The sequence below is a fragment of the Lysobacter defluvii IMMIB APB-9 = DSM 18482 genome (assembly GCF_000423325.1).
GTDB lineage: Bacteria > Pseudomonadota > Gammaproteobacteria > Xanthomonadales > Xanthomonadaceae > Novilysobacter > Novilysobacter defluvii.
The window spans coordinates 281242-391588 of the sequence record NZ_AUHT01000005.1 but is presented as its reverse complement, the minus strand read 5'-3'; the positions used below and the strand labels follow the sequence as shown (position 1 = coordinate 391588).

Sequence of the window (110347 nt, the reverse complement as noted above, 5' to 3'; positions counted from 1 at the left end):
GGCGCTGGAGCGCCGCGGCTTCGAGTTCGCGGAAGGCGGCTTCGCCGGAGTGCCCGAAAATGGCGGTCACCGATGTACCGGCGACGCGCTCGACCTCGGCATCCACGTCCACGCGCTCCAGCCCGGTCCGTCCGGCCAGGATCGCGGCGACGCTGCTCTTGCCGGCCCCCATGGGGCCTACCAGGGCGAGGTTGGGGGCGGACTTCATCCCGCGATTCTAGCCAGCCCCGCTTCCTCACGTAGCGGATGCACCCGCTTTACGGTGCGCCTGCGAGGGTCGGTCGTTCCCGGCCGCGACGCGGCCGCAACACCGGAAGGAGAACCGCAATGGCCGTAGCCAAGGTGATCGAGATCTACTCATCGTCCGACAAGAGCGTCGAGGATGCGGTACGCCAGGGGCTGAAGAAGGCCTCCGAGAGCATAAAGAACATCCGCGGCGCCTGGATCAAGGAAACCAAGGTCCAGGTGGACGGCGACGGCAACATCACCGAGTGGCGGGTCGACATGAAGGTCACCTTCGTCGTCGACTGACGTTGCCGGTCGCGGGCGGGCGTGGGCAGCGCCCGCCGGGCGGTCCACAATGCGGGGCATGGACACCACACCCGAACTCCTTGGCGAGGCACTCGCCACCTTCGATGCCCTGTTCGAGCGCGCCCGGCTTGCCCGCGAGCCGGACCCGACCGCGATGACGGTGGCCACCGCCACCCTCGATGCACGCCCCTCGGCGCGGATGGTGCTGCTCAAGGCGCACGACGAGCGCGGCTTCGTCTTCTACACCCACCTGGACGGCCGCAAGGGGCGCGAGTTGCAGGACAACCGCCAGGCCGCGCTGGTGTTCCACTGGCCGCGCGTGGACGAAGGGGTGCAGGTCCGGATCGAAGGCCCCGTGGAGCTGGTGTCCGACGAGGAGGCCGACGCGTACTTCGCCAGCCGCAGCCGCGGCAGCCAGGTCGGCGCGTGGGCGTCCAAGCAGTCCGAGACCATGGAGACCCGCCAGCGCTTCAGCGAGCGCATCGCCGAGGTGGAGCAGCAGTTCGAGGGCCGCGACATCCCGCGGCCGCCGCGCTGGGGCGGCATCCGGGTGCGTCCCAAGTACTTCGAGTTCTGGTACGCCGCCGGGCACCGCCTGCACGAGCGCATCCTCTACGAGAGCGACCTCGCCGGCGAATGGACCAAGCGGATGCTGTATCCGTGACCGGGCCCCGGCGGATCGTCTGCCTCACCGAGGAACCCACCGAGGTCCTGTACGCGCTGGGCGAGTCCGACCGCATCGTCGGCATCAGTGGTTTCACCGTGCGGCCGGCGCGGGCGCGCAAGGAAAAGCCGAAGGTCAGCGCCTTCACCAGCGCCAAGATCGGCCGGATCCTGGAGCTGGAGCCGGACTTCGTGGTGGGCTTTTCCGACATCCAGGCCGACATCGCCGCCGAGCTGGTGCGCCGTGGCGTGGAGGTCTGGATCAGCAACCACCGCAGCGTCGACGGGATCCTCGACTACATCCGGCGCCTGGGCGCGATGGTCGGCGCGGCGGCGCGCGCGGAGGCCTGGGCGGACGAACTGCAGCGCCGACTCGAGCGCATCCAGGCCCAAGCCGCCACCCTGCCGCGCCGACCCAAGGTCTATTTCGAGGAATGGGACGACCCGCCGATCACCGGGATCCGTTGGGTGGCCGAGCTGGTGCGCATCGCCGGCGGCGACGACGTCTTCCCGGAGCGCGCGGCCGAGCCGCTGGCGAAGGCGCGGATCCTGGAGGATCCATCCGAGGTGGTGCGCCGCGCGCCGGACATCATCATGGGCTCCTGGTGCGGCAAGAAGTTCCGTCCGGAGCACGTGGCCGCCCGCCCGGGTTGGGACGCCATCCCGGCGGTGCGCGACGGCGAGCTGCACGAGGTGAAGTCGCCGATCATCCTCCAGCCCGGCCCCGCCGCACTGACCGACGGGGTCGACGCGATCGCCCGGATCATCCGGGACTGGGGCCTGCGTCACGGGTAGGGCATGGGCCTTCACGCCGCGTGTGGCATACGATCCCCCGGTTCCCCCTGAACGAGGCCCTCCCATGTTCCAGAAGCTGATCCTCACCCCGTTCCTAGTCGCGGCCCTTTCGCTGTCGCTGGTCGCCAACACCGCCAATGCCGGCGTCATCGGCACCCAGCAGGCGATGAGCGCCGAGTTGCGTTCGGCCAAGGAGACCCGGGTGCGCTCCTCGCTGGCGCGCGACGATGTCCGGCAGGCGATGCAGCAGCTGGGCGTGGACCCGGTGGACGCCGAGGCGCGCGTCGCCTCGCTCAGCGATGCCGAGCTGCTGCAGCTGGAGGGCCAGCTGGACCGCCTTCCCGCCGGTGGCGATGCGCTCGCCGTGATCGGCGTCGTGTTCCTGGTGCTGCTGATCCTGGAGCTGGTCGGCGTCACCAACGTCTTCAACCGGATCTGATGGCGGTCCGCCCGGCGGGGCGGGCATGGCGTGCGGCGGCGGGCCTGGTGCTCGCCGCCGCAGTCGTGTCCGGCTGCTCGGTCAATCCCGACTGGCAGCTCGCCCGGAGCGAGGCTCCTTCCGGGACGCTGCTGCTCGACACCCCGTTCCATCCCCAGACCGAGTACCAGTGCGGTCCCGCGGCGCTGGCCACGGTCCTGGGCGCAAGCGGGGTCCCGGTCGAGCCGGAGTCGCTGGTCCCGCAGGTCTACCTGCCGGGGCGCGAGGGCAGCCTCCAGCTGGAGCTGGTCGCGGCCACGCGGCGCGCCGGCCGCATCCCGTACGTGATCGACCCGGAGCCGGAGGCGCTGCTGGACGAACTGCGCGCCGGCCGCCCGGTGCTGGTCCTGCAGAACCTGCTGGTGCGCACCGTGCCGCGCTGGCACTACGCGGTGGTGGTGGGCGTGGATGCCGGCGCGAACCGGCTGGTGCTCAACAGCGGCACGATCCAGGGGCTGGAGATGCCGGCACCGAGGTTCCTGCGGACCTGGGACTGGGCCGGGCGGTGGGGGCTGCTGTCGCTGCGGCCCGGCGAAATCCCGGCCCGGGCGGACCCGGTGCGCTACCTGGCCGCCGTGGCGGATTTCGAGCAGGTGGCCGGCGCGGAGGCGGCCAGGCCCGCATACGAGGCGGCGCTGCTGCGCTGGCCCCGGGACGCGCGTGCGCACCTGGCTGCAGGCAACCGGGCCTACGCTTCCGGCGCGCTGGAGCAGGCGGCCGTCCACTACCGCGACGGCCTCGGCCTGGCGCCCGACGACGCGGTGCTGGGAAACAACTATGCGAGCGTGCTCGGGGAGCTGGGCTGCCCTGCCCAGGCCAGGGCGGTGCTCGCGGCCGCCCTGGAGGCGCATCCGCCGGACGGGCCGTGGCGGGCCGAGCTGGAGCTCACGCGCGGTGAGCTGGAGGAGGCGCGCCCCGGTGCGCGATCTTCCGGGGCGTGCACGGCGCACGGGATTCCGGTGGAGGCGGGGGCGCAGTAGGCGCCCCGGCCGTGCCGGAATGAGCGCGGGTCAGTGGGCCGCGCCGGTCCCCTCAGAAGTCGTGGTTGAACCGCAGCGTCGCCGGGGGCTCCCCTTCGCGGCGGACCTCCACCGCGAAGGTCAGCGTGTCCCGCGGGCGCGCCTGGAAGGTGCCGGCATGGTCGAGGAAACCACCGGCCTCGAGTTCGCGCAGCTCGATCGTCTGCTGGGTGCCGTGCAGGTCCGTCGCGGTGGCGCTGACCCGGGCCGGGAGCGACACCTGCCCGCCGTCGGCCGGTCGGCGCACCGACACCAGCAGCAGGACCGTGCCTTCTCCGCGCTCGATGCCGTACTGGCGTGCCATCGCCTCGCTGAGGTTGCCGGTGGGGATGAGGTTCGCCCGGACGGTGGCGTCGCGCAGCTGCAGCGACGCCTCGTGCGGCTTCAGCCCGGTCTCCGCCACCGGCTCGGCGCCACACGCCGCCAGCAGGCCTGCGAGCAGGCAGGCCAGCCACAACCGGCCGGCGCCTGCACGCCTCCCGTATGGCAGTCCGCCCATGGCGCCTCCCTCAGTCTTCATTGGCGGCCGACAGTTCCGCGCCGCGCCGGGTCGCCGCGCCCACTGCGCGCTCGACCAGGGCACGCAGCCCGCCTTCCTCGAAGGCTTCCAGCCCGGCCTGCGTGGTCCCCCCGGGCGAGGTGACCCGGCGCCGCAGCGTCGCGGCGTCCTCGCCGGATTCGACCAGCATCCGCGCCGCGCCCAGGATGGTCTGGTTCGCCAGCCGGGCGGCGACGTCGCGCGGCAATCCCTGCGCCGCGCCGGCGTCGGCCATCGCCTCGGCCATCAGGAACAAATAGGCCGGGCCGCTGCCGGACACGCCGGTGACCGCGTCCATCAGGGCCTCGTCCGCGATCCACTCCACCTCGCCGACCGCGGCCAGCAGCTCGCCGGCCTGCGCGCGCTGGTGCTCTTCGACGTGCTCGTTGGCGTACAGGCCGGTCATGCCGGCGCCCAGGAGGGACGGGGTGTTGGGCATGGCCCGGACCACGGGCACGGCGCCGCCGAGCCAGTCGGCCACCTGCCGGGAGGTGATCCCCGCCGCCACCGACACCGCGACCGGACGGACCTGCTGCGCCAGCGGCGCCAGGTCGTTGCACACCAACCGCATCCCCTGGGGCTTGACCGCCAGCACCCAGAAGTCCGCGCCGTCCACGGCCTCCTCCGGGGTGGCGAAGCACTGCACGCCGAAGCTGGCGCACAGCCGCTCGCGGTTCGGGGCGTTGCGGTCGGCCACGCGGATCCGCGACGGATCGCCACCACGGGCGACCATGCCGCCGACGAGGCTGCTCGCCATGTTCCCGCCGCCGATGAAGGCGACCACCGGGCTGCCGGTCCGTTCGTTCATGTTCCTGCCCTGTTCGACGAAAGCCCCACAGTGTAGGACGGCCGCCACGGCGACGCCTCCCGGAGCTGTGATGACGGGCCGTATCGCGCGCCGGCGGCAGGGCTATACTCGCCCGCAGGGGGCGCGGCGGCCGAACGCCGCGTCATTACAGCGCAGGGGCGTGCACGGGCCGCCACTGCAGAGCGCGCGGGGAGCACGCATGGACATCGCCGAACTGCTGGCATTCTCGGTCAAGAACAAGGCCTCCGACCTCCACCTCTCGGCCGGCATGCCGCCGATGATCCGGGTCGACGGCGACGTGCGCCGCATCAACATCCCGGCGCTGGACCACAAGGCGGTGCACGCGCTGGTCTACGACATCATGTCGGACAAGCAGCGGCGCGACTACGAGGAGTTCCTCGAGGTCGACTTCTCGTTCGAGATCGCCGGGCTGGCGCGCTTCCGCGTCAACGCCTTCAACCAGAACCGCGGCGCCGGGGCCGTCTTCCGCACCATTCCTTCGGAGGTGCTGACGCTTGAGGACCTGGGCACCCCGCGGATCTTCCGCGAGCTGATCGACCAGCCGCAGGGCCTGATCCTGGTCACCGGTCCGACCGGTTCGGGCAAGTCGACCACGCTGGCGGCGATGATCGACCACATCAACAAGCAGGAATACGCGCACATCCTCACCATCGAGGACCCGATCGAGTTCGTGCACACCTCGCAGAAGTGCCTGATCAACCAGCGCGAGGTACACCGCGACACCCACGGCTTCAACGAGGCCCTGCGCTCGGCGCTGCGCGAGGACCCGGACTACGTGCTGGTCGGCGAGCTGCGCGACCTGGAGACCATCCGCCTGGCGCTGACCGCCGCGGAGACCGGCCACCTGGTGTTCGGCACCTTGCACACCTCCTCGGCAGCCAAGACCGTGGACCGCATCATCGACGTGTTCCCGGCCGGCGAGAAGCCGATGGTCCGCTCGATGCTGTCCGAATCGCTGCGCGCGGTGATCAGCCAGGCGCTGCTGAAGAAGGTCGGCGGCGGGCGCACCGCGGCCTGGGAAATCATGGTGGGCACACCGGCGATCCGTAACCTGATCCGCGAGGACAAGGTGGCGCAGATGTACTCGGCCATCCAGACCGGCCAGAACGCCGGCATGATGACCCTGGACCAGCACCTCCAGGACCTGGTCAAGCGCGGGATGATCCTGCGCCCGCAGGCCCGCGAATACGCCAGGGACAAGCGCCTGTTCGACTGAGCGCCAGGACGAGGACCCCGACATGAGCACCAGCACGCCCGGCAACACCGGCAACACCGGCGCCAGCGCCGGCAGCACCCCCATCGACTTCACCTCGTTCCTGAAGCTGATGGCGCACCAGAAGGCCTCCGACCTGTTCATCACCGCCGGCATGCCGCCGTCGATGAAGGTCCACGGCAAGATCTCGCCGATCACCCAGAACCCGCTGACGCCCCAGCAGAGCCGGGACCTGGTGCTCAACGTGATGAACCCCACCCAGCGCGAGGAGTTCGAGAAGACCCACGAGGCCAACTTCGCCATCGGCCTTGCCGGGGTGGGGCGCTTCCGCGTGAGCTGCTTCTACCAGCGCAACCAGGTGGGCATGGTGCTGCGCCGGATCGAGACCAAGATCCCGACCTTCGAGGAGCTCAACCTGCCGCCGGTGCTGAAGACGCTGTCGATGACCAAGCGCGGCATCATCATCTTCGTGGGCGCCACCGGCACCGGCAAGTCGACCTCGCTGGCGGCGATGATCGGCTACCGCAACGCCAATTCGACCGGGCACATCATCACCATCGAGGACCCGATCGAGTTCGTGCACCGCCACCAGGGCTGCATCATCACCCAGCGCGAGGTCGGCATCGACACCGACTCCTGGGAGAACGCGCTCAAGAACACCCTGCGCCAGGCGCCGGACGTGATCATGATCGGCGAGGTGCGCACCCGCGAGGGCATGGACCACGCCATCGCCTTCGCCGAGACCGGCCACCTGGTGCTGTGCACGCTGCACGCCAACAACGCCAACCAGGCGATGGACCGGATCATCAACTTCTTCCCCGAGGACCGGCGCGACCAGCTGCTGATGGACCTGTCGCTCAACCTCAAGGGCGTGGTCGCCCAGCAGCTGATCCCCACGCCCGACGGCAAGGGCCGGCGCGTGGCGATGGAGATCCTGCTGGGCACCCCGCTGGTGCAGGACTACATCCGCGACGGCGAGGTCCACAAGCTCAAGGAAGTGATGAAGGAATCCACCCAGCTGGGCATGCAGACCTTCGACCAGGCGCTGTTCGCCCTGTACCAGGCGGGCGAGATCAGCTACGACGACGCGCTGCGCTTCGCCGACTCCCAGAACGAGGTCCGCCTGCGCATCAAGCTTGCGCAGGGCGGGGATGCAAACACGCTGTCGGCGGGCCTGGACGGGGTCGAGGTGGCGGAGCTGCGGTGATCCCGGCGGCCACGTCCGCCACCAGCCGCTCCAGCCGGAACTTGGAATAGAAGCCGCTCGCGCCTGCCTGGCGCGCGTCGGCCTCGCGGTCGGGATCCTCGCTCCCGCTCAGGAACACGAGCGGGCAGCGGGGGTGCGTGGCGCGCACGATCGCCAGTGCTTCCATGCCGTCGAAGCCTGGCAACGCCAGGTCGGACACGACCAGGTCCGGGACACGCTCGCGCAGCGCATGCTCCAGCGCCCCGCGGGTCTCGACCCGGGTCCAGCGCACGGCCAGGCCCGTGTCCTCCATTGCCAGTTCGAGCAACTCGGCGTCCTCGACGCTGTCCTCGACCAGCACGATGTCCATGGCGCGCCTACTCCGAGGGCGCCTCGTTGAAGACCGCCCAGAATTGCCCCAGCGTCTTGACCGCGGTGAAGAACTGGTCGGCATCCACCGGCTTGACCACGTAGGCGTTGACGCCCAGGTCCCAGCTGCGGGCCAGGTCGCTCTCCTCGCTGGAGGAGGTCAGCATGACCACGGGGATGCGGCGCAGGGCTTCGTTCTCGCGCATCTGCTGCAACACTTCCAGCCCGTCCATGCGCGGCATCTTGATGTCCAGCAGCAGCACCGCCGGGTGGCCTTCCTTGCGGTCGGCGAAGCGCCCGCGGCGCAGCAGGTAGTCCATCACTTCCACGCCGTCCTCGACGTGCACGACCGGGTTGACCAGGTTGGCGTCGCCCAGCGCGTCCAGGGCCATCTCGGCGTCGGCGGGGCTGTCTTCGGCCAGCAGGATGGTGCGGATGTTGCTCATTGCGTGGGCTCCGATGGCGGATTGTCCAGCGACGCTGGAATGGTGAAGTGGAAGGTGGCGCCTGCGCCCGGTGCGGCCTCGGCGCCGACCTGGCCGCCGTGGCGGGTGACCACGCGCCGGACGCTGGCCAGGCCGATGCCGGTGCCCTGGTACTCGGAGGCCTTGTGCATGCGCTGGAACACGCCGAACAGCTTACCCGCGTATTGCATGTCGAAACCGGCCCCGTTGTCCTTGACCGTGAAACGGTGGCTGCCGTCGTCCTCGCGCTCGTGGCTGACCTCGATGACGGCGGGATTGCGCGTGTCGGTGTACTTGACGGCGTTGCCGAGCAGGTTGAGCCAGACCTGGCGCAGCATGTTCTCGTCGCCGACCAGGATCGGCAGCGGGCCGATGCGCCACTCCACCCGCCGGCCGGGGCTGTCGTTGGCGAGGTTGGCGTCCAGCATCGCGCGGGTCTCCGCAACGAGGCTCTGCATGTCCACCGCCTGCAGGCGCAGCGCGCTGCGGCCCAGGCGCGAGTACACCAGCAGGTCGTCGATCAGTTCCGCCATCCGCGTGGCCGAGGAGCCGATCACCCCCAGGTAGTGGCGGGTCTTCTCGTCGGCCCCGTCCCCCAGCCGGCGCTCGAGCTTGTCGGCGAACCCGGCGATGTGCCGCAACGGTGCGCGCAGGTCGTGCGAGACCGAGTAGCTGAAGGCCTCCAGCTCGCGGTTGACCTCCGAAACCTGGTCGATCTTGCCCTCGAGCTGGCGGTTGAGGTGGCGGACCTGGTGCTCGATTCCCTTCTGCGCGGTCACGTCGCTGACGGTGACCAGGACCACGGGATCGTCACGGTCGGGCAGGGGCATGAGCCGCGCGTTGACCAGCATCACACGCTCGCTCTCGTCGCTGGTGCGCTGGCGCAGTTCGTGGTCCCAGAGCTCCCGGTCGCGGTACAGGACGTCGTTGAGGCGCTGCAGGATCACCGGGTCGTCCCACTGGCCATCGCCCACCTCGCGCAGTGGCCTGCCTTCCAGCTCGGCGCGTGGATCGCCGGTGTAGAGCTCGGCGAAGGCGGCGTTGTGCATGACGATCGCCTGTTCCTCGTCGAGCAGCACGATCGGCTCGCGAACGGTCTGCATCACCGCGCTGGCGCGCAGGCTCGCCTGCTGCAGTTCGCGCTGGATCTGCAGGCGCTGGGCGAGCTGCCGCTGCAGGAGCCAGCCCAGGCCGCCAAGCAGGGCGAGCTGCAGGAACATCGTCGCCAGGGTGAGCTGGGCGCTGCGGCGGCGCAGCCGTTCGGCCTCCTCGCTGCGTTCGCCGAGCACGCGGCGCTCGGCATCGATGATCTCGCGTGTGACCCCGCGCACCGGGAACCGGGTGACCGCCTCCTGGGCCACCTCCATCAGCTCCTCCGGACTCCGGCTGTGGACCACGCCGCCGGTTAGCAGGCGGCGCTGTTCGAGCACCGCCCGCAGCTCGCCGATCCGGCGCTGCTGGCCCGGGTCGTCGACCGTCAGCGCGGCAAGCTCCTCGAACTGCTGGTCCAGCAGCGCGGTGCTGTCCTCCAGGCGCGAGCGCACCAGTGGCGTGTCGATGCCGGCGGCCAGGGCGAAGGTCGCGGACTCCAGGTCACGGATGGCGTAGTTGAGCGCGTGGATCGCGCTCTCGATCTGGCGCGAATGCTCCAGCCGGCGCGCCGACTCGGTCTCGGTGTTGACGACCCAGTACAGGAAGGACAGCGGCAGGACCACGATCGCCAGCATGGCCAGGAACAGCGCCGGCAACTGCCACCGCGTCCGTCGTTCCATGGCGCCCCGCGCGTTCTGCATCCCGCCCCCCGTGTGTCTCTACTGCGCGCGCGGCCGGCGCGCGACCCGGCATGATGGCCGGGCGCGGCGGGCGTGGTCAAACCCGGCCCCGGCCCGGCCCCCGATGCGCGGCCTTGATCCGGCCGCGGGCTAGAATGCCGCCATGCTGACCCCGGTTTCGAACTTCGCCAACCAGTTGCTGATCGCCCTGCCGTCGCTGGCGGGCAGCGGCTTCGCGCGCAGCGTCGCCCTGATCTGCCAGCACGACGAGGACGGTGCCATGGGCATCGTCGTCAACCGGCCTTCCGAGTACACCATCGGCGACGTGCTGGGGCAGATGGACGTGGAGGGCGGAAGCCCCGGGCTGCTGGCCCAGCCGGTGCTGGCCGGGGGACCGGTGCACCCGGAGCGCGGATTCGTGATCCACGACGGCGGCATGCGCTGGGACTCCTCGCTGGAGATCGCCGAAGGCCTGTACCTGACCACCTCGCGCGAGATCCTCGAGGACATGGCGCATGGAAAGGGGCCGGAGAACGCGGTGGTGGCGCTGGGCTGCGCCGGCTGGGAGCCCGGTCAGCTCGAACAGGAACTGGCCGACAACGACTGGCTGACCGCGCCCTCGGACCACGAGCTCCTGTTCAAGCTGCCCCTGGAAACGCGCTGGGAAGCCGCGGCCGGCCGCATCGGGGTCGACTTCGCGCACCTGGCGGACTACGCCGGACACGCATGAACCCCGGCGGATCCGCAGGCGTGCCGGCGGCGGACGAGGCGCCCGCGGCCATCTCCCCCGACGCGACCGTGCTCGGCTTCGACGTGGGCTCGCGCCGCATCGGCGTGGCGGTGGGCAGCGCGTTCGGGGACGGTGGCAGGGCCGTGGCCGTGGTGGAGGTCCGCGGTGGCGAACCGGACTGGAACGCCCTGGACCGGATCCGGCGCGAATGGCAGCCCGGCGGCCTGGTCGTCGGGGACCCGCTGACCCTGGATGACGGGGACCAGCCGGCCCGGATACGGGCCCACGTGTTCGCACGCCAGCTCCGCGCGCGCTACCGCCTGCCGGTGGTGCTGGTCGACGAGCGCTCCAGTTCGCAGGAGGCCGCGCGCCGCTTTGCCGCCGCGCGGGCATCGGGCGGCAAGCGCCGGCGCGACGCGGCGGCGCTGGACGCGATGGCCGCGGCGGTGATCGTCGAGCGCTGGTTCGCCGCGCCCGCGGATGCGATCGACCTCGACCGCCTGCCGGCGCCCGGCGCCGGCGCAACCCAGACAGGGGAAACCGATGAGCCGGCACGCTGACAACGACGCCCACCTGCTCGACCTCGCCACCATGCCGCGCGAGCGGATGGAAATGCTGCTCGAGCGTGCCGACCACTTCGCACGCGGCGGGACCGTGCCGCCGGCACTCGAGGGAGTGGCGGTGTGCACGCTGTTCTTCGAGCCCTCCACGCGCACCCGGCTGAGCTTCCAGCTTGCGGCGCAGCGGCTCGGCGCCCACGTGCTCGGCTTCGACGTGTCGACGTCCTCGGCCAGCAAGGGCGAGACCGACGTCGATACCCTGCGCACGCTGGAGGCGATGGGCGTGCGTGGCTTCGTGGTGCGCCATGGCGGTGACGGCGCGGTGCGTGCGCTGGCCGCGCACGCCAGGCCGGGGACGGTGCTGGTCAATGCCGGCGACGGACGCAACGCCCATCCCACCCAGGGGCTGCTGGACATGCTCACCCTGCGGCAGGTCCGCGGCCCGGACCTGTCGGGGCTGAAGGTGCTGGTGGTGGGCGACGTGCGCCACTCGCGGGTCGCGCGCTCCGACCTGCAGGGCCTGCGCACCCTGGGCGTTCGGGACATCCGGGTGAGTGCGCCGGCGAACCTGTTGCCGCAGGCCGATGAACTGGACGGCTGCACCGTAGTGCCCGAACTCGACCGGGCGCTCGACGGCGTGGACGTGGTGATGCTGCTGCGCCTGCAGCGCGAGCGGATGGTGGACGGCTTGGTGGCATCGCTCGAGGACTACCACCGTGATTACGGGCTGGATGCCCGTCGCCTGCGCCTGGCCGCGCCGGGTGCGGTGGTGATGCATCCCGGCCCGGTCAACCGGGGCGTGGAGGTCACCGACGAGGTGGTCGATGGACCGCAGTCGCTGGTCCTGCGCCAGGTCGCCAACGGCGTGGCGGTGCGCGCCGCCGTGCTGGAGGCGCTGCTGGGGCAGCCGCCGGCGCCTCATTGGGTGACCTGAAATCCGGAAGGCGGCGAGCCTCCGGGGTCGGGTGGGGGCAGTTCCCGGCGCACCCGCAGGAACCGCGCGAACCGGGGCACGCCCTTCGAGGTGGTCCCGTTGTAGCGGTAGGTCACCCAGGTGCCCAGGGGCGGCGGGCGTGCACGCTCGGCATCGCTCAGGCCACTGCCAAGGCGGAAGCGCAGTCCGTCGGCGCGTTCCACCACCAGGGCGCCGGTCATTCCCTCGTACTTCCCCTTGCCGGGCGTGTGGCCGACCACCCGCGCCTCGGCGTCGTCGTAGGGCTTGTACTTGAGCAGCCGCTCGCTGCGCCCGGCCACGTACGGCGAATCATGGTGGTGGAGCATCAGCCCTTCGCCGCATGCGGCGAGCACGGACTGCAGGCGCCGGTCTAGCGCGTCGGCGTCGGCGACGCGGACCTGCTCGACCACCTGCAGCCACGGGCTGCCGCTGCCGTCCACGAGGGTGTGCAACGCCCGCAGGCGCGCCCCGAAACCGCCCGGGTGCCCGGGAAGGTCGAAGGCCATGAAGCGGATCGCGCGCCAGCGCTCCGGGTCCGCGTCCAGCGTGCGGACCAGGCTGCTGGCCTCCTCGAACCGGCCGCGGCCGATCCAGAGCTCGCCGTCGATCGCCACCGGCGGCCAGCCGGCGGTGAACCACGCGGGCGCGGCGACCGGGTAACCACCGCGGGTCCACAGGGTCGTGCCGTCCCAGTGGCCGCGGACGCCATCGAGTTTCTCGCTGACCCAATAGTCGCGGACCTCCACGCCTTCCGCATAGGAGGTGGCCAGCATCAGCTCCGGCGGACGCGGCGGACCGGCGTGCGCCTGAACGATCGCGGCCAGCAGCGCCAGCAACAGGAGGAGCATTCGCGCCATCGGTGTCATCCAGGTGGGAATGACACCAGTAGAACGCCGCGCCACGGGCGGGGCCCATCGGGACCCGGCCTGCCGGCCGGTAGGAAACCGCAGCGGGGCGCCGTCAGCGCCGCGCGCCGGGACTCACCGCAGCAGGACCAGCGTCGCCAGGCCCAGGAAGCTCAGGAAGCCCATCACGTCGGTGATGGTCGTCAGCAGCACGCCGCCGGCCAGCGCCGGATCGAAGCCGCGCCGCTTCAGGGTCAGCGGCACGAGCACCCCCGCCGTCGCCGCCGTAAGCAGGTTGATGGTCAGGGCGGTGCCGATGACCAGCGACAGCATCGGACTGTGGAACCAGGCCAGCACGATCAGGCCCAGCCCGGAACCCAGCAGCACGCCGTTGATCAGCGCCACGCCGATCTCCTTGCGCAGCAGCACCCGGAAGTTGGACGAGCCGATCTGGCCCAGCGCCAGGCCGCGGATCATCAGCGCGAGCACCTGGGTGCCGGCGTTGCCACCCATGCCGGCGACGATCGGCATCAGGATCGCCAGCGCGACGATCTGCTCGATCGAGTCCTCGAAGCGCCCGATCACGCCGGCGGCGATGAACGCCGTGGCCAGGTTGACCGCCAGCCACAGCAGCCGGCCGCGGAAGGCGCGCTTGGCCGGGCTGAACAGGTCCTCGTCCTCGTCCAGGCCGGCGGCGCTGAGCGCCTGGTGCTCGGCCTGCTCGCGGATGATGTCGACCACGTCGTCGATGGTGATGCGGCCGAGCAGGATGTGGTTGTCGTCGACCACCGGCGCGCTGAGCCAGTCGCGGTCGGAGAACTGCCGGGCGACCTCGCTGTCGGATTCCTCGACCCCGATCGCCGCCTGCTCGTCGTCCAGCAGCTGGTTGATCGGCGTGCCGGCGTCGTGGGTCAGCAGCTGCGCCAGGCCGATCCGCCCCAGGTACTGGTGCCGCCGGTTGACCACGTACAGGTAGTCGGTGTGCTCGGGCAGCTCGCCGCGAAGGCGCAGGTAGCGCAGCACGACGTCAACCGTGGTGTCGGCGCGGACCGTCACCACGTCCGGGTTCATCAGCCGGCCGGCGGTGTCCTCGGGGTACGACAGCACCTGCTCCAGGCGGTCGCGGTTCTCCCGGTCCATCGACTTGAGGACCTCGTCGATGACCGTGGCCGGCAGGTCCTCGACCAGGTCGGCGAGGTCGTCGATGTCCAGGTCCTCGACCGCGGCGACGATCTCGTCCGGGTCCATCTCCGCGATGAGGCTCTCGCGGACCTCGTCGCCGACGTGGACCAGTACCTCGCCGTCGTCGTCGGGGTCGACCAGCCCCCATACGACGATGCGCTTGCCCAGCGGCAGCGACTCGAGCAGGTTGCCGATCTCGGCCGGGGAGAGCGTGTTGACCAGGCGCTTGACCGGGCCGAGCCGGCCGGTCTCGAGCGCGTCGGAGAGCAACCGCAACTGGTGCGACGTCTTGTCGTGGCGGTCGGCTTCGGCCATTCCTTACTCCGGGTCGTAAGCCGCAGCCGCGGCGGCGATCAGGCGCTCATGGCCGGGGATTATCGCCGTTGCACGTGAGCTTGCCCACCGCGCATCAGCGGCGCATGGTATTGGTATCGCCCACACGACCATTGCCGATGCAGATGCATACAAGCCTTCGCCGTGTCCTGCCCGCCGCTGCCGCCATCACGCTCCTGGCCGCCTGCGGCCAACCGGGCGAGGTGCCCGGGCAGCTGCCATATGCCGAACCCGGGGTGGAGTTCAGCGTCCAACCCGTGGACGGCGCGGCGTGCAACGAAGGTGCCTACCGCGCGCTGGTGCAGTGGGACGTGCCGCCGTCGCTGACCTCCAAGGTCGAGGTGCAGGTCAGCGAGCAGCGCCAGATCTTCGCGCGCAGCAACGATGCCGCAGGCAACAAGGAAACCGAGGAGTGGACCTCCGAGGGACTGCTGTTCGTGCTGCTGGACCGGGAGACCGGCATGACCCTGGCCGCGCTGGAGGCCGGCCCCGGCCCCTGCGCCGGGAGCTGAGGCTCAGCCTTCGCCCAGCGGCGGGTGGTGGCGGGCGATCCAGCGCTCGATCCCGCTCCGGTCACGGGCCCGCAGAAGTGCCGGCAGGCGCGCACGCAGGTGCATGAGGTCGCAGGCGCGCACCACCTGGCGCACGTCCAGCAGCGTGGCCGGGTGCATGCTGAACTGCTCCAGCCCGAGGGCGAGGAGCAGCGGCGACAGGCGTGGGTCGCCGGCCATCTCGCCACACACCGACACCGGCTTCCCGGCCGCCGCCGCGGTGCGGATGACGTCGCGCAGCACGCGCAGTACCGCCGGGTGCAGGGGACTGCCCAGTTCGCCCAGCGCCTCGTTGTCACGGTCGCTCGCGAGCAGGTACTGCACCAGGTCGTTGGTCCCCACCGAGAGGAAATCCACGTCGCCAAGGAACGTCGGGAGCATCAGCGCCGCCGCCGGGACCTCGATCATGGCGCCCAGCGGCACGTTCGCGGCGACGCCGTGGCCCTCCGCCCGCAACGCGGCCGCCAGCCGCGCCAGTTCAGCGCGGACGTGCAGCACCTGGCCGCGCTCGCTGACCATGGGGACCAGCACCCGCAGCCGGCCGTAGGCGGAGGCGCGGAGCATGGCGCGCAGCTGCACCTCCAGCACGTCCGGACGGGCCATCGCCAGGCGGATCCCGCGCAGGCCCAGGGCCGGGTTGGATTCGTCGCGCAGGGAAAGGCCGGTGCGGTCGGCCTTGTCCGCGCCCAGGTCGAGGATGCGGATGGTGACCACGCGGCCGTTCATCGCCAGCACGGCGTCGCGGTAGGCCTGGAACTGCTCCTCCTCGCCCGGAAGCGCGGTGCGCTGCAGGAACAGGAACTCGGTCCGGTACAGGCCGATCCCGCTGGCGCCGAGGGCATGCGCCCGGGCGATGTCCGCCGGGGATTCGGCGTTCGCCTGCAGCTCGATGGTGCTGCCGTCGCGGGTGCGGGTGGGCTCGCGCCGGAGCCGCCGCAGGGCGCGCAGCTCGCGGGCGGTGGCGCGGCGGCGCTCGCGGTGGTGGCGCAGGTCCGCCGGCCCCGGCTCGACCACCACCTCGCCGGTCCCGCCGTCCACGGTCAGTACCTCGCCGTCGGCGACCCGCTGCAGGAGCCCGGGCACGCCGACCACCATCGGCAGGTGCAGGCTGCGGGCGAGGATGGCGCTGTGCGACAGCGGGCTGCCGGCGCTGGTGACCACCGCGACCACGCCGCGTTGCTGCAGCTGGGCAAGCTCGGCCGGCGCCACCGATTCGCAGGCCAGCACCTCGCCGGCCATGCCGGTGCGGCCGTCGTGGCGGGCATGCAGGCTGGCATGGATGCGGCCGATGACCTGGTCGATGTCCTCCACGCGGCTGCGGAAGTAGGCATCGTCCATCGCCCGGAACCCGGCGGTGATGCGCTCGCGCTGCAGGTGCAGGGCGTAGTCGGCGCTCAGCAGCTGCCCGCGTATCGCCTCGTCCAGTCCCTGCAGCAGCTCGGGGTCGTCCAGCAGCAGCGCATGCAGGTCCAGGAACTGCCCGAGTTCCGGGGGCAGGGCGCCCTGCAGGCGTTCGCGGAGGGACCGCATCTCGGCACGCACCCGTTCGATCGCCAGGTGCAGGCGTTCCAGCTCGGCCTCGACCTGCCCGGGCTCGATGTGTTCCTCGCCCACCTCCAGCACGTCCGGCAGCCGGACCCAGGCACGCCCGAGGGCGTTCCCGCGCGAGGCACCCTGGCCCTGGAGCAGGCGGCGCACGGCGGCGGCCTCAGGGGTTCTCGTCGAAGCCGCGCTCGAACAACGCGGCGACGGCGTCGGCGCAGGCCTGCTCGTCCTCGCCGTCCACCCGCAGCAGCACCTTCGTCCCGCGCCCGGCGGCCAGCAGCATCACGCCCATGATGCTCTTGGCGTTCACTTCCCGGCCCTTGGCTGCCAGCGTGGCGCTGCAGCCATAGCCCGAGAGCAGCTGCACCAGGCGCGCGGTGGCGCGGGCGTGCAGCCCGAGCTGGTTGGTGACGGTGAGTTCGCGCTCGATCATGCCGGCTCCGTCTCAGGCGTCGTCGATGACCACGCCGTTGCGGGCGCCGGCCGCGGCCACCGCCGGCAGCTCGTCCAGGCCCAGCTCGGGGTAGTTCATCACCCGCAGCAGCATCGCCAGGCTGGCGCCGGAGACGCGGCGCACCGGCGTGCCCAGGCGGGAGAGTTCGGCGGCCAGGTTGGACGGGCTGGCGCCGTACAGGTCGGTCAGCACCAGGACCCCTTGGCCGCGGTCCACCCGGCGCATCGCGGCGCTGGCCTCCGGCAGCACCTGCTCCGGCGTCGCGTCGAAGGGCACCTCCAGCGCCATCGCCGGGAGCGGCAGCCTGGAAAGCAGGCGCTCGGCACTGGCCAGCAGCGCGGGGCCGACCCCTTCGTGCGTCACCAGCAGCACGCCGACCATCAGTCCAGCTCCCGGTGGTGCACCGCGACTTCCTCCCAGCCCTGGTTACGGGCGCGCTCGGCCATCGCCTCGGCCAGGTACACCGAGCGGTGCCGGCCCCCGGTGCAGCCGAAGGCCACCGTCACGTAGCTGCGGGTGTTGCCGGCGCGCAGCCGCGGCAGCCAGGTGTCGAGGAAGTGGCCGACCTGGTCCGCGAACTCCTGCACTTCCGGTTCGTGGTCCAGGTGCTCGGCGACGGCGCGGTCGCGGCCCGAGAGCGGGCGCAGCACCGGGTCCCAGTGCGGGTTGGGCAGGCAGCGTGCGTCGAAGACGAAGTCGGCCTCCGGCGGCACGCCGTTGCGGTAGGCGAACGATTCGAACAGCAGTGAGACCGTCGAGTCGTCGCCCAGGCCGAACTCGGTGATGATGCGGCGGCGCATCTGGTGCACGTTCATGGCGCTGGTGTCGATCACCAGGTCGGCCATCTGCCTCAGCGGGCGCAGCACCTGGCGCTCCAGGTCGATCGCGTCGCCCAGTGACAGCCCGTAATGGCTTAGCGGATGGCGGCGTCGGGTGTCGGCGTAGCGCCGCAGCAGCACGTCGTCGGCGCTGTCCAGGAACAGCAGCCGTGGATCCAGCCCGAGCTTGCCCACCTCCGACAGCCAGCCGGGGATGCCGGTCAGGTCGCCGTGGGTGTTGCGCACGTCGATCCCGACCGCCAGCAGGGTGGGGCCGGTGCCCTCGTGCGACACCGCGCGCACGAAGTCCGGCAGCAGCCCGGCGGGCAGGTTGTCGACGCAGTAGTAGCCCAGGTCCTCGAAGGTCTTCAGGGCCACCGACTTGCCCGAACCGGACATGCCGCTGACCACGACGAGGCCGGCGGTGGGGGTCGGCGCGGGTGTCGGCATGGGGGTGGTCTCAGCCATCGCCTCGCTCCAGGAAATTGCTGTGCCGTGCAATGAAGGCCGTGGCCGGGTCCTGGCCCTTGGACCGCAGGCTGTGCAGCCGGGTGGCGGCCTCGGCCAGCACCGCCAGGTTGCGGCCGGGCATGACCGGAAGGGTGGTCATGGGGACGTCCAGGTCGAGCACCCGGCGCACCCGGTTGTCGCCGGTCAGGCGCTGCAGGTCGTCCCCGGGCGGCATCGCGGCGGGGTCGTCGACGCGCTGCAGGTGGATGACCAGGCGCAGGTACTTGTGCGGCTTGACGGCGGTGTCGCCGAACATCTGGCGGATGTCCAGCACGCCCAGGCCGCGTACCTCCAGCAGGTCGCGGAGCAGCTCGGGGCAGCGGCCGTCGAGCACGTCGGGGGCGATCTGGGTGAACTCCGGCGCATCGTCCGCGACCAGGCGGTGGCCGCGGCTGATCAGCTCCAGCGCCAGCTCGCTCTTGCCCGAGCCGGCGTCGCCGGTGATCAGCACGCCGATGGAGTAGATCTCCATGAACACCCCGTGCAGGGTGACCCGCGGCGCGAGGGCGCGGGCCAGGCGGTACTGCAGGTGGTTGAGCAATTCGTGCCCGCGCAGGCGCGAAGTCCACAGCGCCGTGCCGGACTCGTCGGCGGCGGCCGCCAGGTCCGGCGGGCAGTCGCGGTCGCGGCTGATCACCATGGCCAGCGGCCTGGAGCGCATGAGCCGCTCGATCGTTTCCCAGCGCTGGCGCGAATCCAGTTCGTCCAGCCAGGCCAGTTCCTCGGTGCCCAGGATCTGCACCTTGTTGGGATAGATGGTGTTGAGGTAGCCCGCCAGGGAGGGCCGGCGATCGCGTGATTCGACCGCCTCCAGGTACCGCGCCGCACCGGCGTGGCCGGCGACCCAGCGCAGCCCCAGGCGTTCGTGCTGCTGTTCGAACAGCTCGCCCGCACTGATGCGCGCCGTCGGGAGCGACCCCGGCCTGCTCATGCGGTGGCCCGGCGGGTGCCGTCGAGCAGGTGGCCTGCAAGCTCGCCGTGGTCGCGCGCCTGGCGCAGCAGGGCGCGGAAGCCCGGGTCGGAGAAGCGCTCGGCGACCTCGGCCAGCAGCTCGAGGTGGCCCTGCATGGCGTGGCGCGGGACCGCCATGGCCAGCACCAGGTCCACCGGCTCGCCGTCGGCGGCGCCGAAGTCCACCGGCGGGGAGAGCCGGAGGAAGGCACCCCGGCTCTGCTCCAGCCCGTCCACGCGTGCGTGCGGGATCGCCACGCCGTGGCCGATCGCGGTGCTGGCCAGGCGCTCGCGCGCCTCCAGCCCGTCGCCGATGGCGGTGGCATCGCCGCCCTCCGCATCGGCCAGCATCCGCGCGGCGGTCCGGATCACCGCGGAAAGGTCGCCGGGCGCGTCGACGATCGCCACGCGCCCGGCATCCAGCAGGCCCTGCAATGCCATGTCGTCAGCCGAACCCGCCGCTCCGGGCCAGGCCCCCGGTCCGGCGGGCCTGGTCGTGCTCCTTCTCCTTGGCCCGGACCAGGGCGCGCTCGAGTTTGTCGGTCAGCAGGTCGATCGCGGCGTACATGTCGTCGGCGGCGGCGTCCACGTGCAGGGTGCGACCGTGCCGCGTGACCGTGGCCTCGGCGCAATGGCGGGGCTTGTCCAGCTTGAGCTGCACGCGGATGTCGTCGGATTGCTCCAGATAGCGCTGCACGCGCCGGAAGCGCGTCTCGACGTAGTCACGGAGGGCGGCGGTGACCTCGATGTCGTGGCCGTGGACTTCGATGCGCATGGGCAGTACCTCCACTCGTCGCTACGGGGAGTCCAGCATATCCCAGCCGCGGCGGGGCGCCATGGCCCGGTCAGGCCATGCGCACGCGGTCCTGCGACGAGGCGATTCCCATGGCTTCCCGGTACTTGGCGACGGTCCTGCGGGCCACGGGGACCCCGGCCTCCTTGAGCGCCGCGGCGAGCCGCGCATCCGACAGCGGCTTGCCCGGGTCCTCGGCCTCGACCAGCTTGCGGATCATCGACTGGATGGCGGTGCTGGAGGTCTCCCCGCTGGTACCGCTGCCGACGCCGGAGGCGAAGAAGGCGCGCAGCGGGATGGTGCCGCGGGGCGTGCGCGCGTACTTGCGGGCGATCGCGCGCGATACCGTCGATTCGTGCATGCCGATCTCCGCGGCGACCTCGCGCAGCGTCAGCGGGCGCAGCGCGGCATCCCCGAACTCCAGGAAGCCGGCCTGCTCGCGCACCAGGCAGCGGGCCACCTTGAGCAGGGTCTCGCCCCGCGCCTCCAGGCTGCGCAGCAGCCACCGGGCCTCCTGCAGGTGGCCCTTGAGGTAGCTCGCGTCGGCGGCGCTGGCGTGGCGGATCATGCCCTCGTAGCCGCGGTGGATGTGCACCCGCGGGCGCATGCTGTCCGACAGGCCGACGCGCCAGACGCCGCCCTGGCGCCAGATCACCACCTCGGGGGTGACATAGGTGTCGCTGGACACGCCGCCCAGTGCGGCGCCAGGCCGCGGATCCAGTGATCGGAGCAGGGCGATGGCGGTGATGATCTCCTCGGCCGGGCGCCCGAGTTCGCCCGCAAGGGTTTCCGGCGCCGTGCGCGGCAGGCGCTCCAGCGCGCTGGCCGCCAGTTCCATCGCGGCGTCGCGTCCGGGGGTGCATGCCGGCAAGGCCTCCAGCTGCAGCCGCAGGCACTCGGCCAGGTCGCGCGCGCCCACGCCCGGGGGATCCAGGCGCTGGACCTGCGCAAGCACAGCGTGCAGCTCGGCCGGCGTCGGCGGCGGGCCGTCGATCCCCGCCACCAGGTTCTCCAGCGGCTCGCGCAGGTAGCCGTCGTCCTCGATCGCCTCGATGATCGCGACCGCGATCTGGCGGTCGCGCGGCGACATCGGGCCCAGGTGCACCTGCCACAGTAGGTGGTCGTGCAGGGTCTCGTCGTCGGCGACCTGCTCGGCGTACGCGGGTTCGTCGTCCGGATCGGACGGGCCGGTGCGCTGTTGCCAGGCTTCCCCGTTGTCCCAGTCGGCGGGGCCGTCCACGGACGCGTCGGTCGCATCCGGCGGGGACTCGGCCGCACCCGGTCCGGCGCCGTCACCGGGCAGGGGCGTCGTGCCGCCGTCGCCCTCCACCCAGTCCAGCAGCGGGTTGCTCTCCACCGCCGCGGCCAGCTCCGCCTCCAGCTCGGCCGCCGACATCTGCAGCAGCCGGATGGCCTGCTGCAGCTGGGGCGTCATCACCAGGTGCTGGCCGAGGGTGGTCTGGAGGCTGGGCTTCATCTTCCGGGAGCTTACGCGGCCTGTCGTGACAAGCGGCCGTGGCTGCGGCAACCCGGGCGCACTCCTGCCCTCCGCGAAAGCGGGCTCAGAGGCGGAAGGTATCCCCCAGGTAGACGCGACGGACGTCGGGATTCGCCAGCAGCGTGTCCGGAGCCCCCTGCGCGAGCACGCTGCCTTCGGCGAGGATATACGCCCGGTCGCAGATACCCAAGGTTTCGCGCACGTTGTGGTCGGTGATCAGCACGCCGATGCCGCGGTTCTTGAGGTGGGTCACGATGCGCTGGATCTCGCCGACGGAGATCGGGTCGACGCCGGCGAAGGGTTCGTCGAGCAGCATCAACCTCGGCTTGCCGGCCAGGGCGCGCGCGATCTCCACGCGGCGCCGTTCGCCGCCGGACAGGCTGGCGCCGGCCTGGTCGGCGACGTGGGTGACCTGGAGCTCTTCCATCAGGGCCTCCAGCTCGCGCCGGCGGCCGTCCCGGTCCAGGTCGTCGCGCAGTTCCAGCACCGCCATGATGTTGTCGGAGACGCTGAGCTTGCGGAACACCGAGGGTTCCTGCGGCAGGTAGCCCACGCCCAGCCGCGAGCGGCGGTACATCGGCTCGCCGGTGATGTCGCGCCCGTCCAGGACGATCCGCCCGGCATCGGCCGGCACCAGGCCGACGATCATGTAGAAGCAGGTGGTCTTGCCGGCGCCGTTGGGGCCGAGCAGGCCGACCACCTCGCCGGCGTCGAGGGTCAGGCCGAAATCGCGGACCACCTCGCGCGAGCGGTAGGACTTGCGCAGCCCCTCGGCGACGAGCATCAGCGGTCCTCCGCGGACGTGCCGCCGGACTGTTCGGCGGGGGCGGAGCTGTTGCGCGGCATGATCCGCATCCGCACCCGGCCCGAGTCCTGTCCGCCGCTGGTCACCTGGCCGGTGAGCATGTTGTAGACCACGCGCTCGCCGGCGAGGGTGCCGCGCGGCTGTTCGATGCGGACGTTGCCGGTCAGCACCATCACCTCGCGGGTGACGTCGTAGTCCATGCGGGTCGCGACCGCGTCCATCGGGGAGCCGTCGTCCATCTGCTGGCGCAGGGTGGCGGGCGAGCCGATCAGCACCACGCGCGAGGGCTCGCCGCCGCGGATGGTGACCTCGGCGCGGTCGGCGCGTGCGTCCAGGGTGCCTTGGCTGATGCTGACGCCACCGGACAGGATGGTCGGCGCGGAGCCGTCGACGCTGTAGTCGGCGTGGCCGGCTTCGATGTCCATCGGCTGGTTGCGGTCGGACTGGCGCGCCAGCGCGGGTGTGGCCGCCAGCAGCAACGCGGCCAGCACGGCGAGGGGCTTGCGGGGATCAATTGCGGTCATAGCGGATCCTGACCTCCGATTGGAGTGTGTAGCGGCCGCCGGCGAGGTCGCCCTCGAGGCCGACGCCGCGGACGGTGGAACCGGGTTGCACGATGGTGACCGGCTCGGCGGTGGCGATCCGGTCGTCCGAGGGGAACACGCTCAGCGCCGGGGTGCTGAGCGTGGTCGAGGCGTTGCCTTCGGCGTCGTTGCGCGCCTCCACGTCCTCGCGCAGGCGCAGTTCCTCGGCCCCGTCGCTGATCCAGCCGGTGCGGGCGCGAATTTCCCACGAGTCGCCGCCTTCGCCGGACGCGGGCACCAGGAACAGCGGGGTGGTGATCTCCATCTCGCGGGTGCCGGGGTCGCGGGCCAGGACGGGGGCGCGCAGCGTGAAGGACTCGCGGCCCTGCTCGTCGAGGGCGACCAGCTCGAAGTCGTGCAGCACGTAGTCGGGCCGGTCGCCGGCGGCGGTGCCCGGCTCGGGCGCCGGCGCTGCGTCATCGGAGAACAGCAGCCAGGCGCTGCCGGCCGCGGCGGCAAGCAGGACCAGGGTGGCTGGAATGCGCCAGTTCATGCCGTGCCCTCCGCGCGCACGCCGGCCGGGCGCACCAGGTCGGCAAGCAGGCCCTCGACGTGCCCCTGAGCCTCCAGCAGCAGGTCGCAGAACTCGCGCACCGCACCGGCGCCGCCCCCGGCGCGGCTGCGCCAGTGCACGCGCTCGGCGACCCAGGGATGGGCATCCGCCGGCGCGGCGGACAGGCCGACATTCGCCATGATGCGCAGGTCCGGCAGGTCGTCGCCCATGAAGGACACCTGGTCCATCGACAGGCCCAGCCGCGCGGCGATGTCCTGCACGGTGGCGAGCTTGTCGGGCACGGCGGTGTGGACCTCGCGGATGCGCAGTTCGGCCGCGCGCTGCTCCACCACGGTACTGGAACGGGCGGTGACGAAAGCGACCTCGATACCGAAGCGGCGCAGCAGCACCAGCCCTTGGCCGTCGTGGACGTGGAAGGACTTGCTCTCCCGCCCGGCGGTGTCGAAGCCCAGGCGGCCGTCGGTCAGCGTGCCGTCTACGTCGAAGCAGGCCAGCCGGATCCGGTTGGCGGCGGCGCCCAGGTCCGCCATCAGACCACCCGCGCCCGCAGCAGGTCGTGGATGTTCAGTGCGCCGACGACACGGCCGGCGTCGTCGACGACCAGCAGTCCGCCGATCTTGTGCGTCTCCATCAGCTGCGCCGCCTCGACGGCCAGCGCGTCGGGACCGATGGTGCGGGGCGAGCGGGTCATGACCTCGGCGATCGGGGTGGTGCGCACGTCGACCCCCGCGTCCAGGCTGCGGCGCAGGTCGCCGTCGGTGTACAGGCCGAGCAGGCGGTCGCCGCCATCGACCACGGCGGTCATCCCCAGCCGCTTGCCGCTGATCTCCACCAGCGCCTCGCTCACGGTGGCGTCGGCGTGCACCCTGGGCACGTCGGCGCCGGTGTGCATGATGTCGGCGATGTGCAGCAGCAGGCGCCGGCCCAGCGCCCCGGCGGGGTGGGATCGGGCGAAGTCGTCGGCGGTGAAGCCGCGCGCCTCCAGCAGCGCAACCGCCAGCGCGTCGCCCATCGCCAGCGAGGCGGTGGTGCTGGAGGTCGGCGCCAGGTGCAGCGGGCAGGCCTCCTCGGGGACGCTGACGTCCAGGTGGACCTCCGCCGCACGCGCCAGCGACGAATCGGGACGGCCGGTCATGGAGATCAGCGGGTTGCCCTGGCGCTTGAGCACCGGGAGCAGCATCAGCACCTCGTCGCTCTCGCCCGAGTACGACAGCGCCAGCACCACGTCGGCGTCGGTGATCATGCCCAGGTCGCCGTGGCCGGCCTCGCCGGGATGCACGTAGAAGGACGGCGTGCCCGTGGAGGCGAGGGTGGCGGCGATCTTGCGCGCGATGTGGCCGGACTTGCCCATGCCGGTGCAGACCACGCGGCCGCGCGCTTCCAGCATCAGCTGGCAGGCGCGGGTGAAGTCGCCGTCCAGGCGGGCCGATACCGCCTCCAGTGCCGCGGCCTCGATGCGGAACACGCGCTTGCCGCTGCCGGCGAAGTCGGCGGTGGCGGCGGAATCGCGGGGCGTTGTCGCGGCCGGATCGGTCACGGGCGGGGCGTCCTCGGTGGCGGGGGGCCGATTCTACCGGCACCCGTGGTGACCGCGGCGCCATGGCCTGCACCCGCGTTCAGCGGCCACGCACCGGCGCCGCCGGACGATGCAGCACAATAGTGGCTTCCCCTTCCGGCCGTCCGTGCTGCGGGCGGCCCATACCGGTACCGTTGAATTGAATCCCGAGACCATCAAGACCCTGATCGAGCAAGGCCTGCCCGGCTCCCGCGCCGAGGTGCGCGGCGACGACGGCGTCCACTTCGAGGCCACCGTGGTGTGCGAGGCCTTCGCCGGCAAGATGCCGCTGGCGCGGCACCGCATGGTCTACGCCACGCTGGGCGAGCGCATGGGTGGCGAGATCCATGCCCTGGCGCTGCAGACGCTGACCCCCGCCGAGGCCGGCGGCTGATGGCCCGCATCATCGTCCAGGGCGGGACGCCGCTGCAGGGCGAGGTGACCATCTCGGGGGCGAAGAACGCGGTGCTCCCGATCCTGTGCGCCACGCTGTTGGCGGACGCGCCGGTGCACGTATCCAACGTGCCCCACCTGCACGACGTGGTGACCACCACCAGGCTGCTGGCCGAGCTGGGCGCGGGGATCGTCGTCGACGGCGACTACGGCGTCACCGTGGACCCGACCACCGCGACCCGCCACGTCGCCCCCTATGAGCTGGTGCGCACCATGCGCGCCTCGGTGCTGGTGCTGGGCCCGCTGCTGGCCCGCCACGGCCAGGCCGAGGTGTCGCTGCCCGGCGGCTGTGCCATCGGTTCACGGCCGGTGGACCTGCACATCCGCGGCCTGGAGGCGCTGGGCGCGCGGATCTCCGTCGAGGGCGGCTACATCAAGGCCACGGCCCCGCGGCTGCGCGGCGCACGCCACACCTTCCCGATCGTGAGCGTGGGCGCCACCGAGAACGTGCTGATGGCGGCCACGATGGCCGAGGGCACGACGGTGCTGGAGAACGCGGCCCGGGAGCCGGAGATCGTAGATCTGGCCCGCTGCCTGCGCGCGCTGGGTGCCCGCATCCACGGCGAGGGCACCAGCCGGATCGAGGTCGAGGGCGTGGAGCGGCTGCACGGCGGCGAGCACCCGGTGGTGCCCGACCGCATCGAGACCGGCACCTTCCTGGTCGCCGCGGCGATGACCGGCGGCCGGATCACGGCCTGCCGCGCGCGCCCGGACACCCTGGACGCGGTGCTGGCGGCGCTGGTGGAGGGGGGCGCGGAGGTGCACTGCGAGGACGACCGGATCACCGTGGACATGCATGGCCGCCGCCCGCGCGCGGTGGACATCACCACCGCCCCGCACCCCGGCTTTCCCACCGACATGCAGGCCCAGTTCATGGCCCTCAACTGCATTGCCGAGGGCACCGGGATCATCAACGAGACGATCTTCGAGAACCGCTTCATGCACGTCAACGAGCTGCTGCGGCTGGGCGCGGACATCCGCGTCGACGGTCCGACGGCGGTGGTGCGCGGGGTGGAGCGGCTCAGCGGTGCCCCGGTGATGGCGACCGACCTGCGTGCCTCGGCGAGCCTGATCCTCGCCGGCCTGGTGGCCGAGGGCGAGACCAGCATCGACCGCATCTACCACCTGGACCGCGGCTACGAGAACATCGAGGAGAAGCTCTCCGGCCTGGGGGCGAAGATCCGCCGGGTGGATTGATCCGGCGGGCGAGGCTGGCCTCAGTTGACCGACACCACCGTCAGGTCGATCGAGTCGTCCCCGTCCTTGCGCTGCTGGATGCGCGCTGGGACGGGCATGCCCTCGACCACCCACACAACGGTCTGCTTGTCGCCCTCGTCGTGCACCAGGCGGGTGGCCTCGCGGGGCTGGCCACCGACGGTGACCTGCTCGGTGCCCGCTTCGCGGTAGTGCATCTGCTTGATGCGGCCGTCGTCGACCATGCGGTACTTCAGCGGCTTGCCCGCCTCCCAGTCGCGCACCAGCGCCAGGTTGATCAGCAGCGCGTCCATGTCGCCGGCCTGCAGCTTGATCGGACCGGCGCGGTCTTCCTTCACGTCGCCGGTCCAGCTCGCGACCCCCGCATTCCAGTCGTAGGAGGCGGTCTTGTCGCTGGACTTGACCAGCACCTTGGAGCTGTCCTTGCTGGTGAGCGGCCGCCACTGGCCACCCTCCACCTGGAACACCGTGCTCTGTCTCAGGCTGGCCAGCGCGTTGCTGACGTCCAGGGTGTAGCGCCAGCGGTTGTTGCCTTCCGGCTTGAGGGTCATGGTGCCGTTCGCCTTCATGCCCATGTAGCTGGCCTGGTAGTCGGCGCTGAAGGCCTCCAGCGCGAGAGCCGGCACCGCGGCCACGGCCAGCGCGGCGCCCGCGAGCACGGCGGCGAGGCGGCGGGTCTTCGGGGCGTGGGGGTTGTGGGGCATCACTCGACTCCTCTGTATTCGATCAGGCGCAGGTCGTAGGTGTCCTCGCCGTTCTCGCGTTGCAGCATCCGGATCGGGGTGGGCACGTTGCGGACCACCCAGACGATGGTTTCCTCGTTGTCCTCGTGGACCCGCTCCACCCGCATGGCGTTGTAGCTGAGCTCGCCGGCCTTGATCGACTCCAGCTCGTCGGCCACCACGTAGGTGTGCTCGACCGAGCGTCCGTCATCGACGTACCGGTACCTGAGCGTCCTGCCCGGGGCGGCGTCGCGGATCACCGCAAGGTTGATCAGCAGGCCGGTCATGTCACCGTCCTGCAACTCGCGGGGACCGGCGCGCCATTCGTTCTTGACGTCGCCGGTCCAGCGGGCCTCGCGCGAGGACCAATCGTAGGTACCGACGGTCTGCCGGCGCGTGAACATGCTCTTGTTGACCGTGGCCTGCGCGACGGGCCGGTAGCGGCCGTCCACCACGTCGAACACGGTGCTCTGCTCGGCATTGATCCCGACCGCGCCAAACAGGCCGCGGGTGCCGCGCATCACCAGGTCGGCGCGCCAGCGCGGGCCCTGCTGGCGGACCGCCTGCATGGTCGCCTCGCCCAGGTGCTTGCCGCCGCGGTAGACGCGGTAGCTCGCCATGAAGGGCTGCAGCACGTCGGCGTCGGCGATCTCCCGTTCCAGCTCCGCCGGGACGGGTTGCGGGGCGGTTTCCCCGGCCTGGACGGCCAGCGGCAACAACAGGGCAAGCGGCAGGGCGAGCAGGTGGCGCATGGAGGCCTCAGTCAGGTTGAAGGTCTGGACGATGCAGGACGCCGGCTGAATCGAGCCGCAGCGGCGCCGCCAGGGGTTCACCATCCAGCAACACGCCGGAGGGGCCCAGCTGGACGCGCCGGGATACGAGCAGCCGCAGCGTGGCTACGAGCAGAGGGTGTTCGCGCCCGAGCACGCGTGCCGCCAGCGCCGGCTCGTCGTCGCCGGGCAGCACCGGCACCCGGGCCTGGCTGACCACCGGGCCGCCGTCGAGCTCGGCAGTGACGTAGTGGACGCTGCAGCCGTGCTCGGCCACGCCGGCCTGGAGCGCCTGGCGGTGGGTGTGCAGTCCCTTGAACGCCGGCAGCAGGGAGGGGTGGATGTTGACCATGCGGCCCGTCCACGCCTCGACGGTGGCGGCGCCGATCAGGCGCATGTAGCCGGCGCAGACCACGAGGTCCGGCTCCGCCCGGGCGACATGGCCGAACAGCTCGGCCTCGTGGGCGTCGCGCGAGCCGAAGTCCCGTGGCTCGGCCGCGAAGGCCGGGATCCGCGCTGCCCGCGCCCGCTCGAGCGCGGGGGCTGCCGGGCGGTCGGAGAACACCCCGGCGACCTGCGCGTCCAGCCGTCCGGTGGTGATCGCGTCTAGGATCGCCTGCAGGTTGCTGCCGCGCCCGGAGGCGAGTACGGCGATGCGGTAGGGCGCGGGCATCGGTCTCAGCCGATGCGCACCCGCTCGCCACCGGAGGCATCGACCACGCGGCCGATCGGCCGGTGGGGGAGGCCGGCGGCGTCCAGCTCGCGGCCGACCGCTTCGACGGCATCCCGCGGCACCACCAGCACGAAGCCGATGCCGCAGTTGAAGGTGCGCCACATCTCGGTGTCGGCGACCGCGCCCTCGCGCTGCAGCCATTCGAACACCGGCGGCAGCCGCAGCGCGGCGGCGTCGATGTCCACGCCCAGGCCCTCCGGCACCACCCGGATGATGTTCTCGCTCAGCCCGCCGCCGGTGATGTGGGCCATGGCGTGGATGGAACCACCCTGGGCGCCGCGCAGCAGCGCGAGCACCGGCTTCACGTACAGCCGCGTCGGCGCCATCAGTGCGTCCAGCAACGGCACCCCGCCGACCTCGACGCCGTCCACATCGCCGGCACGCTCCAGGATGCGGCGCACCAGCGAATAGCCGTTGGAGTGCGGGCCCGAGGACTCGATGCCCAACAGCACGTCGCCGGCGCGGACGCGGCTGCCGTCGCGCAGCTCGGCCTTCTCCACCGCGCCGACGGTGAAGCCGGCCAGGTCGTACTCGCCGACCCCGTACATGTCCGGCATCTCGGCCGTCTCGCCGCCGATCAGCGCGCAGCCGGCTTCCTCGCAGCCGCGGGCGATGCCGCCCACCACCGCGGCCGCGGTGTCGATGTCGAGCTTGCCGGTGGCGAAGTAGTCCAGGAAGAACAGCGGCTCGGCGCCCTGCACCAGCACGTCGTTGACGCACATGGCCACCAGGTCGATGCCGATGGTGTCGTGCCGGCCCAGCTGCTGGGCGAGCTTGAGCTTGGTGCCGACGCCGTCGGTACCGGACACGAGCACCGGCTCGCGGTACTTGCCCGACAGGTCGAACAGCGCGCCGAAGCCCCCCAGCCCGCCCATCACTTCGGGCCGGAAGCTGCGCCGGACCAGCGGCTTGATCCGCTCGACCAGCTCGTTGCCGGCATCGATGTCCACCCCGGCGTCGCGGTAGGTGAGCGGCTGGCGGCTGTCGTCTTGCTGGGTCGGGGCGGTCACGGCGGGTCCGGGGCGGCGGCGGGAGGCGCGATTCTAGCAACGGCACCGGCTGCAGCGCGGTCTTTATGGACGCATGCACCCCCATGCGGCACCATTTCAGGCTGTCCTTCCAGCTTCCGGAGCCGTCATGGCGCGTGCAATCGGTGTGGTGCCCGGTCCCCTTCGGCCGGCGGATTCGGAGCGGCGCGGCGGCTGGCTCGTGGTGGCGATGCTGCTGGGCCTGCTCGCGAGCCTGCCGGCAATGGCGCAGCGGGTGGAAGGCTCGCGCCCGGGCGCGGACGGCATGTACTCGGCCGAGGTGCAGGTCAACAGCCAGGCCGAGGGCGAGCGCCAGCGCGGCTTCGCGCAGGCGCTGGCGCAGGTCCTGGGCAAGCTTTCGGGCGACAGTGCCACGGCCTCGGCACCGGGGGTACGCAGCGAGCTGCGCCAGGCAGGCCGTTACGTGCGCGACCACGCCTACCGCCAGGACGAGGGCCGGTCCGCAAGCGGCGCCCCGACCTTCAACACCACCCTGGTGGTGCACTTCGACGAGGACAAGGTGGACGCGCTCGCGGCCGCGCTGGGCCTGCCGGTCTGGCCGACCCCACGGCCGAAGCCGGTGTTGTGGCTGGCCATCGACGATGGCAGTGGCCCGCGCCTGGTCGGGGTGCCGCAGGCCGATGCGGCGCGGCCGACCCTGGACCGCGCCAAAGCGCGCGGCTACCAGCTTGGGCTGCCCGGCGGCAACGCCGCCGAGCGCGCGCTGGTGGGCGCGATCTGGCGTGGCGACAGCGTCGCCGTGCGCCAGGCGTCCTCGCGCTACCGCTCGCCCATGCAGCTGGTGGGCAAGATGTACCGCAGCGACGGCGGCTGGAAGGCGGACTGGACCTTCATCGACGATGGCGAGGTGCTCTCGCAGTGGTCGGAGGACGGCGCCAACCCGCGGCAGGTCCTCGCCACCGGTGCCGATGGCGCCGCCGATGCGCTGGTCGCACGCTACGCCAAGCGCTCGGTGACCGGCGAGGCCGGCGAGTACCGGGTCGCCTTCACCGGCATCGACAGCGCCGAGGACTACCTGCGGCTTGCGGGCTACCTGCAGGGACTGGCGGTGGTGCAGTCGATCCGGCCGCTCCAGGCCGGCCCCGGGCAGATGGAATACGAGCTCGGGCTCGCCTCCGGCCTGCCGGGTTTCGAGCTGATGATCGAAGGCGACGACGTGCTGGTGTCCGAGTACGCGCCACCGGCGCGGGAAGACGGGCTGCCGGGCGAGGGGGAGCCGCGGCCGGCCTCCACGTCTGGTACCCCGCGCTACCGGCTGCGCTGACATGCAGCCGATCGCCGATCCGCTGCAGGAAATCGCCCGGTTCCTGCGCCGCCTGCAGCTGACGGCGGTGGTGCTGTTCGTGCTGTGGGTGGTCTGGCTGCTGTCGCCGATCCTCAGCCCCTTCGTGCTTGGCGCACTGCTGGGCTGGCTCGGCGACCCGCTGGTGGACCGGCTGGAGCGCTCGGGACGCTCGCGCAACGCGGCGGTGATCCTGGTGTTCACCGCGATGACCCTGGTGCTGGTGCTGTTCCTGCTGCTGCTGGTGCCGATGATCCGCGACCAGATCCAGACGCTGATCACCGCGATCCCGTCCTACCGCGGCTGGGTGCTTTCCACCGCGCTGCCGTGGCTGGAGGCACGCACCGGCGTGGACGTCTCCTCGTGGCTGGATTTCAGCCGCGTGTTCGACCTGATCCGCGAGAACTGGGACCGCGCCGGCGGCTTCGCCAGCACGGCGCTGGGCTACCTGTCGCGCTCGGGCTTCGCCCTGGTGACCTTCGCCGCCAACCTGGTGCTGCTGCCGGTGGTCACCTTCTTCGCGCTTCGCGACTGGGACCTGCTGGTGGCCAAGGTCGCCTCTCTGATCCCCCGCGACCACCTGGCCACGGTGAAGCGCCTGGCGACCGAGTCCAGCGACGTGCTCGGCGGCTTCCTGCGCGGGCAGTTCCTGGTGATGCTGATCCTGGGCGCCATGTACGGCGTGGGCCTGTGGCTGGTCGGCCTGGACCTGGGGCTGCTGATCGGCATCATCGCCGGGCTGCTGACCTTCGTGCCCTACGTGGGCCCGGCCAGTGGCGTGATCCTGGGTTGCGTTGCGGCGCTGGTGCAGTTCGGCACCTGGCAGCACGTCGTCGGGGTGCTGGTGGTGTTCGGGCTGGGGCAGCTGATCGAGAGCTACTGGCTCACCCCGAAGATGGTCGGCGACCGCATCGGCCTGCATCCGGTGGCGGTGATCTTCGCGGTCATGGCGGGCGGCGCGCTGTTCGGCTTCCTGGGGATGCTGATCGCGCTGCCGTGCGCGGCGATCGCCAACGTGCTGCTGCGCTTCGCCGAGGAGCGCTACACCCACAGCCGCCTGTACGCCGGCCAGGATGCAGGGATCATGATCGAGGGCAGCCCCTCCCGGTATCCGCGGGAGCCGGAGCGGGAGTGAAGCGGGACTGGCCCGGCCGGGTCGCGGAACCGCCGCAGCTGCCGCTGGCGCTGCGCCATCCCGCCGACCAGCGGCTCGACACCTTCGTCGCCGCGCCCGGAGGCGTGGCCGGCCTGCTTCAGGCGCTCGCGCGCGGCGAAGGGGAGGGTGCGTATGTCGCCGGCGCCGCCGGTACCGGCAAGACCCACCTGTTGCTGGCCACCTGCGCCCTGGCCCACGAGGCCGGGCGCCGCGCCGCCTACCTGCCGCTGGCCAGCGCGGCGGGGCGGCTGCGCGAGGCGCTGGATGCGCTCGAGGGCTACGACCTGCTGGCGCTGGACGGCCTGGATGCGGTCGCCGGCATGCGGGCCGACGAGTTGGCGCTGTTCGATGCCCACAACCGGGCACGGGCGGCCGGGACGCAGTTGCTGTATGCGGCCCGCGTGGCGCCGGAGGGGCTGCCGCCGGGACTGCCGGACCTGCGCTCGCGGCTGGGCCAGTGCACGCGCATCACCCTGCAGCCGCTTGGCGAGGAGGACCGGCGCGAGGTCCTGCGCCAGCGGGCCCGCCGCCGCGGCTGGGACTTCGACGAGGCGGCGCTCGACTGGCTGCTGCGGCGGGTCGACCGTGACCTGGCGGGCCTGACCGCCCTGCTGGACCGGCTCGACCGCGCATCCCTCGCCGCCAAGCGGCGGATCACCGTCCCCTTCCTGCGCGAACTGTTCGGCGCCTGAGCGCGCCGGCGGGGAACAGCGCCGCTCAGACGGGCAACAGTCGCCTGTCCAGCAGCTCCAGACGCTCCGGGGTGCCTACGTCCGTCCACGCCCCGCGATGGTGGACCCCGCTGGCCCTGCCGCGGGCGATGGCGTCCTGGAGCAGGGGCGCGAGCTTGAATGCGGGGCGTGCCTCCGTCGCGGCGGCAGGGCCGGCAACCTCCACCCATCGCTCGAGCAGCCGCGGGTGGTACGCGCCGATGCCCGCGAACGTCAGCCGGGTGCCGCCACCCGTCCGGAGGGCCCCGTCCGGGTGCAGGTGGAAGTCGCCGCCGGGGTGGTGGGGCGGGTTGTCGACCAGTACCAGCCGCGCGTCCCCTTCCGGCGGCACGAGCAGGTCGCGGAAGTCGAAGAAGTCGGTCCAGATGTCGCCGTTGACCGCAAGGAAGGGATCGCTGCCGAGCAGCTCCAGCGCGTGCAGCATGCCGCCGCCCGTCTCGAGCGGGGTGGGGCCCTCGTAGGCGAAGTGCAGCCGCAGCCCCCAGCGCGACCCGTCCCCCAGCTCACGGGGGAACTGGTCGGCCAGCCAGCTGGTGTTGACGACGACCTCGCGCACGCCGATGGCGGCGAGCTTCTCCAGGTGCCAGGCGATCAGGGGCTTGCCGCCCGCATGCAGCAGCGGCTTGGGGGTATGCGTGGTGAGCGGGCGCATGCGCTCGCCCAGGCCGGCGGCGAAGATCAGCGCACGCATGCGGCCGCCTCAGGCACTCGCCGCCAGGCGGGGCCGCACCTGGTCGTCGATGAGCCGGGCCAGCGGCTCCAGCTCGGGATGGCGCGGCAGTACCCCGCCCAGATAGCCGAAGAAGCGCGGCACGTCGGCCAGGTATTTCGGCTTGGCGTCGCGGTGGTGCAGGCGCGCGAAGATGCCGATCACCTTCAGGTGCCGCTGCACGCCGATCCAATCGGCGTCGCGACGGAAGCGTTCCAGCGGCGGCATCGGCAGGCCAGCGGCCGCGGCGCGCTCGTGGTAGCGGGCCAGCCACTCGTCGATGCGTTCCTGCGGCCAGCTGATGAAGGCGTCCTTGAACAGGCTCACCGGGTCATAGGCAATCGGGCCGCGGACCGCGTCCTGGAAGTCCAGCACCGCGACCGCGCCGTCCTCGAGCGGCATCAGGTTGCGCAGCATGTAGTCGCGGTGCACCAGCACCCGTGGCTGTGCGAGCGCGGCGTCGACCAGCCGGCGGTACACCAGGTCCAGCGTCTCCAGGGCGTTGCAATCCGGCTCCAGGCCCAGGTGCCGGCGCAGGTACCACTCGTCGAACAGGCGCAGCTCGCGCGCCAGGAGCGCTGCGTCATAGGCGGGCAGGTCGGCGGGCGGGGTGATCGCCTGGAGCCGCAACAACTGGTCGAAGGCGGCCTCGAACATCGCATCCGCATTGCCCGCATCGATCGCCTGAAGGCCGGTGCGGTGGCCCAGGTCCTCCATCAGCAGGAAGCCGGCCTCCTCGTCGCGCGCCAGCACCCGCGGCACTCGGACGCCGCCGCGCTCGAGCAGGTCGTGGATGTGCAGCCAGGGCCGCACGTCCTCGAGGCTTGGTGGCGAATCCATCACCACCAGGCTCGGCCCGGCGATGCCGGCGGTCCGCCAGTAGCTGCGGAAGCCGGCGTCGGTCGAGGCCCGCTCCAGCGACAGGTACGGCTCGCCGGTGACCCCGCGTGCCCAGGCCAGGCGCTGCCGCTCGCGCGCGCTGTCGATGCCGGTGGTCACGGGCTGGGGCTCAGCAGCAGCCGTGGTCGCCATTGCGGGTGCCGCTGTCGGCCGCCACCGCGGTGCCGCGGGTCTCGCCGCGCGCGCTGGCCTGCTGGTGGCGGGCGATCACGTGCGCCACGCAGGCGGTGACCTTCTTGCCCATCGGGATGTGCAGGAACTCGTTGGGGCCGTGGGCGTTGGAGTGCGGCCCGAGCACGCCGGTGATCATGAACTGGGCGCCGGGGAACTTCTCGCCGAGCATGCCCATGAAGGGGATCGACCCGCCTTCGCCCATGTACATCGCCGGCTTGCCGTAGTGGGCCTGGCTGGACTCCTCGATGGCTTCCGACAGCCAGGGCGACATCGCCGGGGCATTCCAGCCGGTCGAGGACTTCTCCAGCTCCAGCTCCACGTGGGCGCCGTTGGGCGGGTTGTCGAGCAGGGCGCGCCTGAGCACCTCGCCGGCCTTCCTGCCGTCCATGGTGGGCGGCAGCCGCAGCGACAGCTTGACCGCGGTGTGCGGACGCAAGACGTTGCCGGCCGAGTCCAGCGACGGCATCCCGTCCACGCCGGTGACCGACAGCGCCGGGCGCCAGGTGCGGTTGAGCACCAGCTCGGCCGGATCCCCGTGCATCGGCGACATGCCTTCCAGGAACGGGAACTTGGCATGGACCTCCTTGCCCAGCACCTCGGCGGCCTTGCGCGCCTGCTCGATGCGCTCGGCCGGGATCTCCACGTGCAGCGAATCAATGATGCGCCCGGTGGCCTCGTCCTCGATGCGCGACAGCAGCTGGCGCAGCAGGCGGAAGCTGGAGGGCACCACGCCGGACGCGTCGCCGGAGTGCACGCCCTCCTCGAGCACCTTGACGGTGAAGTTGCCGCCGGCCAGCCCGCGCAGCGAGGTGGTGCACCACAGCTGCTCGTAGTTGCCGCAGCCCGAATCCAGGCACACCACCAGCGACGGCTTGCCGATGCGGTCGGCCAAGTGGTCGACGTAGGCGGGCAGGTCGTAGCTGCCGGACTCCTCGCAGGCCTCGATCAGCACCACGCAGCGCGCATGCGGCAGGCCCTGCTCGCGCAGCGCCATCACCGCGGTCAGCGAGCCGTAGATCGCATAGCCGTCGTCCGCGCCGCCGCGGCCGTACAGCCGGTCGCCCTTGATCACCGGCTTCCAGGGACCCAGGTCGTCGTCCCAGCCGGTCATCTCGGGCTGCTTGTCGAGGTGGCCGTACAGGAGGATGCAGTCGTCATCGCTGCCGCCGTTCGCCGCCGGCACCTCGATGAAGATCAGCGGCGTGCGGCCTTCCAGGCGCACCACCTCCAGCTGCATGCCCTCGATGCCCTGCGACTCGGCCCAGCCGCGCATCAGCTCCACTGCCTGGTCCATGTAGCCGTGCTCGACCCACTTGGCGTCGAACATCGGCGACTTGTTGGGGATGCGGATGTACTCCACGAGCTGGGGCACGATCTCGTCGTCCCACTTGGCGGAGACGAAGCGCTCCAGGGAAGCGGAGTCGATGCCGGTGTCGCCGGTGCTGGATGCCATGGAGTCGGCCTCGTGTAGGGGGAGGGCGACAGTTTAGCGCCGTGGGCGGGCCGGGACTTTTCCTACGCGGCCGGGGCAGGCGGGATGACCCGCGGGCGGCCGGTCCGGCGATCGCGCCGGGGCGGATGCACGGGGACACTGCCCCTCGCCGGCACGACCGGTGAATGGAATCACCCTCTCAGAAAGGAGTCATGCCATGAATTCGGAAACCCCCCGCAAGCCCCGCCGCCTGCATGCGTTGCTCGCCGCACTGGCCCTGTCGCTGGCCCTCATCGGGCCGGCGTTCGCCGCCGACACGGTCGACATCAACTCCGCCGACGCGGCCACCATCAACGAGGTGCTGGTCAACGTCGGCCCGTCCAAGGCACAGGCGATCGTCGACTACCGCGACGAGCACGGGCCGTTCAAGAGCGCCGACCAGCTGGCGCAGGTCAAGGGCATCGGCCTGAAGACGGTGGAGAAGAACCGCGACCGGATCGTGCTCAAGGGCGGCAAGGGCGGCTGAGCCCGCCTTCCGCATGCAGGGCCGGCGCCTGGCCCATGCAGGGGGGCTTCCCGCGTCCCCCCGCCGGTGGCAGGAGGCCCCGGCACCCGGGGGAGGATCCCGGACCGTGTACCCGCCCGCCGCGAAGGGACTCGCGGCGGGCGGTCCTGCGTGGGCCGGATGGACCGTGGCGACTACACTTCCCGTCCTCCCCGGCTTCCCCAGCGTCGATGCAAGCCCAGCCCCTCCTGCTCCCCGCCAACGGCTACCGCCGCGAACGCTGGCACAACGGTGCCGGCTGGACGCGGGAGATCGCACGTGGTGGAGCTCCCGGCGGCGCGTGGGACTGGCGGGTGTCGATCGCCGAGATCGAGGCGCCGGCGGAGTTCTCCCGCTTCGACGGGGTCGATCGCGAGCAGGTGCTGCTCTCGGGCGGGGGCCTGGCCCTGGAGTCCGCGACGGGCACGGTACGGCTCGAGCCGCCGCACGGCCGCCACCGCTATCCGGGGGAGGAAGGAGTACGGGGCGTGCCCATCGACGGCCCGGTGCACGCCTTCAACCTGATGTGGCGCCGTGGGCGCATCGGGGCAACGCTCTGGCACCGGCCGCTGGTCGGCTCGATGGTGCTGTTCGCCGAACCCGGCAGCACCTGGCTGCTGTACCTGATGGCCGGACAGGCCCGCGTGGGCACCGGCACGCCCGGTGCGTTGCTGGAGGCGGGCGACAGCATGCTGGTGCGTGCCGGCGCCGATCGCGCAAGCCAGCGGCTGGACGGCCATGGCGAGGCCCTGCTGGCCAGGCTGTCTCCCGGGCCCGCCGGGCCTCAGTAGACGTCGCGGCAGTAGCGGCCGTCGGCCGCCATCCGGTCCAGCACGTCGCGGCCGAGCAGCTCCGCCAGCGCGGCGTCCACGCCGGGCGCCATGCCGCGCAGGCTGCCGCAGACATAGACCGACGCCCCCTGCGCGACCCAGCGCCGCAGCTCCGCGCCGCGGGCGGCGACGAGGTCCTGCACGTACCCGGCGCCGCCCGGGTCCCGGGAGAACGCCAGGTCCAGTCCCTGCAGCCCGCCACCGGCGCGCCAGGCATCGAGCTCCGCCCCGTAGTGGCGGTCATGGGCGGCGGTCCGCTCGCCGAACAGCAGCCAGTTGCGGTGGTGTCCGGCGTCGATGCGCGCGCGCAGCAGCGCCCGCAGGCCGGCGATGCCTGTGCCGTTGCCCACCAGGATCAGCGGCCGGTCGTCGGCAGGGGGATGGAAGCGCGGATTGCGGCGGATGCGGACCGGCAGCTCCGCGCCGACCGCGAGGCCATGCGCGAGCCAGCCGCTGCCGAGGCCGGGGCTCCCGTCCGCGCGCAACTGCTCGCGCACCAGCAGCCGCAACCGGCCTTCGGAAGGCGCCGAGGCGATCGAGTACTCGCGGGTGCCGTCGGCCCCCGGTGGCTGCACGACCGCGATGTCCCCCGCCTCCCAGGCCACGGCAGGACCGTCCACCGGCTCCAGCACCAGGTCGTGGACCGGCGCGCCGGGGCTCCCCGGGTTGAGCACGGTGCGCGAGTGCAGGCGCCAGTGCCGCACCCCGCCCGCATCGATGGCCGGCGTGGCGGCAACGCCGTGGTCGGCGCCAAGCCCGGCCAGCGCGCCGTCCCAGTGCCGCAGGGCCTCCGGGTCGGAGTCGTCGACCTCGATCATCCCGAACAGGGGCCGCGCGCCGGCCGCCCGCAGCCAGTCGTCGAGCATGTGGCCGAAGGCGCAGAAGTCGCCGTAGGCGCGATCGCCCAGGGCCAGCAGGCCGTACTCGAGCTGCTCCAGGCGCAGCGAGGCATCGTTCAGGCACTGGCGCACGAAGCCGTACGCGTTGTCCGGGGGGTCCCCCTCGCCGGTCGTGCTGGCCACCAGAAGCAGCCTGCGCACCTGGCGCAACGTCGCCGGATCCAGTGCCGACAGCGGCACCAGCGCCACGGCATGGCCGCCGGCGCCCAGCGCACGGGCCGCCTGGCCAGCCAGGATCTCCGCCTGTCCGGTCTGGCTGGCATGTGCCACCACCCAGTCCGCCTGCAGCGGCTCGACGAAGCCCGCCCGCCCCGGGCCGGCCGGATCGTCGCGATTGGCAAGCACCAGCCCGATCAGGCCGGCCTCCGCCACCAGCAAGGCGCCGGCCCCCCACAGGCGCGCGCCGTCCGGAAGCTGCCACTGCCAAGGCTCGGCCTGCAGGAAGGCCAGGCCGGCCGCCAGCGCCGCAAGCAGCAGGAGCAAGGCCCACTGGCACGCCGCGGCAGGATCGATGCGGCGGGGCGTGGCAGGGGGCAGTGTTCCGGTGATGGTGTTCAAGGCTCCTCCAGATGGCTTGCGAAGGTGCCGGTCATCGCACTGGCGAATCCGTCGCCCTCGCGCCAGACCAGCAGGGCCGCCACGCCGTGCGTGCGCGCCCAGGCCAGGCCGTCCTCCGGGCCCAGCACGTGCAGGGTGGTGGCGAGCGCATCGGCATGCATCGCCTCGGGGTGCAGGACGGTCACCGCAGCCAGCGCGTGCGTGGTGGGGGCGCCGCTGCGCGGGTCGATGAGGTGGCTGACCATCCGGCCGTCGACGAAGTCGCGGCGCCGGTAATCGCCCGAGGTGGCGATCGCCAGTCCATCGAGGCGCACCACCGCCTGCGCGTCGTCCGCGCGCGAGTCGTCCGGCGCGGGCCGCTCCACCGCCACCCGCCAGGGGCTTCCGTCGGCCTTGTGGCCATGGCCCCGCAGCTCGCCGCCCACTTCGACCAGGAAATCCTCCACGCCCTGCGCGAGCAGCCAATTGGAAACGAGGTCGACCGCGTAGCCCTTGGCGATCGCCGACAGGTCCAGCCGGACGTCGCCGGGCTGCAGCAGCCGTCCCGTGCCGTCCAGTTCCAGGCGCTGCCAGGCCACGCGGGCACGGGCCCGGGCGAGGACACCGGGATCCGGCGGGCCGTCCAGCGCGCCCGCCGGCCCGTAGCCCCAGGCGTCCACCAGCGGGCCGATGGTCGGATCGAAGGCGCCGCCGCTCGCCTCCGCCAGCTCCAGTGCCGCTTCCACTACGCGGCGCATCCCGGCTGGCAACGAGTGCCAGCTGCCGGCGGCGGCGCGGTTGTAGCCGCTGATGTCGGAACCGGGCTCCCAGGTGCTCATCTGGGCAACGACCTCGTCCAGCCGAGCTTGTACCCCGGCGCGCAACGCGGGGAGCTGTCCGTCGCCGGCCTGCAGGGTCACCGACCAGGTGGTGCCCATCGTCTGCCCGGCCATGCGTTGCTCGGCCGTGGCGCCGGCAGGCGGGGCCGACAGCGCGAGCAGCAGTAGCAGGGCGAGGACGCGGGGCAGCAGGCGGAACATGGATCAGAGTGGCAGGACTTCGAATGTCGCGACGTACCCCAGGCGGCGCTGCGCGGCCTCGGGCACGGACGTGCGGTCGTCGCTGCTGCCGGTTTCCATCCAGTACATCCCGGCGGCCGGCCAGGTGACCTCGAAGCGCCCGTCCTCGCCGGTGACCAGGGCGATGCTGTCCTGGCTGTCGCGGTAGCGCGTTGCGCCCGGGACGATCTCGATTTCCAGCCCGGCAGCGGGTGCCCCGTCGAGCAGCAGCTGGAAGGTGGCGGTCTCGCCGGCGTACAGGTCGTTGGGATGCGTCACCGGGACCAGCTCGATGCCCTCGCCGGTAACCTTGAACACCTCCAGGCTCGGCGCGCCGACGGTCACGAAGGTCTCCACCCGGCTGAGCGTCTGCGACACCTCGGCATCGGTGGCCCCGGCCGGGATCGCGCCCTCGAACTCCGCGGCGCTGCCGCGCCAGCGCTTCGGCTCCCCGTCCAGCACGTAGCGGGCGAACAACCCGTCGTTGACCACCGACATGCGGTAGGTGCCTTCCTGCTCCAGCTGCAGGTCGAACACGCTGCGGTACTTGCCCGTCGCCGGGTTGGCCGGCTCCAGCATCGTGCCATCGGGGGCGGTGATTCGCAGGCTGTCCAGCCGCAGCGGGACATGGTTGAAGTAGAACAGGTCGTTGGACACCGCCGCGTCGACCGTCACCCAGGTGCCGGTCTCCGAAAGCACGGTGGCGGACGGGCGCAGCCAGGCCTTGTGGGCCTGGGCGGACGGGGCGGCACCCAGGACGAGGGCGAAGGCGGCGGCGATGCCGGCGAGTCGAAGCTTCATCGGGAACTCCTTGTGGTTGTAGTGGGCCGGGGCGCCCGGGATCAGGGGCGGACGGTAAGCCGCACGTCGCCCAGCTCGCTGCTGCCGCTCGCGTCGGAGCGGGTGGGCTGGCTTGCCGGCCAGGTGAACGGGATGCGCACGACCTCGCGCCCACCGACTTCGCGGGCGGCTTCGACGACCAGCTCGTACTCGCCCGGCGCCAGCGTGCCCAGCGGGGCGCGGCCGTGTTCGAAGCGAAGCTGGTGCTGGCCGACCGGGCGGGTGGCGCCGCTCACGCCGTCCACCGGCATCGACAGGCTGCGGCCACTGCGCCGCCACCACTGGCGCATGTCCTTGAGCCACTTGGTGCCTTCGTCCTTGGCCATGTCGTCGTCGTACCAGACCGCCAGGTTGGCGGCGACGCTGTGGTCGGGGCGCTCGATCCACACCGCCACGTAGGGCCGGTGGTACTCGGCCACGTCCAGGCGGGGGATCTCCAGGGTGACGTCCAGGCCGGAGGCGGGCGAGGCGGCCGGCAGGGCGAGAGCGGCGAGCAGGAAGGCAAGGCGGGGCAGGGTCATGGCGTCCTCGGTCAATGCATGAACAGCAGGATCAGGAGTACCGGCAGCACCACGCCGGAGGCCACCAGGGGCCAGGTGGCGCCGCGCTGCCGTGCGTGCAGCCACAGCAGCCACAGGCCGGTGGCCGCGAACAGCACGCAGGCTACGGCGAGCAGGTCGATGAACCAGCGCCAGGCCGCGCCGGTGTTGCGGCCCTTGTGCAGGTCGTTGAGCCAGGCGATGGCACCGCGGTGGGTGCGCTCGTACTCGAAGCCACCGGTCTCCCGGTCGATCGCGAGCCAGGCATCACCGCCGGGGCGGGGCAGCGAGACGTAGACCTCGAAGTCGTCCCACTCGGCTTCGCGGCCGCCCGCGCCGATGCCGTGCTCGTCCGAGAGCCAGCTGGCCAGCGCCGCGGGCAGCGGCCCGGATGCCGGATGCGCGGCAAGCCCGTCGAGCATCGCCGGCGGCAGCGTCCCGGTGACCGTCTCGACCCGTGCCTCGGCCTCGATCTGGGCGGCGTGGTTGAGCGTGATCCCGGTCACCGCGAACACCAGCAACCCGGCCAGGCTCACCGCGGCGCTGATCCAGTGCCAGCGGTGCAGGGTCTTGAGCCACCACGAGCGGCGGCTCGCGGCGGTGGCGCCATCGGCGCGCACGGTGGCGGGGCGGGCGGCGGCCATGGCCTCAGAAGTCCACGTTCACCGACAGCCACAAGCGGCGGCCGGCCTCGTTGGTGCTGCGGGTGTTGGCCCAGGCAAGCGTGCCGTTGTTGTCGTAGGGCAGGTACTGCACGAAGTCCTTGTCGAACAGGTTGTGGATGGCGGCGTTGAAGCTGACCTGGTCGTTGAGCTGGTAGCGGCCGCCCAGGTGGAACTGCGAGTACGGCTTGTAGTCGCCCAGCTGGTCCTGCGCCGGGCCGGCACCGCGGTAGCGCTCGCTGCGGTACTCGCCGCGCAGGAACAGCGACAGGTCGGTGGTGGGCGTCCAGTGCAGCGCCGTGTTGAGCAGGTGGCGCGGGGTGTTGGTCAGCGGCTGGCCGGCGTCGTCGCCGCTTTCCTGCTCGCTGTCGGTGTGCGTGTAGTTCAGGCTCAGCTCCCACGCCCGTGCGAGCGGCATGCGCATGGCGAACTCGGCGCCGCGGGTGACCGCGCTGTCGATGTTCACGCTCTGGCCCAGGGTGGGGGCGCGCGGGAAGAAGCCGGCGTCGAAGCAGTCCAGGCCGCTGAAGTCCGCCGCCGCGTACTCGTCCGCGGTCAGGCCGTAGGCGCAGTTGGGAATCGGCGTGCCCGAGGCGATCTTGTCCTCGAAGTCGTTGTTGAACAGCGTGAGGTTGGCGCTGAAACCCGCCGCGTTGGCGTAGTAGACGCCCAGCTCGGTGGTCGCGCTGGTCTCGGGCTTCAGGCCCGGCGAGCCGATCAGCGGGATCGTTCCCTGGCCGCCGAAGCCGCGGATGCCGGGGGTCAGTTCCTCGATGTTGGGCGAGCGGTAGCCCTCGCTGTAGCCGCCCTTGACCACCCAGTCCGGGCCGGCGTTCCAGACCAGGTAGGCACGCGGGCTGAGGTGGCCGCCGAACACGCTGTGGTCGTCGTGGCGCGCGCCGAGGGTCAGCCCCAGCGCATCGTTGATCCGCCACTCGTCCTCGGCGAACAGCGCCCACTGCTCGAACTCGAACGGCGCGCCGACGACGCCGTCCACCAGCTCGGCGTCGATGAACTGGCCACCGGTGGTCAGCGTGTGGGCGCCCAGTCCGGTGACGAACTTGAGGTCGCCGATGCGGTTCTCGTTCTCCAGCTTGCGCGGGCCACCGGCACCCTCCACGCCGGCGGGGAGCAGCCGGCCGTGGGTCTGGGTGGAGACCTGCTGCAGGCTGGCCTCGACCGCGAAGCGGTCGAAGCGGCCGTCCCAGGCCAGCAGCGCCTGGTCGCGGTCGAAGCGCAGCGTCTCGGCGTAGCCGCCGCTGCCCAGCGTGCCCATCTGGCCTTCGCTGTTGTCGAATTTCTGCCGCTGCACGGACACGTCCAGCCACAGGTCGTGGAACTCGCTGGGCGTCAGTGAAAGCCGCGCGCCGGCGTTGTGGCGGCGCGCCTCCACCGGGTTGGCGCCCATCCACGGCTCGACTTCCTCGCCGCTCTCGTCGGTGTACTGGACATGGGCCGCGTCGCGCTCGTTCCAGCTGCCGCGCACCGCCAGCCCCAGCCGTCCGTCGACCAGCGGGCCATCGACGTAGAACTCGGCGCCGCGCTGGTCGCCGAAGGCGTCATCGCCCTGCACGGTGAGCTGCGCGCCCGCGCTGCCGCCCCACTCCTGGCCGACCTTGCGGGTGATGATGTTGACCACCCCGCCCATCGCGTCCGAGCCGTACAGGGTCGACATCGGTCCGCGGATGACCTCGATGCGCTCGATCGCCGACATCGGCGGGATGAAGCTGTTGGCGGTGTTGCCGAAGTTGTTCGGGGCGACGTTGCCGGAGGTGTTCTGCCGGCGTCCGTCGATCAGCACCAGCGTGTACTCGGAAGGCATGCCGCGCAGGCTGATCTGCGGGGCGCCGGTCTTGTCCACGCCGACTCCAACGTCCACGCCCTCGACGTCCTCGAGCACGTCGGCGAGCGAATGCACCGGACGGGTCTCGAGTTCCTCGCGGGTGATCACGCTGATGCTGGCCGGGGCCTCGCGGACCATCTGCTCGAAGCCGGAGGCGGTGACGACGACGGCATCCAGGTCGGTGGCATCGGGCGCCGGCGCGGCGGCCGGGCCCGGGCGCGCGGCCGCCTCGGCGTGGGCGATCGACGGAAGCGCCAGCGCAAGGGCCAGGGCGATCAGCGTGGGACGGAAACGGGGATTGGACTGGGGAAGGCTCATCAGGCTCGGTCGGAAGGGGAAGGGAGGTCCCCGTGGCGGGAGGCCACGGAGGAGGGAGTCGGGAGCGGCATCAGGTCCCGGCCCAGCGCCGCAGAAGGTTGTGGTAGATGCCGGTCAGCCGCAGCACGGCGGCCTGGTCGGCGCCGGAGGCGGTGAGCGCCTGGATGCTGGCGTCGAGTTCGAACAGCATCTGCCGCGCGGCGTCCTCGCGGACCAGGCTCTGGATCCAGAAGAAGGCGCCCAGGCGGACGCCGCTGGTGACCGGGGTGACCCGGTGCAGGCTGCTGGACGGGTAGACGATGGCGTCGCCGGCCGGCAGCTTGACCTCGTGCTCGCCGTATGTGTCGTGGATCACCAGCTCGCCGCCTTCGTACTCCTCGGGCGCGCAAAGGAACACGGTGCAGGACAGGTCGCTGCGCAGCTGGACCGCCGGCTGCCCGGCCGGCGTTGGCAGCGCCATCACCGAGCCGTCGACGTGGAAGCCGTACTCGCCGCCGCCCTCGTAGCGGTTGAACCGCGGCGGCAGGGTGCGCGCCGGCAGCACCGCCGGGAAATACAGCGGATGCGCGGCCAGCGCAGCCAGTACCTCTTCGCCCAGCGACGCGCGCAGCGGCGAGTCCTCGGGCAGCTGCAGGTTGCGCTTGACCCGCGCGCCCTGCGGACCCACGGTCTGGCGGCCGTCCGTCCACTGCGCACCGTCGAGCTCCCTGCGGAAGCGCGACAGCTGGCTGGCGTCCAGGACGCCCGGGATATGCAGCAGCATGGCGGGTCCTCGGCAGCCGGCTCAGAAGTGGAAGTTCGCCGTCAGCAGCGCGGAGCGCGGTGCGCCCGGCGTGTAGCGGTAGCCGCTCTTGTTGATCGCGGCGACGTACTCCTCGTCGAGCAGGTTGTAGAGGTTCAGGCGCAGCTCGAAGTGCTCGTTGAAGGCATAGCCGGCCACCGCGTCGACCACCCAGTAGTCCTCGGTGTGGGTGGGAGTGCCCACCGCGCCGTCGCGGCCACGGGCCAGCTCGCCCATGTAGCGCGCGCCGCCGCCGAGCGTGAGGCCCGGCACCGGTTGCCAGGTGCTCCACGCCGTGAAGGAATCCTCCGGCGTGTAGGCCAGCACGCTGCTGCCGTCGGCGGTGACCGCCGGGCCGTCGAGCACTTCGGTGTCCATGTGGCTGTAGCCGGCCGAGACCACCCAGTCCCGGGTCACGTGGCCCACGACGCCCAGCTCGACGCCGCGGACCTGCTTGCGCCCGGTCTGGTAGTACTGCTGGTCGGTGGGGTCCTGGACGACCTCGTTGCGGACCTCGGTATCGAACAGTGCGGCGGTCAGAAGCAGGCCGCCGTCGGCGAACTCCCACTTGGTGCCGATCTCCGCGGTCCGGGCTTCCTGCGGGTCGAAGGCGGGGTTGTCGGCGCTGCTGGCGCTGCCGCTCAGCTCCAGGTTGCCGCCGCCGGGCGGCTGGTGGGACACGGCGTAGCTGGCATAGAGGCTGCCGTTGTCGGCTGGCTTGTAGAGTGCGCCCAGCTTCCAGTTGAACAGGGTGTCGGACACCTCGGCATCCACGCCGGGGACGATCTCGCCCTCGGGCGCGCCGCCACAGTCGGGGCCGCGGCGGCCGCCACACGGCACCAGGCTGGAGAACTCGGCGGTGTAGTCGTCGACGCGGATGCCGCCATTGAGCTTCCAGCGCTCGCCGATGCTGAGGGTGTCGAACAGCCAGGCGGCGACGGTATCGGTGCGGCCGTCGCCGCGGGCGCCGTTGGGACCCCAGTGCAGCCCGGTGACATCCGGGTCGGGGCGGTACAGGTTGGCGTCCGGCCAGGCGCTGCCATCGAGCGCGACCACGCCGCGGGTGGCCAGCTCCTCGCGGCTCAGTTCCAGCCCGGCGCTGATGTCGTGGCGCAGGTTGCCCTGTTCGAGCGAGAGGACCAGCGCGGTCTGGTTCGCGAGGATCTCGTTGCGCTGGTCCTTGAAGGTGGGCAGGTTGCGGGCGAGGGTCCAGGTCGACGGATCGGCCGGGTCGGGGGTCAGCAGGCGCCCGGCGTCGGCCATGAAGGCGGTGAGCATGTATTCCTGGTCGGTCCTGCCCCAGCGGGTAGTGTTGACCAGCTGCGCGCCCGGGCGCAGGTCATGCTCGATGCGGACGGTCGCCATGTCCGCGGTGACGTCGTCGTGGTCGCGGTGCGTGCCGTAGAAGTTCTCCGGGTCGACCGGCGGCGCGGCGCCGATCTCCGGTCGCTCCGGGTCGGGGGAGGTGTAGCCGGGCAGCCCGATGGTGGGCACGCCGCCGTCGGGCAGGTTCTCCTGCTGGACGTGCAGCAGGTCCAGGTACACGCGGGTGGCGCTGCCGAGGCCGAAGCCCAGCGAAGGCGCGATCCCCCAGCGCATGTTCTCGACCACGTCGCGGCCCGGGGTGCCGCCGTCCTGGGCCATCAGGTTCAGCCGCAGCGCGCTGCCGCCGCCCAGGACCCTGTTCCAGTCCGCAGTGAGCCGGCGGTGGTCGGCGCTGCCGGCCGACAGCGTCGCCGACCCGGCATCGCGCAGGTGGGCGCGTTTGGTCACCAGGTTGATCGAGCCGGTCGGTGCGGTGCGCCCGTAGTCGGTGCCGGCGGGCCCCTTCGCCACTTCGATCTGCTCGAGGTTGAACACGTCGCGGGTGATCGACCCCAGGTCCCTCACGCCGTCGACGAAGATGCTGCCGGAGCTGTCGAAGCCGCGCATGTACACCGCATCACCGGTGGTCGTGTTGCCGTTCTCGCCGACGTAGAAGGTGCTGACGCCGGGGGTGTTGCGCAGCGCCTCGGTGAGCGTGGTCGCGCCCTGCTCGTTGAACAGGTCGGCGTTGATGATGTCGAGGGTGCGGGTGGTGTCGAGGAGCGGCTGGGTGAACTTCGGCGAGCTGGACTCGCCCGAGTAGCGCTTGAGCCGGTGCCCGTCGACGCGGACCTCGTCGAGGGTCCTGGTGGGGGTGTCCGGCGCCGGGCCGCCGGTGGACTGCGCGGCCGCCACAGCGGGCAGGCCGAGCGCGAGGCCGATCAGCGATGCGGCACCCAGCGAGCGCGGGGCGGAGTGGGGGAGGACGTGCTTGCGACTCTTGATGTGGGCCATTTCCATGTGCCGGTGCGTCGAGGGCGCACATGGTAAAGGCAAACAAGAATGATTCGCAATAATGATTGCGAAAAAAGTGAACGGGGGTCAGCGGTCGTCGCGGGTCCAGACCGCGCCGTCCTCCACCTTGACCGGGAACTTCGCGACCGGCTCGTAGGCGGGCGCGCACAGGGCCCGGCCGTCGCGCAGGTCGAACTTCGCCCCGTGCAGCACGCACTCCACGGTGCCGGCGTCCGGGTCCACCGCGCCGGCGGAGAGCTCGTAGTCCTCGTGGGTGCACTGGTCCTCCACGGCGTAGAAGTCGCCGTCGAGGTTGACCACCAGGATCGGCGTGTCGCCGTCCCAGGCGACGGTGGATTCGCCGGGCAGCAGCTCGGCGGTGGCGCACACGCGTACCCAGTCGCTCATCGCGGTTCCAGCTCCTTTTCCAGTACCTCGAAACGCAGGTCGTCGCGCAGCGGCACGCCGAAGCGCTCGTCTCCGTACGGGAAAGGCTTCGTCGCGCCGGTGCGGCGGTAGCCGCGGCGACCGTACCAGTCGATCAGCTCGGTGCGCTGCGCGATCACCGTCATCTGCAGGCGGGCCATGCCGAACTCCTCGCGCATGATGCGCTCGGCCTCGGCCAGGACCGCACGGCCGGTGCCACCGCCCTGCAGGCCCGGCTCCACGGCGAACATGCCGAAGTAGCCGGCGCCTTCCCGCCCGCCATCTTCCACCGCCAGGTGCGCGCAGGCGACGAGCGCCCCGTCGCGTTCGGCCAGCAGCACCCGCGACCGCGGCCGCTGGATGTCGTGGCGCAGCACCTCCGGGTCGATGCGCTGGCCTTCCAGCAGGTCGGCCTCGGTGGTCCACCCGGCGCGGCTGGCCTCGCCGCGGTAGGCGCGGGTGACCAGGCCGACGATGGCGGGGATGTCGGCAACGCGTGCGTCGCGGAACTGCAGCATGGAGGTCATCGGGATGTTTGCAGGAGCAGGGTAGGCCGCGATCCCGCGCTAGGCGAGCAGGTTGCGCACCTTCACCAGCGCCTCGGCGAAGGCGTCGATCTCCTCGAAGGTGTTGTAGAACGCCGGCGATGCCCGGCAGGTGGCGGGCACGCCGAAGTGCTGCATCAGCGGGTGCGCGCAATGGTGGCCCGAGCGGACCGCCACGCCCTCCAGGTCGAGCAGGGTGGCCAGGTCGTGCGCGTGCGCGCCCTCGACCAGGAAGCTCACCACGGCGGCCTTCTCGCGCGCACGGCCGAAGATCCGCACCCCGTCGATCGCGTCCAGCCGGTCGGTCAGGTGCGCCAGCAGTTCCTGCTCGCGCGCCTCGATGTTGTGCATGCCGATCGACGACAGGTAATCGCACGCCGCGCCCAAGCCGATGAAACCGGCGATGTTGGGCGTGCCCGCCTCGAACTTGTGCGGTGCGTCGTTGTACACGGTGCCGTCGAAGCGCACCTCCCGGATCATCTCGCCACCGCCGAGGAACGGCGGCATCGCCTCCAGGTGCTCGCGCTTCGCCCACAGTGCGCCCGTGCCGGTCGGGCCCGCCATCTTGTGGCCGGTGATCGCGTAGAAGTCGCAGCCGATGGAGGCGACGTCCACCGGCCGGTGCGGCGCGGCCTGGGAGCCGTCCACCAGGGTCGCGATGCCACGCTTGCGCGCCATCCGGCAGATCTCGCGCACCGGGTTCACGGTGCCCAGGACATTGGACACGTGGGCGACCGCGAGCAGCTTCACCTCGGGGGTCAGCAGCGACTCCAGCTGCGCCAGGTCCAGGTCGCCGCGTTCGTCGATGTCGGCGACCTTGAGCGTGGCCCCCGTGCGCTCGGCGATCAGCTGCCACGGCACGATGTTGGCGTGGTGTTCCATGCGGGTGACCACGATCGCATCCCCGGCGCGGAGCCGGGGCAGGGCCCAGCTGTAGGCGACCAGGTTGATGGCGAAGGTGGTGCCGCTGCACAGCACCAGCTCGTTCGGGCGCACGTTGAGGAAGCGCGCCAGCTTGCCGCGCGCACCCTCGAAGGCTTCGGTCGCCTCGCTGCCCAGCGCATGCACCGCGCGGCTGACGTTGGCGTTGTGGTTGCGGAAGAAGTCGTCGACCGCCTCGATCACCTGCCGCGGCTTCTGCCCCGTGTTGGCCGAGTCCAGGTACACCAGCGGCTTGCCATGGACCCTCCGCTCGAGGACTGGAAAGTCGGCGCGGATTGCCCTCCAGTCAGTTGCACCTGCCCCCTCTCCCGCTTGCGGGAGAGGGTTGGGGTGAGGGCGCTCCTCCCCAGCCACGCCGATCACGCTCCCATCTCCGCCGCCACCGACCGCAGCAACACCTCGTCCAGCCGGGCCCCCACCGCATCCCGCACGCCCTGCTTGTCGATCACCGAAAGCGGCTCACGGCAGAACGCGGCGGTCAGCAGCGCCCGGGCCCGCTCGGCGGGGATGCCGCGCGAGCGCAGGTAGAACATCGCGGTCGGGTCGAGCTGGCCGACCGTCGCGCCATGGGCGGCCTGGACCTCGTCGGCGTGGATCACCAGCATCGGCTGGGTGTCGATCTCCGCGCCCTCGGAGAGCAGCAGGTTCTTGTTGGACAGGTTGGCGTCGGTGCCGTCGGCGCCCTCGCGGATCAGGATGCCGCCATGGAACACGGCCTTGCCGCGGTCCGCCCCGATGCCGCGCCAGGTCAGCTCGGAGCGGCTGTCGCGGGTGTCGTGGTCCACGCCCAGCCGGGTGTCCAGGTGGCGGCGGCCGTCGGCCAGCAGCACGCCGTTGGCATGCACGTGCGCGCGCTCGCCGCGAAGGGCGATGTTGAGCTCGTGCCGCGACAGCGCGGCGCCCAGCTCCAGGTCGATCCGGCGGTACTCGGCGTCCGCGCCCAGCACCGCATCGGTACGGTGCAACAGGGTGGCGCCGGTGGAGTCCTGCTGCAGGCGCGCGTGGCGCAGCCGGGCGGCGTCACCGACCTCGACCTGCATCACGCTGTTGGCCAGGTGGCGGTGCGCGCCGCCGTCGACCAGGTGCTCGATCACGTCCAGCTGCGCACCGGGCGCCAGCTCGATACGGTGGCGCAGGTGCCAGGCGCGGTCTTCCGCGTCGGGCGCGCCGATGAAGACCAGGCGCACCGGGTTGCCGCCCCGCGCCGCGGTCCCGGCGCGCAGCACGACGCCCTCGGTGGCCAGGGCGGTGTTGAGGCGGGCGAACACCTCCGCCGGCGCCTGGTAGCGGTGCGACAGGGCCGCCGCGGCGGCCGGGTCGCCCTTCTCCAGAAGCTCGGAGAGCGGGTGGGCGTCCACGTCCGCGGGAAGCCCCGACAGGTCGGAGCGCGACGCGTCGTAGCGGCCGTTCACGAACACCAGCCGCGGGGCCGGGATGTCCGCCAGCAGCGCGGGGTCGACCGCCGGTGCCTGCCCGACTGGGGCGAAGCTGCGGCGATCCAGCGCCCGCAGCGGGGTGTACTTCCAGGCCTCGGTGCGCGGGCCGGGCAGGCCGTCGCGCAGCGCCGACGCCAGTGCCTCCTGGCGTAGCGGACCCAGTCCGGCAGCGTCGCGGCCGGGCAGCGCGTCGAAGCCGCGCGCCAGGTTCTCCATCAATGCGCTCATGCCTTCTCCGGGATGATCCGGTCGCTGATCCACTGGTAGCCGTGCTCTTCCAGCTGCAGGGCCAGTTCCGGCCCGCCGGACTCGACGATGCGGCCGTCGGCGAGCACGTGCACCACGTCCGGCTTGATGTAGTCGAGCAGCCGCTGGTAGTGGGTGATCACCAGGAAGCCCCGGTCGGCCGAGCGCAGCGCGTTGACGCCGTCGGCGACGGTCTTGAGTGCGTCGATGTCCAGCCCCGAATCGGTCTCGTCCAGGATCGCCAGCCGTGGCTCCAGCAGGGCCAGCTGGAAGATCTCGTTGCGCTTCTTCTCGCCACCGGAGAAGCCCTCGTTGACCGCACGGTGCAGCAGCTCGTCCTTCAGGTGCAGCACCGCGAGCTTCTCGCGCACCAGCTTGAGGAAGCTCATCGAATCCAGCTCCTCCTCGCCCCGCGCCTTGCGCTGGGCATTGAGCGCGGTGCGCAGGAAGTAGGTGTTGTTCACCCCGGGGATCTCCACCGGGTACTGGAAGGCCAGGAACACGCCCGCGGCCGCCCGCTCCTCCGGCTCCAGCCCAAGCAGGTCCTTCCCGTCGAAGGTGACCGACCCGGCGGTGACCTCGTAGCCCTCGCGCCCCGCCAGGATGTTGCCCAGCGTCGACTTGCCGGCGCCATTGGGCCCCATCAGCGCGTGCACCTGGCCGGCCTGCAGCTCCAGCGACAGGCCCTTGAGGATTTCCTTGCCGGCGACGCTGGCGTGGAGGTTTTCGATCTTCAGCATGGTGGATGGTCTCTTGTGTTGTCTTTCCGCCCCCTCTCCCGCTTGCGGGAGAGGGTTGGGGTGAGGGCAATCAAAAGCCCCTCATCCGCCCTTCGGGCACCTTCTCCCGCTGGCGGGAGAAGGGAAAAATCAGCCGACGGCGCCTTCCAGGCTCACTTCCAGCAGGGCCTTGGCCTCGACGGCGAACTCCATCGGCAGCTCGCGGAAGACCTGCTTGCAGAAGCCGTCGACGATCATCGACACCGCGTCCTCCTCGCCGATGCCGCGCGAGCGGCAGTAGAACAGCTGGTCGTCGCTGATCTTGGAGGCGCTGGCCTCGTGCTCGACGGTGGCCGTGGGGTTGCGGACCTCGATGTAGGGCACCGCGTGGGCGCCGCACTTCTTGCCGATCAGCAGCGAGTCGCACTGGGTGTAGTTGCGCGCGCCGTCCGCCCCGGGAAGCACCTTCACCAGGCCGCGGTAGGTGTTCTGGCCGTGGCCGGCACTGATGCCCTTGGAGATGATCGTGCTCTTGGTGCGCTTGCCGATGTGGATCATCTTGGTGCCGGTGTCGGCCTGCTGGCGATGGTGGGTGAGCGCCACCGAGTGGAACTCGCCGGTGGAGTCGTCGCCGGTGAGCACGCAGGACGGATACTTCCAGGTGATCGCCGAGCCGGTCTCGACCTGGGTCCAGTGGATCCGGCTGCGTGCGCCGCGGCACTCGCCGCGCTTGGTCACGAAGTTGTAGATGCCACCGACGCCGTTCTCGTCACCCGGGTACCAGTTCTGCACCGTGGAATACTTGATGTCCGCGTCTTCCAGCGCCACCAGCTCGACCACCGCGGCGTGCAGCTGGTTCTCGTCTCGCATGGGCGCGGTGCAGCCCTCCAGGTAGGACACCTGGGCGCGGTCCTCGCAGATGATCAGGGTGCGCTCGAACTGCCCGGTATGGCCGGCGTTGATGCGGAAGTAGGTGCTCAGCTCCATCGGGCACTTCACGCCCTCGGGGATGAACACGAAGCTGCCGTCGGAGAACACCGCCGAGTTCAGCGCGGCGAAGAAGTTGTCGCCCACCGGCACCACCGTGCCGAGGTACTGGCGCACCAGCTCGGGGTGGTCCTTGATGGCCTCGGACATCGAGCAGAAGATGATCCCCTTCTCCGCCAGCTCCTTGCGGAAGGTGGTGCCGACGGAGACCGAGTCGAACACGGCGTCCACCGCCACGCCGGCCAGCTTCGCCCGCTCGTGCAGCGGCACGCCCAGCTTGTCGTAGGTGTCGAGCAGCTCCTGCGGGACCTCGTCGAGCGACTTGTACTTCGGCCCCTTCGGCGCGGAGTAGTAGCTGAGGGCCTGGAAGTCGATCGGGTCGATGTCGAGCTTCGCCCAGTCGGGCATCGGCATGGTCAGCCAGTGGCGGTAGGCCGCCAGGCGCCACTCAGTCATCCACTCCGGCTCCTCCTTCTTGGCCGAGAGGGCACGGATGGTGTCCTCGTCCAGGCCCGGCGGGAGGCTGTCGGTCTCGATCTCGGTGACGAAGCCGGCCTCGTACTTGCGGCCGAGCTGCTCGTGGATCTCGCGGTTGGCCTCCGGGAGGGGGGCGGTCGCGGTGTCGTGTTCGGTCAGTTGCATGGACATGGGGGTGCCTTGGATCTCAGGCGCCGGCCAGGCGCAGGTCGATGCGCCGGGCGGGGCGGGGTTCGGGGGCGGGCGGCGGAGGCGCCAGCATCTGCGCCAGGGTCACGCTGCGCAGTGCGTCCGCGACCACCTCGTTGATGTGGTGCCAGCCGGCGCGGATGTCGCACTGGTCCTGGATGCCGCAGTTGCCGCCGTGGGTACTGCACTCGGTCACCGCCAACGGACCTTCCATGGCCTCGACGATCTCGATCAGCCGGATCTGCCCCGGGGAGCGCGTGAGCCGGTACCCGCCGTTGGCGCCGCGGAAGCCCTCCACCAGCCCGGCCTGCGCCAGCGGCTTGAGCACCTTGCTCACGGTGGGCGTCTCCAGCCCCGCGCGCTCGGCCAGCTCGGGCGCGCTCATGACCCGCGCCGCGTCGGAAGCGAGCACGGTCAGCACCACGGTGGCGTAGTCGGTGAGCCTGGTGACGCGGAGCATGGCGGGGCGGCGGGGACCGGGAAGTGCAATCAGGACCGGAATTGTACGGATTGCGGCGGGGTACCGGCAAGCCACGGGGCAGGCACGGTTCAGGGCGGCACTGGGGCACAATCAACCGCTTGCGTCCCAACCAGAGGAGCGGCGATGCCCGCCAAGGTCAAAGCAAGGCGTTCGGCCATCCACGGAAACGGCGTCTTCGCCACCGCCCCCATCCGCAAGGGCGAGCAGGTCATCGAGTACACCGGCCGCATCCGCACCCACGAGGAGGTGGATGCCGGCGAGCAGGGCGACGTCGAGTCCGGGCACACGTTCCTGTTCACGCTCAACGACGAGTACGTGATCGACGGCTCGGAGGAGGGCAACGTCGCGCGCTGGATCAACCACAGCTGCCAGCCCAATTGCGAGGCCGTGCTGCACGAGGACGAGGGCGGCGACCGCAGGCGCGACCGGGTGTTCATCGAGGCGATCGCCGACATCGCCGCCGGCGAGGAGCTGACCTACAACTACGGGATCACCCTGGAGGAGCGGCATACCGTGCGGCTGAAGAGGATCTGGGCCTGCCACTGCGGCTCGCCCAAGTGCACGGGGACGCTCCTGCAGCCCAAGCGCTGAGCGCGTCCGCATGACTCCTGCCACGGGCGGGAATGCACTGCGCGCGGCACCCTTGCCGGCCCCCCGCCTTTCCCTGTCCCATGCGCCTGACGATCGCGACGCTGCTGCTGGCCAGCGTCCTGCTTCCCGCCCACGCCGTCGAGATCGACGGCCGGCTTTCCCCCGGTGAGTGGGACCGGGCGCAGGTCATCGACGACTTCCGCCTGGTCGAACCGCTGACGGAGGCGCCGGCACCGTACCCGACGCGGGCCTGGGTGCTGTCCACGCCCGAGGGCCTGGCGTTCGCGTTTCGCAGCGAACATCCGGCGGGTGTCCCGCGCACCGGCCACCACACCCGCCGCGACGAGGCCGGGCAGGTCGACCGCGTCAACGTGATGGTCGATTTCGACGGCGACGGACGCACCGCCTACAACTTCGTGATCACCCTGGCCGGTGGCATCGCCGACGAGGTGGTCACCGCCGAGAGCAGCTTCAACGACGACTGGGACGGGGTCTGGCTGCACGCCGCCAGCGAGGACGAGGCGGGCTGGACGGCCGAGTTCCTGGTTCCGTGGCACACCGCGCCGATGCGCGCGGCGAACGGCGGCACGCGCCGAATCGGCCTGTACCTGGACCGCGTGGTGGCCGCCACCGGCGAGCGCATGGCCTGGCCGACCGCGACCTGGCAGCGCCCGCGCTTCCTGTCCGACTTCGCCCGCGTCGAGGTCGAGGCCCACGACCAGTCGCTGCTGGCGGTCACGCCCTACGTGGTGGGCGTCCACGACAACATCGGCGGCGGCACCGACTTCGATGCCGGCGGCGACCTCTTCTGGAAGCCCAACGGGCAGTTCCAGCTCGCCGCCACGGTCAATCCGGACTTCGGCCACGTCGAGAGCGACGACCTGGTGGTCAACTTCAGCGCCGAGGAGACCTTCTACAGCGACAAGCGCCCGTTCTTCACCGAGAACCAGGGCATCTTCGATTTCGGCCTGCTGATCGACAACAGCCAGCTGGTCTACACGCGGCGGGTGGGTGGCCCCGCCGACGACGGCAGCGGCCCGTCCGGCATCGACGCCGCGGTGAAGCTCAACGGGCGCGCCGGTGGCCTTGGCTACGGGGTGATGCTGGCCGAGGAAGAGGGCGACGCCGGCGGCTCCTTCGCCGCGGCACGGGTGCAGCACGAACTCGGCACGCACCACCTGGGTGCGATCGCCACGCGGGTCGAGCGGCCCTGGCTGGACCGGGAGGCGCGGGTGCTGGGCGTCGACCACCGCTGGCATTACGGCGACTCGCTGTCCATTGGCTCCAACGTGGTCGGGAGCGACATCCGCCAGCCGGGCGCCGACAGCAGCGACTTCGGGGCGACCACCCTCGTGGATTACCAAATGGAAAATGGCTGGCGGCAGCAGCTGCTGGGCATGCACTTCGGGGACGAGCTGGAGATCAACGACTTCGGCTACCTGGGCCGGAACGCGCTGGACTACGTGCACTACCAGCTCAGCCGCCGCGTCACCGGCCTGCCGGAAGGCTCGTCGTACGCCTCGCATGACTGGCGCGGCCGCATCATCGCCATGGACAACAGCGACGGCCTGCGGTTGCAGCGGCGCCTGCGGCTGATGCGCTCGAGCCAGCTGCGCAATGGCGGCAGCGAGTACCTCCAGCTGGAGCTGGATGCGCCGCACTACGACGACCTGATCACCCGCGGCGGCAATCCGCTGTGGCTGCCCGGGCGCTGGGCCCTGCAATGGGAGCGGGACCGCCCTCGCCGTGGCGCCTGGGAGTGGGAGCTCTTTGCCCAGGCGCGCGGTGGTGGCCTGTCGGGCAATGACCGGATCGGCTACCTCCTGGAAGTCGAGCCGACCCTGCACCTGAGCGACACCCTGCGGATCTTCGCCGGCCTCGGTACCGAGTACATCCCGGACTGGCTGGTGTGGCAGGGCGGCAACCGCGTCGGCCGCTTCGAGCACCGCTCACTGGAACTCGATGCCGGCCTGGACTGGGCCCTCGGGCTGCGCCAGGAGCTGCGCATCAAGCTGCAGGCGATCGGCATGGACGCACGGGCCACGGGCACCGTGGACGTGCTCGGCGACGGCGGGACGGTGGCCAGCAGCGAGGTGGCAACCGACTTCAGCCTGCGCAACCTCGGTTTCCAGGTGCGCTACCGGTACATGCTCGCGCCGCTGTCGGACCTCTACGTGGTGTACGGGCGCGGTGGCTACATGCTCGACGAGCTGTCGGTCGATCCGCATGACCAGCTGGCCGACGCGTTCCGCCTGCGCGACGACGAGCAACTGCTGGTGAAGCTCGCCTACCGCTTCGAGCTCTGACTCAGCGCTGGACCTCGCGCAGGTCGGCCGAGTCGATGCGCCAGTCGCCGCTGCCGTCCGCCGGCCGGCTCAGCGTGTAGCTTCCGGTGAACTGGACGCTGCTCCCGTCGCGGCGGGTGGTGTCCAGGGTCACCGGCACGGTGATGCGCTGCGTGCCCGCCGCGCCACCGCCCGCGGGCTGCGGTTCCATCATGTGCACGCGCACGTCGGCGGTGTCGGCGAAGCCGTTCGCGAACTGCTCCAGCGACTGGCCGCTGGCGCTGCCATCGCCCGCCCACAGCCGGTGCGCGCCGGCGTAGTCGCCCGCGCTGATCGCCGAGTAGTAGCTGCGTACCGCCGCCATGGCGCCGCTGGCTGCCGATCCCGGTGCGTCGGAGGGCGGCGGCGCCGGCGGTGCGGGAGGGGCGTCCGCCGCGATGGCCACCGTGCCGCCGTCGGCGACCGCGGTCCCCGGCGGCAGGGGCAGCCCGTCCGGACCGGCGTCCCCCGGCATCGGGAAGCCGTCCGCAGGCCCGCCCGCCAGGCGGTCCGGCACCGGGTCGCCGATCCCGTCCCCGGCCTCTTCCGTTGCTCCCGGCGTATTCCCGGCGCCCAGTGACACCACTGCCTCGCCGGCGCCGGGCTGGGGCATGCCCGTGACGCTGCCACCTGGGCTGCCGGCGGGAGTGGGCAGGGCCGGATCGGCAGGCGTGGCCTCCGCCGTCCCGGTCGTTTCCACGTCACGGTCGCCGCAGGCGGCGAGCGCCAGCACGAGGATCGGAGCCAGGGTGATCGTCTTGCGCATCTTCACTGTCCCAGGTCGAGGACCACGACGCCGTTCTGGATCGTGGTCGAGTTGATCTGGCGGCCGGCGATCCGTTCCACCAGCGAGTCGCCGAGCCGGTACACGGGCTCGTGGCGCGCGTACTCCGACAGCCACGCCTGGAGCACCTCGCGGGCGCTGGAATCGAGCCCCTCACCCAGCCTGTCGACGTCCAGGTCGAGCGACTCGATCACCGGGTCCTGCAGGTGCAGCCCGCGGGTGCCTGGGTCGTAGCGCAGCGCACTGCTGATCGCGAAATGCCCCTTGGTGGACCGGCCGCCGGCGACCGAGAAGTCGGTGTCGAACTCCAGCCGCAGCCGCTGGGCGTTGTAGGGGATCGACAGCGTGGGATCGGACAGGTCGAAGCTCACCAGTCCACCCAGCCGTTCGAACCGGCGCGGGAACTGCCGGTCCAGCGCGTGCTGCAGCTGTGGATGGGTGAAGGTCACCTGGCTACCCAGCATTGCCCCCAGCATCCCCAGGCTGTTGCAGCCTGCGACGAGGGCGGACAGTGCCAGTGTCACCAGAACAACGTGCAGCTTTCGCATCCGGCAGCTTCCCGACTTTGGTGCCGCAACCATACCGGCACCGTGTGTGAATCGGCATCAATCGCCGGCGGCACGCAGCCGCGGCAACGGGTCGAGCGCGCCGTCGCTCCCGTAGATCCCGTAGTGCAGGTGCGGCGGGGTGCCGCGGGCGTTGCCGGTGTCGCCCACCTCGCCGAGCGGCTGCCCGGCCTGGACCACGGCGCCCTCCTCGAGGCCTTCGGCCCAATCGTCCAGGTGCGCGTAGTAGTGCCGCTCCAGCGCCGGCCCGAGCACCCACACTTGGCGGCCTCCCAGCCCGGTCTCGCGGATGGAACTGACGATCCCGCGCGTGCTGCTGAGGACCGGCGTGCCGCGTGGCGCGAAGATGTCCACGCCTTCGTGGCTGCGCCCCCCGCTGCGTCCCGCGCCCCAGGTGTCGGCGATCGAACCGGGGGCGACCCCTTCCACCGGTACCGGCAGCGAGGACGGCGGATCGGCGCGCGACAGCTCCCACCAGGTGCGCGGCAGCTCCATGAAGGGCTGCTGCCACGCCCACCATCCCGCGGCCGCGAGCACGCCCAGCACCAGGGCGGTGCGCAGGAGGCCGGCAAGGGCACTGAGCAGGCGGTCCATGTCAGTCCGCCGGAGTGGCCGCGGGGTGCGGTGCCACCGCGGGAGCGGTTTCCGGTGCCGCGCGGAGCCCACGCGGTGCCGGGTTGCCGGTGTTGGCCGCCCACTGGCGCCAGGACTGGAACAGCTCCAGCATCGCCGGGCTGTGGTCGAGCGAGGGACTGCCCGTTGCTGGCACGCGTGGCCGCAGCACGGTGAACCAGCGGTGGGCGCCGGGCAGGGCGGATTGCGGACGCGGACGGCCTTCGGCGTCGGTCGCGACGACGGTCAGGCTGACCGCATTGGCCACGTTGCCGCCGATGGCGTACAGGCGCCTGGCCGAAGGCTCCGTCGCCACTACCAGGTCGCAGTGCATCGCGCGCGAGGGGCCGGAACCGACGTCGGCCACCTCGCTGAACTCCGCGCCGGCGCGTGCCGTGCACAGCAGGTCGCCAGGCGCGGGGACGACCTCGTCCAGGTCATGGGCGACGAAGGGACCGGGACCACCCGCGCGTGCGGCCACCGCCTGCTCGACATAGTCGTGGTGCAGGCCGCTGCGGCGGAAGGCGGGGACTCCCGCCTCGCAGGCAAGCCACGAGATGAAGGCCCCGGACCACGGGGTCGCCCAGCCGGCGCCCGGGATCGCGAACTCCGCGATCGCCTGCCGGCGCAGGACGTCGTCCCCCCCGGGGACCGCGCTCCAGTAGCCGGCGATCGCCGCCGCGACGCGGGGCGAGTCCTCCATGAGTCCCAGCCGCGCCGCACGCCGGCTCGCACGCTCGCCCACGGCGAAGTTGCGTGCCGGTGCAAGGATCTCGAACTCGCCCGCCGCTCCCCGCGGCACCGCCGTCGCGTCCTCCGCCGAAAGGTCCAGCACCGGCAGGCCGAACGCGGCCCACTCGGCCGCGGCCAGGTCGATCATGCGCTGGCGCGGGTCCCCGGCGACGCGGCGGCAGCCCTGGTCGAGCACGTGCCAGGTGGAGGCCGGCACCGGCTCGTAGTTGCCGTCGGGCAGTCGCCGGTACAGCGGCTCGGGGAACAGCCCCAGCTTCGCGCGCAGTGCCGGCCGCTCGTCGCCTTCGAGCAGGCGCACGCGCCGGGCCGGGTCGGGACTGCCGGCGGGACGTTCGAACGAGGGGATCGCGGGATCGGGGGGCTCCGCTGCCTCGGGGGCAGGGGCGTACAGGGCGGATGCGGCGGTCAGCAGCACGGCCAGGGCGGCCGCCAGGGTCTTGTGCATGCAGGCGTTCCCTCGTGGAGGGGCCAGTGTCCCGTGCGCGCCGTGAAAGGCCGGCAATGCGCCACGCGTGGCTAACGCATGCCTGCCTAGGCTGGTGGCTCCCACCGCATGACCAAGGAGCGACACATGGCCATTTCCCGCCACGCCACCGCCCGCTGGGAGGGCGACCTCAAGAACGGCCAGGGCAGCCTGAGCACCCCCACCAGCGGCCTGATGGACGACACCGGCTACGGCTTCAATTCCCGGTTCGGCGACGGCAAGGGCACCAATCCCGAGGAGCTGATCGCCGCCGCGCACGCCGGCTGCTTCACCATGTACCTGTCCAACCTGCTGGCCGAGGCCGGCCACGTGGCGACGCGCCTGGAGACCCGCGCGGAGGTCGACCTGTCCACCGAAGGCGGGCCCTCGTTGTCGCAGATCAGGCTGAAGCTGGAGGGCGAGGTGCCCGGGATCGACGATGCGGAGTTCCAGCGGCTCGCCGCGGACGCACGCGACAACTGCCCGGTCTCCAAGGCGCTGCAGGCGGTTCCGAAGTCGCTGGAGGCGACGCTCCGCAAGGGCTGACGCGCGTCACCAGTCGATGTGCCCGCGCACCACCGGGCACACCCGGCCCCCCGACCACACATCCCCTTCGGCATCGATGCGCAGGTGAAGGCGCGCGTCGAAGCCAACCTCGCGTCCCTGGCTGACGGTGTACGCGCCGTCTTGGCCGGGGAACGCGTCGTTGTCGCGCAGCCAGGCCGCAAGGGTGGCATTGGCCGCTCCCGAGGCCGCGTCCTCGAACCGCCGGCCGGCACCCACCAGGGCGCGCACCACCAGGTCGTAGTCGCTGCCGGGATCGGCGAAGGCGAACGCGCACAGGCCCATGCTGCCGGTATGGCCCGCCAGCGCCTCGATCGCGTCCCAGTCCGGCTCGGCCTCCCGCAGGGCGCGCTCGCTCGCGACCTCGGCGACCCACCAGCGGCGGCCGCCGTCCATCAGTGCCGGCGGCAGGCGCCCGGCCGGGAACGGGCGCAGCGGCGCGGCCAGGTTCGGCGCACCGCGCTCGCCCACCGCCACCACCCGGGCACGCGGCGTGCGCACCGAAACGGTGCGGGTGGCACCCTCGCCGGAGACGGCCAGCGGCAGCACGCCCGCCAGGCCTTCCTGCCAGACGTGGCCATCCACCACCTCCGCCATCCCGGCCTCCAGCACCGCGTACGCCGTGCCGACGCTCGGGTGGCCGGCAAACGGGACTTCCCGTTCCGGGCTGAACATCCGTACCCGGTAGCCGGCCCTGGGGTCCGTCGGCGGGAACACGAAGGTGGTCTCCGGCCGGTTGCTCCAGCGGGCGATCGCCTGCATGGCCGCCTCGTCCAGCCCTTCGCAGTCGAGCACCACCGCGAGCGGGTTGCCGGCGCCGGGGCGGTCGGCGAAGACGTCGAACTGGAGATAGCTGCGCTGGGGCATTGGACCGGGGCGGTGCGTGGGGCCGCGCATTGTAGGCGCCGGGCATGGCGCGGACCGGCAAGGATCGGGCACGATTGCTGCTTTCGCGCCCGATTCGGGGCAGCGCCGGCACGAGGTGCCCGCGCGGCAGAGGACTGACGGTGACACAGGCGACAGGCTGGCTCGTACTCAAGTTCGGCGGCACCTCGGTGTCCAGCCGTGAGCGCTGGGACACGATCGGCGAGCTGGCGCGCAAACGTGGCGGGGAGACCGGCGCACGGGTCCTGGTGGTCGTCTCCGCCCTGTCAGGGGTGACCAACGAGCTGCAGGCCATCTGCGAGGGCGACGACATGGCCGCCCGTGGCGCCGCCCTGGCCGCCCGCCACCGCGCCTTCGCCGCCGAGCTCGGGCTGGATCCGGACGTGGTGCTCGGGGACCGCCTGGCCGTCCTGGAATCGCTGCTGGCCGCGCCCGCGGCCGTGGAGCGGCCGCTGGAGTGGAAAGCCGAGGTGCTGGGACAGGGCGAACTGCTGTCCTCGACGCTCGGCGTGGCCTACCTGGCGGCGCAGGGCCTGGACATCGGCTGGTGCGACGCCCGCGACTGGCTGCTCGCCGAACCGATGCCCAACCGCAGTGCCTGGGGCGAGCGGCTGTCGGTGAACTGCCGGCGCGAGCCCGACCCGGAACTGGGGCTGCGCCTTGCCGCGTGCCCCGGGCAGGTCCTGCTGACCCAGGGCTTCCTGGTCCGCCATCCCGACGGCGGCACGGCCCTGCTGGGCCGGGGTGGCTCGGACACCTCGGCGGCGATGTTCGGCGCGCTGCTGCGCGCGCAGGCTGTGGAGATCTGGACCGACGTGCCCGGCATGTTCAGCGCCAACCCGCGCGAGGTGCCCGATGCCCGCCTGCTGACGCGGCTCGACTATGCCGAGGCGCAGGAGATCGCCACCACCGGCGCCAAGGTCCTGCACCCGCGCTCAATCCGTCCCTGCCGCCGCGCCGGCGTACCGATGGCGATCCGCGACACCCGCAGGCCGGAACTGCCGGGGACCCGCATCGACGGCGGCGCGGGCAACGTGCCAGGCGTCAAGGCGATCAGCCGCCGCGACGGCGTGGTGCTGGTATCGATGGAGACCATCGGCATGTGGCAGCAGGTCGGCTTCATGTCGGAGGTGTTCGACCTGTACCGCAGGCACGGGCTGTCGGTGGACCTGATCGGCTCCTCGGAGACCAACGTCACCATCTCCCTGGACCCCAGCGAGAACCTGGTCACCGGCAACGTGCTCGAGGCGCTGGCCGCGGACCTGGCGAAGGTCTGCCGGGTCAAGGTCATCGTGCCGTGCACCGCCATCACGCTGGTCGGCCGCGGCATGCGCTCGCTGCTGCACCGGCTTTCGGACGTGTGGGCGACCTTCGGCCAGGAACGCGTGCACCTGGTCTCGCAGTCCTCCAACGACCTCAACCTGACCTTCGTGATCGACGAGGCCGACGCCGACGGCCTGCTGCCGATCCTGCATGCGGAACTGATCCGGAGCGGCGCCATGCCCGTACTCGACGCGGGGGTGTTCGGCCCCAGCTGGCGTGAACTCGATGGCGCGCTGCCGCCGCGGCCGGCCCCGTGGTGGGACGGCCTGCGCGAACGGCTGCTGGAGCACGCGCGGGCCGGGACGCCGCGCTACGTCTATCACCTGGACACCGTGCGCCAGAGGGCGCGCGACCTGCGGGGCACCAACGCGGTCGACCGCTGCTTCTTCGCGATCAAGGCCAACCCGCACCCGGTCATCCTGGCCACGCTGGTGGAGGAGGGCTTCGGCCTGGAGTGCGTGTCGGCCGGAGAGTTGGCGCACGTGTTCCGGTGCCTCCCGGAGCTGTCGCCCTCGCGGGTGCTGTTCACGCCCAGCTTCGCGCCGCGGCGCGAGTACGAGGACGCGTTCGCGCGCGGCGTCACCGTCACCATCGACAACATCGAGGCGCTGGAGCGCTGGCCGGAAACGTGGCGCGGCCGCGAGGCCTGGCTGCGGCTGGACCTGGGTCGTGGTGATGGCCACCACGCCAAGGTCCGTACCGGCGGCGTGGCGGCGAAGTTCGGCCTGCCGCTGGCGCGGTTCGAGGCATTCCTCCAGGCGGCGCGCGCGCTGGAACTGCGCATCACCGGCCTGCACGCCCACCTGGGCAGCGGCATCGAGCACCCGCAGCACTGGCGCGAGGTGTACGGCGAACTGGTGGCGCTGGCCGACCAGGTCGGGACCGTGGAGAGCATCGACATCGGCGGCGGCATGTCCGTGCCCTACACCCCCGACGCGCGGCCGTTCGACCTGGCCGCCTGGCGGGCGGGGCTGGAGGAAGTGAAGGCCGCCTGCCCGGGCTATCAGGTGGTGGTCGAGCCCGGCCGCTACGTGGTCGCCGAGGCGGGCGTGCTGCTGCTGTCGGTGACCCAGGTGGTGGAGAAGGACGGCGTGCACCGCATCGGCGCCGACGCCGGCATGAATGCATTGATGCGCCCGTCCATCTACGACGCCTGGCACGGCATCCACAACCTGTCGCGTCCCGCCGATGCGCCCACGCGCGTGTTCGACGTCGTCGGCCCCATCTGCGAGAGCGGCGACGTGCTCGGCCATGCGCGCGCGCTGCCGGTGGACACCGAGGAGGACGACGTGCTGCTGGTCGCCGATGCCGGCGCCTACGGCATGGTGATGGCCAATACCTACAACCTGCGGGCGCTTCCCGCAGAGGACGTGATCGAATGAAACCCGAGAAGTCGTGGCGCTTCGAGCGCGACGCGATCCGCAGCTTCCGCTTCGTGCGCTGCAGCCTGGACCACGACACCGGCGAGGCGCGGCTGGTCTACGCCTTCGACGACGGCCCGGAACTGGTGGAGACGGTGCGCTTCCCGGGCGCGCCCTTCGCCATGGACGCCGCCCGCGCGCAGGCGGTGGAGCGCGCGCTGCGGCTGCTGCACCTGGTCGCCGGCATCAGCTACTACAAGGCCGCGGTGCCGGAGCGGATCGAGGTCGACGGCTACCTGGTCGACGAGGCGACCGCCGCGCTGCTGGAATCGATCTACCTCAACGGCCTGGGCGAGTTCGCCTACCGCAACGGGCTGGACCTGGCCGGGCGCATCCGCTTCCCGGCCGTGGAGTCTCCCGGCACCCGCATTCCGATGCTCGGCCTGCGCTCGCATGCGCTGGTCGCGATCGGCGGCGGCAAGGATTCGCTGGTCAGCGTCGAGGCGCTGCGCGGCGCCGGGGTGGGGCAGACCGTGGCCTGGGTCGGCGGCTCGCAGCTGATTGCCGCCTGCGCGGCGCGCACGGGGCTGCCGGTGATGAACATCGGCCGCGAGCTGGCGCCGGAGCTGTTCGAGTACAACCGCCAGGGCGCCTGGAACGGGCACATCCCGGTGACCGCAGTGAACTCGGCCATCCTGGTGGTCGCCGCGCTGCTGCACGGGGTCGACCAGGTGGTGTTCTCCAACGAGCGCTCGGCCAGCTACGGCTCGGTCATCGAGGGCACCGGCGAGGTCAACCACCAGTGGTCGAAGGGCTGGGACTTCGAATCGATGTTCGGCGAGTACGTGTCCGCCCACGTCGCCGCCGACCTGCACTACTACTCGCTGCTGCGGCCGCTCAGCGAGCTGGCGGTGGCACGCCAGTTCGCCCGCAGCCAGCACTACGACGCGCACTTCTCCAGCTGCAACCGCAACTTCCACCTGCTGGGCGAGCGCCCGGTCAGCCGCTGGTGCGGGGTCTGCCCGAAGTGCCACTTCGTGTTCCTGGCGCTGGCGCCGTTCATGAGCAAGCCGCGGCTGATGGGCATCTTCGGGCGCAACCTGCTCGACGATCCGGAGCAGCAGGGCGGCTACGACGCGCTGCTGGAGTACCGCGACCACAAGCCCTTCGAGTGCGTGGGCGAGGCGCGCGAGTCCCGCGCGGCGCTGGCGGCGCTTGCGGCGCGGCCGGAATGGCGCGAGGACGCGCTGGTCCGGCGCTTCGCCGAGGAGATCGCGCCGCAGCTGGACCCGGCGGAGCTGGCGGTCGAGCCGCTGCTGGTGCCGGAAGGTCCGCACCGGATCCCCGACGCGCTGTGGGAGCGGGTGGGTGCACGTTTCGGAGCTTGACGGCCGGCGGGTCGCGCTCTGGGGCTGGGGTCGCGAGGGCAGGGCGGCATGGCGGGCGATCCGCGGCGCTTTGCCCGGACTGCCGCTGACCCTGTTCTGCCGCGCCGACGAGGTCGACGGCGCACTGCGGGTCGATGCCACGCTGGCGGTAGAGACCGACGCTACGGCGGAGCGCCTGGCCGCTTTCGATGTGGTCGTGAAATCGCCGGGTATCAGCCCCTATGGCGAGGCCGCTGCGGCCGCCGCGGCACGGGGCACGCGCTTCCTCGGCGGCACCGCGCTGTGGTTCGCCGGCGAGGCCGACGCCGACGGCATCGTGGCGCGCACCGCCTGCATCACCGGCACCAAGGGCAAGAGCACCACCAGCGCATTGATGGCGCACCTGCTGCGCGCCGGCGGACACCACACCGCGCTGGCGGGGAACATCGGCCTGCCGCTTCTGGAGCTAGGCGGTGCCGACGCGGACTACCGCGTGGTCGAGCTGTCGAGCTACCAGACCGGTGACGTTGCCGACAGCGGCGCGCGGCCGGAGGTCGCGGTGGTGCTCAACCTGTTCCCGGAGCACCTGGACTGGCACGGATCGCACGAGCGATACCTCGCCGACAAGCTGCGGCTGGTCACCGACGCCAGGCCGCGCATTGCCGTGCTCAACGCCGCCGATCCGCGGCTGGCGGCGCTGGAACTGCCCGGCAGCGAGGTGCGCTGGTTCGGCCACGAGGCCGGCTGGCACCTGCGCGGGGACCTTCTCTTCCGTGGCGACCAGGAGGTGATGGACACCCGTCCGCTGCCGCTGCCGGGCCGGCACAACCGCGGCAACCTGTGCGCAGTGCTCACCGCGATCGAGGCGCTGGGGCTGGATGCGGCTGAGTTGGCCCCGCATGCCGCCGGCTTCGCGCCGCTGCCGCACAGGCTGCAGACGCTGGGCGAGCGCGACGGACTGGCCTGGGTCAACGATTCGATCAGCACCACGCCACAGGCCACCCTGGCGGCGCTGGAGTGTTTCGCCGGGCGCCAGGTGGCGGTGCTGGTGGGCGGGCACGACCGCGGCCTTGACTGGAGCGGCTTCGCCGACGCCATGGACAGGCACGCCCCGGAGGCAGTGGTGACGATGGGCGCGAACGGACCGCGCATCCACGAGCTGCTCGTACCGCTGGCCAACGCAGGCCGGTTCCGGCTGGCGGCCGCCGATGATCTCGCCGACGCGGTGGCGCAGGCACGCTCGACCCTCGATCCTGGCGGGGTGGTGCTGCTCTCCCCGGGGGCGCCGAGCTTCGGGCCGTACCGGGACTACGTCGAGCGGGGCCGGCACTTCGCCACGCTCGCGGGCTTCGATCCCGACATGATCAGCGCGATCCCGGGCCTCGGCGTCGCCTGAGCCGTCCTGTGCGCCCGCTACGTCCGGTCAGTGGTCCCGGCTGACGGTGTAGGCCGCCAGGCCACGCAGGGCGGCGACGTACTCGTTGTCGTCCAGGCCGTCGAGCGCGGCGATCGCGCGTTCGGCGAAGTCGCGCCCGCGCTCGCGGCTGTAGTCCAGGCCACCGGTGGCCTGGATCGCGGCCAGCACCTGCGGCAGCGCGCCGGTGTCGCCGTCCTCGATCGCCTTGCGCAGCGTCGCCGCCGTTTCCGCATCGCTGTGGGCGATGGCATGGATCAGCGGCAGCGTCGCCTTGCCCTCGGCCAGGTCGTCGCCCAGGTTCTTGCCCAGGGTCTGCGCGTCGGAGGCGTAGTCGAGCACGTCGTCGGCGATCTGGAACGCATAGCCCAGGTACAGCCCGTAGTCGTGCAGCTTGCGCTGCGTCGCCTCGTCGGCGCCCGCCAGTAGCGCCCCCAGCCGGGTGGCGGCGGCGAACAGCACCGCGGTCTTGCGCTCGATCACCCGCAGGTAGGCCGGCTCGTCGGTGTCCGGGTTGCGCACGTGCAGCAGCTGCAGCACCTCGCCCTCGGCAATGCGGTTGGTGGTGTCGGCGAGGATGCGCTGCACTTCCATCGAATCCAGCTCGACCATCAGCTGGAAGCTGCGCGAGTACAGGAAGTCGCCGACCAGCACGCTGGTGGCATTGCCCCACACCGCGTTGGCGGTGCTGCGCCCGCGGCGCAGTTCGGACTCGTCGACCACGTCGTCGTGCAGCAGCGTGGAGGTGTGGATGAATTCGATCACCGCCGCCAGCTGGTGGGCGTCGGCGCCGCGATGGCCCAGCGCGCCGGCAGCGAGAAGCACGAGCATCGGCCGCAGCCGCTTGCCGCCGGCATTGATGATGTACTCGGCGACCTGGTTGATCAGCACCACGTCGGACGCGAGCCGCCGCCGGATCAGGGCATCGACCGCCTCCATGTCGTCGCGCGCGAGCGCCTGGATCTGCGGCAGGGAGGGGGCGGTGCGGGTCTGGGCGTCCATGGGCTGCAGCGTCGGGGGAGGCCGGGGATTATAGGTCGGCCAGCCAGGTTGCCCGTGACGCGTAGGTTGCGGTGTTTTCCGACGCGCCCGAGAGACCCGGTCCGACGGACGGAGCCCGTCCGGTCGCCGGTATACTGGCCCGGCATTCGCCCCAGGCCGACCGGCCGGGTGGCGTCCCAGACAGCGAATACGTACAGGACCGTTCCCATGGCACGTGGCATCAACAAGGCGATCCTCGTCGGCAACCTCGGCAACGACCCCGAGGTCCGGTACACACAGGGCGGCATGGCCATCACCAAGATCAGCTTGGCCACCACGTCGGTGCGCAAGGATCGCGACGGCAACCAGCAGGAGCAGACCCAGTGGCACCGGGTCACGTTCTTCGGGAAGCTGGGCGAGATCGCCGGCGAATACCTGCGCAAGGGTTCGCAGGTCTACGTCGAGGGCGAGATCCGCTACGACAAGTACACCGACAAGGACGGGGTGGAGAAGTTCTTCACCGAGATCGTCGCCAACGAGATGCAGATGCTCGGTGGTCGCGGCGAGGGTGGCGGTGGTGGCGGCGGCGGTGCCCGGAGCGGTGGCTTCGGCGGCCAGGACCGTCCGCAGCGCCAGCAGCAGGGTGGCCAGCCCCCGCGCCGGGAGCAGCAGCCGGCCCGCACCGCCGATTTCGACACCGACTTCGGCGACGACGACATCCCGTTCTGATCCGCGCCAGGCAGCATGAGGGTCATCCAGACCGGGCTGTCGGGCTGCGTGGTGCTCGAGCCACGCGTACTGGCTGACGAGCGCGGCTATTTCTACGAGGCCTTCCGGCTCACCGGGCTGGAGGGCCTCGGTATTTCCCCCTTCGTGCAGGGCAACGTCTCGCGCTCGGCGCAGGGCGTGCTGCGCGGACTGCACTACCAGTGGCCCAACCCGCAGGGGAAGCTGGTCTCGGTGGTCGAAGGCGAGGTCTGGGACGTTGCGGTCGACATCCGGCAAGGCTCGCCGCACTTCGGCCGCTGGACGGCAGTCGTGCTCAGCGCGGAGAACCGCCGCCGGTTCTGGGTGCCGGAGGGCTTCGCGCACGGCTTCGTCGCCCTGAGCGAGCAGGCCGAACTGCACTACCTGTGCACCGCGCCTTACGACCGCGAAGCGGACGCCGCCATCGCCTGGGACGACCCGGACCTGGCGGTCGACTGGCCCGTGGCCGAGCCGGTGCTGTCCCCGCGCGATGCCGCGGCGCCGCGGCTCGGGCAGGTGCAGGAATCGCGATTGCCGCGGTTCTGACCCGATCCGGTGTGGCCGCGGCCCTCACGAGCGCATAACATCCGGAGTTCACTACAGGCCCCGGGGAGTGCCATGAGACTGCACCGCGCCGTGCTGCCGCTGTTGATCGCGTTCACCCTTCCCGCCACGGCGCTGCCGGTCTCGGCCGCCGAGCGTGGCCTCCAGCCCGAGGACCTCGTCGGGCTGGACCGCTACTCCTCGCCGGTGCTGTCGTCCAACGGCCGGTTCCTCGTCTTCGCCAAGCGCGAAGTCGACATGGAGACCGGCAAGGCGACCAGCTCCCTGTGGATCGAGAACCTGCACGCCCGGGACTCGGCGCCACCGGTGCGGCTGACGCCGGAGGGGTGGAACGCCAATTCGCCCGCGTTCGCCCCCGACGGCAGCGGGGTGTTCTTCCTGAGCAGCCAGGACGGGAGCTCGCAGCTGTACCGGATCGGCCCGGACGGCGGCGAGCCGGTCAAGCTCACGTCCTACCCGGTCGACATCGGCGGATACCGGATCGGCCCCGACGGCCGGCAGGTCGCCTTCCATGCCGAGGTGTTCCCGGACTGCGGGGCCGACCTGGACTGCACGAAGCAGCGGCTGGACGCGCGCGAGGCCGACCCGGCCAGCGGCGTCGTGTACGACCGCATGTTCGTGCGGCACTGGGACGCGTGGGACGACGGGCGGCTCAACCGCGTGTTCGTGGCCGACCTGCAGACAGGCGCGGGCGATGCGGCGGAGCCGGTGCTGCTGGCGCCGGAACTGCACGCCAACGTGCCCTCGCGCCCGTTTGGCGGCTCGGAGGAATACACCTGGTCGCCCGACGGCCAATCGGTCGTGCTCAGTGCCCGCCTCGCCACCCCCGAGGAGCCCTGGTCGACCAACTTCGACCTGTACCGCGTCCCGGTGAACGGCGGCGCGGCGGTCAACCTGACGCCGGACAACCCGGCCTGGGACACCGGCGCGGTGTTTTCCCCGGACGGCGGCACGCTGTACTACCGGGCGATGAAGCGGCCCGGCTTCGAAGCCGATCGCTTCGGCATCATGGCGCTGGACCTGGCCAGCGGCGAGCGCCGCGAGGTCGCCCCGCAGTGGGACCGTTCGGCTGACAGCATCACCGTGTCGGCGGACGGGGAAACCCTCTATGTCACCGCGCAGGATACCGGCGAGCATCCGCTGTTCGCGGTGCACGCGGGCAGCGGCGGGGTGACGAAGATCATCGCCGGCGGCTCGGTCGGCTCGGTGCAGCTGCAGGGCGGCACCCTGGCCTTCACCCGCAACAGCCTGCACAGCGGCGACCAGGTCTTGGTCGGCGGGATCGGGGGCGCGCCGGAGCGGGCGATCACCCCCTCGGCCGGCGAGATGCTGCCGGACGTGCGATTCGGAGAGTACGAGCAGTTCCAGTTCAAGGGCTGGAACGACGGGACCGTCCACGGCTACGTGCTCAAGCCGTGGAACTACGAGGAAGGCAAGCGCTACCCGGTGGCCTTCCTGATCCACGGCGGCCCGCAGGGCAGCTTCGGCAATGGCTGGAGCTACCGATGGAACCCGCAGACGTACGCGGGGCAGGGGTACGCGGTGGTGATGATCGACTTCCACGGCTCGGTCGGCTACGGCCAGGAGTTCACCGACGCGATCAGCCAGCACTGGGGTGACCGCCCGCTGGAGGACCTGCAGAAGGGCTGGCGCGCCGCGCAGCGCAGGTACGGCTTCCTGGACGGCGCCAACGCCTGCGCGCTGGGCGCCAGCTACGGCGGCTACATGGTCAACTGGATCGCCGGCAACTGGCATACCCCGTCCTCGGGCGCCTGGAAGTGCCTGGTCAACCACGACGGCGTGTTCGACACCCGCATGATGGGCTTCGCCACCGAGGAGCTGTGGTTCACCGAGTGGGAGAACGGCGGCACCCCCTGGCAGGTCCCGGAGAACTACGAGCGCTTCAACCCGGTGCACCACGTCGGGGAATGGCGCGTGCCGATGCTGGTGATCCACGGCGAGAAGGACTTCCGCATCCCGGTCAGCCAGGGCCTGGCCGCCTTCACCGCGCTGCAGCGGCAGGGCATCGAGTCAAAGTTCCTGTACTTCCCCGACGAGAACCACTGGGTCCTGCAGCCGCACAACTCGCTGCTGTGGCACCGCACCGTCAACGACTGGCTGCGCCAGCACCTGGGCCAGTAAGGCCGCCCGCCCCAAGGATTCCGCATGCCCGTCGAAAGCAGTGCCCTGATCACCAACGACGCCGTCGTCCTCGGCCTGCTGGCCGTCACCCTGGGCGCGGTCTTCTGGACCGCCTCACGCCCGTCCGGGTTCTGGCACCGGTTCTACACTTACGTGCCGGCGCTGCTGATGTGCTACCTGGTGCCGGCCATCTACAACAGCATCGGGCTGATCGACGGCAATGCCTCGGGGCTGTACCCGATGGCGCGCGACTACCTGCTGCCCAGCTCGCTGGTGCTGCTGTGTATCGCCATCGACCTGGGCGCGGTGCTGAGGCTGGGGCCCAAGGCGGTGATCATGTTCCTCACCGGCACCGCCGGCGTGATGCTCGGTGCGCTGGTCGCGTTCCTGGCGATGGGCGTGATCCAGCCGTCGGCGGTGGCCGGCGAGACCTGGCGCGGGATGACCACGGTCGCGGGCAGCTGGATCGGCGGTGGCGCCAACCAGGCGGCGATGAAGGAGGTTTTCGACGTCGACGCGACGCTGTTCGGCCAGTTCATCGCCGTCGACGTGCTGGTGGCCAACGTGTGGATGGCGATCCTGCTGTTCCTGGCGGCGCGCGCGAAGGCCTTCGACCGCTGGACCCGCGCGGACACCACGGCGATCGACGACCTGAAGCGGCGGATCGAGGACTACCAGGCGCAGCACTCGCGCATCCCGACGCTCGCCGACCTGATGGTCATCCTGGCGGTGGGCCTGGGCGTGACCGGCCTGTCGCACTTCCTGGCCGAGCCGCTGGTGGCCTGGATCGCCAGCCTGCCCGAGTCCTGGCGGCTGCAGGACTACAGCCTGACCTCCGGCTTCTTCTGGCTGGTGGTGCTGGCGACCACCTTCGGGGTGATCCTCAGCTTCACCCGGGCGCGGCGCCTGGAAGGAGTGGGGGCTTCGCGGATCGGTTCGGCCATGCTGTACGTGCTGGTGGCGACCATCGGCATGCACATGGACCTGGGCGCGCTGCTCGACCGGCCGTGGCTGTTCCTGCTCGGGCTGATCTGGATTTCCGTGCACGCCGGGCTGATGCTGCTGGTGGCCAAGCTGATCCGTGCGCCGCTGTTCTTCATGGCCGTGGGCTCGCAGGCCAACATTGGCGGCGCGGCCTCGGCACCGGTCGTGGCCAGTGCCTTCCACCCCGCGCTGGCGCCGGTCGGCGTGTTGCTGGCGGTGCTCGGCTACGCGCTGGGCACCTACTTCGCCTACATCACCGGGCTGATGTTGCAGGCGGTCGCGACCTGATCGCCAACTCCCCTGCATGACGGGGCGCGCCGGGGTGTTACCGGCGCCGGCCCCACGCCCATGCCAGGGCAACGTGGACAGGAAGCACTGCAAGGATCCAGTGCAGGTCCTGCTGCGGGAAGCGCGAGAGGCCGTAGACGAACCCGGCGGCGATCGTGGTACACACCGGGACCCAGAGCAGGGCGCGGAACCAGCGCCCCGACACCCGCCCGCGGATCCACGCGATCGCGCCGGGGAGCAGCAACACGCACACCGGGCTGAACACCAGCAGGTTGCGGTTGGCCCAGCCGAAGCGGTGCTCGGTGCCCAGCCAGATGAACAGCATCAGGGCCGCGAGCACCGAGCACAGCGACCAGAACACCAGCGCGAACGCGCCACCCAGGCGGGGTCGTCGGACCGCGAGCCAGCCGGCGCCGGCGGCGACCAGCACCCCGCCCAGCAGCCACGGCCACCAGCGGCGCGGCAGTTCCGCCGGTTCCGGCGGCAGGCGGTGCGGCAGGATCCGCTCCTCGTGGCTGACCAGCGGCCGGCCCTCGGCGTTGCGCGCCCTGCGCAGCTGCGCCTGCAGGCGCATCGGCACGAAGGCCTCTTCCCATAGCGACAGCGGACGGTCCGAAGCCGGGCCCAGTCCCAGGTCGAAACCCAGCCACATCATGGGTTCTGGCCGTGCCAGGCGGGTGGCCTCGCTGCGGTAGCTGCTGCCGCGCGAGCCGGCCATCTGCGAACGCAGGGAGCCGCCCAGCGCCTCGTCCAAGGCGTCGCGCACGCGGGTCGAGCAGTTGTCCAGGAAGTAGTCGTAGCCGTAGCGGGCGTTCTCCGGCCGGGCGTTCCACTCCAGCTGTGCCGCCAGCTCGGTCGCCACGTCGGGCTCCAGGTCCAGCCACTGGATGTCCACCCCGCGGCCGACGTCGCGGTAGTAGGCCAGGTCCTGCTCCAGCGGCAGCGCGACCAGCTGGTACTGCATCTCACCGCGGATGAAGCCGGTGATGAATCCCGGCTCGGTCGGGTCGAAGTAGCCGAAGTTGTAGGAGGTGGCGGCGCCGGTGGCGGGGTCGGCGACCACCAGCGCGTTGTGGCCAAAGCGCTCGAAGAAGACCTCGCCCGGCTGCATGGTCAGCACCGCGATGCGGGGGGCGGCGCCGGCGGCAGTCGCCAGCAGCAGCGACAGCAGGGCCAGCGCGGACAGCAGCAGCCGGCGCGTGCGGGCCCGGCGCGCCTGCCGTGCCCGCCCGGGGTCAGGCATCGCCCAGCACGCTGACGTGGAAGGCGTGCACCCTGCGCGCGTCGGCGCTGGCGACGCGGAACACGAAGCGCGACAGCGTCAGCTCCTCGCCGGCCTCGGGCAAGTGGCCGATGGCGCCGGTGACCAGCCCGCCGATGGTGTCGTACTCGTCGTCGTCGAAGTCGGCCCCGAAGCGCTCGTTGAAGTCCTCGATCGGGGTCAGCGCGTCGACGACGAACTGGCCGTCGGCCTGGGCGGCGATCAGCGCGTTGGGGTCCTCGGCATCGTCGTGCTCGTCGTCGATCTCGCCGACGATCTGCTCCAGCACGTCCTCGATGGTCAGCAGGCCGGCGACGCCCCCGTACTCGTCGACAACGATCGCCATGTGGTTGCGCGACTGGCGGAACTCGCGCAGCAGCACCACCAGGCGCTTGGATTCGGGGATCAGCACCGCCGGGCGCAGCAGGGCGTGCACGTCCACCTTCCCGCGGCCGTTGGCGAAGCCGCGCAGCAGGTCCTTGGCCAGCAGGATGCCCAGGATCTGGTCCTTGTCATCGCCGTGGACGGGGAAACGGGAGTGGCCGGACTCGACCACCAGCCCGAGCAGTTCATCGAGCGGGGCCTCGGCCGGGAGCATGACCATCTGCGAGCGCGGGATCATCACGTCGCCCACGCTGAGGTCGGAGACCGCGATCGCGCCCTCCATCATGCTCAGGGTGTCGGTTTCGATCAGGCCGTCGGCGTGCGCGTCGCGCAGCAGTTCGACGAGGTCCTCGCGGTTGGAGGGCTCGCCGGACAGCGCGGAACTGAGCCGGTCGAACCAGCTGCGGCGTTTTTCCTGGGGGCGGTCCGTCGCCCCGTTGGGAGACGGAGGGTGGCTACTGTCGTCCTCGGACATCAGGTGTCTTGTTTCGTGGGGTGCCCCGGTGGGCATTGGGTGCGAGTCTAACGCAGCTGCGCCCCGCGGGCGCGGGGTTCAGCCCTCGCCGTAGGGGTCCTGGATGCCAAGCCCGGCGAGGATCTCGCGCTCCAGCTGCTCCATGGCCTCGGCCTCGACCTCGTCCTCGTGGTCCCAGCCCAGCAGGTGCAGCGCGCCGTGGACGGTCAGGTGGGCGTAGTGGTCGCGCACGGCCTTGCCCTGTTCGGCGGCCTCGCGGGCCACCACGGGTGCGCAGATGACCAGGTCGCCCAGCAGCGGCAGCTTCACGCCCTCGGGCAGCTCGGCAGGGAAGCTGAGCACGTTGGTGGCGTAGTCCTTGCCACGGTAATGGCGGTTGAGCGCGCGGCCCTCGTCCTCGTCGACGAGCCGGACCGCCAGGTCCGCCTCGCGGATGCGGCCGTGCAGCGCCGCCGCCACCCAGGTACGGAAGCTCGATGCGGCGGGGATGCCGGTACGGGGCAGGGCGTAGCTGACGGCAACGTCCAGGATCACGGGCCCGCGGGTCATCACGCCGCCTCAGCCCGCGTCCTTGCGCGACGCCGGGCCGGGCTCCGCGGTGCGCTGGTCGCGCGAGTCGTAGGCATCGACGATCCGGGCCACCAGCGGGTGGCGCACCACATCCTTCGCCTCGAAGAAGGTGAAGCCGACCCCGTCCACGTCGCGCAGCACCTCCAGCGCGTCCTTGAGGCCGGATTTCTGGTGCCTGGGCAGGTCGACCTGGGTCAGGTCGCCGGTGACCACCGCGGTGCTGCCGTAGCCGATGCGGGTGAGGAACATCTTCATCTGCTCGATGGTGGTGTTCTGGGCCTCGTCCAGGATCACCCAGGCGTCGTTGAGGGTGCGGCCGCGCATGTAGGCCAGAGGCGCGACCTCGATGACGTTCTTCTCCAGCAGCTTGACCACGGTCTCCACGCCCAGCATCTCGTACAGGGCGTCGTAGAGGGGGCGCAGGTAGGGGTCGACCTTCTGGCTCAGGTCGCCGGGCAGGAAGCCGAGCTTCTCGCCGGCCTCCACCGCCGGGCGCACCAGCACCAGCCGCTGCACCCGCGACTGGTTCAGCGCCTCCACCGCGCTGGCAACGGCCAGGAAGGTCTTGCCGGTGCCCGCCGGCCCGATCCCGAAGTTGATGTCGTGCACGGCGATCGAGTGCAGGTAGCGGGCCTGGTTGTCGCCGCGCCCGCGGATCGTGCCGCGCTTGACCTTGATCGCGACTTCCTGCGGCTCGATGTCGTCGTTGGCCAGCTTGGAGGCCTCCGCCTCGGCCAGCGCCAGGTGCACGGAGGGCTCGTCCAGCACCTGCACCTCGGTGTCCTCCCACAGCTTGCGCAGCATGCGCTCGATCCGGCCCACCGCGGGACGGGACCCGGTGAGCCGGTAGACGTTGCCGCGATTGGCGACTTCGACCCCGCTGCGCATCTCGATCATCCGCAGGTGGGCGTCGAAGGGACCGTTGAGGTTGGCCAGGCGTCCCGTGTCGGCGGGCTCGAGGGTGAACTCGGAAGTGGTGCGTGCAGCCATCGTGTCGGAGGCGGTTCGCGTCGGGGGAGAGGGGCAGCTTGCGCCGGCCGGGTCCATTTCGCAAAGTGGCGGCGTCTAGGAAACGTCAACGGGGTGGGGCATGGGGATGGGACGGAGCCGCCTGCGCGCGGCGCTGGTGGTGGGGCTGCTCGCCCTGGCGGGGCCGGCGCTGGCCGAGGTGACGGTGCTGGGTGCCAAGCGGATCCACTCGATGGAGGCCGACCAGCCCCCTGCCACCGCGATCGCCTGGGAGGACGGCCGCATCCTCGCGCTGGGCACGCCGGAGGAGCTGCAGGCGCGCTATCCCGGTGCGCGCTTGCTCGACATGGGCGATGCCACCGTCATACCCGGGCTGATCGACGCCCACGGACACGTGGCAAGCCTCGGGTTCGAGCAGATGCAGGCGCGGCTCGCCGGTGCGTCAAGCCTGGAGGAGGCCCTGCGGCGGCTGGAGGAGTTCGCGCGCGGGCAGCCGGAGGGCTGGGTGCTCGGCCGCGGCTGGGACCAGAACCTGTGGCCGGGGCAGGAGTTCCCGACCGCGGCCGACCTGGACGCGCTGTTCCCCGACCGCCCGGTCTGGCTGCGCCGCGTCGACGGACACGCCGGCTGGGCCAACTCGGCGGCGATGGCGCTGGTGGAGCGCGACCTGTCCGGCGACTGGCAGCCTGACGGCGGCCGGATCCTGCGCGACGACCAAGGGCGGCCGACCGGGATCTTCGTGGATGCGGCAATGGACCTGGTCAGCGCCGCCATGCCCGCCGGCGACGCGGCCCTGTCCACCCGTGCGCTGGAGCTGGGCATGGCCTCGGCGGTCGAGCATGGATTGACCGGCGTGCATGACGCCGGGGTATCGCTGCGGCAACTGGAGGCCTACCGCGCGCTGGCCGATGCCGGGCGCATGCCGATGCGGGTTTACGCAATGGCCGATGGCGACTCCGCCGCGCTGGCGCACCTGTGCGAGGCGGGGGTGTATGCCCACCCGGGCGGACGGCTGCAGATGCGCGCGGTGAAGCTGTTCTCCGACGGCGCGCTGGGCAGCCGCGGCGCCGCCCTGCTGGAGGACTACAGCGACGAGCACGGCAATCGAGGCCTGCTGCTGCTCACCCCGGAGAAGATGTCCGACGTGGTGGCGCGTGCCCGCGACTGCGGCGTGCAGGTGGCGACGCACGCGATCGGTGACCGCGGTAACCGGCTCGTGCTGGATACCTACGAAGCCGCGCTGGGGCCGGACGGCGCCGCGCTGCGCTGGCGGATCGAGCATGCGCAGATCCTCGAACCCGGCGACCTGCCGCGGCTGGCGGAACTGGGCGTGATCGCGTCCATGCAGCCCACCCATGCCACCAGCGACATGCCCTGGGCCGAGGACCGCATCGGTCCGGAGCGCGTGCTCGGCGCCTATGCCTGGCGGCGGCTCCGCGACAGCGGTGCACGACTGGCGCTGGGCTCGGACTTCCCTGTGGAATCGGTGGACCCGCGCCTGGGGCTGTACTCGGCGGTGACCCGTACCGACCGGGAGGGGCTGCCGGAGGGTGGATGGCACCCGCAGGAGAAGCTGACCGCCTTCGAGGCCCTGCGCGGCTTCACGCTGGACGCGGCATGGGCCGGGTTCGCGGAGGACGAGGTCGGCAGCCTCGGCCCCGGCAAGCGCGCCGACTTCGTGGTCCTGGCGGAGGATCCGCTGGCCATCGACGGGGACGGATTGGACGAGCTGACGGTGCTGTCGACGTGGGTCGACGGGGAGGCGGTGTATCGCAGGGGGGAGTAGGGCGCCGGAGTTGCGGTTCTGGCGGGCAGAAGCGGGAACCGGGAACAGGGAACCGGGAACGAGGGGTGTGTCGTTGGTTGCCTTTCGGGGGCGGGTTAAGCGTCAGGGGGCGCGCGAGGGGGGGGGCAGGGGGTCAGCGGGTGAGGATTCGGCCGCGCAGGGAGTTGGACATGGCGCGGGTGATTTCGATGTCCACGAACTGGCCGACCAGGCGGGGGTGGCCGGGGAAGTTGACCGAGCGCATGTTCTCGGTCTTGCCGGTCAGTTCGTTGGGGTCCTTGCGGGAGGGGCCCTCGACCAGAACCTTCTGCACGGTCCCGACCATCGCCTCGGAGATCTTCCGGGCGTTGTCGTTGATCGCGGCCTGCAGCCTCGACAGCCGGGCGTGCTTCTCTTCCTGGCTGGTGGTGTCCTCCAGGTCGGCCGCCGGGGTGCCGGGGCGTCGGGAGTAGATGAAGGAGAAGCTCTGGTCGAAACCCACGTCCTCGATCAGCTTCATGGTCTTCTCGAAATCGGCGTCGGTCTCGCCCGGAAAGCCGACGATAAAGTCCGAGCTGATCGAGATGTCCGGCCGCACCGCGCGCAGCTTGCGCACCTTCTGCTTGAACTCCAGCGCGGTGTAGCCGCGCTTCATCGCGCTCAGCACCCGGTCCGAGCCCGATTGCACCGGCAGGTGCAGGTAGTTGGCCAGTTGCGGCACGTCCCGGTAGGCCTCCACCAGCGAATCGGAGAACTCCAGCGGGTGCGAGGTGGTGAAGCGGATGCGGTCGATGCCTTCGATCTGCGCCACCGCGCGGATCAGCAGGCCGAGGTCCGCGGTGCCCGCGTCGTTGCCGTCCTCGTCGGCCATCGGGCCGCGGTAGGCGTTGACGTTCTGCCCCAGCAGGTTGACCTCGCGCACGCCGGCGGCGGCGAGCTGGGCGACCTCCACCAGCACGTCCTCGAACGGCCGGCTGATCTCCTCGCCACGCGTGTAGGGCACCACGCAGAAGCTGCAGTACTTGGAGCAGCCCTCCATGATCGAGACGAACGCGGTTGGGCCCTCGGCGCGTGGCTCGGGCAGGCGGTCGAACTTCTCGATCTCCGGGAAGCTGGTGTCGACCTGCGGCAGGCCGGTCTCGCGGCGCCCGCGGATCAGCTCGGGCAGCCGGTGCAGCGTCTGCGGGCCGAACACCAGGTCCACGTGCGGGGCGCGCTTGACGATCGCCTCGCCTTCCTGGCTCGCAACGCAGCCGCCGACCCCGATCAGCACCGGCCGATCGCCGTTCTTGAGCGCCTTCCAGCGGCCCAGCTGGCTGAATACCTTCTCCTGGGCCTTCTCGCGGATCGAGCAGGTGTTGACCAGGATGACGTCGGCCTCCTCGGCCTTGTCGGTCAGCTCCAGGCCCTCCGCCGCGGCGAGCACGTCGGCCATGCGGGCCGAGTCGTACTCGTTCATCTGGCAGCCGTGGGTCTGGATGTAGAGCTTGCCGCGGGCGGGCAGGCTCGGCGCCTCGGGCGCGGGGGCGAGGGTGTCGGTCATGGGGTGTCCGGGGTGGCGGCGGTCAATCCGCGCCGGAAAACCCGGGATTCTACCGTGCCTGTTGCGCCACAAGGGGGCCGTCGGCAGAATCGCGCACATGAGGAGGGGAGGGGCGACCACGCTGCTTGTCCTTGCGTGCCTGCTGGCGGCGCCCGCCGCGGTCGCCGGCACGATCTGGCGCTGCGACGGCCCCGACGGGGCGATCAGCTACGTCAGCAAGAAGGTGGCCGGTGCGAAGTGCACCGCCGTCAGCCACTACAAGTCCAGTCCCGCACCCTCGCGCCCGGCCGCGAAGGCCGACGCGGCCGCGGTGGTCACCAGTTCGGCGACGGCGGTGCCGGGTTCGAAAATGACCAACGCCGCGCCGCCCTCGGGGGGCGGCTCCGGTGCCGGCACCCGGCGGGTGCAGGGGCAGGTCTACTCGTACATCAAGGACGGCGTGCGCCACTACACCAGCGCGCCGCCACCGCGCGGAACGGCGACCGGCCGGGTCCGCACCATCAGCTACAGCTTCATGGAGACCTGCTTCGCCTGCGCGCCCAGCGGGCCGGACTTCGGCAAGGTGCGCCTGAACACCACGGCCTATGCGGCCGAGATCGCCGAGGCCGCCCGGCGTCACGGGGTGGACGAGGCGGTGGTGCGGGCGATCATCCATGCCGAGTCCTCGTTCAACCCCAACGCGCTCTCCCGGGTGGGCGCGCAGGGCCTGATGCAGCTGATGCCGGCGACGGCGCGGCGTTTCGGCGTCGACAACCCGTTCGACGCGGCCCAGAACATCCAGGGCGGGGTCCAGTACCTGGCCTGGCTGCTCAAGCGCTTCGACGGCGACCTGACCCTGGCGGCGGCGGGCTACAACGCCGGCGAGGGCAACGTCGACAAGTACGACGGCGTGCCCCCCTTTGGCGAGACCCAGCGCTACGTGCAGCGGGTCGGCGTGCTGGCGCAGCGCTACCGCGACGCCATGCGCGCGGGCTGAAGCGGATTGTGGGGTTGTTAAGGCTTCCGTTACACTGGCGCGTCTTTATGGGCCGCCCCGCCACCTCACCGGCCGGGCAGCCCGGCGGATTCCCATTTCAGATGTTCTGCGGAGTGCCGGATGGCCAACGAAGGGGTCACTGATCCTCAATACGAGCCCGTGAACACGGGGCGGCGGCGGTTCCTGACCGCCACCACGGCGGTGGTCGGTGCCGTCGGCGCCGGTTTCGCCGCGGTTCCGTTCATCAAGTCCTGGAACCCGAGCGAGCGCGCCAAGCAGGCCGGTGCGCCGATCACGGTGGACATCAGTGCGCTCGAGGTCGGCCAGCGGCTGGTCCACGAGTGGCGCGGCCAGCCGATCTGGATCGTGCGCCGGTCCCCGGCCGTGCTGGAGGCACTGCCGACCCTGGACGACCAGCTGCGCGACCCGATGTCGGAGAACCCCGAGCAGCAGCCGGCCTACGTGCTGGAAGGTGACCCCCACCTGCGCTCGCTGCGCCCGGAGGTCTCGGTGCTGGTCGGGCTGTGCACCCACCTGGGCTGCGCCCCCGAGATGAAGGCCGAGATCCGGCCCGAGCCATTCGACGCGAACTGGAAGGGCGGCTATTTCTGCCCCTGCCACAAGTCCAAGTTCGACATGTCCGGTCGCGTCTACCAGGGCGTGCCGGCGCCGACGAACCTGATCGTACCGCCGCATTACTACGCCGACGAGAACACCATCGTCGTCGGGGTCGATCCGCAGGGGGCCGCATAAGCCATGGCGAACTTCATCACCCGCGGTGCCACCACCGCCTGGGACTGGGTCAACGCGCGCGCGCCCGGCATGATGCCGGTGTACCGCAAGCACATGTCCGAGTACTACGCGCCGAAGAACTTCAACGTCTGGTACTACTTCGGCGTGCTGGCGATGGTGGTCCTGGTCAACCAGATCCTGACCGGGATCTTCCTGACCATGCACTACAAGCCCAGCGCCGCCGAGGCCTTCGCCTCGGTCGAGTACATCATGCGCGACGTGGAGTGGGGCTGGCTGATCCGGTACATGCACTCCACCGGGGCCTCGCTGTTCTTCATCGTGGTCTACATCCACATGTTCCGCGGCCTGATGTACGGCTCGTACCAGAAGCCGCGCGAACTGGTGTGGATCATCGGCATGCTGATCTACCTGGTCCTGATGGCCGAGGCCTTCATGGGCTACGTGCTGCCCTGGGGCCAGATGTCGTTCTGGGGCGCGAAGGTGATCATCTCGCTGTTCGGCGCGATCCCGGTGATCGGCGGCGGGCTGACCGAGTGGATCATGGGCGACTACCTGCCCTCCGACGCCACCCTGGGCCGCTTCTTCGCCCTGCACGTGATCGCGCTGCCGCTGGTCCTGCTGCTGCTGGTCGTGCTGCACATCGGCGCGCTGCACGAGGTCGGCTCCAACAATCCGGACGGCATCGATATCAAGCAGGGGCCGAAGGGCAACCGCTGGTCGCCGACCGCGCCGGCCGACGGGATCCCGTTCCACCCGTACTACACGGTGCACGACCTGGTCGGCATCGGATTCTTCCTGATCATCGCCGCGTTCATCATCTTCTTCGCGCCGGCGTTCGGCGGCTGGTTCCTGGAGCACGACAACTTCACCGAGGCCAACCGCCTGGTGACCCCGGAGCACATCAAGCCGGTCTGGTACTACACCCCGTTCTACGCGATGTTGCGGGTGGTCCCGGACAAGCTCGGCGGCGTGCTGGTGATGTTCGGTGCGATCGCGATCCTGTTCCTGGTGCCGTGGCTGGACCGCAGCAAGGTGCGCTCGCACCGCTACCGCGGCTGGATCACCAAGCTGATGCTCGCGCTGCTGGCGATCAGCTTCATCTGGCTGGGCAAGATCGGCGCCGGCCCGGGCACCGACCCGGTCGAGACGATCATCGGCCGCATCCTCACCGCCGTGTACTTCCTGATCTTCCTGACCATGCCGATCTGGACGAAGCTCGACAAAACCAAGCCGTTGCCGGAACGGGTGACCACGCATGAATAAGCCGACACTCTCCCGGATCCGTGCCCGCATGTTCGGAAGGTTCGCCATCGCCGCCGCCGGCCTGCTGCTGTCGGCCTCCGCCCTGGCCGCCGCCGGCGGCGAGGTCCAGCAGGCGGGTACCGACCTCGGCGACCGCGGTTCGCTGCAGCGCGGCGCCAAGCTGTACATGAACTACTGCGCCGGCTGCCACTCGCTGGAGCACCTGCGCTACTCGCGCATGGCCGAGGACCTCGGCCTGACCGAGGAGCAGGTGATGGAGAACCTGAACTTCACCGGCGGGCAGATCGGCGACCACATCGTCAACTCGATGCCGGCGGACGCCGCCGCGGACTGGTTCGGCAAGCCGCCGCCGGACCTGACGCTGATCTCGCGCGTGCGCGGGCCCGACTGGCTGTACACCTACCTGAAGTCGTTCTACCTCGACGAGAGCGCGGTGCTGGGCTGGAACAACAAGCTGTTCCCGAACGTTTCCATGCCCAATCCGCTCTGGCCGCTGCAGGGCATCCAGCACGCCGAGTACGGCGCACCGGATCCGTCCACCGGCGAGCGTCCGGTGGTCGGGCTGACCGTGGCCACTCCCGGCTCGGTCTCGCCGGAGGAGTTCGACCAGGCCGTGCGCGACATCACCGCGTTCCTGGAGTACGCCGGCGAGCCGGCCGCACTCAAGCGCGAGCGCGTCGGTGTCTGGGTGATCTTCTTCCTGGCCGTGTTCACGTTCCTTGCCTGGCTGCTCAACAGGGAGTATTGGCGGGACGTGAAGTAACGCTGCCCAACGGTTGCGCGACCACGGGCCCGGCAATGCCGGGCCCTGCCGCAGGCAGCCGGCGCCACCGGGGAGGGTGGCGGGGAGACGGCGGCCGGGGCGGCGGCACCGTCCACGTGGGGTGGGCGGCCTTTTTGCGTCCGGCACACCCGGACACCGGAGAGAGGTCGAAATGGCAGCGAGCCAACGTTTGCGCAACGCACTAACCCTGTTCTCCTCCACCGATTGCGTGCTGTGCCACCGCGTCCGGCTGGTGCTGGCCGCCAAGGGCGTGAGCTACGACCTGATCCCGGTCGACCCCCAGGACCCGCCCGAGGACCTGATCGACCTCAATCCGTACCACTCGGTCCCGACCCTGGTGGAGCGCGACATGGTTCTGTACGCCGCCAGCGTGCTGAGCGAGTACATCGACGAGCGCTACCCGCATCCCCCGCTGATGCCGATCGACCCGCTGTCGCGGGCGCGGTTGCGCCTGGGCATGCTGCGGCTCGAGCACGACTGGGTCCCGCAGGTGCAGGCGATCCAGCTCGGCACGCGTGCCCAGGCCGACGCCGGGCGCAAGCGGCTGAAGGAGCTGCTGACCGCGTCCGTGCCGCTGTTCAAGGCCTACAAGTTCTTCCTGAACCCGGAGATGAGCCTGGCCGACTGCGCCATGGCGCCGATCATCTGGCGGCTGGATGCGCTCGGGGTCTCGCTGCCGCGCGACGGCGCGAAGACCATCGAGGAGTACGGCAACCGGATCTTCCGGAACCCCGGCTTCGCGCGCAGCCTCACCGAGCAGGAACGGCGCCTGCGCGAGCTGCCCTGACCGGCCCGATGTCCGACTCCCTGCCGCCGATGACCAGCCACCGTCCGTACCTGTTGCGGGCGCTGTACGAGTGGATCGCCGACAACGGGCTGACGCCGCACCTGCTGGTGGATGCCACCCGGCCCGGCGTGCAGGTGCCGCCCCACGCGGTCCAGGACGGCCGGGTGGTGCTCAACATCGCCGACCGCGCCGTCGCCGGGCTGGAGATGGACAACGAGCAGATCCGCTTCAGCGCGCGCTTTGGTGGGGTGAGCCAGGCGGTCCGGGTTCCGGTCGGGGCGGTGCTGGCGATCTACGCGCGCGAGAACGGGCAGGGCATGGCCCTGCCCGACGACCCGGTGGCTGGCGACGACGGGCACGACGACGCCGCCGAATCCGCCCCGCCTGCCGCCAGGCCCGGGCTGAGCGCCGTCCCGGACAGCGGAGGCGGTGCGGAGGCCGGCGCCGGCCGCCCGCGCGAGGAAGGTGAAGGCGACGACGGGAATGGCGACGGCGGCGACGACGGTCCCGATTCCCCGGGCCCGCGCCGCGGCGGCCACCTGCGGGTCGTGAAGTAGGCCCGGCCTCAGCCGCCGGGCCGGGACCCGACGGGCCCAGTAAAGGACACCATCTGCTGCCCGCGCAGCACCATGCGGCCGGAGTGCCGGTCGGCGCCATCGCGCGAGTAGTCGAAGCGGAAGGTCCGCTCCCAGCCGAGCCAGCCGTCCTCGAGCCGGCACGGCTTCATCCCCAGCAGGTGGACGGTCTGGTCGAGCAGCTGGACTCCGGCGCGCCGGCACGCATCGCGGCCCAGCTCCGTGGCGCGTTCGGCCGCGGCGCGCCCGGCGCTCCAGAAGCCGAAGGCGGCGCCGCCCACGATCATCAACAGGACCAGGGTCGGCATGGCATCAGTCCGCCGGCGGCCGGCCGAGCTTGAGGGACAGGTCGATGGCGCGCACGTGCTTGGTCAGCGCGCCCACCGAGATGAAGTCGACGCCGTCGGCGGCGATCGCCCGCAGGCCGTCCAGCTCCACCCCGCCGGAGACTTCCAGCGGCACCGGCCGCGCGTGCGCGGCGGTGATCCGGACCGCCTCGCGTCGGGTCGCCGGGTCGAAGTCGTCGACCAGGATCCGGTCGCACCCGGCGTCGAGCGCTTCGCGCAACTCGTCCAGGTCCTCGACCTCCACGATCAGCGGCAGCCCGGGTGCGCCGCGCCGCGCCGCCTCGATCGCGGCGGTGACCGACCCGGCCGCGCGCACGTGGTTCTCCTTGAGCATGACCGCGTCGTGCAGGCCCATGCGGTGGTTGCAGCCGCCACCCACGCGCACGGCGTACTTCTGCGCCAGGCGCAGGCCGGGCAGGGTCTTGCGGGTATCCAGCACCCGGGTGCCGGTGCCTTCCAGCGCCGCCACGTAGCGCGCGGTGACCGTGGCGGTGCCCGACAGGGTCTGAAGGAAGTTCAGCGAGGTGCGCTCCGCGGTGACCAGGCTGCGCGACCGCCCTTCCAGGGTAGCCAGCACCGTGCCGGCGGCCACGCGCTCGCCCTCGGCGACGCGCCAGTCGATGGCCACGTCCGGGTCCAGGGCCCGGTGGCACGCATCGAACCAGGGCCGCCCGCAGACGACCGCGTCCTCCTTGCACAGCAGCCAGGCCCGGTCGGTCGTGTCGGGCAGCAGCGCCGCGGTGGCGTCGCCGCTTCCGACATCCTCGGCCAGCGCGGCCTCCACGTCGCGGCGGACCGCCTCCATCGGCGGGTCGAAGGGCAGGCTCATGCCTGGGCGAAGCTGGCGATGCCGGACGTGGGGATCGCCTCCTCGGCCAGCAGCACCGGGATCCCGTCGTCGACACGGTACACGCGCTTGCGGTCGCGGGTGACCAGCGCCTCGCGCAGGGGCCCGGACTGCGGCTCGCCGTCCTCGCGCGAAACCGTGCCGGCGGTGATGGCCTCGTTGAGTGCCTTGAGTCCGCGCGCATCCAGCAGGGAGAGCGGCTGGCGCGTGGCGGGGCAGGCGAGCAGGTCGATCAGCTTGCGGTCCATGGGCTCCTCGGCACCGGCGGAAGACCGGTAGAATACCGTTTTGCCGCAGGCACCAGCCATGACAGACACCGCTCGGGCGCCGCTGGTTGGCGTCGTGATGGGCTCCCGGTCCGACTGGGACACGATGCAGCACGCCAGCACCCGCCTGGAGGCGCTGGGGATCGCGCACGAGGTGCGGGTGGTTTCCGCGCACCGCACCCCCGACGCGCTGTTCGAGTACGCCGGCGAGGCGGCGGGGCGTGGCCTGCGGGCGATCATCGCCGGCGCGGGCGGCGCCGCCCACCTGCCGGGCATGATCGCGTCCAAGACCACCGTCCCGGTGCTCGGCGTGCCGGTCAAGAGCCGCGCGCTCAACGGGCTGGATTCGCTGCTGTCGATCGTGCAGATGCCGGCGGGTGTGCCGGTGGCGACCTTCGCCATCGGCGATGCCGGCGCGGCCAACGCCGCGCTGTTCGCCGCGTCCCTGCTGGCGGTCGACCACCCCGAGGTCGCGCGGGCCCTGGACGCGTTCCGCGCGCGCCAGACCGCCGAGGTGGCGGCCAACGACGACCCACGGATCGAACCGCGCGCATGAAGCGGCTGGGCATCCTCGGGGGCGGGCAGCTGGCCCGGATGATGGCGCTGGCCGCGGCCCCGCTCGGGGTGCCGGTGGTGGCGCTGGATCCTTCGCGCGAGGCGTGTGCGGGCCAGGTCGTCCCGCTGGTGGCCGGCGGCTACGACGACCGCGCCGCGCTGGAGGAATTCGCCGGCCGCGTCGACGTGGCGACCTTCGACTTCGAGAACGTTCCGGCCGGTTCCGGTGACTGGCTGCGCTCGCACGTGGAGGTGCACCCGGGGCCAGGCGCGCTTGCCACCGCGCAGGACCGGCTCAGCGAGAAGCGCCTGTTCCGCGAACTGGGGATTCCGGTGCCGGCGTTCGCCGACATCGACTGCCGGGACGCGCTGGCGCGGGCGGTGGACGAAATCGGCCTGCCGTCGATCCTCAAGACCCGCCGGCTGGGCTACGACGGCAAGGGCCAGTTCCGCCTTCGCCCGGAGATGGGTGCAGGCGCGGCCGAGGCGGCGTGGGACGCCCTCGGCGCCCAGGTCGACCGCACCGGGCTGATCCTGGAGGGCTTCGTCCCCTTCGACTTCGAGCTGTCGGTGGTGGCCGTGCGCAGCCGTGACGGCGATTTCCGCACCTGGGCCCCGACCCGCAACTGGCACGTCGACGGCGTCCTCTCCGCCAGCCTCGCGCCCGCGGGCCTGGACCCCGAGCTGGAGGCGCGTGCGATCGGCCATGCCCGTCGCCTGGCCGAGGCGCTGGACTACGTGGGCGTGTTCGCACTGGAGCTGTTCTGCCGCGACGGGGAGCTGCTGGCCAACGAGATGGCGCCGCGGGTGCACAACTCCGGCCACTGGACCATCGAGGGCGCGGAGACCAGCCAGTTCGAGAACCACGTGCGCGCGGTGCTGGGTCTGCCGCTGGGCTCCACGGCGAGCCTGGGCCATGCCTGCATGCTCAACTGGCTGGGGGCCATGCCGGATCCCGCACCGGTGCTGGCGCAGCCGGGTGGCCACTGGCATGACTACGGCAAGTCGGCGCGGGAGGGTCGCAAGGTGGGGCACGCCACGTTGCGGGCGGACTCGGCCGGTGAGCTGGCCAGTTCACTGGAGGCCGTGGGGGCTGCACTGGACCGGCACGACCAGGTCGCGCCGGTGTTGGAGAAGCTTCGCGGCTGAAACCGCGGCCCGAGGCGTCATCCCCGCGCACGTGGGGATCCACCGGACGTCCGCCGGCGTTGCGGCGGACGTCCATGGGTTCCCGCCTCCGCGGGAACGACGGTGCGGCGCCTTACTTCAGGTTCGAGGCAACGAAGTCCCAGTTGACCACGTTCCAGAACGCCTCCAGGAACTTCGGGCGGGCGTTGCGGTAGTCGATGTAGTAGGCGTGCTCCCACACATCGCAGGTCATCAGCGGGGTGTCCTCGCTGGTCAGCGGGGTGTTGGCGTTGGACGTGCTGACCAGGGACAGCGCGCCGTCCGGGCGCTGCACCAGCCAGGCCCAGCCGGACCCGAAGGTCTTCACCGCGGTGTCGGTGAACTGCTGCTTGAAGGTCTCGAAGTCGCCGAAGGCCTTGTTGATCGCCTCGGCCAGGGCGCCGGTCGGCTGGCCGCCGCCGTTGGGCGACATGCAGTTCCAGAAGAAGGTGTGGTTCCACACCTGCGCGGCGTTGTTGAACACGCCGCCCTGGGACTTGCGCACCACCTCGACCAGGTCCATGCCGGCGAACTCGGTGCCCTCGACCAGCTTGTTGAGGTTGTCGACGTAGGTCTTGTGGTGCTTGCCGTAGTGGTAGTCCAGCGTCTCGCCGGAGATGTGCGGCTCGAGCGCGGCGCGGTCGTACGGAAGCGGGGGAAGTTCAAAGGCCATCTTGATACTCCTTGCATCGGGTGGGGAGCGGTTCCACCGGGTTGCTGGTCGCGCCGGCGGCACCACGGAGACTACAATCACCCATTGTATCGATCCCGTGTCACGCGGCCCTGGCGACCGCTGGCCCAGCTGCAGGAGCAAGCGATGCCCGTCCTGGAACGGATCCAGGCCCTGGTCGACAGCCACCCGGTGGTGCTGTTCATGAAGGGCACGGCGGAGTACCCGATGTGCGGTTTCTCGGCGAAGGCGATCCGTGCCCTGGAGGCCGCGGGGGCGCAGCAGATCCACGTGGTCAACGTGCTCGAGGACGCCGAGGTGCGCGCCAATTTGCCGCGCTTCTCCAACTGGCCGACCTTCCCGCAGCTGTTCCTGCACGGGGAGCTGATCGGCGGCAGCGACGTGATCGGCGAGCTGGCGGAGTCCGGCGAGCTGGCGCGCATCCTGCGCGAGGCCACGCAGCCGTGAGCGGGGAGGGGGTGCGTCCCGCCGGGGAGCTTTCCGGGCGCGTCGTCCTGGTCACGGGCGCGCACGGCGGGCTTGGGGCGGCCGCCGCGCATGCGTGCGCGCGGGCCGGTGCCACCGTCGTGCTGCTCGGCCGCAAGCTGCCGCGCCTGAACCGGCTCTACGACTCGGTCGCCGCCGCCGGGCCGGAGCCGCTGCTGTACCCGATGGACCTGGAGGGTGCCGCGCCCGATGACCACGCCACGCTGGCGGCGCGCATCGGCGACGAGCTGGGCCGGCTGGACGGCGTGCTGCACTGCGCCGCCGACTTCCACGGCCTGACCCCTCTGCTGCACACCGATCCGGCGGCGTTCGCGCGTGCCCTGCACGTCAACCTGACCGCCCGGGCGTGGCTCAGCCAGGCCTGCCTGCCGCTGCTCACGAAGGCGGAGGATTCGGCCCTGGTGTTCGTCGTCGACGACCTCTCGCGCGTGGGGAAGGCGTTCTGGGGCGGCTATGGCCTGGCCCAGCACGCCCAGCACGGGCTGGTCGGGATGCTGCATGCGGAAACCGCCCGCTCGGGCGTGCGGGTGAGCGGCCTGCAGCCGGGGCCGATGCGTACGGGCCTGCGCTCGCGCGCCTACGTCGAGCAGGGCGATACCCGCGCCGTCGACCCGGCGCGCGCCGCCGAGGCCTGCGTAACCCTGCTGTCACCTTCCGGCGCGGCGTACCGCGGTCGGGTCTGGGCTCCGTTTGCCGGCGTGCAGGCCGAGGCGGTGGCGCCGTGACGATCGTTTCCGCCGCGCTGCTGCTGTTCCTGATCCTCGACCCGCTCGGGAACATCCCGATCTTCCTCGGGCTGCTGCGCACCCTGCCGCCGGAGCGCCAGCGCAAGGTGCTGGTGCGCGAGCTGCTGATCGCGCTGTTCGTGCTGATGGCCTTCCTGTGGGGCGGCAAGTACGCGCTTGAGGTCATGCACCTGCGCCAGGACGCGGTGTCGATCGCCGGGGGCATCGTGCTGTTCCTGATCGGCATCCGGATGATCTTCCCGCGTCCGGAAGGCCTGATGGGCGAGCTTCCCGACGGGGAGCCCTTCATCGTGCCGCTTGCCATCCCGCTGATCGCGGGCCCCTCGGGCATGGCGGCGGTGATGCTGATGGGCAGCAACGAGCCGGACCGGCTGTGGGAGTGGAGCCTGGCGCTGGGCATCGCCTGGGCCGCGACCGCCGCGATCCTGTTGTCGGCGACGATGATCTACAAGTGGCTCGGGCGCCGGGTGCTCTCCGCGGTCGAGCGCCTGATGGGCATGCTGCTGGTCGCCATCTCCGTGCAGATGTTCCTGGACGGGCTGCAGAGCTACCTGGCCGCGAGCCTTTCCTAGGGTGGCCACCAGGGCGCCGCTGTCATCGAACCGTAAGAAAATCGCCGTACGCTTCCTCGCAGTGTTAAACTCACGTTAACCCGGTTCCTGACCGGGTTTTCCCGTTGACTGGCGCGGCTCCCGCCGCATCGCCACCCGTCCGCTTTCCCATCCGAGGCCTCCCGCCCATGTCCCAGCATCGTCGCGTCCGTATGTCCAGGCTGACCGTCGGCCTGCTCGCCGCCCTCGCCGCTGCCCCCGTATTCGCCCAGAGCACGTCCGCCGGTGTCGGCGGCCAGATCTTCTCGGCCGACGGCCAGCCGGTCGCCGGCGCCGAGGTCACGATCGTGCACACCGAGTCCGGCACCGTCAGCCGCGTCCAGACCGACGCCAACGGTCGCTACAGCGCACGCGGCCTGCGCGTGGGCGGCCCGTACGAGATCACCATCAACAAGGCCGGCGCCGGCACCACGACCCGCGAGGACGTGTACCTGCCGCTGAACCAGGTGGCCACGGTCAACGCCCAGCTGTCGGGCGACATCACCACCCTGGGTTCGGTCCAGGTGACCGGCGCGGCGATCGGCTCGGAGATCTTCTCCGCCGACAAGATGGGCACCGGCACCAACGTCAACCAGGAGCAGCTCGAGTCGCTTCCTTCGGCCGGCCGCAACATCCAGGACTACATCCGCCTGGATCCGCGCATCTCGCAGATCAGCAAGGCCGACGGCTCCATCACCGCCGGCGGCCAGAACTCGCGCTTCAACGTCATCCGCATCGACGGCGTGAGCGCATCCGATCCGTTCGGCCTCGAGGCCAACAACATGCCGACCGAGCGCCAGCCGGTCTCCATGGACGCGATCGAGGAAATCCAGATCGACCTGGCCAACTACGACACCACCATCTCCGGCGGTACCGGCGCGGTGGTCAACGCGGTGACCAAGTCGGGCACCAACGAGTTCGGCGGCAGCGTCTACTACAGCCTGCGCGACGGCGACTGGGTCCGTGAGGAGCTGGAAGGCATCGACTTCGCCGGCTTCAACAAGGAAGAGACCTACGGCTTCACCTTCGGCGGCCCGATCGCGAAGGACCGCCTGTTCTTCTTCGCCAACTACGAGCAGTTCAAGCGCGAGCGCCCGGGGACCAGCCTGTCGGGCACCCCGTACGGCGACGGCGACATCACCGACGCCGACATCCAGCGCGTCATCGCCGCCTCCCAGGCCTACGGTTTCGACCCGGGCACCCTGGCGCCGCCGGCGATCTCCGAGACCGACATCGAGGAGTACGCGATCAAGTTCGACTGGAACATCAGCGACAGCCACCGCGCCGCGCTGCGCTACAGCAAGACCGAGGAGATCGTGCCGCGCCTGGCCGGCTTCGGCAGCAGCAGCATCGCGCTGAGCAGCTACTGGTGGGACCAGGCCAAGACCTTCGAGAGCACCGTCGCCGAGCTGTTCAGCGACTGGGGCCCGGACTTCTCGACCGAGTTCAAGGTCTCCCAGCGTGACTACTCCTCGATCGCCCAGACCTACGCCAACCTGCCGGGCATCGTGATCCGCAACGTGGGCGCGGGCCAGGACACCATCAACCTGGGCACCGAGCGCAACCGCCACGTCAACGTGGTCGACACCGAGCAGCTGTCGGTGTTCGGCGCCGGTACCTGGTACGCCGGCGACCACACCATCAAGTTCGGCTTCGACTACGAGGACAACGACATCCTCAACTTCTACGGCCGTGACGTGAACGGTGTCTACACCTTCGACAGCCTGGAAGACTACGAGGCCGGCAACGTCCTGCAGTACGACCTGCGTGCGCCGCGTCCGGGCGGCAGCCTGTCGGACATCCCGGCGGCCTACAACTTCGAGAACCTGGGCCTGTTCGTGCAGGACACCTGGGCGATCAACTACAACCTCAACCTGATGTTCGGCCTGCGCGTGGACATGCCGGAGTTCGGCAACTCGCCGATCTACAACCCGCGCATCGAGGAGATCTACGGCTACGACAACTCGGTCACGCTGGACAAGGAGCTGTGGCAGCCGCGCTTCGGCTTCAACTACACCTTCGACACCGAGCGCCCGACCCAGCTGCGCGGCGGCGTCGGCCTGTTCCAGGGCGGCAACCCGAACGTCTGGCTGGCCGGTCCGTTCCAGAACACCGGCCTGAACTTCGACACCTACCGCCTGATGGGTGACAACGCCCCGGCGTTCAGCCCGGTGGTTCCGCCCGCGATCCCCAGCGGTGGCGGCGCTTCGGCCCCGCGCATCACCGCCGACATCATGGAGCCGGGCCTGGCCCTGCCGTCGATCTGGAAGGCCAACCTGGCGTTCGACCACGAGCTGCCCTGGTACGGTCTGGTGGCATCGGCCGAGCTGCTGGTCACCAAGAACAAGAACGCGCTGTGGTTCGACCGCATCGACGTGGGCGACCCGACCTTCCAGGGCCAGGACGGCCGCATGCTGTACTGGAACGAGGCGGGCCTGGATCCGGCCAACTCCGGCCGCTTCGGCATGACCAGCGGCCAGAACGGCGCGTCCAACCGTGCCAACAAGCACCCGGACGTCGACCAGGCCATCGTCATCCGCAACACCGACAAGGGTTCGGCGCGCCAGCTGACCGTCTCGCTGTCCAAGCCGATGGTCGAGAACTGGGGCTGGATGGTGGGCTACACCCACACCGACGCCACCGAGTTCAGCCCGGCCACCAGTTCGCAGAACTCCTCGAACTGGAACAACTCGCTGGTGTTCAACACCAACGAGCCGGTCGGGTACAACTCGCGCTACGCCATCCGTGACCGCGTGACCGCGGCGCTGACCTGGCAGAAGGACCTGTTCGGCGACAACACCACCAGCGTCGGCGTGTTCTACGAGGGCCGCTCTGGCCGTCCGTTCAGCTACATCTACTACAACGACATCAACGGCGACAGCGCCAGCACGAACGACCTGTTCTACGTGCCGGCGGGCCCGGGTGACGTGCTGTGGACCGGCGGTGCCGAGATGGAGCAGGCGTTCTTCGACTGGATGGCCGAGAGCGCGCCGGAGCTGAATGCCTACCGCGGCCAGGTGGCCCCGGCCAACGAGTTCCGCGCCGGCTGGACCAACACGTTCGACGTGCGCATCAGCCAGGAGATCCCGGCGTTCTTCGAGGGCCACAAGGCGGAAATCGCCCTGGACATCATGAACTTCGGCAACCTGCTGAACGAGGACTGGGGGCAGATCCGCGACTACGGGTTCTATTCGACCCGCCGCGTGGCCAACTACGCGGGCATCGATCCGGCAACCGGCAAGTACATCTACAACTTCACCGGCAGCACGGATAACGAGGGTATCCAGGAGACCAACGGCGACGGCCACAACACCGGTGTCTCGCGCTGGTCGGCGATGCTGACCTTCCGCTACAAGTTCTAACCGACACCACCTGCAATACCGAGAACGGCCGGGGAGACCCGGCCGTTTTCCTGTGTGCGGCCGGCCCGCGCGGCGCGTGCTGCGCTAGAGTTGGCCGGCTGACAACGATGACAAGAACAAAGAAGGAACGAATGGAAAAGCCGGAAAACGCACGCCTGCCCACCGTGGACGCCTGCATCCACCCCAGTGGCGGGCTGGAAATCCTCTCGCGCGCGGAAGTTGCGCGCCTGGCCGACACCGCCTCGGGCGGCATGCACGACCTCATGCGCCGCTGCGCGCTGGCCGTGCTCACCAGCGGCAGCGCCTCCGACGACCCGCGCGCCGCGCAGGAGCTGTATCCCGATTTCGACATCCAGGTCCACCAGCAGGACCGTGGCGTCCGCATCGACCTGTACAACGCCCCGGCGATGGCCTTCGTCGACGGCAAGATCATCCGGGGCGTCGCCGAGCTGGTTGCCGCCGTGGTGCGCGACCTCGCCTACCGGGCGATCGAACTGGGTGCCGAGGGATACGACCCGGACCCGACCGATGACATCCCGCCGCCGCCGGGCGCGCGCAACCTGGAGACCAGCGAGGGCATCACCGACGCGGTGTTCGGGCTGCTGCGCAACTCGCGCGTGCTCGAGCCGTCGGAACCGAACCTGGTGGTGTGCTGGGGTGGCCACTCGATTAGCCGCGAGGAGTACCTGTACACCAAGGAGGTCGGCTACGAGCTGGGCCTGCGCGGCCTCGACATCTGCACCGGCTGCGGTCCCGGCGCGATGAAGGGGCCGATGAAGGGCGCCACCATCGCCCATGCCAAGCAGCGCAAGCAGCGCATGCGCTACATCGGCGTGACCGAGCCGGGCATCATCGCCGCCGAGTCGCCCAACCCGATCGTCAACCACCTGGTGATCATGCCGGACATCGAGAAGCGCCTCGAGGCCTTCGTCCGGATCGGCCACGGCATCATCGTCTTCCCCGGCGGCGTCGGCACCGCCGAGGAGATCCTGTACATGCTCGGCCTGCTGCTACGCGAGGAGAACGCCGGCATCCCGTTCCCGCTGGTGTTCACCGGCCCGACCAGCGCCGCCCCGTACTTCGAGCAGATCGACCGCTTCATCCGCCTGACCCTGGGCGACGAGGCCGCGTCTCGCTACGAGATCATCATCGACGACCCGGTGCTGGTCGCCCAGCGCATGCTCGCCGGCGTGAACACGGTGAAGGGCTACCGGCTGGCCGAGCGTGACTCGTTCTTCTTCAACTGGAAGCTCACCATCCCGATGGAGTTCCAGGTGCCGTTCGTCCCCACCCACGAAGCGATGGCGAGCCTCGACCTGCACCACGGCCGCGAACCGGCCGCACTCGCCGCGGATCTGCGGCGCGCCTTCTCGGGCATCGTCGCCGGCAACGTCAAGGAAGAGGGCCTGCGCCGCGTGGAGGAACACGGCCCCTTCGAGATCCACGGCGACCCGGACATGATGGAAGCCCTGGACGCCCTGCTACGCGCCTTCGTCGAACAGCGCCGCATGAAGATCGCCGGCGACTACGTCCCCTGCTACCGCGTAGTGGCGTAAGGCCTTTCCCCCTCTCCCGCTGCGCGGGAGAGGGCCGGGGTGAGGGCCCTCATTCCTCCCTGATCGGCAACCTCACAGTAGCCACAAACCTCCCCCCCACAACCTCCGTCCGCACACTCCCACGCCCCCCCGTCAGCGCCTCGATCCGTGCCTGCGACGCATGCAACCCCACCCGGTGCCCGTCATGTCCCCCCGGCGCCGGCGGAGGCAACGGATTGCTGATCCGCACCACCACCGTATCCGGCGTCGTGCTGACCGCGATCTCGATGTCCCCGTGCGCCATCCGCTCGACCCCGTGCCGCACCGCGTTCTCCACCAGCGGCTGGATCGACAGGGCAGGGACGCTGACCGGCGGGATCTCGCGCGGCAGCTCCCAGCGCACCTGCAGCCGCTCGCCGAAACGGAGCTGCTCGATCTCCAGGTACCGTCGGGCCAGCCCGAGCTCTTCGCCCAGCGGGATCTTGCGTGGCCCCGCCAGCGCGGCCCGGAACAGGTCGGACAGGTCGAGCAGGAGCCGCTCGGCTTCCCCGGGCCGCTCGTGCACCAGCGCCGCGCCGGTGTTGAGGGTGTTGAAGAGGAAGTGGGGGCGGATGCGGGCCTGGAGGGACTGGAGCTCGGATTGCTTGGCGCGGATGGCATTGAGGCGGCCCCGCCAGTGGTTGTGGAAGGCGGCGAGGCCGAGGAGGCCTACGGCAAGTGCAATACCCAGTGCTCGCGCCGTCGCACTGCCGTCCTCCTGGCCACCCAGGGTGGTCCAGCCGGGAAAGAACAGCCCGACTGCCTGCATCACGACGAAGGTAGCGCCGAGGAGCAGCACCAAAGCAAGGTATGCGATGGACATCGGGCGCAGCTTCTCCGCCCACCCACGCAGCGCGTACAACGCGACAAGATTCACTACGAGGATCCACTGCACCACCAGGGACGAAAGCCCGAAGACTTCCAGTCTGGAACCCGGCGCGCCGGGGGCCAAGGCCAGGATCAGGGCTACCGTCTCGCCGGCGGCCAGCATCCAGAGCAGTGCCGGCGCCTGCCACAGCGCGTCCAGCGGTGTCAGGGAGGGTTTGCCGCGGGCCATGCCCAAAAGGTTACGCGGTACCGGCCGATGATGCGGGGGAGGGACGCGTCCGCTCGGCCCGCCGCCATACCCGCTCGTCGGCGACGGCTTGTCATCGGCGGCTATCCGCCCGATCATGCAAAGCACAGGGGGAGTCACCTAATGCTGGAACGCAGTCTGGAAGCGCGCAGCGCTGCCGCGCGCGGACGTGCGGGGTACTCGACAGGGGTCACCTTGATCGAGTTGATGGTGACCGTCGCGGTCCTCGCGGTGGTGGCGGCGATCGCGTTCCCGAGCTTTCGCGGTGTGCTGCACTCCAATCGCGTGGCGACCGCTACCAACGAGGTGGTGGCCAGCTTTGCGCTCGCCCGCAGCGAGGCGGTCCGCAGTTCCCAAGGCGCAGGTATCTGCGCCAGTACCACCGGCTCGGGCTGCGATGGCACCTGGGCCGATGGGCTCATGGTGTGGGCCGACCAGGATGGTGACGGGCAGCTCACTGCTGGCGAACCCGTCCTGCGGTTCGTCGCCTTGGCCGATGGGTTCGATGTGGACGGGCCGGAGCAGCCGTTTGCATTTGATGGCCGGGGTCGACGCGCGGGAAATTCCGACGCCCTGGCGCTGCAGCCGGCCGATTGCGATGGCGGGTCCCATCGTCGCCAGATAACGCTCAGCACCACCGGGCAGCTCCGGACGACAAAGGGTGATTGCGAATGAACTCAAGGTCAGCGGCGCAGGCCGGCTTCAGTCTCATAGAAGTGCTCGTGGCAATGCTGGTGCTGTCCTTCGGCCTCCTTGGTTACGCCCTTCTGCAGACCACCACCGTGCGCTTCACGCAAAGCGCCAACTACCGCACGCAGGCGACCAACCTGACCTACCAGCTCATCGACCAGATGCGAGCGAACCGGGTCATGGCGGCGACCTACGTGGGCGACTACGCGGCCGTCGACGACCCGGCAGCATGCCAGCCGAAGACAGGCGACGACTTCGCGGCGGCCGACTTCACGCAGTTCTTCGGCTGCCAGCTCGGACGCGTCTTGGGCGCCGGCGCCAGCGCCAACGTCGCCGTTGACGCGGGGACCGGCGAGGTCGTGGTGACGGTGGCATGGGGTGACGAGCGCTGGGACGAAGCGGCCGAAGCACTGAAGTTCGAAGCGAGGACCAGGCTATGAAGCGCGCAGCTCTCCAGGCCGGTCTATCGCTGATCGAATTGATGGTCGCCCTGGTGATCGGTTCAATCCTGATGCTGGGGGTGGTCCAGGTGTTCGGCGCATCGCGCGCGACCTACCAGCTGTCGGACGGCATGTCGCGGGCGCAGGAGAACGGTCGCTTTGCCATGGACTTCCTGCAACGGGACATCCGCATGGCCGGTCACTTCGGCTGCGTGAACGACCAGGCGCACGCGCAGAAGACGCCGTCGGGGCTGTCTACCACCTTCGCCTCCAGCCCCCATCCCGGACTCGACTTCAATCTCTCCATCCAGGGGTTCGAAGCCAAGGGCACCGGGCCGGGCACCACGGTGACGATCAGCAGCGCGCCTGAGACGGGCTCCACCGAGTTCGAGCCGGCCTTGCCGGCCCAGGTTGCCGCTGCAACGGGCAACCGGATCGCGGGTAGCGACATCCTTGTACTGCGGTACTTGGCCCCCGAGGGCGTGCCGGTGACCGCGATAGGAGGAAGCCTGGGCGAGCCGGAGTTCACCTTCGATGCCGCCCGCTGGGACGTGCTTCGCAGCGGAGTGGGCGACCCCGGCCTGTTCGGGGTGGCGGACTGCCTGCACACCACGCTGTTTCAGGCCAGCGCGGTCGAACCGGGCAAGGTCACCTTCGCGGCCGGAGCGGAGCTCAATGCATCGACCTTCGCCAATGGCTATACCGAAGGGCAGTCCTACCTGCACCGGGCCGAAAGCATCGTCTACTACGTCGGACGCAATGAATTCGGCGGCACCTCCCTGTATCGGGTGCGCTTCACTGCAGGCCCGGATGCGGTGCTGGGCACGGACCGTCAGGAGATGGTGGAGGGCGTGGAAAACCTGCAGCTGCTGTACGGCCAGGACCGAGTGGTCGACCCGGCCAAGTCTCCGAGCGGCTTCATCGACCGGCACCATGTCGCAGCCGACGTGACCGACGGGTCCGCCACCGGTACCGCCGACGCCTGGCGCCGAGTCGGCAGCGTCCGGCTCGGCCTGCTGGCTGCTAGCCCGGACCGGGCGGCTGCGCCGGAAGCGGTGGAAGGCAACGAGCTCCGTTCGACCGGAGTCGTCTACTCGGTGCCTGCCGACGGCCGGTACCGCGCCACCTACCAGACCACGGTGGCCCTTCGGAACAGGCTCTATGGCAACTGACATGACACTCCAGCGTCGCAGGTTTGCGCCGGTCCCGGCTGCCAGGCAGCGCGGGGCAGTCCTATACGTCGCATTGATCATGCTGGTCCTGCTTGCGCTGATCGGCATCACCGGCATGCAGGTGGCCGGCATGCAGGAGCGCATGGCGGCGAACTACCTGCGGAGCAACGTGGCGTTCCAGGCTGCGGAGGGCGAGGTACGTGGCTCGGAGACCGGCATCGAGTCGGCGCTGTACACCAGTGGTACCTACACCGCCGACCAGGAGGTGTGTGAACCCACCTTTGATCCGGTCACCTGGGCGGACCAGGCCGGGGAGGGCGACTCGACGCACGTGAGGCGGGTGGACAAGTGCTTCCCGGCATCCTCGGTGGTGGTGGGGGGGGTGGTGTCGGAAGACACCGGGAACATCTATGAGATCAGCGCGATCTCCAGCGACCTGCCGGACGCTCCGGGGGCGTCGGCCGTGATCAACACCATCTTCATTCCGTAACGGAGCCCGGGACATGACTTCCAGGTGGACCAGGACATCGCTCATTGCAGCGACCGTCGGCGCCGCGGCAATCGGCGCCGTGGCGCTGTTCAGCGCGGCTCCCAGTGAGGCCGGTCGCAGCGATTACGAGCTGGCGCAAAAACCGCTGTACATCGGGCAGAACGTACCGCCGCTGATGATGATGGTGATGTCGCGCGACGAGCGGCTGTTCACCAAGGCGTACAGCGATTACACGGACCTGGACGGTGACGGGGTGATCGACACCACGTACAACGACGAGTTCGACTACGCAGGGTATTTCGACCCGAACGTCTGCTACCACTACAACAATGGACACGACCTGTTCGAGTCGCATAAGGAAGCGGGAGGCACCAATGGCCACCATTGCGACACCGGAAACGGATGGAGCGGGAACTTCCTGAACTGGATGACGATGAGCCGCTTGGACATCGTGCGGCACGTGCTCTACGGCGGCAAGCGGGTCACCGACACGAAGGACCGTACGATCCTGGCGGGCGCGCACGTCCCCAACGACCTCCACTCATGGGTGAAGGTGTACTCCGGCAACGATCTCGGCCAGCTGACGCCCTTGTCGGGCTCGGCACTTTCGTTCTGCGTTTCCTCCCGGGCGAACGGCGAGGCACCCAAGGTCCGGGTGGCCTCGGGGCAATGGTCTGAGTGGGCGGCCACCGCTCTGAGCCAGTGCGACTGGAACCGGAACAGCGACACTCCGAAGGGTTCGGCCCCCAGCGCGAAGGAGATGTCGGTACGGGTCGACGTGTGCAAGAGCCAGGGAAGCAAGCCCGACGAGTCCTTCTGCACCGCGTATGGCGACAAGAAGAAGCCGACCGGGCTCCTGCAGGCCTACGGGGAGCCTGGCCGCCTGCGCTTTGGCCTGATGACCGGCTCTTATTCCAAGCCGCGCAGCGGCGGGGTCCTGCGCCGGAACATTGGCAAGGTGGCGGGCAACGGCGACGCGAACTGCACCGCGGGCGACGAGATCAACCTGGCGACGGGCCAGTTCTGCAACCAGTCGTCGGGCACCGAGGGGATCATCAATACGATCGACCGGTTCGAACTCACCCAGTGGTCGGTGGACCGCTGGCTCGACTGCAACATCTGGGGCATCAACAACAGGACCGGTGGGCAAGGCCAGCTCAATAACCCGGGTTCGGGCAGTTACAACTGCAGTGCGTGGGGCAACCCGATCGCGGAGATGTACGCCGAAGCGCTCCGGTACATCGCTGGCGAAAGCTCCGCGAGTCCGGCATTCACCGGCGGCAACGAGCTGTCCGGCCTGCCAACCGGAATTCAGTGGCTGGACCCTTATCGCTCGCCCGACAGTGGCGGCAACTCCTACTGCGCCGACTGCAGCATCCTGGTGCTGTCCTCGGGTCTGAGTTCCTTCGACAGCGACGAACTGCCGAGCGTCCCGCGCGGGGTGGGCGACGGCACCGCCGCCACCGCAGCAGTCGGGGCGCACGAGGGCGTGGCCGGGAAGTACCTGGTCGGCCGGGTCGGCGACACGCCACTGGGCTCGGCGCTGACTACCCACGAGGACATCTGCTCGGCCAAGGAAGTGTCGGACCTGAGCAAGGTGCGCGGCATCTGCCCGGATATCCCCTCGCTCGAGGGCAGCTACATGCTGGCAGGCCTTGCGCACAAGGCAGCCACCACCGACATGCGGCCCAACCTGCAGGGCAAGCCGGGTGGGTACAAGAACACCGTAACCACCTATGCCGTGGCGCTGGCGGACAACCTGCCCAAGTTCGACGTGCCGGTGGGCGGGGGCAAGATCACGCTGTCGCCGCTGTGCCAAGCCAATGGCAATGGGAGCGCGAAGATCAGCAGCTCCGGCTGGCGGACCTGCCACCTGGGTTCGGTCAGCGTGGGCAAGCGCATCGCCACCGTTGCTCCCAATCACGAGTATGGACGTCCGCTCCAGTTTGACGCGGCGGGAAATGCAGTGGCGGGCAGCTTCTCCCTTGTGTGGGAGGACTCGCTGTGGGGCAATGACCACGACAATGACGTGGTGGCGATGCTCACCTACTGCGTGGGTGCGGCATGCGGTGCCGACACAAACCCGAAGAACACTGGCTATGGCGGGCACGACATCTGCTGGCGTTCCGATTCGGCCGTGTGCACCGGTTCCAACTACAGGCCTTTGGTTGCGGAGAATGAAGTGCTGGTCCGCATCGAGAACCTGTCGGCGTATGCCGGCAACGCGATGCTGAGCGGCTTCGCCGTCACCGGGTCCGACAACGACGACGTTCATCGGTTGGCGCTGCGCCCCGGCGGCAAGGACGGTTCGCTCCTGACTGCCCGCGGTGAGCCCGATACCGGGAACGAGGGCAGCTGGGACAAGCCCAAGGTGATGAAGTTCCGCCGTGCGACGTCCGAGGCCAAGCTGCTGGAGACGCCCCTGTGGTATGCGGCCAAGTACGGCGGCTTCCAGGACAACAACGGCAACGGAAAGCCCGACCCGGGCGAGTGGGATTCGCGGGAAACCGGAACGCCGGACAATTACTTCTTCGCTCGTGATCCTTCCAAGCTGAAGGCCGCGCTGGAGGAGATCTTCGAGGCGGCTGCTGCCAGTGACGAGTCGACCGGCGGAGGTGGCGCGGGGGCCCGGGTGGGCAGCGATTCGTTCACCGTGCAGGCGGGTTACGACGTGCCCGACGACTCCAACGACTGGACCGGCTGGTTGCGGGGCTTCGCCGTTGACACCGAGGGCGGACGCGGGGCCGTGCAATGGGACGCGGCGAACGGGGTTCCCGCGCACGGCAGCCGGCGGATCTACATGGCGACTTCACCGACGGTGCTCCGCGACGACGGCAGTGTCGACGACGAAGTGGAAGCCGCCGAGTTCAAGCACAGCAACCTGCCTGGCTACACCGACGTGGGCAAGGGGATGTCACTGGGGCTGTGGGTGGACGACCTGGCGTGGCTCAAGACCAGGGATGTCGCCGATGTGGTCGACTACCTCCGCGGCAAGAGCGTGCCGGGGTTCCGTCAACGCAGCTCGGTGCTTGGCGACATCGTCAACTCCGACCTCGCGATCAGTACCCCGCGCGATGACTACGGGTATGGCAACTGGCGTTACGCGGCCAGTGAGTCGACGCCCTGGAAGGCGAGCCTGGGGGAGAGCTACCAGAACTACCTCGAGGCGAAGCAGGGCCGCGACCCCATGGTGTACGCCGGCGCCAACGACGGAATGCTGCATGGCTTCACCGCCGGAGTGGACGGTGGCCAGGAGCAGTTCGCGTTCATCCCCTACGGGTCACTGCGACATCTAGGCGAGCTGGCGAACCCGGCCTATGACCACGAGTACTTCGTGGATGGCGGGATTGCGATTGGGGATGCGCCGTTCAGCGCTTCCGGGGACTGGCGCACCGTGCTCGTGGGAAGCACGGGCGCCGGAGGGGGCAAGCGGCGCGTCGGCGGTGGCACCGTCAGCGACGGGTCGGTATTTGCACTGGACGTTTCCGCGCCCGGTAGCTTCGATGCCGACGACGTACTGTGGGAGCTGAGCGGAGAGGACCACGATGACCTCGGATTCGTCCTCGGTCGCCCGCACATCGTTCCCATCAAGGGCAGCGGTGGCCCGCGCTGGGTGGCCCGCGCTGGGTGGCCCTGTTCGGGAACGGTCCGAACTCCTCGAACGGTGCGCCAGTCCTCTTCGTCGTCGATCTCCAGAGCGGCCGCGTGCTTCGCGCGCTGAAGCCCTCCGGCGAGGACCATGCCCAGAGAAACGGCTTGATGCACATTGCACCCGTAGCGCTGGCCAACAGCGACGGTCTGGTCGACACGGTTTACGGCGGCGACCTCCGGGGGAACGTCTGGAAGTTCGACCTGGGCGACGCCTCAAGCACTGAGTGGGAGGTGGCGTTCGGCGGCGAGCCCCTTTTCACCGCAATGCGAGGCGGTGCCAGGCAACCGGTAGCGGGGGCAATCGAGGTCTCGCGCGGTCCGGTCGGCGGCGTGACGCTGTTCTTCGGAACCGGGCGCTATTTCGCGCATGGGGACAACGAGAACACCGCGGTCCAGACGCTCTATAGCATCTGGGACGGCCCGGGTGCTGCGCGTATCAGTGGCGGACGGGACGCGCTGGTGGCCCAGACGATCAGCGCGGGTGTCACTTCCAACGGACACGCCACCCGCAACGTCAGCCGCAATCCGGTCAGCTACGCCACGCACCGTGGATGGTACGTGGACTTGCTGGTGAACGATTCGGCCCAAGGCGAGCGCTTCATCGGCGAGCCACGCCTGCAAAGCGGCAAGGTGATCTTCCCGACGTATGTCCCGGGGCAGGCGGTGTGCTCCGCGGGTGGTGGCACCAACTGGCAGTACGCCCTGGACCTGCTCACAGGCGGCGCGGCGATGAGCGGCGTCAGCCTGGATCCAGCGGGTGACTCGCCGGTTTGCTCGGGGGCCGATTGCGGTGGCATTTCGCTCAACAAGGGCGGAGACACCTCTGCGCCGGTCAAGACCGTTGACGTGTTCGTGCCCAAGCCGCTGCGGCCGGGTGTCGGCGGTGGCGGTGGCGTGTGCACGCCCGGTGATGAGGATTGTTCCGTCGACGAACTGTTGGGGGCGTCCAAGTGCACCTTCGTACTGCATACGCCGGGCGCCGACCCGCTCTACCTTCCGCGGCCGTGTGGCCGGCAATCGTGGAGGCAGGTCCGCTGATGAGGAGTCGCGCAATGGACAACGTGTCGCGTGCCTCGCGGCGCGCACGCGGTTTCACCCTGATCGAGCTGATGATCGTGGTCGCGGTCGTCGCGATCCTGGCCGCGATTGCCTGGCCGTCCTACCAGGAGCACGTGCGCAAGGCGCGCCGGGCACAGGCCAAGGCCGACCTCGTGGAGTACGCGCAGATGGCCGAGCGATTCCACACCGTCAACAACACATACGTCGGCTTCGCGCTGCCATCCAGCAAATCGCCACGGGAGGCGGGCGCGCCGGAGTACTACTCCGTCGGACTCAATCCCCTCCCGACCGCAAGCAGTTTCACGATCGTGGCGGAGCCCACGAATGCCCAGGCCGAGGATCGTTGCGGGGCACTCAGCATCAACCAGGCAGCCGTCAAGACGCACTCCAAAGGCGCGTACTCGGATTGCTGGTGAGGCGCCCGTCACGGGAGTCATGTGCGTGACCGCATGCGATTGCGGCTGCCGCGCCCGTCCGGTGGTGCTTCTGGGCCGTTCGTCGGAATAGCGTCACCTGGGGTCTCCTCGCGTCCTAATCTGTCCCCGAGGGTCACTCGGGGAATGGGGAGATGAAAGGTCGCATCAGGCCCAGCGCCGGGACGAGAATGTGCCGCGGGCCGCACGGCTTCACCCTGGTCGAGTTGATGGTGACGTTGGCCGTTGCCGCCGTGGTGGTGACGATGGCGGTACCGAGCTTTACATCGCTCATCAATTCGAACCGTCTTGGCAGCGCCGCCAACCAGCTGGTCGCCGCCTTGCAGGCTGCCCGGATCGAGGCGGTTCGCCGTAACGCCCGGGTGGTCATGTGCCGCAGCGTGGACGGTGCCTCCTGCGCTGCAGCCGGCGATGAATGGCCGGCATGGATTGTCTTCGTCGATGCCGATGCGGACGGCGACCTCGATGCGACCGAGACCGTGGTCCACGTGGGTTCCGCGCACCCGCAGGTGCAGGTCCGGGCGAGTGCCGCCCTGACTGCAGACCGCCTGTTGTTCAGGTCGGACGGGTTTGCGCGCGATAGTGCCAGCGCAAACGGTGCGCTGCTGACTGCTGCATTTTCAGTGTGCATGCCGACCCAGCGGCCGTCGGAGAACGAGCGACTCGTGAGCATCGGGTCGGGCAGCCGGATCACGACCGTGCCGCGTGCCCGCGACGGGGCCTGCGTTGCGCCACCAAACAGCCCTTGACCGGAGACAGGTGATGACTCGGATCCGAACCCTCCGACGCCGCTCACGCCAAACCGGCGTCGGCCTCATTGAGGTCATGGTTGCCGTCCTGGTGATGGCGGTCGGCCTGCTGGGCATTGCCGCGATGCAGGCGGCCGCGCTCCGCAACAGCCAGAGTTCGCTGGAGCGCAGCCAGGCAGTGGTGCAGACCTACGCCGTGCTGGATGCGATGCGTGCAAACCTGAACGCGGCCCGCTCGGGTGCTTACGACACCCCGTTGCAATGCAATGCCTCCGTTGGCGGAACTCTCGCAGAGAACGACCGTGCGGCCTGGCTGGAGGGCTTGAAGCGCACCCTGGGGGAGCAGGCATGTGGCGCCATCGTCTGTGTCGCCATCGCGGCGAGCGATGCTCGCGAATGCACGATCACCGTGCAGTGGAACGACGAGCGCGGTTCCGGCGGCAACTCGGCGCAGCAGGTAGTCACGAGGACACGCGTATGAACCGCATGTCTCGTGGATTCCCGGGCCACATGGCGGGATTGAGCCTCGTCGAACTGATGATCGCGCTGGCGCTGGGCCTGGTGGTCAGCGGTGCCGCGATCGGGGTGTTCCTGGCCAACCAGCAGACCTACCGTTCGACCGAGAGCATCGGGCGTATCCAGGAAAGCGCGCGCGTCGCATTCGAACTGATGGCGCGCGAGGTGCGCGAGGCAGCGGGCAACGCGTGCTCGCGCAACCTGCCCGTAGCGAACGTGCTGGAGAACCAGGGCCAGTGGTGGAACCAGTGGCAGAACGGACTGCTCGGCTATGACAACGGCGCGCTGCCGGCAAGTGTCGGCGGCACCGATGCGATCGAGGTGGTATCGGCCTCCTCCGGTGGCGCGCCGGTGGCCGAGATGACGGCCAACTCGGCGCAGTTCAAGGTCAGCCACGCGCACGACTTCGTGCCCAACGACATCCTGGTGGTCTGCGACTACACCCAGGCCTCGGTGTTCCAGGCCACCAACGTCAATGCCGCGAACGTCACCATCGTGCACAACACGGGTACGGGTACGGTCGGCAACTGCACCAAGGCGCTCGGATTGCCGATGCCGGCGAGCTGTCCCGGCGGGCAACCGGGGAACAGCGCGGAGACCTACAAGATCTACGGTCCGGGCTCGCAGGTGGTGAAGCTGCGCGCCAGCCGCTGGTACGTGGCGGACAACGGCCGTAGTGGCCGGTCGCTGTACCGGGTGCGCATGGCCCAGGGGGCGGACCAGCCGGCGGAGGAAATCACCGACGGCGTTGAAGACCTGCAACTGGAGTACCTGGTCGAAGGCCAATCGTCCTACGTGGCGGCGGCGCCCGGCCTGGACTGGTCGCGCGTGGTAGCCGTCCGCCTGCGTCTCACGCTGGCGGGCGCCGAAAGGGTGGGGACGGACGGCCAGCCGCTGGTGCGCGAGCTCCAGCATGTCGTCAACCTGAGGAACCGGACCGCATGAAACACATCGTCCGTGGAGTACGCCGCCACCAGCGCGGCGCGGTATTGATCGTCGTTCTGGTGCTGCTGCTTGCGATGACCGTCCTGGGGATGCTCAGCCTGCGCGGTGCACTGATGGAGGAACGCATGGGCGCGGGCATGTACGACCGCAGCCTGGCATTCCAGGCCGCCGAGGCCGCGTTGCGGGAGGCCGAGCAGCGCCTGATGGCGCCGGGTGTCCTGGCGGACTTCCCGACGACGGCCGACACCTGCAACAACGGGCTCTGCGCCACGCCGGCGCCCGCTGAAGGAAAGCTCGACAGGTCCGATGACCCGGCATTCAACGGCTGGACCAATGCCACACAGGTCGACGGCGTCGCGGGCACACCGCAGTACTTCATCGAGAACATGGGAGAAGCACCCGGCTGGCCGGGCTGCCACCTGCAGTCGCCAGTGCATCCCACCTGTATCCGCCAGCGGTACCGGATCACGGCCCGTAGCAGCAACGATGATCGTGCCGCAGTGATCCTGCAAACCAGCTTCGCCGGGTAATGACGAGGTCAGACATGGACAACCGACACCGCAACCCCCGCGCACGCCATAGCGGCAAGGCGTTCCTTGCCGGACTGCTTTCCACGTGCTTGTCGATGCCGGCGGCGGCGATCGAGATTCCCCCGGTACCGCCCTCCTCGGGGAACGGGGTGCCGCCAAACGTCATGTTCATCCTCGATGACTCCGGCTCGATGACGTACCCGAGCATGCCGGCGGCCCGGCGGTCGACGAGCCTGCGCGACCGGATCGAGGACCGCTCCTACGTCCACAACCTCGTGTACTACAACCCGGCCATTACCTACCAGCCGTGGATGGGGTGGGACGGCCAACGGCTGACGGGGGGCACCTCGTACACATCGGTCTACGCTGACGCCGCCCGTCCCGAGGACACGATCAACCTCACGCGCACCAATAGCTGCGGCACCTCGCGCGAGAACGACAACAACCAGACCATCTGCGGTGGGGAGCAGGTGTTTTTCGTGCCGAAGGACACCAGCCGGACCGACGCCGCATACCTCAATAGCCAGGCGAACTATTACCGCTACCGGATCAAGACCAACGGCGAGATCTGGCGGCAGGAACGCGGCTCCAGCAGCTGGATCAATGACACCAGGGCAAGGCCCAATCCCGACCGCAGCGAAGCGGAGGAACGCGAGAACTACGCGATCTGGTTCTCCTACCATCGCACCCGTCTGAAGGCGGCGAAGGCAGGTGCCAGCGAGGCCTTCGGTGAGCTGGCTGGCGAGAACTACCGGGTGGGCTACACGACCATCTGGCAGAACGACGAATTGAGGATCCCGGTCGGCAACGACAACGGGTTGTTCCGCGGCGACAATCGGGAAGAGTGGTTCGAGCGGCTGTTCGATGCCGGGAGCTCGGGCAACACACCGCTGCACGACGCGCTGGACCGGGCCGGCAGGTACTACAGCGAGACAAGGGCCAGCGGGCCGTATGGTGGGCACCTGGGGCCGGACAACCAGCAGCTCCAGTGTCGGCAGAACTTCGCGATTTTGACCTCCGACGGCTACTGGAACCGCAACACCACCGGCGGGATCAGCAACGCCGACGACCAGAACGGAGACTGGATCTACGGACCGGCCGATCCAGCCACCGGGCAGCCATCGCGCAGCTACAGGTACACGCCCGAGGCGCCGTACAAGGGGTCGGACAGCGTCACGCTCGCCGACGTGGCCATGCACTACTGGAAGCGCGACCTACGCCCCGACATGGCGAACATCGTGCCGTTCTCGCCTGCCAACCCTGCGTTCTGGCAGCACATGGTGACCTTCGGCATCTCCATCGGCCTGTCCGGGACCCTGGACCAGACCTCGGTCGCGCAGGTGCTCGAGGAGGGGATCACCCGCAACGGCGTGGCCCTGGACGACTGGCCGAACCCGATGAACACCGAGGACCAGGAGCGCATCGACGACCTGCTGCATGCGGCAGTGAACGGTAGGGGCGAGTTCGTTGCGGCTTCGGACCCGGCGGCGTTCCGCGAAGGCCTGCGCTCGGCGCTTGCGGCGATCACCGACCGGACCGCGTCCGCATCGAACGTGGCCGCCAGCAGCACGTCACTGAGTACCGATTCGAAGCTGTTCCAGGCCACTTACGTTGGAGGGCAGTGGAGTGGTGACCTGCGCGCGCTGCCAATCGTGGACCGCGCTCCGGAGAATGATGCGCCGGTCTGGCGTGCGGCCGAGCAGATGCCGACGAACGCATCGTCCAGGAAGGTGTTCACCCACGACGGTGGCGGCAAGGCATTCACCTATGATGCGTTGTCCGCCACTGCCAGGAACCGGTTCTCGGTCCCGGCCGTTGGCGGGGTAAGCGCGGCGGATCTGGCCCGTCGTCGGATCGACTACATCCGTGGAGACGGAAGCTACGAGCAGTCCAATGGCGGTCCGTTCCGCAACCGCTATCGGGCCAGCGCGGGACGGGTGCCCCTGGGTGACATCATCCATTCCTCGCCGGTCCATCTGTCGAACGAGGACAGCAGTGCGGCGGATGCGCTCTTCGTTGGCGCAAACGACGGCATGCTGCATGCCTTCGACCCGGAAACTGGTGCGGAGCTGTTCGCCTACGTACCGGCGGGCCTGGACTCCGGGGAACTGGTCGGGTTCACCCGTCCCGGTTACACCCACGCCTACTTCGTGGACGGCCCGGTAACGGTGAGTGATCGCGCGCTCGGCAACGACAGGCACATCCTGGTCGGCACGCTGGGCCGTGGCGGAAAGGGCGCGTACGCGCTCGACGTCAGTGATGCGGCAAGCTTCAATGCCGGGAATGTGATGTGGGACAACACCACCCAGGCCGACACCGACGCCGACCTGGGATACGTGCTGGGGCGCCCGATCCTGGTGCAGCTCAACAATGGCAATCCGGGCGTGATCTTCGGCAACGGGCCCAACAGCGCCAGCGGCAAGGCGGTGCTGTTCGTCCTGGATCTCATGACCGGGTCCGTGGTGAAGCGCATCGACACCGGAGTGGGCGCGGACAACGCGCTCGGTCCGCCCACCGGCTGGGACGCCGATGGCGACGGGACGGCGGACTTCGTCTATGCCGGCGACATGCACGGCAATGTGTGGAAGTTCGACCTGCAGCACAGCAACCCGAACCAGTGGGACGTGGCGCTGGGAGGCAACGCACTGTTCACCGCGACCGACTCGAGCGGGAACCCCCAGCCCATCACGGGCGCCATGGCCGTGGCGCTTGATCCTTCTACGTACCGGCGGTGGGTGCTGGTGGGTACGGGCCGGCTCTACAACGACGGTGACCTGTGGCGGGATGACGGAACGCTCAACGATTCCGTGCAGAGCATCTACGGGATCCAGGACCAGGATGGCCAGAGCGCCTCGGGCCTGGGGCGGCGAGTGGACATCGCCGGCGACAGCGACGGCCTGGCAGTGCGCACCATCGCTGTGGCGGGCATGTCGTCCAACGGCATGCCGATCCGGGGATTCGAGCCGTCCGACCGCGGGCTGACGGTGCACCAGAAGGGCTGGGTGGTCGACCTGCTGACACCCCCCGCGCCAGGCACGGCGGAAGGCGAGCGGGTGGTAGGAGAGGTGCAGGCGGTGAACGGAGCCATGGTGTTCTCGACTACGATCCCAAGTACCGACCCCTGCCTGCCCGGTGGCAGGGGCTACCTCAATGCGCTCAACGC

At 70.6% G+C, this 110347-nt stretch carries 112 protein-coding genes and 1 pseudogene (2 of these 113 running past the window's edge); 54 read left to right on the top strand and 59 right to left on the bottom strand.

Features of this window, described 5'->3' with window-relative positions; genetic code table 11:
* Positions 1-208 carry the beginning of a shikimate kinase gene (locus tag G545_RS0104170; protein ID WP_027069293.1) on the bottom strand. The gene continues 329 nt to the left of window position 1, outside the view, so 208 of the gene's 537 nt are visible here — the first part of the coding sequence; it begins with the start codon at positions 206-208; its stop codon lies beyond the left edge, outside the window.
* A gap of 119 nt (positions 209-327) precedes the next feature.
* On the opposite strand from G545_RS0104170, the gene G545_RS0104165 reads away from it, so the two are divergent.
* The 5 genes from G545_RS0104165 to G545_RS13480 all read left to right on the top strand — a co-directional run bounded on the left by G545_RS0104165 (position 328) and on the right by G545_RS13480 (position 3447).
* Positions 328-531 carry a dodecin family protein gene (locus tag G545_RS0104165; protein ID WP_027069292.1) on the top strand — a complete coding sequence of 68 codons (204 nt, stop codon included), beginning with the start codon at positions 328-330 and terminating at the stop codon, positions 529-531.
* A 58-nt stretch (positions 532-589) separates the two neighbouring features.
* Complete coding sequence (gene pdxH / locus G545_RS0104160) at positions 590-1195, top strand: pyridoxamine 5'-phosphate oxidase (protein ID WP_027069291.1); 606 nt, start codon at positions 590-592, stop codon at positions 1193-1195.
* Positions 1192-1989 (top strand): cobalamin-binding protein, encoded by a 798-nt coding sequence (locus tag G545_RS0104155; RefSeq protein ID WP_407059621.1) that lies wholly within the window; start codon positions 1192-1194, stop codon positions 1987-1989. Before pdxH ends, G545_RS0104155 begins: the two co-directional genes overlap by 4 nt.
* A 64-nt stretch (positions 1990-2053) precedes the next feature.
* Positions 2054-2428 carry a PA2779 family protein gene (locus G545_RS0104150; protein WP_027069289.1) on the top strand — a complete coding sequence of 125 codons (375 nt, stop codon included), beginning with the start codon at positions 2054-2056 and terminating at the stop codon, positions 2426-2428.
* A complete protein-coding gene (locus tag G545_RS13480) occupies positions 2428-3447 on the top strand; it encodes a PA2778 family cysteine peptidase (protein WP_052347258.1) in 1020 nt (339 codons plus the stop codon). The genes G545_RS0104150 and G545_RS13480 overlap by 1 nt, the downstream gene beginning before the upstream one ends.
* A 52-nt stretch (positions 3448-3499) precedes the next feature.
* Here G545_RS13480 and G545_RS13475 read toward each other — a convergent pair whose 3' ends face one another.
* Positions 3500-3985, bottom strand: a complete 486-nt coding sequence (locus tag G545_RS13475; RefSeq protein ID WP_161625769.1) for a DUF4426 domain-containing protein — start codon at positions 3983-3985, stop codon at positions 3500-3502.
* A 10-nt stretch (positions 3986-3995) separates the two neighbouring features.
* Complete coding sequence (gene proC / locus G545_RS0104135) at positions 3996-4832, bottom strand: pyrroline-5-carboxylate reductase (protein ID WP_027069288.1); 837 nt, start codon at positions 4830-4832, stop codon at positions 3996-3998.
* A gap of 199 nt (positions 4833-5031) precedes the next feature.
* Between proC and G545_RS0104130 the strand changes: the two genes are divergently transcribed.
* Together G545_RS0104130 and G545_RS0104125 are read left to right on the top strand one after the other, a co-directional pair.
* Positions 5032-6069, top strand: coding sequence for a type IV pilus twitching motility protein PilT (locus tag G545_RS0104130; protein ID WP_027069287.1), 1038 nt, complete (start codon positions 5032-5034; stop codon positions 6067-6069).
* 22 nt (positions 6070-6091) lie between these two features.
* Positions 6092-7273: a PilT/PilU family type 4a pilus ATPase gene (locus G545_RS0104125; protein ID WP_052106803.1), complete on the top strand. Its 1182-nt coding sequence runs from the start codon at positions 6092-6094 to the stop codon at positions 7271-7273.
* Here the strand turns inward: G545_RS0104125 and G545_RS0104120 are convergent.
* From G545_RS0104120 to G545_RS0104110, 3 genes are read right to left on the bottom strand one after another with little or no spacing between them, the layout of a single operon-like run.
* Positions 7197-7622 carry a response regulator gene (locus tag G545_RS0104120; protein ID WP_027069285.1) on the bottom strand — a complete coding sequence of 142 codons (426 nt, stop codon included), beginning with the start codon at positions 7620-7622 and terminating at the stop codon, positions 7197-7199. The genes G545_RS0104125 and G545_RS0104120 overlap by 77 nt on opposite strands.
* Positions 7623-7629: 7 nt before the next feature.
* A complete protein-coding gene (locus G545_RS0104115; protein ID WP_027069284.1) occupies positions 7630-8067 on the bottom strand; it encodes a response regulator in 438 nt (145 codons plus the stop codon).
* Complete coding sequence (locus tag G545_RS0104110; protein ID WP_027069283.1) at positions 8064-9857, bottom strand: sensor histidine kinase; 1794 nt, start codon at positions 9855-9857, stop codon at positions 8064-8066. Before G545_RS0104110 ends, G545_RS0104115 begins: the two co-directional genes overlap by 4 nt.
* 163 nt (positions 9858-10020) lie before the next feature.
* Between G545_RS0104110 and G545_RS0104105 the strand changes: the two genes are divergently transcribed.
* From G545_RS0104105 to G545_RS0104095, 3 genes and pseudogenes are all read left to right on the top strand, one after another.
* Entirely contained in the window at positions 10021-10587 is a 567-nt protein-coding gene (locus G545_RS0104105; RefSeq protein ID WP_027069282.1) for a YqgE/AlgH family protein, read from the top strand.
* Positions 10584-11072 (top strand): annotated as a pseudogene (ruvX, locus tag G545_RS13470) (Holliday junction resolvase RuvX); the annotation flags it as partial. The gene G545_RS0104105 and the pseudogene ruvX, both read left to right, overlap by 4 nt.
* A gap of 58 nt (positions 11073-11130) precedes the next feature.
* Positions 11131-12081: an aspartate carbamoyltransferase catalytic subunit gene (locus tag G545_RS0104095; RefSeq protein WP_027069281.1), complete on the top strand. Its 951-nt coding sequence runs from the start codon at positions 11131-11133 to the stop codon at positions 12079-12081.
* On the opposite strand, the gene G545_RS13465 is transcribed toward G545_RS0104095, so the two are convergent.
* A complete protein-coding gene (locus tag G545_RS13465) occupies positions 12066-12959 on the bottom strand; it encodes a DNA ligase (protein WP_081677708.1) in 894 nt (297 codons plus the stop codon). The two genes, G545_RS0104095 and G545_RS13465, sit on opposite strands and share 16 nt — an antisense overlap.
* Positions 12960-13082: 123 nt before the next feature.
* Positions 13083-14444, bottom strand: a complete 1362-nt coding sequence (mgtE, locus tag G545_RS0104085; protein ID WP_027069280.1) for a magnesium transporter — start codon at positions 14442-14444, stop codon at positions 13083-13085.
* Positions 14445-14587: 143 nt separating this feature from the next.
* Here mgtE and G545_RS0104080 point away from each other — a divergent pair, with 143 nt between their 5' ends.
* Positions 14588-14974, top strand: coding sequence for a hypothetical protein (locus tag G545_RS0104080; protein WP_154656512.1), 387 nt, complete (start codon positions 14588-14590; stop codon positions 14972-14974).
* Between the two features lie 3 nt (positions 14975-14977).
* Here G545_RS0104080 and ptsP read toward each other — a convergent pair whose 3' ends face one another.
* The 13 genes from ptsP to G545_RS0104015 all read right to left on the bottom strand — a co-directional run bounded on the left by ptsP (position 14978) and on the right by G545_RS0104015 (position 25022).
* Positions 14978-16711 (bottom strand): phosphoenolpyruvate--protein phosphotransferase, encoded by a 1734-nt coding sequence (ptsP, locus tag G545_RS0104075; RefSeq protein WP_027069278.1) that lies wholly within the window; start codon positions 16709-16711, stop codon positions 14978-14980.
* Positions 16712-16721: 10 nt separating this feature from the next.
* The gene (locus G545_RS0104070) at positions 16722-16991 is read right to left on the bottom strand and encodes an HPr family phosphocarrier protein (RefSeq protein WP_027069277.1); all 270 of its coding nucleotides are present in this window, start codon (positions 16989-16991) and stop codon (positions 16722-16724) included.
* A 12-nt stretch (positions 16992-17003) separates the two neighbouring features.
* Positions 17004-17396, bottom strand: coding sequence for a PTS sugar transporter subunit IIA (locus G545_RS0104065; protein ID WP_027069276.1), 393 nt, complete (start codon positions 17394-17396; stop codon positions 17004-17006).
* Positions 17393-18298 carry an RNase adapter RapZ gene (gene rapZ, locus G545_RS0104060; protein ID WP_407059620.1) on the bottom strand — a complete coding sequence of 302 codons (906 nt, stop codon included), beginning with the start codon at positions 18296-18298 and terminating at the stop codon, positions 17393-17395. Before rapZ ends, G545_RS0104065 begins: the two co-directional genes overlap by 4 nt.
* Complete coding sequence (gene hprK, locus G545_RS0104055) at positions 18291-19271, bottom strand: HPr(Ser) kinase/phosphatase (RefSeq protein ID WP_027069274.1); 981 nt, start codon at positions 19269-19271, stop codon at positions 18291-18293. Before hprK ends, rapZ begins: the two co-directional genes overlap by 8 nt.
* Positions 19268-19732 carry a PTS sugar transporter subunit IIA gene (locus G545_RS13460; protein WP_036136754.1) on the bottom strand — a complete coding sequence of 155 codons (465 nt, stop codon included), beginning with the start codon at positions 19730-19732 and terminating at the stop codon, positions 19268-19270. The genes hprK and G545_RS13460 overlap by 4 nt, the downstream gene beginning before the upstream one ends.
* A gap of 4 nt (positions 19733-19736) precedes the next feature.
* A complete protein-coding gene (gene hpf / locus G545_RS0104045) occupies positions 19737-20066 on the bottom strand; it encodes a ribosome hibernation-promoting factor, HPF/YfiA family (RefSeq protein WP_027069273.1) in 330 nt (109 codons plus the stop codon).
* Positions 20067-20136: 70 nt separating this feature from the next.
* Positions 20137-21561, bottom strand: a complete 1425-nt coding sequence (locus G545_RS0104040; protein ID WP_027069272.1) for an RNA polymerase factor sigma-54 — start codon at positions 21559-21561, stop codon at positions 20137-20139.
* Positions 21562-21646: 85 nt separating this feature from the next.
* The gene (gene lptB, locus G545_RS0104035; protein WP_027069271.1) at positions 21647-22366 is read right to left on the bottom strand and encodes an LPS export ABC transporter ATP-binding protein; all 720 of its coding nucleotides are present in this window, start codon (positions 22364-22366) and stop codon (positions 21647-21649) included.
* Positions 22366-22911: a lipopolysaccharide transport periplasmic protein LptA gene (gene lptA / locus G545_RS13455; RefSeq protein WP_036136752.1), complete on the bottom strand. Its 546-nt coding sequence runs from the start codon at positions 22909-22911 to the stop codon at positions 22366-22368. The genes lptB and lptA overlap by 1 nt, the downstream gene beginning before the upstream one ends.
* Positions 22898-23464, bottom strand: a complete 567-nt coding sequence (lptC, locus tag G545_RS0104025; protein WP_027069270.1) for an LPS export ABC transporter periplasmic protein LptC — start codon at positions 23462-23464, stop codon at positions 22898-22900. The genes lptA and lptC overlap by 14 nt, the downstream gene beginning before the upstream one ends.
* A complete protein-coding gene (locus G545_RS13450) occupies positions 23461-24015 on the bottom strand; it encodes a KdsC family phosphatase (RefSeq protein ID WP_052106672.1) in 555 nt (184 codons plus the stop codon). The genes lptC and G545_RS13450 overlap by 4 nt, the downstream gene beginning before the upstream one ends.
* Positions 24015-25022 (bottom strand): KpsF/GutQ family sugar-phosphate isomerase, encoded by a 1008-nt coding sequence (locus tag G545_RS0104015; RefSeq protein ID WP_027069269.1) that lies wholly within the window; start codon positions 25020-25022, stop codon positions 24015-24017. The genes G545_RS13450 and G545_RS0104015 overlap by 1 nt, the downstream gene beginning before the upstream one ends.
* 178 nt (positions 25023-25200) lie before the next feature.
* On the opposite strand from G545_RS0104015, the gene G545_RS0104010 reads away from it, so the two are divergent.
* Both G545_RS0104010 and murA read left to right on the top strand, forming a co-directional pair.
* Complete coding sequence (locus G545_RS0104010; protein ID WP_027069268.1) at positions 25201-25434, top strand: BolA family protein; 234 nt, start codon at positions 25201-25203, stop codon at positions 25432-25434.
* The gene (gene murA, locus G545_RS0104005; RefSeq protein WP_027069267.1) at positions 25434-26690 is read left to right on the top strand and encodes a UDP-N-acetylglucosamine 1-carboxyvinyltransferase; all 1257 of its coding nucleotides are present in this window, start codon (positions 25434-25436) and stop codon (positions 26688-26690) included. The genes G545_RS0104010 and murA overlap by 1 nt, the downstream gene beginning before the upstream one ends.
* A gap of 20 nt (positions 26691-26710) precedes the next feature.
* On the opposite strand, the gene G545_RS0104000 is transcribed toward murA, so the two are convergent.
* Genes G545_RS0104000 through purM form a run of 4 tightly spaced genes read right to left on the bottom strand, consistent with a single transcriptional unit; the run spans position 26711 to position 29943 of the window.
* Positions 26711-27412 carry a DUF3108 domain-containing protein gene (locus G545_RS0104000; RefSeq protein ID WP_036136750.1) on the bottom strand — a complete coding sequence of 234 codons (702 nt, stop codon included), beginning with the start codon at positions 27410-27412 and terminating at the stop codon, positions 26711-26713.
* A complete protein-coding gene (locus tag G545_RS0103995; protein ID WP_027069265.1) occupies positions 27412-28182 on the bottom strand; it encodes a DUF3108 domain-containing protein in 771 nt (256 codons plus the stop codon). The genes G545_RS0104000 and G545_RS0103995 overlap by 1 nt, the downstream gene beginning before the upstream one ends.
* Before the next feature lie 7 nt (positions 28183-28189).
* The gene (gene purN / locus G545_RS0103990; protein ID WP_027069264.1) at positions 28190-28873 is read right to left on the bottom strand and encodes a phosphoribosylglycinamide formyltransferase; all 684 of its coding nucleotides are present in this window, start codon (positions 28871-28873) and stop codon (positions 28190-28192) included.
* Between the two features lie 5 nt (positions 28874-28878).
* The gene (purM, locus tag G545_RS0103985; protein ID WP_052106670.1) at positions 28879-29943 is read right to left on the bottom strand and encodes a phosphoribosylformylglycinamidine cyclo-ligase; all 1065 of its coding nucleotides are present in this window, start codon (positions 29941-29943) and stop codon (positions 28879-28881) included.
* Positions 29944-30151: 208 nt separating this feature from the next.
* Here purM and G545_RS0103980 point away from each other — a divergent pair, with 208 nt between their 5' ends.
* From G545_RS0103980 to hda, 3 genes are read left to right on the top strand one after another with little or no spacing between them, the layout of a single operon-like run.
* Positions 30152-31246, top strand: coding sequence for a DUF2066 domain-containing protein (locus G545_RS0103980; protein ID WP_036136759.1), 1095 nt, complete (start codon positions 30152-30154; stop codon positions 31244-31246).
* A gap of 1 nt (position 31247) precedes the next feature.
* Positions 31248-32399: an AI-2E family transporter gene (locus tag G545_RS0103975; RefSeq protein WP_027069261.1), complete on the top strand. Its 1152-nt coding sequence runs from the start codon at positions 31248-31250 to the stop codon at positions 32397-32399.
* The gene (hda, locus tag G545_RS0103970; protein WP_052347257.1) at positions 32396-33112 is read left to right on the top strand and encodes a DnaA regulatory inactivator Hda; all 717 of its coding nucleotides are present in this window, start codon (positions 32396-32398) and stop codon (positions 33110-33112) included. Before G545_RS0103975 ends, hda begins: the two co-directional genes overlap by 4 nt.
* 25 nt (positions 33113-33137) lie before the next feature.
* On the opposite strand, the gene murU is transcribed toward hda, so the two are convergent.
* The 3 genes from murU to G545_RS0103955 are packed head-to-tail and all read right to left on the bottom strand — an operon-like array spanning position 33138 to position 36360.
* Positions 33138-33842, bottom strand: a complete 705-nt coding sequence (murU, locus tag G545_RS0103965; RefSeq protein WP_027069259.1) for an N-acetylmuramate alpha-1-phosphate uridylyltransferase MurU — start codon at positions 33840-33842, stop codon at positions 33138-33140.
* Positions 33843-33851: 9 nt separating this feature from the next.
* A complete protein-coding gene (locus tag G545_RS0103960; RefSeq protein ID WP_081677706.1) occupies positions 33852-34892 on the bottom strand; it encodes an aminoglycoside phosphotransferase family protein in 1041 nt (346 codons plus the stop codon).
* On the bottom strand, positions 34870-36360 hold the full coding sequence (locus G545_RS0103955; protein WP_027069257.1) for a M20 family metallopeptidase: 1491 nt from the start codon (positions 36358-36360) through the stop codon (positions 34870-34872). The genes G545_RS0103960 and G545_RS0103955 overlap by 23 nt, the downstream gene beginning before the upstream one ends.
* Before the next feature lie 223 nt (positions 36361-36583).
* Here G545_RS0103955 and G545_RS13445 point away from each other — a divergent pair, with 223 nt between their 5' ends.
* Positions 36584-36892 carry a ComEA family DNA-binding protein gene (locus tag G545_RS13445; protein WP_052106864.1) on the top strand — a complete coding sequence of 103 codons (309 nt, stop codon included), beginning with the start codon at positions 36584-36586 and terminating at the stop codon, positions 36890-36892.
* A gap of 209 nt (positions 36893-37101) precedes the next feature.
* Positions 37102-37701, top strand: a complete 600-nt coding sequence (locus G545_RS0103945; RefSeq protein ID WP_027069256.1) for a HutD/Ves family protein — start codon at positions 37102-37104, stop codon at positions 37699-37701.
* Here G545_RS0103945 and G545_RS13440 read toward each other — a convergent pair.
* The 15 genes from G545_RS13440 to G545_RS0103870 form a co-directional block, all read right to left on the bottom strand.
* The gene (locus G545_RS13440; RefSeq protein ID WP_244874612.1) at positions 37695-39197 is read right to left on the bottom strand and encodes a sulfite reductase subunit alpha; all 1503 of its coding nucleotides are present in this window, start codon (positions 39195-39197) and stop codon (positions 37695-37697) included. The genes G545_RS0103945 and G545_RS13440 overlap by 7 nt on opposite strands.
* A complete protein-coding gene (locus G545_RS0103935) occupies positions 39194-40129 on the bottom strand; it encodes an FAD:protein FMN transferase (RefSeq protein ID WP_407059624.1) in 936 nt (311 codons plus the stop codon). The genes G545_RS13440 and G545_RS0103935 overlap by 4 nt, the downstream gene beginning before the upstream one ends.
* A 90-nt stretch (positions 40130-40219) precedes the next feature.
* A complete protein-coding gene (locus tag G545_RS0103930) occupies positions 40220-41035 on the bottom strand; it encodes a DUF4198 domain-containing protein (RefSeq protein ID WP_027069254.1) in 816 nt (271 codons plus the stop codon).
* A 41-nt stretch (positions 41036-41076) separates the two neighbouring features.
* Complete coding sequence (locus G545_RS0103925) at positions 41077-41595, bottom strand: DUF2271 domain-containing protein (protein ID WP_027069253.1); 519 nt, start codon at positions 41593-41595, stop codon at positions 41077-41079.
* Between the two features lie 11 nt (positions 41596-41606).
* Positions 41607-42257 (bottom strand): PepSY-associated TM helix domain-containing protein, encoded by a 651-nt coding sequence (locus tag G545_RS0103920; protein WP_052106609.1) that lies wholly within the window; start codon positions 42255-42257, stop codon positions 41607-41609.
* A 4-nt stretch (positions 42258-42261) separates the two neighbouring features.
* Entirely contained in the window at positions 42262-44436 is a 2175-nt protein-coding gene (locus tag G545_RS0103915; RefSeq protein WP_027069251.1) for a TonB-dependent receptor domain-containing protein, read from the bottom strand.
* 70 nt (positions 44437-44506) lie between these two features.
* Positions 44507-45199, bottom strand: coding sequence for a Fe2+-dependent dioxygenase (locus tag G545_RS0103910; RefSeq protein ID WP_027069250.1), 693 nt, complete (start codon positions 45197-45199; stop codon positions 44507-44509).
* Between the two features lie 21 nt (positions 45200-45220).
* Positions 45221-47536, bottom strand: a complete 2316-nt coding sequence (locus G545_RS0103905; protein WP_027069249.1) for a catecholate siderophore receptor Fiu — start codon at positions 47534-47536, stop codon at positions 45221-45223.
* An 87-nt stretch (positions 47537-47623) separates the two neighbouring features.
* A complete protein-coding gene (locus G545_RS0103900; protein ID WP_027069248.1) occupies positions 47624-47944 on the bottom strand; it encodes a non-heme iron oxygenase ferredoxin subunit in 321 nt (106 codons plus the stop codon).
* Positions 47941-48480 carry a GNAT family N-acetyltransferase gene (locus G545_RS0103895; RefSeq protein WP_027069247.1) on the bottom strand — a complete coding sequence of 180 codons (540 nt, stop codon included), beginning with the start codon at positions 48478-48480 and terminating at the stop codon, positions 47941-47943. The genes G545_RS0103900 and G545_RS0103895 overlap by 4 nt, the downstream gene beginning before the upstream one ends.
* A gap of 48 nt (positions 48481-48528) precedes the next feature.
* Positions 48529-49725, bottom strand: coding sequence for a cysteine desulfurase (locus G545_RS13435; RefSeq protein ID WP_052106613.1), 1197 nt, complete (start codon positions 49723-49725; stop codon positions 48529-48531).
* Between the two features lie 83 nt (positions 49726-49808).
* Entirely contained in the window at positions 49809-51113 is a 1305-nt protein-coding gene (gene sufD / locus G545_RS0103885) for a Fe-S cluster assembly protein SufD (protein ID WP_027069246.1), read from the bottom strand.
* On the bottom strand, positions 51110-51871 hold the full coding sequence (gene sufC, locus G545_RS0103880; RefSeq protein ID WP_027069245.1) for a Fe-S cluster assembly ATPase SufC: 762 nt from the start codon (positions 51869-51871) through the stop codon (positions 51110-51112). The genes sufD and sufC overlap by 4 nt, the downstream gene beginning before the upstream one ends.
* Before the next feature lie 129 nt (positions 51872-52000).
* Complete coding sequence (gene sufB / locus G545_RS0103875; RefSeq protein ID WP_052106611.1) at positions 52001-53479, bottom strand: Fe-S cluster assembly protein SufB; 1479 nt, start codon at positions 53477-53479, stop codon at positions 52001-52003.
* A gap of 22 nt (positions 53480-53501) precedes the next feature.
* Positions 53502-53963: an SUF system Fe-S cluster assembly regulator gene (locus tag G545_RS0103870; RefSeq protein WP_027069243.1), complete on the bottom strand. Its 462-nt coding sequence runs from the start codon at positions 53961-53963 to the stop codon at positions 53502-53504.
* 144 nt (positions 53964-54107) lie between these two features.
* On the opposite strand from G545_RS0103870, the gene G545_RS0103865 reads away from it, so the two are divergent.
* The gene (locus tag G545_RS0103865) at positions 54108-54575 is read left to right on the top strand and encodes an SET domain-containing protein (protein ID WP_027069242.1); all 468 of its coding nucleotides are present in this window, start codon (positions 54108-54110) and stop codon (positions 54573-54575) included.
* Positions 54576-54655: 80 nt separating this feature from the next.
* The gene (locus G545_RS0103860) at positions 54656-56881 is read left to right on the top strand and encodes a DUF5916 domain-containing protein (RefSeq protein WP_027069241.1); all 2226 of its coding nucleotides are present in this window, start codon (positions 54656-54658) and stop codon (positions 56879-56881) included.
* A 1-nt stretch (position 56882) separates the two neighbouring features.
* Here the strand turns inward: G545_RS0103860 and G545_RS14920 are convergent, their stop codons facing one another.
* The 4 genes from G545_RS14920 to G545_RS14915 are packed head-to-tail and all read right to left on the bottom strand — an operon-like array spanning position 56883 to position 60059.
* Positions 56883-57665 carry a hypothetical protein gene (locus tag G545_RS14920; RefSeq protein WP_154656511.1) on the bottom strand — a complete coding sequence of 261 codons (783 nt, stop codon included), beginning with the start codon at positions 57663-57665 and terminating at the stop codon, positions 56883-56885.
* Positions 57666-57667: 2 nt separating this feature from the next.
* Positions 57668-58231: a DUF1439 domain-containing protein gene (locus tag G545_RS0103850; protein ID WP_161625768.1), complete on the bottom strand. Its 564-nt coding sequence runs from the start codon at positions 58229-58231 to the stop codon at positions 57668-57670.
* A gap of 57 nt (positions 58232-58288) precedes the next feature.
* The gene (locus G545_RS0103845; RefSeq protein WP_027069239.1) at positions 58289-58843 is read right to left on the bottom strand and encodes a M23 family metallopeptidase; all 555 of its coding nucleotides are present in this window, start codon (positions 58841-58843) and stop codon (positions 58289-58291) included.
* 1 nt (position 58844) lies between these two features.
* The gene (locus G545_RS14915; protein WP_052106889.1) at positions 58845-60059 is read right to left on the bottom strand and encodes a DUF2272 domain-containing protein; all 1215 of its coding nucleotides are present in this window, start codon (positions 60057-60059) and stop codon (positions 58845-58847) included.
* 126 nt (positions 60060-60185) lie between these two features.
* On the opposite strand from G545_RS14915, the gene G545_RS0103835 reads away from it, so the two are divergent.
* Positions 60186-60623: an OsmC family protein gene (locus tag G545_RS0103835; protein ID WP_027069238.1), complete on the top strand. Its 438-nt coding sequence runs from the start codon at positions 60186-60188 to the stop codon at positions 60621-60623.
* Between the two features lie 6 nt (positions 60624-60629).
* Here the strand turns inward: G545_RS0103835 and G545_RS0103830 are convergent, their stop codons facing one another.
* Positions 60630-61508, bottom strand: coding sequence for a PhzF family phenazine biosynthesis protein (locus G545_RS0103830; protein WP_027069237.1), 879 nt, complete (start codon positions 61506-61508; stop codon positions 60630-60632).
* A gap of 140 nt (positions 61509-61648) precedes the next feature.
* On the opposite strand from G545_RS0103830, the gene G545_RS0103825 reads away from it, so the two are divergent.
* The 3 genes from G545_RS0103825 to murD are packed head-to-tail and all read left to right on the top strand — an operon-like array spanning position 61649 to position 66973.
* Complete coding sequence (locus G545_RS0103825; protein WP_407059619.1) at positions 61649-64231, top strand: bifunctional aspartate kinase/diaminopimelate decarboxylase; 2583 nt, start codon at positions 61649-61651, stop codon at positions 64229-64231.
* Entirely contained in the window at positions 64228-65598 is a 1371-nt protein-coding gene (gene murL, locus G545_RS0103820) for a UDP-N-acetyl-alpha-D-muramoyl-L-alanyl-L-glutamate epimerase (protein WP_027069235.1), read from the top strand. The genes G545_RS0103825 and murL overlap by 4 nt, the downstream gene beginning before the upstream one ends.
* A complete protein-coding gene (gene murD, locus G545_RS0103815; RefSeq protein ID WP_027069234.1) occupies positions 65579-66973 on the top strand; it encodes a UDP-N-acetylmuramoyl-L-alanine--D-glutamate ligase in 1395 nt (464 codons plus the stop codon). Before murL ends, murD begins: the two co-directional genes overlap by 20 nt.
* A 27-nt stretch (positions 66974-67000) precedes the next feature.
* Here the strand turns inward: murD and G545_RS0103810 are convergent, their stop codons facing one another.
* Positions 67001-67993 (bottom strand): polyprenyl synthetase family protein, encoded by a 993-nt coding sequence (locus G545_RS0103810; RefSeq protein WP_027069233.1) that lies wholly within the window; start codon positions 67991-67993, stop codon positions 67001-67003.
* 207 nt (positions 67994-68200) lie between these two features.
* On the opposite strand from G545_RS0103810, the gene ssb reads away from it, so the two are divergent.
* The 4 genes from ssb to G545_RS0103790 all read left to right on the top strand — a co-directional run bounded on the left by ssb (position 68201) and on the right by G545_RS0103790 (position 72697).
* Entirely contained in the window at positions 68201-68701 is a 501-nt protein-coding gene (gene ssb / locus G545_RS0103805; RefSeq protein ID WP_027069232.1) for a single-stranded DNA-binding protein, read from the top strand.
* A gap of 15 nt (positions 68702-68716) precedes the next feature.
* A complete protein-coding gene (gene rfbC, locus G545_RS0103800) occupies positions 68717-69265 on the top strand; it encodes a dTDP-4-dehydrorhamnose 3,5-epimerase (RefSeq protein WP_027069231.1) in 549 nt (182 codons plus the stop codon).
* A gap of 72 nt (positions 69266-69337) precedes the next feature.
* A complete protein-coding gene (locus G545_RS0103795) occupies positions 69338-71425 on the top strand; it encodes a dipeptidyl-peptidase 5 (RefSeq protein WP_027069230.1) in 2088 nt (695 codons plus the stop codon).
* Between the two features lie 24 nt (positions 71426-71449).
* Positions 71450-72697 carry a DUF819 family protein gene (locus G545_RS0103790; RefSeq protein ID WP_036136025.1) on the top strand — a complete coding sequence of 416 codons (1248 nt, stop codon included), beginning with the start codon at positions 71450-71452 and terminating at the stop codon, positions 72695-72697.
* 37 nt (positions 72698-72734) lie between these two features.
* On the opposite strand, the gene G545_RS0103785 is transcribed toward G545_RS0103790, so the two are convergent.
* The 4 genes from G545_RS0103785 to G545_RS0103770 all read right to left on the bottom strand — a co-directional run bounded on the left by G545_RS0103785 (position 72735) and on the right by G545_RS0103770 (position 76377).
* Complete coding sequence (locus tag G545_RS0103785) at positions 72735-73940, bottom strand: lipoprotein N-acyltransferase Lnb domain-containing protein (RefSeq protein WP_052106533.1); 1206 nt, start codon at positions 73938-73940, stop codon at positions 72735-72737.
* On the bottom strand, positions 73933-74817 hold the full coding sequence (locus G545_RS0103780) for an HlyC/CorC family transporter (RefSeq protein WP_027069227.1): 885 nt from the start codon (positions 74815-74817) through the stop codon (positions 73933-73935). Before G545_RS0103780 ends, G545_RS0103785 begins: the two co-directional genes overlap by 8 nt.
* Positions 74818-74895: 78 nt before the next feature.
* Complete coding sequence (gene ybeY / locus G545_RS0103775; protein ID WP_027069226.1) at positions 74896-75366, bottom strand: rRNA maturation RNase YbeY; 471 nt, start codon at positions 75364-75366, stop codon at positions 74896-74898.
* Between the two features lie 9 nt (positions 75367-75375).
* Positions 75376-76377, bottom strand: coding sequence for a PhoH family protein (locus G545_RS0103770; RefSeq protein ID WP_027069225.1), 1002 nt, complete (start codon positions 76375-76377; stop codon positions 75376-75378).
* A 100-nt stretch (positions 76378-76477) separates the two neighbouring features.
* On the opposite strand from G545_RS0103770, the gene G545_RS0103765 reads away from it, so the two are divergent.
* Positions 76478-78142, top strand: coding sequence for an amidohydrolase (locus tag G545_RS0103765; RefSeq protein WP_027069224.1), 1665 nt, complete (start codon positions 76478-76480; stop codon positions 78140-78142).
* A 133-nt stretch (positions 78143-78275) separates the two neighbouring features.
* Here G545_RS0103765 and miaB read toward each other — a convergent pair whose 3' ends face one another.
* Entirely contained in the window at positions 78276-79664 is a 1389-nt protein-coding gene (miaB, locus tag G545_RS0103760) for a tRNA (N6-isopentenyl adenosine(37)-C2)-methylthiotransferase MiaB (RefSeq protein ID WP_027069223.1), read from the bottom strand.
* Positions 79665-79761: 97 nt separating this feature from the next.
* Between miaB and G545_RS0103755 the strand changes: the two genes are divergently transcribed.
* From G545_RS0103755 to G545_RS13420, 6 genes are all read left to right on the top strand, one after another.
* Positions 79762-80640 (top strand): lytic transglycosylase domain-containing protein, encoded by an 879-nt coding sequence (locus G545_RS0103755; protein WP_027069222.1) that lies wholly within the window; start codon positions 79762-79764, stop codon positions 80638-80640.
* A 120-nt stretch (positions 80641-80760) separates the two neighbouring features.
* Positions 80761-81393, top strand: coding sequence for a ubiquinol-cytochrome c reductase iron-sulfur subunit (petA, locus tag G545_RS0103750; protein ID WP_027069221.1), 633 nt, complete (start codon positions 80761-80763; stop codon positions 81391-81393).
* A gap of 3 nt (positions 81394-81396) precedes the next feature.
* Positions 81397-82656, top strand: coding sequence for a cytochrome b (locus tag G545_RS0103745; protein ID WP_027069220.1), 1260 nt, complete (start codon positions 81397-81399; stop codon positions 82654-82656).
* 28 nt (positions 82657-82684) lie between these two features.
* A complete protein-coding gene (locus G545_RS0103740; protein ID WP_027069219.1) occupies positions 82685-83419 on the top strand; it encodes a cytochrome c1 in 735 nt (244 codons plus the stop codon).
* A gap of 172 nt (positions 83420-83591) precedes the next feature.
* Positions 83592-84227 (top strand): glutathione S-transferase N-terminal domain-containing protein, encoded by a 636-nt coding sequence (locus G545_RS0103735; protein WP_027069218.1) that lies wholly within the window; start codon positions 83592-83594, stop codon positions 84225-84227.
* Between the two features lie 8 nt (positions 84228-84235).
* Positions 84236-84784 carry a ClpXP protease specificity-enhancing factor gene (locus G545_RS13420; protein WP_154656510.1) on the top strand — a complete coding sequence of 183 codons (549 nt, stop codon included), beginning with the start codon at positions 84236-84238 and terminating at the stop codon, positions 84782-84784.
* An 8-nt stretch (positions 84785-84792) separates the two neighbouring features.
* Here the strand turns inward: G545_RS13420 and G545_RS0103720 are convergent, their stop codons facing one another.
* From G545_RS0103720 to G545_RS0103710, 3 genes are read right to left on the bottom strand one after another with little or no spacing between them, the layout of a single operon-like run.
* Positions 84793-85110, bottom strand: a complete 318-nt coding sequence (locus G545_RS0103720; RefSeq protein ID WP_027069216.1) for a DUF3301 domain-containing protein — start codon at positions 85108-85110, stop codon at positions 84793-84795.
* A gap of 4 nt (positions 85111-85114) precedes the next feature.
* A complete protein-coding gene (nadC, locus tag G545_RS0103715; protein ID WP_027069215.1) occupies positions 85115-85978 on the bottom strand; it encodes a carboxylating nicotinate-nucleotide diphosphorylase in 864 nt (287 codons plus the stop codon).
* Positions 85975-86244: a Trm112 family protein gene (locus G545_RS0103710; RefSeq protein WP_027069214.1), complete on the bottom strand. Its 270-nt coding sequence runs from the start codon at positions 86242-86244 to the stop codon at positions 85975-85977. Before G545_RS0103710 ends, nadC begins: the two co-directional genes overlap by 4 nt.
* Positions 86245-86302: 58 nt before the next feature.
* Here G545_RS0103710 and purE point away from each other — a divergent pair, with 58 nt between their 5' ends.
* Positions 86303-86818 (top strand): 5-(carboxyamino)imidazole ribonucleotide mutase, encoded by a 516-nt coding sequence (gene purE, locus G545_RS0103705; RefSeq protein ID WP_027069213.1) that lies wholly within the window; start codon positions 86303-86305, stop codon positions 86816-86818.
* Positions 86815-87966 carry a 5-(carboxyamino)imidazole ribonucleotide synthase gene (locus G545_RS0103700; RefSeq protein WP_027069212.1) on the top strand — a complete coding sequence of 384 codons (1152 nt, stop codon included), beginning with the start codon at positions 86815-86817 and terminating at the stop codon, positions 87964-87966. Before purE ends, G545_RS0103700 begins: the two co-directional genes overlap by 4 nt.
* 112 nt (positions 87967-88078) lie before the next feature.
* Here G545_RS0103700 and G545_RS0103695 read toward each other — a convergent pair whose 3' ends face one another.
* Positions 88079-88657: a superoxide dismutase gene (locus tag G545_RS0103695; protein WP_027069211.1), complete on the bottom strand. Its 579-nt coding sequence runs from the start codon at positions 88655-88657 to the stop codon at positions 88079-88081.
* A 144-nt stretch (positions 88658-88801) separates the two neighbouring features.
* On the opposite strand from G545_RS0103695, the gene grxD reads away from it, so the two are divergent.
* The 5 genes from grxD to ppnN all read left to right on the top strand — a co-directional run bounded on the left by grxD (position 88802) and on the right by ppnN (position 95415).
* Positions 88802-89122, top strand: a complete 321-nt coding sequence (gene grxD / locus G545_RS0103690; protein ID WP_027069210.1) for a Grx4 family monothiol glutaredoxin — start codon at positions 88802-88804, stop codon at positions 89120-89122.
* Positions 89119-89886, top strand: a complete 768-nt coding sequence (locus G545_RS0103685; protein WP_043711327.1) for an SDR family NAD(P)-dependent oxidoreductase — start codon at positions 89119-89121, stop codon at positions 89884-89886. Before grxD ends, G545_RS0103685 begins: the two co-directional genes overlap by 4 nt.
* Positions 89883-90479 (top strand): YhgN family NAAT transporter, encoded by a 597-nt coding sequence (locus G545_RS0103680; protein ID WP_027069208.1) that lies wholly within the window; start codon positions 89883-89885, stop codon positions 90477-90479. The genes G545_RS0103685 and G545_RS0103680 overlap by 4 nt, the downstream gene beginning before the upstream one ends.
* Positions 90480-90670: 191 nt before the next feature.
* Entirely contained in the window at positions 90671-93859 is a 3189-nt protein-coding gene (locus tag G545_RS0103675; protein WP_027069207.1) for a TonB-dependent receptor, read from the top strand.
* Between the two features lie 131 nt (positions 93860-93990).
* Entirely contained in the window at positions 93991-95415 is a 1425-nt protein-coding gene (gene ppnN / locus G545_RS0103670) for a nucleotide 5'-monophosphate nucleosidase PpnN (RefSeq protein ID WP_027069206.1), read from the top strand.
* A 49-nt stretch (positions 95416-95464) separates the two neighbouring features.
* On the opposite strand, the gene G545_RS0103665 is transcribed toward ppnN, so the two are convergent.
* A complete protein-coding gene (locus tag G545_RS0103665; RefSeq protein WP_027069205.1) occupies positions 95465-96490 on the bottom strand; it encodes a sensor histidine kinase in 1026 nt (341 codons plus the stop codon).
* A 141-nt stretch (positions 96491-96631) separates the two neighbouring features.
* Here G545_RS0103665 and G545_RS0103660 point away from each other — a divergent pair, with 141 nt between their 5' ends.
* The 12 genes from G545_RS0103660 to G545_RS0103605 all read left to right on the top strand — a co-directional run.
* The gene (locus G545_RS0103660) at positions 96632-97183 is read left to right on the top strand and encodes a GspH/FimT family pseudopilin (protein WP_081677703.1); all 552 of its coding nucleotides are present in this window, start codon (positions 96632-96634) and stop codon (positions 97181-97183) included.
* Complete coding sequence (gene pilV, locus G545_RS0103655; RefSeq protein WP_036136132.1) at positions 97180-97638, top strand: type IV pilus modification protein PilV; 459 nt, start codon at positions 97180-97182, stop codon at positions 97636-97638. Before G545_RS0103660 ends, pilV (G545_RS0103655) begins: the two co-directional genes overlap by 4 nt.
* Positions 97635-98810 (top strand): PilW family protein, encoded by a 1176-nt coding sequence (locus tag G545_RS0103650; RefSeq protein ID WP_027069202.1) that lies wholly within the window; start codon positions 97635-97637, stop codon positions 98808-98810. Before pilV (G545_RS0103655) ends, G545_RS0103650 begins: the two co-directional genes overlap by 4 nt.
* Positions 98800-99300: a pilus assembly PilX family protein gene (locus tag G545_RS0103645; protein WP_331439590.1), complete on the top strand. Its 501-nt coding sequence runs from the start codon at positions 98800-98802 to the stop codon at positions 99298-99300. The genes G545_RS0103650 and G545_RS0103645 overlap by 11 nt, the downstream gene beginning before the upstream one ends.
* Before the next feature lie 13 nt (positions 99301-99313).
* Positions 99314-103021, top strand: a complete 3708-nt coding sequence (locus G545_RS16040; RefSeq protein WP_154656509.1) for a pilus assembly protein — start codon at positions 99314-99316, stop codon at positions 103019-103021.
* The gene (locus tag G545_RS16035; protein WP_161625767.1) at positions 102928-103989 is read left to right on the top strand and encodes a pilus assembly protein; all 1062 of its coding nucleotides are present in this window, start codon (positions 102928-102930) and stop codon (positions 103987-103989) included. Before G545_RS16040 ends, G545_RS16035 begins: the two co-directional genes overlap by 94 nt.
* Positions 103990-104003: 14 nt before the next feature.
* Positions 104004-104426: a type IV pilin protein gene (locus G545_RS0103630; RefSeq protein WP_197050188.1), complete on the top strand. Its 423-nt coding sequence runs from the start codon at positions 104004-104006 to the stop codon at positions 104424-104426.
* Between the two features lie 152 nt (positions 104427-104578).
* Positions 104579-105193, top strand: coding sequence for a GspH/FimT family pseudopilin (locus G545_RS0103625; RefSeq protein ID WP_027069197.1), 615 nt, complete (start codon positions 104579-104581; stop codon positions 105191-105193).
* A gap of 13 nt (positions 105194-105206) precedes the next feature.
* A complete protein-coding gene (gene pilV / locus G545_RS0103620; RefSeq protein ID WP_052106554.1) occupies positions 105207-105674 on the top strand; it encodes a type IV pilus modification protein PilV in 468 nt (155 codons plus the stop codon).
* Positions 105671-106654, top strand: a complete 984-nt coding sequence (locus tag G545_RS0103615; RefSeq protein ID WP_197050187.1) for a PilW family protein — start codon at positions 105671-105673, stop codon at positions 106652-106654. The genes pilV (G545_RS0103620) and G545_RS0103615 overlap by 4 nt, the downstream gene beginning before the upstream one ends.
* Positions 106651-107184: a pilus assembly PilX family protein gene (locus G545_RS0103610; protein WP_027069194.1), complete on the top strand. Its 534-nt coding sequence runs from the start codon at positions 106651-106653 to the stop codon at positions 107182-107184. The genes G545_RS0103615 and G545_RS0103610 overlap by 4 nt, the downstream gene beginning before the upstream one ends.
* A gap of 164 nt (positions 107185-107348) precedes the next feature.
* On the top strand, positions 107349-110347 hold the 5' portion of the coding sequence (locus G545_RS0103605; protein WP_161625766.1) for a pilus assembly protein. The gene runs 274 nt beyond the window's last position; 2999 of the gene's 3273 nt are visible here — the first part of the coding sequence; the start codon lies at positions 107349-107351; its stop codon lies off the right edge, out of view.

What these genes read in the sequence shown, in the direction of transcription:
- G545_RS0103830 (WP_027069237.1), bottom strand. Translation starts at nt 61,508, where the DNA reads ATGCCCCAGCGCAGCTATCTCCAGTTCGACGTCTTCGCCGACCGCCCC.
- lptA (WP_036136752.1), bottom strand. Translation starts at nt 22,911, where the DNA reads ATGACCGCAATTGATCCCCGCAAGCCCCTCGCCGTGCTGGCCGCGTTG.
- G545_RS13480 (WP_052347258.1), top strand. Translation starts at nt 2,428, where the DNA reads ATGGCGGTCCGCCCGGCGGGGCGGGCATGGCGTGCGGCGGCGGGCCTG.
- G545_RS13420 (WP_154656510.1), top strand. Translation starts at nt 84,236, where the DNA reads ATGTCCGACTCCCTGCCGCCGATGACCAGCCACCGTCCGTACCTGTTG.
- G545_RS0103770 (WP_027069225.1), bottom strand. Translation starts at nt 76,377, where the DNA reads ATGGCTGCACGCACCACTTCCGAGTTCACCCTCGAGCCCGCCGACACG.
- G545_RS0103900 (WP_027069248.1), bottom strand. Translation starts at nt 47,944, where the DNA reads ATGAGCGACTGGGTACGCGTGTGCGCCACCGCCGAGCTGCTGCCCGGC.
- petA (WP_027069221.1), top strand. Translation starts at nt 80,761, where the DNA reads ATGGCCAACGAAGGGGTCACTGATCCTCAATACGAGCCCGTGAACACG.
- rapZ (WP_407059620.1), bottom strand. Translation starts at nt 18,298, where the DNA reads ATGGCTGAGACCACCCCCATGCCGACACCCGCGCCGACCCCCACCGCC.
- miaB (WP_027069223.1), bottom strand. Translation starts at nt 79,664, where the DNA reads ATGACCGACACCCTCGCCCCCGCGCCCGAGGCGCCGAGCCTGCCCGCC.
- G545_RS0103755 (WP_027069222.1), top strand. Translation starts at nt 79,762, where the DNA reads ATGAGGAGGGGAGGGGCGACCACGCTGCTTGTCCTTGCGTGCCTGCTG.
- G545_RS14915 (WP_052106889.1), bottom strand. Translation starts at nt 60,059, where the DNA reads ATGCACAAGACCCTGGCGGCCGCCCTGGCCGTGCTGCTGACCGCCGCA.
- G545_RS0103995 (WP_027069265.1), bottom strand. Translation starts at nt 28,182, where the DNA reads ATGCGCCACCTGCTCGCCCTGCCGCTTGCCCTGTTGTTGCCGCTGGCC.
- G545_RS0103905 (WP_027069249.1), bottom strand. Translation starts at nt 47,536, where the DNA reads ATGGCCCACATCAAGAGTCGCAAGCACGTCCTCCCCCACTCCGCCCCG.
- purN (WP_027069264.1), bottom strand. Translation starts at nt 28,873, where the DNA reads ATGCCCGCGCCCTACCGCATCGCCGTACTCGCCTCCGGGCGCGGCAGC.
- G545_RS0104150 (WP_027069289.1), top strand. Translation starts at nt 2,054, where the DNA reads ATGTTCCAGAAGCTGATCCTCACCCCGTTCCTAGTCGCGGCCCTTTCG.
- G545_RS0104080 (WP_154656512.1), top strand. Translation starts at nt 14,588, where the DNA reads ATGCATACAAGCCTTCGCCGTGTCCTGCCCGCCGCTGCCGCCATCACG.
- G545_RS0103920 (WP_052106609.1), bottom strand. Translation starts at nt 42,257, where the DNA reads ATGGCCGCCGCCCGCCCCGCCACCGTGCGCGCCGATGGCGCCACCGCC.
- sufB (WP_052106611.1), bottom strand. Translation starts at nt 53,479, where the DNA reads ATGCAACTGACCGAACACGACACCGCGACCGCCCCCCTCCCGGAGGCC.
- G545_RS0103780 (WP_027069227.1), bottom strand. Translation starts at nt 74,817, where the DNA reads ATGTCCGAGGACGACAGTAGCCACCCTCCGTCTCCCAACGGGGCGACG.
- G545_RS0103785 (WP_052106533.1), bottom strand. Translation starts at nt 73,940, where the DNA reads ATGCCTGACCCCGGGCGGGCACGGCAGGCGCGCCGGGCCCGCACGCGC.
- grxD (WP_027069210.1), top strand. Translation starts at nt 88,802, where the DNA reads ATGCCCGTCCTGGAACGGATCCAGGCCCTGGTCGACAGCCACCCGGTG.
- hpf (WP_027069273.1), bottom strand. Translation starts at nt 20,066, where the DNA reads ATGCGCATCGAAGTCCACGGCCACGACATCGAGGTCACCGCCGCCCTC.
- ppnN (WP_027069206.1), top strand. Translation starts at nt 93,991, where the DNA reads ATGGAAAAGCCGGAAAACGCACGCCTGCCCACCGTGGACGCCTGCATC.
- G545_RS0103700 (WP_027069212.1), top strand. Translation starts at nt 86,815, where the DNA reads ATGAAGCGGCTGGGCATCCTCGGGGGCGGGCAGCTGGCCCGGATGATG.
- G545_RS0103845 (WP_027069239.1), bottom strand. Translation starts at nt 58,843, where the DNA reads ATGGACCGCCTGCTCAGTGCCCTTGCCGGCCTCCTGCGCACCGCCCTG.
- murL (WP_027069235.1), top strand. Translation starts at nt 64,228, where the DNA reads ATGAAACCCGAGAAGTCGTGGCGCTTCGAGCGCGACGCGATCCGCAGC.
- G545_RS13445 (WP_052106864.1), top strand. Translation starts at nt 36,584, where the DNA reads ATGAATTCGGAAACCCCCCGCAAGCCCCGCCGCCTGCATGCGTTGCTC.
- pilV (WP_052106554.1), top strand. Translation starts at nt 105,207, where the DNA reads ATGACTCGGATCCGAACCCTCCGACGCCGCTCACGCCAAACCGGCGTC.
- G545_RS0104120 (WP_027069285.1), bottom strand. Translation starts at nt 7,622, where the DNA reads ATGGACATCGTGCTGGTCGAGGACAGCGTCGAGGACGCCGAGTTGCTC.
- G545_RS0103765 (WP_027069224.1), top strand. Translation starts at nt 76,478, where the DNA reads ATGGGGATGGGACGGAGCCGCCTGCGCGCGGCGCTGGTGGTGGGGCTG.
- G545_RS0103935 (WP_407059624.1), bottom strand. Translation starts at nt 40,129, where the DNA reads ATGGCCGGGCAGACGATGGGCACCACCTGGTCGGTGACCCTGCAGGCC.
- G545_RS0103795 (WP_027069230.1), top strand. Translation starts at nt 69,338, where the DNA reads ATGAGACTGCACCGCGCCGTGCTGCCGCTGTTGATCGCGTTCACCCTT.
- G545_RS13475 (WP_161625769.1), bottom strand. Translation starts at nt 3,985, where the DNA reads ATGGGCGGACTGCCATACGGGAGGCGTGCAGGCGCCGGCCGGTTGTGG.
- G545_RS0104110 (WP_027069283.1), bottom strand. Translation starts at nt 9,857, where the DNA reads ATGGAACGACGGACGCGGTGGCAGTTGCCGGCGCTGTTCCTGGCCATG.
- G545_RS0103895 (WP_027069247.1), bottom strand. Translation starts at nt 48,480, where the DNA reads ATGCTGCAGTTCCGCGACGCACGCGTTGCCGACATCCCCGCCATCGTC.
- G545_RS0104130 (WP_027069287.1), top strand. Translation starts at nt 5,032, where the DNA reads ATGGACATCGCCGAACTGCTGGCATTCTCGGTCAAGAACAAGGCCTCC.
- G545_RS0103665 (WP_027069205.1), bottom strand. Translation starts at nt 96,490, where the DNA reads ATGGCCCGCGGCAAACCCTCCCTGACACCGCTGGACGCGCTGTGGCAG.
- G545_RS16040 (WP_154656509.1), top strand. Translation starts at nt 99,314, where the DNA reads ATGACTTCCAGGTGGACCAGGACATCGCTCATTGCAGCGACCGTCGGC.
- G545_RS0103865 (WP_027069242.1), top strand. Translation starts at nt 54,108, where the DNA reads ATGCCCGCCAAGGTCAAAGCAAGGCGTTCGGCCATCCACGGAAACGGC.
- G545_RS0103960 (WP_081677706.1), bottom strand. Translation starts at nt 34,892, where the DNA reads ATGGCGACCACGGCTGCTGCTGAGCCCCAGCCCGTGACCACCGGCATC.
- murA (WP_027069267.1), top strand. Translation starts at nt 25,434, where the DNA reads ATGGCCCGCATCATCGTCCAGGGCGGGACGCCGCTGCAGGGCGAGGTG.
- G545_RS0103650 (WP_027069202.1), top strand. Translation starts at nt 97,635, where the DNA reads ATGAAGCGCGCAGCTCTCCAGGCCGGTCTATCGCTGATCGAATTGATG.
- mgtE (WP_027069280.1), bottom strand. Translation starts at nt 14,444, where the DNA reads ATGGCCGAAGCCGACCGCCACGACAAGACGTCGCACCAGTTGCGGTTG.
- lptC (WP_027069270.1), bottom strand. Translation starts at nt 23,464, where the DNA reads ATGAACTGGCGCATTCCAGCCACCCTGGTCCTGCTTGCCGCCGCGGCC.
- G545_RS0104070 (WP_027069277.1), bottom strand. Translation starts at nt 16,991, where the DNA reads ATGATCGAGCGCGAACTCACCGTCACCAACCAGCTCGGGCTGCACGCC.
- G545_RS0103790 (WP_036136025.1), top strand. Translation starts at nt 71,450, where the DNA reads ATGCCCGTCGAAAGCAGTGCCCTGATCACCAACGACGCCGTCGTCCTC.
- G545_RS0103910 (WP_027069250.1), bottom strand. Translation starts at nt 45,199, where the DNA reads ATGCTGCTGCATATCCCGGGCGTCCTGGACGCCAGCCAGCTGTCGCGC.
- nadC (WP_027069215.1), bottom strand. Translation starts at nt 85,978, where the DNA reads ATGAGCCTGCCCTTCGACCCGCCGATGGAGGCGGTCCGCCGCGACGTG.
- purE (WP_027069213.1), top strand. Translation starts at nt 86,303, where the DNA reads ATGACAGACACCGCTCGGGCGCCGCTGGTTGGCGTCGTGATGGGCTCC.
- G545_RS0103980 (WP_036136759.1), top strand. Translation starts at nt 30,152, where the DNA reads ATGCTGCTGGGCCTGCTCGCGAGCCTGCCGGCAATGGCGCAGCGGGTG.
- G545_RS0104105 (WP_027069282.1), top strand. Translation starts at nt 10,021, where the DNA reads ATGCTGACCCCGGTTTCGAACTTCGCCAACCAGTTGCTGATCGCCCTG.
- G545_RS0103610 (WP_027069194.1), top strand. Translation starts at nt 106,651, where the DNA reads ATGAAACACATCGTCCGTGGAGTACGCCGCCACCAGCGCGGCGCGGTA.
- murU (WP_027069259.1), bottom strand. Translation starts at nt 33,842, where the DNA reads ATGCGTGCGCTGATCTTCGCCGCCGGCCTGGGCGAGCGCATGCGCCCG.
- G545_RS0103660 (WP_081677703.1), top strand. Translation starts at nt 96,632, where the DNA reads ATGCTGGAACGCAGTCTGGAAGCGCGCAGCGCTGCCGCGCGCGGACGT.
- G545_RS0103835 (WP_027069238.1), top strand. Translation starts at nt 60,186, where the DNA reads ATGGCCATTTCCCGCCACGCCACCGCCCGCTGGGAGGGCGACCTCAAG.
- G545_RS13450 (WP_052106672.1), bottom strand. Translation starts at nt 24,015, where the DNA reads ATGGCGGACCTGGGCGCCGCCGCCAACCGGATCCGGCTGGCCTGCTTC.
- ybeY (WP_027069226.1), bottom strand. Translation starts at nt 75,366, where the DNA reads ATGACCCGCGGGCCCGTGATCCTGGACGTTGCCGTCAGCTACGCCCTG.
- G545_RS0104040 (WP_027069272.1), bottom strand. Translation starts at nt 21,561, where the DNA reads ATGAAGCCCAGCCTCCAGACCACCCTCGGCCAGCACCTGGTGATGACG.
- G545_RS0103710 (WP_027069214.1), bottom strand. Translation starts at nt 86,244, where the DNA reads ATGGACCGCAAGCTGATCGACCTGCTCGCCTGCCCCGCCACGCGCCAG.
- hprK (WP_027069274.1), bottom strand. Translation starts at nt 19,271, where the DNA reads ATGAGCAGGCCGGGGTCGCTCCCGACGGCGCGCATCAGTGCGGGCGAG.
- G545_RS0103625 (WP_027069197.1), top strand. Translation starts at nt 104,579, where the DNA reads ATGAAAGGTCGCATCAGGCCCAGCGCCGGGACGAGAATGTGCCGCGGG.
- G545_RS13460 (WP_036136754.1), bottom strand. Translation starts at nt 19,732, where the DNA reads ATGGCATTGCAGGGCCTGCTGGATGCCGGGCGCGTGGCGATCGTCGAC.
- G545_RS14920 (WP_154656511.1), bottom strand. Translation starts at nt 57,665, where the DNA reads ATGCGCAAGACGATCACCCTGGCTCCGATCCTCGTGCTGGCGCTCGCC.
- G545_RS0103675 (WP_027069207.1), top strand. Translation starts at nt 90,671, where the DNA reads ATGTCCAGGCTGACCGTCGGCCTGCTCGCCGCCCTCGCCGCTGCCCCC.
- rfbC (WP_027069231.1), top strand. Translation starts at nt 68,717, where the DNA reads ATGAGGGTCATCCAGACCGGGCTGTCGGGCTGCGTGGTGCTCGAGCCA.
- sufC (WP_027069245.1), bottom strand. Translation starts at nt 51,871, where the DNA reads ATGCTGAAGATCGAAAACCTCCACGCCAGCGTCGCCGGCAAGGAAATC.
- G545_RS0103645 (WP_331439590.1), top strand. Translation starts at nt 98,800, where the DNA reads ATGGCAACTGACATGACACTCCAGCGTCGCAGGTTTGCGCCGGTCCCG.
- G545_RS0103850 (WP_161625768.1), bottom strand. Translation starts at nt 58,231, where the DNA reads ATGCGAAAGCTGCACGTTGTTCTGGTGACACTGGCACTGTCCGCCCTC.
- ssb (WP_027069232.1), top strand. Translation starts at nt 68,201, where the DNA reads ATGGCACGTGGCATCAACAAGGCGATCCTCGTCGGCAACCTCGGCAAC.
- G545_RS0103925 (WP_027069253.1), bottom strand. Translation starts at nt 41,595, where the DNA reads ATGACCCTGCCCCGCCTTGCCTTCCTGCTCGCCGCTCTCGCCCTGCCG.
- G545_RS0103735 (WP_027069218.1), top strand. Translation starts at nt 83,592, where the DNA reads ATGGCAGCGAGCCAACGTTTGCGCAACGCACTAACCCTGTTCTCCTCC.
- G545_RS0103810 (WP_027069233.1), bottom strand. Translation starts at nt 67,993, where the DNA reads ATGGACGCCCAGACCCGCACCGCCCCCTCCCTGCCGCAGATCCAGGCG.
- G545_RS0103740 (WP_027069219.1), top strand. Translation starts at nt 82,685, where the DNA reads ATGTTCGGAAGGTTCGCCATCGCCGCCGCCGGCCTGCTGCTGTCGGCC.
- lptB (WP_027069271.1), bottom strand. Translation starts at nt 22,366, where the DNA reads ATGCTCGTCGCCGAGGGGCTGCGCAAGTCCTACCGCTCGCGCGAGGTG.
- G545_RS0103945 (WP_027069256.1), top strand. Translation starts at nt 37,102, where the DNA reads ATGCAAGCCCAGCCCCTCCTGCTCCCCGCCAACGGCTACCGCCGCGAA.
- G545_RS0103860 (WP_027069241.1), top strand. Translation starts at nt 54,656, where the DNA reads ATGCGCCTGACGATCGCGACGCTGCTGCTGGCCAGCGTCCTGCTTCCC.
- G545_RS0103975 (WP_027069261.1), top strand. Translation starts at nt 31,248, where the DNA reads ATGCAGCCGATCGCCGATCCGCTGCAGGAAATCGCCCGGTTCCTGCGC.
- G545_RS0103915 (WP_027069251.1), bottom strand. Translation starts at nt 44,436, where the DNA reads ATGAGCCTTCCCCAGTCCAATCCCCGTTTCCGTCCCACGCTGATCGCC.
- pdxH (WP_027069291.1), top strand. Translation starts at nt 590, where the DNA reads ATGGACACCACACCCGAACTCCTTGGCGAGGCACTCGCCACCTTCGAT.
- proC (WP_027069288.1), bottom strand. Translation starts at nt 4,832, where the DNA reads ATGAACGAACGGACCGGCAGCCCGGTGGTCGCCTTCATCGGCGGCGGG.
- pilV (WP_036136132.1), top strand. Translation starts at nt 97,180, where the DNA reads ATGAACTCAAGGTCAGCGGCGCAGGCCGGCTTCAGTCTCATAGAAGTG.
- G545_RS0104095 (WP_027069281.1), top strand. Translation starts at nt 11,131, where the DNA reads ATGAGCCGGCACGCTGACAACGACGCCCACCTGCTCGACCTCGCCACC.
- G545_RS0103695 (WP_027069211.1), bottom strand. Translation starts at nt 88,657, where the DNA reads ATGGCCTTTGAACTTCCCCCGCTTCCGTACGACCGCGCCGCGCTCGAG.
- G545_RS13465 (WP_081677708.1), bottom strand. Translation starts at nt 12,959, where the DNA reads ATGGCGCGAATGCTCCTCCTGTTGCTGGCGCTGCTGGCCGCGATCGTT.
- G545_RS0103745 (WP_027069220.1), top strand. Translation starts at nt 81,397, where the DNA reads ATGGCGAACTTCATCACCCGCGGTGCCACCACCGCCTGGGACTGGGTC.
- G545_RS0104000 (WP_036136750.1), bottom strand. Translation starts at nt 27,412, where the DNA reads ATGCCCCACAACCCCCACGCCCCGAAGACCCGCCGCCTCGCCGCCGTG.
- G545_RS0104115 (WP_027069284.1), bottom strand. Translation starts at nt 8,067, where the DNA reads ATGAGCAACATCCGCACCATCCTGCTGGCCGAAGACAGCCCCGCCGAC.
- G545_RS0103870 (WP_027069243.1), bottom strand. Translation starts at nt 53,963, where the DNA reads ATGCTCCGCGTCACCAGGCTCACCGACTACGCCACCGTGGTGCTGACC.
- G545_RS0103630 (WP_197050188.1), top strand. Translation starts at nt 104,004, where the DNA reads ATGGACAACGTGTCGCGTGCCTCGCGGCGCGCACGCGGTTTCACCCTG.
- sufD (WP_027069246.1), bottom strand. Translation starts at nt 51,113, where the DNA reads ATGAGCGCATTGATGGAGAACCTGGCGCGCGGCTTCGACGCGCTGCCC.
- G545_RS0103615 (WP_197050187.1), top strand. Translation starts at nt 105,671, where the DNA reads ATGAACCGCATGTCTCGTGGATTCCCGGGCCACATGGCGGGATTGAGC.
- G545_RS0104125 (WP_052106803.1), top strand. Translation starts at nt 6,092, where the DNA reads ATGAGCACCAGCACGCCCGGCAACACCGGCAACACCGGCGCCAGCGCC.
- G545_RS0104165 (WP_027069292.1), top strand. Translation starts at nt 328, where the DNA reads ATGGCCGTAGCCAAGGTGATCGAGATCTACTCATCGTCCGACAAGAGC.
- G545_RS0103930 (WP_027069254.1), bottom strand. Translation starts at nt 41,035, where the DNA reads ATGAAGCTTCGACTCGCCGGCATCGCCGCCGCCTTCGCCCTCGTCCTG.
- G545_RS0103720 (WP_027069216.1), bottom strand. Translation starts at nt 85,110, where the DNA reads ATGCCGACCCTGGTCCTGTTGATGATCGTGGGCGGCGCCGCCTTCGGC.